Source organism: Comamonas sp. MYb21 (assembly GCF_037479395.1).
GTDB lineage: Bacteria > Pseudomonadota > Gammaproteobacteria > Burkholderiales > Burkholderiaceae_C > Comamonas.
Genome location: NZ_JBBGZC010000005.1, coordinates 56,894 through 170,168, shown reverse-complemented (window position 1 = coordinate 170,168; position 113,275 = coordinate 56,894). Strand labels below are relative to the sequence as shown.

General features: G+C 64.4%; 106 protein-coding genes (2 of these 106 cut by a window edge). 63 read left to right on the top strand and 43 right to left on the bottom strand.

Translation table 11 applies throughout. The features are described from left to right. The 9 genes from WH367_RS09090 to WH367_RS09050 all read left to right on the top strand — a co-directional run. A protein-coding gene (locus WH367_RS09090) for an ABC transporter substrate-binding protein (RefSeq protein WP_339535626.1) crosses the window boundary here: on the top strand, positions 1-793 show its 3' portion. The gene continues 242 nt to the left of window position 1, outside the view; 793 of the gene's 1,035 nt are visible here — the last part of the coding sequence; its start codon lies beyond the left edge, outside the window; it ends in the stop codon at positions 791-793. A 212-nt stretch (positions 794-1,005) separates the two neighbouring features. After that, positions 1,006-2,058: an ABC transporter ATP-binding protein gene (locus WH367_RS09085; RefSeq protein ID WP_021028163.1), complete on the top strand. Its 1,053-nt coding sequence runs from the start codon at positions 1,006-1,008 to the stop codon at positions 2,056-2,058. Between the two features lie 25 nt (positions 2,059-2,083). Beyond that, positions 2,084-2,914: an ABC transporter permease gene (locus WH367_RS09080; protein ID WP_339535811.1), complete on the top strand. Its 831-nt coding sequence runs from the start codon at positions 2,084-2,086 to the stop codon at positions 2,912-2,914. Positions 2,915-2,917: 3 nt separating this feature from the next. Continuing rightward, positions 2,918-3,712 (top strand): ABC transporter permease, encoded by a 795-nt coding sequence (locus WH367_RS09075; RefSeq protein ID WP_021028165.1) that lies wholly within the window; start codon positions 2,918-2,920, stop codon positions 3,710-3,712. A gap of 9 nt (positions 3,713-3,721) precedes the next feature. After that, the gene (locus WH367_RS09070) at positions 3,722-4,864 is read left to right on the top strand and encodes an NAD(P)/FAD-dependent oxidoreductase (RefSeq protein ID WP_339535623.1); all 1,143 of its coding nucleotides are present in this window, start codon (positions 3,722-3,724) and stop codon (positions 4,862-4,864) included. After that, positions 4,854-5,195 carry a (2Fe-2S)-binding protein gene (locus WH367_RS09065; protein ID WP_339535621.1) on the top strand — a complete coding sequence of 114 codons (342 nt, stop codon included), beginning with the start codon at positions 4,854-4,856 and terminating at the stop codon, positions 5,193-5,195. Before WH367_RS09070 ends, WH367_RS09065 begins: the two co-directional genes overlap by 11 nt. Further along, positions 5,188-6,585, top strand: a complete 1,398-nt coding sequence (locus WH367_RS09060) for an FAD/NAD(P)-dependent oxidoreductase (RefSeq protein WP_339535619.1) — start codon at positions 5,188-5,190, stop codon at positions 6,583-6,585. Before WH367_RS09065 ends, WH367_RS09060 begins: the two co-directional genes overlap by 8 nt. Before the next feature lies 1 nt (position 6,586). Continuing rightward, on the top strand, positions 6,587-7,726 hold the full coding sequence (locus tag WH367_RS09055) for an NAD(P)/FAD-dependent oxidoreductase (protein ID WP_339535617.1): 1,140 nt from the start codon (positions 6,587-6,589) through the stop codon (positions 7,724-7,726). A gap of 36 nt (positions 7,727-7,762) precedes the next feature. Continuing rightward, a complete protein-coding gene (locus WH367_RS09050; protein WP_339535614.1) occupies positions 7,763-8,119 on the top strand; it encodes a RidA family protein in 357 nt (118 codons plus the stop codon). A gap of 65 nt (positions 8,120-8,184) precedes the next feature. On the opposite strand, the gene WH367_RS09045 is transcribed toward WH367_RS09050, so the two are convergent. Together WH367_RS09045 and WH367_RS09040 are read right to left on the bottom strand one after the other, a co-directional pair. Beyond that, positions 8,185-8,880, bottom strand: a complete 696-nt coding sequence (locus tag WH367_RS09045; RefSeq protein ID WP_116925501.1) for a glutathione binding-like protein — start codon at positions 8,878-8,880, stop codon at positions 8,185-8,187. Between the two features lie 86 nt (positions 8,881-8,966). Beyond that, the gene (locus WH367_RS09040; RefSeq protein ID WP_339535612.1) at positions 8,967-9,527 is read right to left on the bottom strand and encodes a DUF1439 domain-containing protein; all 561 of its coding nucleotides are present in this window, start codon (positions 9,525-9,527) and stop codon (positions 8,967-8,969) included. Positions 9,528-9,875: 348 nt separating this feature from the next. Between WH367_RS09040 and WH367_RS09035 the strand changes: the two genes are divergently transcribed. From WH367_RS09035 to WH367_RS09000, 8 genes are all read left to right on the top strand, one after another. Beyond that, positions 9,876-11,492, top strand: a complete 1,617-nt coding sequence (locus tag WH367_RS09035) for an ABC transporter substrate-binding protein (RefSeq protein WP_021028173.1) — start codon at positions 9,876-9,878, stop codon at positions 11,490-11,492. A 128-nt stretch (positions 11,493-11,620) separates the two neighbouring features. After that, positions 11,621-13,237 carry an ABC transporter substrate-binding protein gene (locus WH367_RS09030; protein ID WP_339535809.1) on the top strand — a complete coding sequence of 539 codons (1,617 nt, stop codon included), beginning with the start codon at positions 11,621-11,623 and terminating at the stop codon, positions 13,235-13,237. A gap of 178 nt (positions 13,238-13,415) precedes the next feature. Then, complete coding sequence (locus tag WH367_RS09025; protein WP_339517135.1) at positions 13,416-14,390, top strand: ABC transporter permease; 975 nt, start codon at positions 13,416-13,418, stop codon at positions 14,388-14,390. Beyond that, positions 14,390-15,316: an ABC transporter permease gene (locus WH367_RS09020; RefSeq protein ID WP_021028175.1), complete on the top strand. Its 927-nt coding sequence runs from the start codon at positions 14,390-14,392 to the stop codon at positions 15,314-15,316. The genes WH367_RS09025 and WH367_RS09020 overlap by 1 nt, the downstream gene beginning before the upstream one ends. After that, positions 15,316-16,293 carry an ABC transporter ATP-binding protein gene (locus tag WH367_RS09015; RefSeq protein WP_133856239.1) on the top strand — a complete coding sequence of 326 codons (978 nt, stop codon included), beginning with the start codon at positions 15,316-15,318 and terminating at the stop codon, positions 16,291-16,293. Before WH367_RS09020 ends, WH367_RS09015 begins: the two co-directional genes overlap by 1 nt. Then, complete coding sequence (locus WH367_RS09010; protein WP_339517137.1) at positions 16,290-17,294, top strand: ABC transporter ATP-binding protein; 1,005 nt, start codon at positions 16,290-16,292, stop codon at positions 17,292-17,294. Before WH367_RS09015 ends, WH367_RS09010 begins: the two co-directional genes overlap by 4 nt. A 31-nt stretch (positions 17,295-17,325) precedes the next feature. Beyond that, on the top strand, positions 17,326-18,204 hold the full coding sequence (locus WH367_RS09005; protein WP_339535593.1) for an alpha/beta hydrolase: 879 nt from the start codon (positions 17,326-17,328) through the stop codon (positions 18,202-18,204). 40 nt (positions 18,205-18,244) lie between these two features. After that, a complete protein-coding gene (locus WH367_RS09000) occupies positions 18,245-19,390 on the top strand; it encodes a M20 family metallopeptidase (protein WP_339535590.1) in 1,146 nt (381 codons plus the stop codon). A 32-nt stretch (positions 19,391-19,422) separates the two neighbouring features. Here the strand turns inward: WH367_RS09000 and WH367_RS08995 are convergent, their stop codons facing one another. Then, the gene (locus WH367_RS08995) at positions 19,423-19,896 is read right to left on the bottom strand and encodes an RDD family protein (RefSeq protein ID WP_339535589.1); all 474 of its coding nucleotides are present in this window, start codon (positions 19,894-19,896) and stop codon (positions 19,423-19,425) included. 112 nt (positions 19,897-20,008) lie between these two features. On the opposite strand from WH367_RS08995, the gene WH367_RS08990 reads away from it, so the two are divergent. Further along, entirely contained in the window at positions 20,009-20,845 is an 837-nt protein-coding gene (locus WH367_RS08990; RefSeq protein WP_339535587.1) for a DUF4261 domain-containing protein, read from the top strand. A gap of 141 nt (positions 20,846-20,986) precedes the next feature. On the opposite strand, the gene map is transcribed toward WH367_RS08990, so the two are convergent. Both map and WH367_RS08980 read right to left on the bottom strand, forming a co-directional pair. Then, entirely contained in the window at positions 20,987-21,781 is a 795-nt protein-coding gene (gene map / locus WH367_RS08985) for a type I methionyl aminopeptidase (protein ID WP_339535585.1), read from the bottom strand. Beyond that, on the bottom strand, positions 21,778-22,008 hold the full coding sequence (locus WH367_RS08980) for a ParD-like family protein (RefSeq protein WP_339535583.1): 231 nt from the start codon (positions 22,006-22,008) through the stop codon (positions 21,778-21,780). The genes map and WH367_RS08980 overlap by 4 nt, the downstream gene beginning before the upstream one ends. A 173-nt stretch (positions 22,009-22,181) precedes the next feature. Here WH367_RS08980 and WH367_RS08975 point away from each other — a divergent pair, with 173 nt between their 5' ends. Further along, positions 22,182-22,841: a PadR family transcriptional regulator gene (locus WH367_RS08975; RefSeq protein WP_339535580.1), complete on the top strand. Its 660-nt coding sequence runs from the start codon at positions 22,182-22,184 to the stop codon at positions 22,839-22,841. A gap of 125 nt (positions 22,842-22,966) precedes the next feature. Beyond that, positions 22,967-23,875: a class A beta-lactamase gene (bla, locus tag WH367_RS08970; RefSeq protein ID WP_339535578.1), complete on the top strand. Its 909-nt coding sequence runs from the start codon at positions 22,967-22,969 to the stop codon at positions 23,873-23,875. A gap of 12 nt (positions 23,876-23,887) precedes the next feature. Here bla and WH367_RS08965 read toward each other — a convergent pair whose 3' ends face one another. Continuing rightward, positions 23,888-24,865 (bottom strand): hypothetical protein, encoded by a 978-nt coding sequence (locus tag WH367_RS08965; protein WP_339535575.1) that lies wholly within the window; start codon positions 24,863-24,865, stop codon positions 23,888-23,890. Between the two features lie 45 nt (positions 24,866-24,910). After that, positions 24,911-25,708 carry a tyrosine-protein phosphatase gene (locus WH367_RS08960; protein ID WP_312989002.1) on the bottom strand — a complete coding sequence of 266 codons (798 nt, stop codon included), beginning with the start codon at positions 25,706-25,708 and terminating at the stop codon, positions 24,911-24,913. Positions 25,709-25,877: 169 nt separating this feature from the next. Here WH367_RS08960 and WH367_RS08955 point away from each other — a divergent pair, with 169 nt between their 5' ends. Both WH367_RS08955 and WH367_RS08950 read left to right on the top strand, forming a co-directional pair. Next, on the top strand, positions 25,878-27,110 hold the full coding sequence (locus WH367_RS08955; protein ID WP_339535574.1) for an acyl-CoA dehydrogenase family protein: 1,233 nt from the start codon (positions 25,878-25,880) through the stop codon (positions 27,108-27,110). After that, positions 27,107-28,144 (top strand): phosphotransferase family protein, encoded by a 1,038-nt coding sequence (locus WH367_RS08950; RefSeq protein WP_339535572.1) that lies wholly within the window; start codon positions 27,107-27,109, stop codon positions 28,142-28,144. The genes WH367_RS08955 and WH367_RS08950 overlap by 4 nt, the downstream gene beginning before the upstream one ends. Here WH367_RS08950 and WH367_RS08945 read toward each other — a convergent pair whose 3' ends face one another. From WH367_RS08945 to WH367_RS08925, 5 genes are all read right to left on the bottom strand, one after another. Beyond that, the gene (locus tag WH367_RS08945) at positions 28,145-29,158 is read right to left on the bottom strand and encodes a dioxygenase family protein (protein ID WP_339515907.1); all 1,014 of its coding nucleotides are present in this window, start codon (positions 29,156-29,158) and stop codon (positions 28,145-28,147) included. 151 nt (positions 29,159-29,309) lie between these two features. Beyond that, positions 29,310-30,953, bottom strand: coding sequence for an MFS transporter (locus WH367_RS08940; protein ID WP_339515909.1), 1,644 nt, complete (start codon positions 30,951-30,953; stop codon positions 29,310-29,312). Positions 30,954-30,998: 45 nt separating this feature from the next. After that, complete coding sequence (locus WH367_RS08935) at positions 30,999-32,897, bottom strand: amidohydrolase (protein WP_021026501.1); 1,899 nt, start codon at positions 32,895-32,897, stop codon at positions 30,999-31,001. Between the two features lie 61 nt (positions 32,898-32,958). Continuing rightward, positions 32,959-33,654 (bottom strand): hydrolase, encoded by a 696-nt coding sequence (locus WH367_RS08930; protein ID WP_339515914.1) that lies wholly within the window; start codon positions 33,652-33,654, stop codon positions 32,959-32,961. 63 nt (positions 33,655-33,717) lie between these two features. Next, positions 33,718-34,428, bottom strand: a complete 711-nt coding sequence (locus WH367_RS08925; protein ID WP_021026503.1) for a pirin family protein — start codon at positions 34,426-34,428, stop codon at positions 33,718-33,720. Between the two features lie 122 nt (positions 34,429-34,550). Between WH367_RS08925 and WH367_RS08920 the strand changes: the two genes are divergently transcribed. After that, a complete protein-coding gene (locus tag WH367_RS08920) occupies positions 34,551-35,498 on the top strand; it encodes a LysR family transcriptional regulator (protein WP_339535569.1) in 948 nt (315 codons plus the stop codon). A gap of 14 nt (positions 35,499-35,512) precedes the next feature. Here the strand turns inward: WH367_RS08920 and WH367_RS08915 are convergent, their stop codons facing one another. Beyond that, a complete protein-coding gene (locus WH367_RS08915; protein ID WP_339535566.1) occupies positions 35,513-36,469 on the bottom strand; it encodes a DMT family transporter in 957 nt (318 codons plus the stop codon). Positions 36,470-36,758: 289 nt separating this feature from the next. Here WH367_RS08915 and WH367_RS08910 point away from each other — a divergent pair, with 289 nt between their 5' ends. After that, entirely contained in the window at positions 36,759-37,142 is a 384-nt protein-coding gene (locus WH367_RS08910; protein WP_021026505.1) for a VOC family protein, read from the top strand. Between the two features lie 52 nt (positions 37,143-37,194). Here the strand turns inward: WH367_RS08910 and WH367_RS08905 are convergent, their stop codons facing one another. Both WH367_RS08905 and WH367_RS08900 read right to left on the bottom strand, forming a co-directional pair. Beyond that, complete coding sequence (locus WH367_RS08905; RefSeq protein WP_339535564.1) at positions 37,195-38,391, bottom strand: multidrug effflux MFS transporter; 1,197 nt, start codon at positions 38,389-38,391, stop codon at positions 37,195-37,197. A 176-nt stretch (positions 38,392-38,567) separates the two neighbouring features. Continuing rightward, positions 38,568-40,592: an acetoacetate--CoA ligase gene (locus tag WH367_RS08900; protein WP_339535562.1), complete on the bottom strand. Its 2,025-nt coding sequence runs from the start codon at positions 40,590-40,592 to the stop codon at positions 38,568-38,570. A gap of 746 nt (positions 40,593-41,338) precedes the next feature. On the opposite strand from WH367_RS08900, the gene WH367_RS08895 reads away from it, so the two are divergent. The 4 genes from WH367_RS08895 to WH367_RS08880 all read left to right on the top strand — a co-directional run bounded on the left by WH367_RS08895 (position 41,339) and on the right by WH367_RS08880 (position 44,108). Beyond that, positions 41,339-42,394, top strand: a complete 1,056-nt coding sequence (locus WH367_RS08895; RefSeq protein ID WP_021026508.1) for an acyltransferase family protein — start codon at positions 41,339-41,341, stop codon at positions 42,392-42,394. A 103-nt stretch (positions 42,395-42,497) separates the two neighbouring features. After that, positions 42,498-43,154 (top strand): DUF924 family protein, encoded by a 657-nt coding sequence (locus tag WH367_RS08890; protein ID WP_339535560.1) that lies wholly within the window; start codon positions 42,498-42,500, stop codon positions 43,152-43,154. A gap of 106 nt (positions 43,155-43,260) precedes the next feature. Next, entirely contained in the window at positions 43,261-43,803 is a 543-nt protein-coding gene (locus WH367_RS08885; RefSeq protein ID WP_021026510.1) for a ferritin-like domain-containing protein, read from the top strand. A gap of 62 nt (positions 43,804-43,865) precedes the next feature. After that, entirely contained in the window at positions 43,866-44,108 is a 243-nt protein-coding gene (locus WH367_RS08880) for a hypothetical protein (RefSeq protein ID WP_021026511.1), read from the top strand. Between the two features lie 213 nt (positions 44,109-44,321). On the opposite strand, the gene WH367_RS08875 is transcribed toward WH367_RS08880, so the two are convergent. The 8 genes from WH367_RS08875 to WH367_RS08840 form a co-directional block, all read right to left on the bottom strand. Continuing rightward, positions 44,322-44,648 (bottom strand): DUF4148 domain-containing protein, encoded by a 327-nt coding sequence (locus tag WH367_RS08875; RefSeq protein ID WP_339535558.1) that lies wholly within the window; start codon positions 44,646-44,648, stop codon positions 44,322-44,324. A gap of 154 nt (positions 44,649-44,802) precedes the next feature. Beyond that, positions 44,803-45,120, bottom strand: a complete 318-nt coding sequence (locus tag WH367_RS08870; protein WP_312990346.1) for a hypothetical protein — start codon at positions 45,118-45,120, stop codon at positions 44,803-44,805. 371 nt (positions 45,121-45,491) lie between these two features. Then, positions 45,492-46,289 carry a tRNA-uridine aminocarboxypropyltransferase gene (locus tag WH367_RS08865; protein WP_339535556.1) on the bottom strand — a complete coding sequence of 266 codons (798 nt, stop codon included), beginning with the start codon at positions 46,287-46,289 and terminating at the stop codon, positions 45,492-45,494. Between the two features lie 67 nt (positions 46,290-46,356). Then, positions 46,357-46,968: a class I SAM-dependent methyltransferase gene (locus WH367_RS08860; protein WP_339515953.1), complete on the bottom strand. Its 612-nt coding sequence runs from the start codon at positions 46,966-46,968 to the stop codon at positions 46,357-46,359. A 105-nt stretch (positions 46,969-47,073) separates the two neighbouring features. Next, complete coding sequence (locus tag WH367_RS08855; RefSeq protein WP_339515955.1) at positions 47,074-47,418, bottom strand: hypothetical protein; 345 nt, start codon at positions 47,416-47,418, stop codon at positions 47,074-47,076. Between the two features lie 39 nt (positions 47,419-47,457). Next, positions 47,458-47,991 carry a hypothetical protein gene (locus WH367_RS08850; RefSeq protein ID WP_339515957.1) on the bottom strand — a complete coding sequence of 178 codons (534 nt, stop codon included), beginning with the start codon at positions 47,989-47,991 and terminating at the stop codon, positions 47,458-47,460. A gap of 2 nt (positions 47,992-47,993) precedes the next feature. Further along, on the bottom strand, positions 47,994-49,409 hold the full coding sequence (locus WH367_RS08845) for a hypothetical protein (protein ID WP_339515959.1): 1,416 nt from the start codon (positions 49,407-49,409) through the stop codon (positions 47,994-47,996). 7 nt (positions 49,410-49,416) lie between these two features. After that, on the bottom strand, positions 49,417-52,353 hold the full coding sequence (locus tag WH367_RS08840) for a DNA topoisomerase III (protein ID WP_339535554.1): 2,937 nt from the start codon (positions 52,351-52,353) through the stop codon (positions 49,417-49,419). Positions 52,354-52,515: 162 nt separating this feature from the next. Between WH367_RS08840 and WH367_RS08835 the strand changes: the two genes are divergently transcribed. Genes WH367_RS08835 through WH367_RS08825 form a run of 3 tightly spaced genes read left to right on the top strand, consistent with a single transcriptional unit; the run spans position 52,516 to position 54,975 of the window. Then, a complete protein-coding gene (locus WH367_RS08835) occupies positions 52,516-53,244 on the top strand; it encodes an SET domain-containing protein (protein WP_339535553.1) in 729 nt (242 codons plus the stop codon). After that, positions 53,241-54,092 (top strand): biotin--[acetyl-CoA-carboxylase] ligase, encoded by an 852-nt coding sequence (locus tag WH367_RS08830; protein WP_339535552.1) that lies wholly within the window; start codon positions 53,241-53,243, stop codon positions 54,090-54,092. The genes WH367_RS08835 and WH367_RS08830 overlap by 4 nt, the downstream gene beginning before the upstream one ends. Before the next feature lie 40 nt (positions 54,093-54,132). Further along, positions 54,133-54,975: an SPOR domain-containing protein gene (locus WH367_RS08825; protein ID WP_339535549.1), complete on the top strand. Its 843-nt coding sequence runs from the start codon at positions 54,133-54,135 to the stop codon at positions 54,973-54,975. A 12-nt stretch (positions 54,976-54,987) separates the two neighbouring features. On the opposite strand, the gene WH367_RS08820 is transcribed toward WH367_RS08825, so the two are convergent. Both WH367_RS08820 and WH367_RS08815 read right to left on the bottom strand, forming a co-directional pair. Next, positions 54,988-56,442: a sensor histidine kinase gene (locus WH367_RS08820; RefSeq protein ID WP_312986879.1), complete on the bottom strand. Its 1,455-nt coding sequence runs from the start codon at positions 56,440-56,442 to the stop codon at positions 54,988-54,990. Positions 56,443-56,506: 64 nt separating this feature from the next. Beyond that, entirely contained in the window at positions 56,507-57,193 is a 687-nt protein-coding gene (locus tag WH367_RS08815; protein ID WP_021026639.1) for a response regulator, read from the bottom strand. Between the two features lie 276 nt (positions 57,194-57,469). Between WH367_RS08815 and WH367_RS08810 the strand changes: the two genes are divergently transcribed. Beyond that, on the top strand, positions 57,470-58,411 hold the full coding sequence (locus WH367_RS08810) for an SdiA-regulated domain-containing protein (RefSeq protein WP_084635769.1): 942 nt from the start codon (positions 57,470-57,472) through the stop codon (positions 58,409-58,411). Between the two features lie 20 nt (positions 58,412-58,431). Here WH367_RS08810 and WH367_RS08805 read toward each other — a convergent pair whose 3' ends face one another. Continuing rightward, a complete protein-coding gene (locus WH367_RS08805) occupies positions 58,432-58,920 on the bottom strand; it encodes a MarR family winged helix-turn-helix transcriptional regulator (RefSeq protein WP_339535544.1) in 489 nt (162 codons plus the stop codon). Between the two features lie 190 nt (positions 58,921-59,110). Between WH367_RS08805 and recA the strand changes: the two genes are divergently transcribed. From recA to WH367_RS08785, 4 genes are all read left to right on the top strand, one after another. Further along, positions 59,111-60,187 carry a recombinase RecA gene (gene recA, locus WH367_RS08800; RefSeq protein ID WP_043339752.1) on the top strand — a complete coding sequence of 359 codons (1,077 nt, stop codon included), beginning with the start codon at positions 59,111-59,113 and terminating at the stop codon, positions 60,185-60,187. 87 nt (positions 60,188-60,274) lie between these two features. Then, positions 60,275-60,724, top strand: coding sequence for a recombination regulator RecX (gene recX, locus WH367_RS08795; RefSeq protein WP_339535542.1), 450 nt, complete (start codon positions 60,275-60,277; stop codon positions 60,722-60,724). Positions 60,725-60,806: 82 nt separating this feature from the next. Beyond that, complete coding sequence (locus WH367_RS08790; protein ID WP_339535541.1) at positions 60,807-61,058, top strand: VF530 family protein; 252 nt, start codon at positions 60,807-60,809, stop codon at positions 61,056-61,058. A gap of 114 nt (positions 61,059-61,172) precedes the next feature. After that, a complete protein-coding gene (locus WH367_RS08785; protein WP_021026632.1) occupies positions 61,173-61,652 on the top strand; it encodes a VOC family protein in 480 nt (159 codons plus the stop codon). A 74-nt stretch (positions 61,653-61,726) separates the two neighbouring features. Here WH367_RS08785 and yddG (WH367_RS08780) read toward each other — a convergent pair whose 3' ends face one another. The 5 genes from yddG (WH367_RS08780) to WH367_RS08760 form a co-directional block, all read right to left on the bottom strand. Further along, positions 61,727-62,647, bottom strand: coding sequence for an aromatic amino acid DMT transporter YddG (gene yddG / locus WH367_RS08780; RefSeq protein ID WP_339535536.1), 921 nt, complete (start codon positions 62,645-62,647; stop codon positions 61,727-61,729). A 151-nt stretch (positions 62,648-62,798) separates the two neighbouring features. After that, positions 62,799-62,948, bottom strand: a complete 150-nt coding sequence (locus WH367_RS08775) for a hypothetical protein (RefSeq protein WP_021026630.1) — start codon at positions 62,946-62,948, stop codon at positions 62,799-62,801. Positions 62,949-63,093: 145 nt separating this feature from the next. Next, complete coding sequence (gene yddG, locus WH367_RS08770; protein ID WP_312986868.1) at positions 63,094-64,032, bottom strand: aromatic amino acid DMT transporter YddG; 939 nt, start codon at positions 64,030-64,032, stop codon at positions 63,094-63,096. Positions 64,033-64,216: 184 nt separating this feature from the next. After that, positions 64,217-65,173, bottom strand: coding sequence for a 2-hydroxyacid dehydrogenase (locus WH367_RS08765; protein ID WP_339535535.1), 957 nt, complete (start codon positions 65,171-65,173; stop codon positions 64,217-64,219). Positions 65,174-65,223: 50 nt separating this feature from the next. Continuing rightward, positions 65,224-66,069 (bottom strand): IclR family transcriptional regulator, encoded by an 846-nt coding sequence (locus tag WH367_RS08760; protein ID WP_021026627.1) that lies wholly within the window; start codon positions 66,067-66,069, stop codon positions 65,224-65,226. A 200-nt stretch (positions 66,070-66,269) separates the two neighbouring features. Here WH367_RS08760 and WH367_RS08755 point away from each other — a divergent pair, with 200 nt between their 5' ends. From WH367_RS08755 to WH367_RS08725, 7 genes are read left to right on the top strand one after another with little or no spacing between them, the layout of a single operon-like run. Beyond that, complete coding sequence (locus tag WH367_RS08755; RefSeq protein WP_339535534.1) at positions 66,270-67,343, top strand: ABC transporter ATP-binding protein; 1,074 nt, start codon at positions 66,270-66,272, stop codon at positions 67,341-67,343. Further along, the gene (locus WH367_RS08750; RefSeq protein WP_021026625.1) at positions 67,340-68,197 is read left to right on the top strand and encodes an ABC transporter permease; all 858 of its coding nucleotides are present in this window, start codon (positions 67,340-67,342) and stop codon (positions 68,195-68,197) included. Before WH367_RS08755 ends, WH367_RS08750 begins: the two co-directional genes overlap by 4 nt. Positions 68,198-68,214: 17 nt before the next feature. After that, complete coding sequence (locus tag WH367_RS08745) at positions 68,215-69,009, top strand: ABC transporter permease (protein WP_021026624.1); 795 nt, start codon at positions 68,215-68,217, stop codon at positions 69,007-69,009. Beyond that, positions 69,009-69,371, top strand: coding sequence for a (2Fe-2S)-binding protein (locus WH367_RS08740; protein ID WP_339535533.1), 363 nt, complete (start codon positions 69,009-69,011; stop codon positions 69,369-69,371). The genes WH367_RS08745 and WH367_RS08740 overlap by 1 nt, the downstream gene beginning before the upstream one ends. Beyond that, complete coding sequence (locus WH367_RS08735; protein WP_339535532.1) at positions 69,368-70,801, top strand: FAD/NAD(P)-dependent oxidoreductase; 1,434 nt, start codon at positions 69,368-69,370, stop codon at positions 70,799-70,801. Before WH367_RS08740 ends, WH367_RS08735 begins: the two co-directional genes overlap by 4 nt. Next, complete coding sequence (locus tag WH367_RS08730) at positions 70,794-71,918, top strand: NAD(P)/FAD-dependent oxidoreductase (protein WP_021026621.1); 1,125 nt, start codon at positions 70,794-70,796, stop codon at positions 71,916-71,918. Before WH367_RS08735 ends, WH367_RS08730 begins: the two co-directional genes overlap by 8 nt. Positions 71,919-71,929: 11 nt before the next feature. Continuing rightward, on the top strand, positions 71,930-72,991 hold the full coding sequence (locus WH367_RS08725) for an ABC transporter substrate-binding protein (RefSeq protein WP_260718681.1): 1,062 nt from the start codon (positions 71,930-71,932) through the stop codon (positions 72,989-72,991). Positions 72,992-73,092: 101 nt separating this feature from the next. Here the strand turns inward: WH367_RS08725 and WH367_RS08720 are convergent, their stop codons facing one another. The 3 genes from WH367_RS08720 to argC all read right to left on the bottom strand — a co-directional run bounded on the left by WH367_RS08720 (position 73,093) and on the right by argC (position 75,969). Then, complete coding sequence (locus tag WH367_RS08720) at positions 73,093-74,061, bottom strand: c-type cytochrome (RefSeq protein ID WP_445228095.1); 969 nt, start codon at positions 74,059-74,061, stop codon at positions 73,093-73,095. A 165-nt stretch (positions 74,062-74,226) separates the two neighbouring features. Beyond that, positions 74,227-74,895, bottom strand: a complete 669-nt coding sequence (locus tag WH367_RS08715) for a c-type cytochrome (RefSeq protein ID WP_339535527.1) — start codon at positions 74,893-74,895, stop codon at positions 74,227-74,229. Between the two features lie 141 nt (positions 74,896-75,036). Then, the gene (gene argC, locus WH367_RS08710) at positions 75,037-75,969 is read right to left on the bottom strand and encodes an N-acetyl-gamma-glutamyl-phosphate reductase (RefSeq protein ID WP_339535525.1); all 933 of its coding nucleotides are present in this window, start codon (positions 75,967-75,969) and stop codon (positions 75,037-75,039) included. Positions 75,970-76,530: 561 nt separating this feature from the next. Here argC and sucC point away from each other — a divergent pair. The 6 genes from sucC to WH367_RS08680 all read left to right on the top strand — a co-directional run bounded on the left by sucC (position 76,531) and on the right by WH367_RS08680 (position 81,991). Further along, on the top strand, positions 76,531-77,691 hold the full coding sequence (gene sucC, locus WH367_RS08705; protein WP_021026617.1) for an ADP-forming succinate--CoA ligase subunit beta: 1,161 nt from the start codon (positions 76,531-76,533) through the stop codon (positions 77,689-77,691). 16 nt (positions 77,692-77,707) lie between these two features. Then, positions 77,708-78,604 (top strand): succinate--CoA ligase subunit alpha, encoded by an 897-nt coding sequence (sucD, locus tag WH367_RS08700; protein WP_021026616.1) that lies wholly within the window; start codon positions 77,708-77,710, stop codon positions 78,602-78,604. 112 nt (positions 78,605-78,716) lie between these two features. Further along, on the top strand, positions 78,717-79,400 hold the full coding sequence (locus WH367_RS08695; protein WP_339535523.1) for a TerC family protein: 684 nt from the start codon (positions 78,717-78,719) through the stop codon (positions 79,398-79,400). Between the two features lie 299 nt (positions 79,401-79,699). Next, a complete protein-coding gene (locus tag WH367_RS08690) occupies positions 79,700-80,347 on the top strand; it encodes an FHA domain-containing protein (protein ID WP_339535521.1) in 648 nt (215 codons plus the stop codon). Positions 80,348-80,659: 312 nt separating this feature from the next. Then, entirely contained in the window at positions 80,660-81,190 is a 531-nt protein-coding gene (locus WH367_RS08685; RefSeq protein WP_339535519.1) for a pilin, read from the top strand. A gap of 60 nt (positions 81,191-81,250) precedes the next feature. Next, complete coding sequence (locus WH367_RS08680; protein ID WP_339535517.1) at positions 81,251-81,991, top strand: hypothetical protein; 741 nt, start codon at positions 81,251-81,253, stop codon at positions 81,989-81,991. Positions 81,992-82,017: 26 nt separating this feature from the next. Here the strand turns inward: WH367_RS08680 and moaC are convergent, their stop codons facing one another. After that, on the bottom strand, positions 82,018-82,509 hold the full coding sequence (gene moaC, locus WH367_RS08675; RefSeq protein ID WP_339535515.1) for a cyclic pyranopterin monophosphate synthase MoaC: 492 nt from the start codon (positions 82,507-82,509) through the stop codon (positions 82,018-82,020). 200 nt (positions 82,510-82,709) lie between these two features. Here moaC and WH367_RS08670 point away from each other — a divergent pair, with 200 nt between their 5' ends. After that, positions 82,710-84,407: a M48 family metalloprotease gene (locus WH367_RS08670; protein WP_339535513.1), complete on the top strand. Its 1,698-nt coding sequence runs from the start codon at positions 82,710-82,712 to the stop codon at positions 84,405-84,407. Here the strand turns inward: WH367_RS08670 and WH367_RS08665 are convergent. The 3 genes from WH367_RS08665 to WH367_RS08655 all read right to left on the bottom strand — a co-directional run bounded on the left by WH367_RS08665 (position 84,375) and on the right by WH367_RS08655 (position 86,110). Further along, the gene (locus tag WH367_RS08665) at positions 84,375-84,731 is read right to left on the bottom strand and encodes a phage holin family protein (protein ID WP_021026611.1); all 357 of its coding nucleotides are present in this window, start codon (positions 84,729-84,731) and stop codon (positions 84,375-84,377) included. The two genes, WH367_RS08670 and WH367_RS08665, sit on opposite strands and share 33 nt — an antisense overlap. Positions 84,732-84,858: 127 nt before the next feature. Further along, the gene (locus WH367_RS08660; protein WP_021026610.1) at positions 84,859-85,299 is read right to left on the bottom strand and encodes a hypothetical protein; all 441 of its coding nucleotides are present in this window, start codon (positions 85,297-85,299) and stop codon (positions 84,859-84,861) included. Between the two features lie 67 nt (positions 85,300-85,366). Further along, positions 85,367-86,110 (bottom strand): TerC family protein, encoded by a 744-nt coding sequence (locus tag WH367_RS08655; protein ID WP_339535511.1) that lies wholly within the window; start codon positions 86,108-86,110, stop codon positions 85,367-85,369. Positions 86,111-86,578: 468 nt separating this feature from the next. Between WH367_RS08655 and WH367_RS08650 the strand changes: the two genes are divergently transcribed. After that, on the top strand, positions 86,579-87,007 hold the full coding sequence (locus WH367_RS08650; RefSeq protein ID WP_021026608.1) for a DUF3717 domain-containing protein: 429 nt from the start codon (positions 86,579-86,581) through the stop codon (positions 87,005-87,007). On the opposite strand, the gene WH367_RS08645 is transcribed toward WH367_RS08650, so the two are convergent. Both WH367_RS08645 and purB read right to left on the bottom strand, forming a co-directional pair. After that, positions 86,991-87,551, bottom strand: coding sequence for a YaeQ family protein (locus WH367_RS08645; protein ID WP_021026607.1), 561 nt, complete (start codon positions 87,549-87,551; stop codon positions 86,991-86,993). The genes WH367_RS08650 and WH367_RS08645 overlap by 17 nt on opposite strands. Positions 87,552-87,687: 136 nt before the next feature. Beyond that, on the bottom strand, positions 87,688-89,067 hold the full coding sequence (purB, locus tag WH367_RS08640; protein ID WP_339535508.1) for an adenylosuccinate lyase: 1,380 nt from the start codon (positions 89,065-89,067) through the stop codon (positions 87,688-87,690). Positions 89,068-89,225: 158 nt separating this feature from the next. Here purB and WH367_RS08635 point away from each other — a divergent pair, with 158 nt between their 5' ends. Next, positions 89,226-89,849, top strand: coding sequence for a glutathione S-transferase family protein (locus tag WH367_RS08635; protein ID WP_339535506.1), 624 nt, complete (start codon positions 89,226-89,228; stop codon positions 89,847-89,849). 515 nt (positions 89,850-90,364) lie between these two features. Here the strand turns inward: WH367_RS08635 and glnE are convergent. Continuing rightward, positions 90,365-93,100: a bifunctional [glutamate--ammonia ligase]-adenylyl-L-tyrosine phosphorylase/[glutamate--ammonia-ligase] adenylyltransferase gene (gene glnE, locus WH367_RS08630; protein WP_339535504.1), complete on the bottom strand. Its 2,736-nt coding sequence runs from the start codon at positions 93,098-93,100 to the stop codon at positions 90,365-90,367. 121 nt (positions 93,101-93,221) lie between these two features. Between glnE and WH367_RS08625 the strand changes: the two genes are divergently transcribed. From WH367_RS08625 to WH367_RS08610, 4 genes are all read left to right on the top strand, one after another. Continuing rightward, a complete protein-coding gene (locus tag WH367_RS08625) occupies positions 93,222-97,388 on the top strand; it encodes a YhdP family protein (RefSeq protein ID WP_339535502.1) in 4,167 nt (1,388 codons plus the stop codon). Positions 97,389-97,493: 105 nt separating this feature from the next. Further along, entirely contained in the window at positions 97,494-98,309 is an 816-nt protein-coding gene (locus tag WH367_RS08620) for a carbon-nitrogen hydrolase family protein (protein ID WP_339535500.1), read from the top strand. Beyond that, positions 98,309-100,339 (top strand): sensor histidine kinase, encoded by a 2,031-nt coding sequence (locus WH367_RS08615; RefSeq protein WP_339516619.1) that lies wholly within the window; start codon positions 98,309-98,311, stop codon positions 100,337-100,339. The genes WH367_RS08620 and WH367_RS08615 overlap by 1 nt, the downstream gene beginning before the upstream one ends. A gap of 10 nt (positions 100,340-100,349) precedes the next feature. Further along, the gene (locus WH367_RS08610) at positions 100,350-100,979 is read left to right on the top strand and encodes a response regulator transcription factor (protein ID WP_239809817.1); all 630 of its coding nucleotides are present in this window, start codon (positions 100,350-100,352) and stop codon (positions 100,977-100,979) included. A 79-nt stretch (positions 100,980-101,058) separates the two neighbouring features. Here the strand turns inward: WH367_RS08610 and WH367_RS08605 are convergent, their stop codons facing one another. After that, positions 101,059-101,709, bottom strand: coding sequence for an OmpA family protein (locus tag WH367_RS08605; RefSeq protein WP_339535496.1), 651 nt, complete (start codon positions 101,707-101,709; stop codon positions 101,059-101,061). A 212-nt stretch (positions 101,710-101,921) separates the two neighbouring features. On the opposite strand from WH367_RS08605, the gene mltA reads away from it, so the two are divergent. Next, positions 101,922-103,163 (top strand): murein transglycosylase A, encoded by a 1,242-nt coding sequence (gene mltA / locus WH367_RS08600; protein ID WP_445228094.1) that lies wholly within the window; start codon positions 101,922-101,924, stop codon positions 103,161-103,163. Between the two features lie 74 nt (positions 103,164-103,237). Here mltA and WH367_RS08595 read toward each other — a convergent pair whose 3' ends face one another. Further along, positions 103,238-103,735, bottom strand: a complete 498-nt coding sequence (locus tag WH367_RS08595) for an Lrp/AsnC family transcriptional regulator (protein WP_021026471.1) — start codon at positions 103,733-103,735, stop codon at positions 103,238-103,240. 213 nt (positions 103,736-103,948) lie between these two features. On the opposite strand from WH367_RS08595, the gene WH367_RS08590 reads away from it, so the two are divergent. The 6 genes from WH367_RS08590 to WH367_RS08565 form a co-directional block, all read left to right on the top strand. Continuing rightward, positions 103,949-104,104 (top strand): hypothetical protein, encoded by a 156-nt coding sequence (locus WH367_RS08590; RefSeq protein ID WP_339535492.1) that lies wholly within the window; start codon positions 103,949-103,951, stop codon positions 104,102-104,104. Further along, the gene (locus tag WH367_RS08585) at positions 104,104-107,700 is read left to right on the top strand and encodes an indolepyruvate ferredoxin oxidoreductase family protein (protein ID WP_339535490.1); all 3,597 of its coding nucleotides are present in this window, start codon (positions 104,104-104,106) and stop codon (positions 107,698-107,700) included. Before WH367_RS08590 ends, WH367_RS08585 begins: the two co-directional genes overlap by 1 nt. A 363-nt stretch (positions 107,701-108,063) precedes the next feature. Beyond that, on the top strand, positions 108,064-108,396 hold the full coding sequence (gene yajC / locus WH367_RS08580) for a preprotein translocase subunit YajC (protein WP_021026469.1): 333 nt from the start codon (positions 108,064-108,066) through the stop codon (positions 108,394-108,396). A 70-nt stretch (positions 108,397-108,466) separates the two neighbouring features. Then, on the top strand, positions 108,467-110,359 hold the full coding sequence (secD, locus tag WH367_RS08575; RefSeq protein WP_339516042.1) for a protein translocase subunit SecD: 1,893 nt from the start codon (positions 108,467-108,469) through the stop codon (positions 110,357-110,359). A gap of 11 nt (positions 110,360-110,370) precedes the next feature. Further along, positions 110,371-111,321 carry a protein translocase subunit SecF gene (gene secF, locus WH367_RS08570; RefSeq protein ID WP_021026467.1) on the top strand — a complete coding sequence of 317 codons (951 nt, stop codon included), beginning with the start codon at positions 110,371-110,373 and terminating at the stop codon, positions 111,319-111,321. A 27-nt stretch (positions 111,322-111,348) separates the two neighbouring features. Further along, positions 111,349-113,275, top strand: partial view of a DUF1631 family protein gene (locus tag WH367_RS08565; RefSeq protein ID WP_339535488.1) — the 5' portion only. Its footprint extends 446 nt past the window's final position; 1,927 of the gene's 2,373 nt are visible here — the first part of the coding sequence; it begins with the start codon at positions 111,349-111,351; the stop codon falls past the right edge of the window.

Below are 113,275 nucleotides of genomic sequence, written 5' to 3'. Positions count from 1 at the left end.
GCTGATGGACGACGGCCCGATGGAGCAGGCGGTGCAGTTCGGTTTCTGCGGCGATATCGAGGCCGCACCGGTCTACAACGACCTCTACCCCATGGCCAAGACGGCGGGCAACAAGTCGCTGAACCTGGGCGTCATCGCCACCGGCCTGTTCTACAACGAAGAAGCCTTCAAGAAGGCCGGCTGGGCCGCTCCCACGTCGTGGAATGACCTGAAAGACAAGAAATTCAAGAGCAAGACCGTGATCCCGCCGATCAACAACGGCTACGGTTTGCAGACCCTGCTGATGTTTGCTGAGATGAACGGCGGCGGCGCGAGCAATATCGACCCTGGTTTCCAGGCGCTGATCAAGGAAGTGGGCCCCAATGTGCTGGCCTGGGAGCCGTCGCCGGGCAAGATGACCGAGCTGTTCCAGAACGGCGATGCCGTCATCGGTGTCTGGGGCAGCGGCCGCGTCAAGGCGCTGGCCGATACCGGCTTTCCCGTGAAGTTCGTCTACCCCAAGGAAGGCGCGTTTGCGCTGTTCACCTCCGTCTGCCCCGTTGCCAAGAAGCAGCCCAAGGCTGGCGCGCAGAAGTTCGTGCAGTTCCTCTACACGCCCGAGTCGCAAACGGCGCTCGCCGAGACCCAGGCCTGGGGCCCCATGAACAGCAAGGTCAAGTTGGATGAGAAGGTCGCCAAGCAAGTGCCTTATGGCCCCGAGCAGATCGCCCAGTTGAAGACCGTGGACTACAAGATTGTCAACGTCAAGCGCTCCGAATGGACCAATCGCTGGAACCGCACCGTCGAGCGTTAAGAGTCACTCACACAAGCCTTGATACTTCGTTGCAAAGCCTTGTCGTACCTCTTGTACTGCCTGCGGCTTTGCGCCTCGTCTCAAGGGCCGTGTGAGCGCCTCTCATTCATCCCTGGCCTCCTTGCCAGGACGCCAGGGATAGGCGTTAAGCCAGCCGCCCTACACAGGCCTGCCGCGCCGTCCCACGCGGGCCGCAGGCCCCGGAGTTTCACATGAGTTTTCTACGTATCGAGGGCCTCGCCAAGAGGTTCGGGGATTTTGTTGCCGTCAAGGACTTCCACCTGGATGTCCAGCGCGGTGAGTTCGTGTCGCTGCTGGGCCCTTCGGGCTGCGGCAAGACAACCACCTTGCAGATGATTGCCGGCTTTCTGGACCCCAGCCAGGGCCGCATTGTGCTGGACGGCAAGGACATCACCCAGCTGCGCCCCGAGCAGCGCGGCATGGGCGTGGTGTTCCAGAGCTATGCGCTCTTTCCCCACATGACGGTGGAGCAGAACATCTCCTTTGGTCTGGAGATGCGCAAGCTCAGCCGCGATGTCGTGCAGCAGCGGATTCAGGATGCGCTGGCGCTGGTGCGCCTGCATGGGCTCGGCGCCCGTTACCCGCGTGAACTCTCCGGTGGCCAGCGCCAGCGTGTGGCCATTGCCCGCGCCTTGGCGATCCAGCCCGAGGTGCTGCTGCTCGATGAACCCATGTCCAACCTGGACGCCAAGCTACGCCAGGAAATGCATGTCGAGATGCGCGCCATCCAACGCCAGCTGGGCATCACCACCATCTTGGTGACACACGACCAGGTCGAGGCGATGACGATGAGCGACCGCATTGCGGTGATGCACAACGGCCAGATCGCCCAGGTCGATTCGCCCCAGCAGATCTACGACAAGCCCAGCTGCGACTTTGCCTCGGTGTTCCTGGGCAAGACCAACCGCTTCGAAGGCCAGGCCCAAAGCCGCGAGACCGTGAAGATTGGCGACATGGTGCTGGGCGCGCCCAGCCCGGTGGCCAGCGGCCCGGTCGTGGTCTACCTGCGGCCCGAACGCATCGAGGTGGCCCCGGCCGGCCAGGGCGGCCTGCCCGGCACGATCAAGACCTTGCTGTTCCTGGGCAGCCAGTGGGTGGTCAATGTCAGCACTGCGTTGGGCGACATCCACATCAGCCTGCCCAATGCACGCCGCGCTGCGCTGCATGAGGGCGACGAGGTCACGCTGAACTGGGCCCCCGACGATGTGCGCGTGCTGACCCAGCAGGAGGCCAGCCGTGGATAGCAAGAACCGCTGGAAACCCTGGGCCATGTCCGGCCCCGGCCTGCTGGTCTTTGTGACCATGCTGCTGGCGCCGCTGGCCTTGACCGCCATCCTGTCGCTCAATGTCTTCAACGGCATGGAAGGCATCCAAAACGTCTATTCGCTGAAGAACTACCTGGAGATCTTCAGCGACAGCTACTACCTGGAGATCTTTGGCCGCACCGCCCTGATGTCGGCCATCGTCACCGTGCTCTGCGTGGTGCTGGGTGTGCCCGAGACCATCATCATCTCCCGCATGCGGGGCCGCTGGCGCGGTGTGTTTCTGCTGATCATCCTCGCGCCCCTGCTGATCTCAGTGGTGGTGCGTACCCTGGGCTGGTCCATCCTGATGGGCAACAACGGCCTGATCAACAAGGGCCTGATGCTGTTCCACATCATCGACGAACCACTGCGCCTGGCCTTCACGATGACGGGCGTGACGATTGCCATGGTGCATGTGATGGTGCCCTTCATGGTGATCTCCGTCTGGGCCTCGCTGCAAAAGCTCGACCCCCAGGTCGAGAACGCTGGCCTGTCCCTGGGCGCCAGCCAGCGCACCGTGTTCCGCCGTGTCGTGTTGCCTCAGCTGCTGCCGGGCATCCTCTCGGGCAGCATCATCGTCTTTGCGCTGTCGGCATCGGCCTTTGCCACGCCTGCACTGCTGGGCGGACGGCGCCTGAAGGTGGTGGCCACGGCCGCCTACGACGAGTTCCTCAACACCTTGAACTGGCCGCTGGGCGCTGCCATTGCCGTGGTGCTGCTGGTTGCCAATGTCGTCATCATCGTGGGCTGCAATCGCTGGATCGAGCGCCGCTTCAAAGCTGTTTTCGAGGGTTGAGCCATGCAAAAAAACAGTCCTCTGGCGCTGGTCTACCACGCGCTGTTCATCAGCTTCATTCTGGCGCCGCTGGCCGTGGTGGTGGCGGTGGCCTTTACCGACAAGGGCTTCATCTCCTTCCCCACCGATGGCCTGTCCTTGCGCTGGTTCCGCGCCATCCTCGATGCGACGGAAATCAAGTCGGCCTTCTGGTTTTCAGCCAAGCTGGGCCTGGCCTCGGCCTCGATCGCGATCGCGCTGGCGGTGCCAGCAGCGCTCGCCATCACCCGCTACCGCTTTGCCGGTCGCGAGGTGCTGATGGCCTTCTTCATGTCGCCGCTGATGATTCCGCACGTCGTGCTGGGCGCGGCCTTCCTGCGGTTTTTCAATATTGCGGGGCTATCCGGTTCGTTCTTCTGGCTCATGTTCACCCATGTGATCTGCATCATGCCCTATGCCTTGCGCATGGTGCTGGCCGCAGCCACCGGCATGAACCGCGAGATCGAGCATGCCGGCCTGTCGCTGGGCGCATCGCGCAGCACCGTCTTCATGCGCATCACCGTGCCCATGCTGATGGCCGGTATCGCAGGCGGCTGGATGCTGTCCTTCATCCAGAGCTTTGATGAGCTGACGATGACGGTGTTTGTGGCCACCCCCGGCACGATGACCTTGCCGGTCGCCATGTACAACCACATCGCCCAGACCATCGACCCGCTGGTGACCTCGGTCTCCACCGTGCTGATCGTCGGCACCCTGGTGCTGATGGTCATCCTGGACAAGCTGGTCGGCCTGGAGAAGGTTTTGATTGGCAAAGGTTGAGAGCAAAAAATGAATAACAACACACATAGCAGCGATGTCATCGTGATCGGGGGAGGCTTGGTGGGCAGTTCCGTGGCTTACGGGCTGCTGCGCCAGGGTCTGTCGGTCACGGTCATCGACGGCGCGGACGACACGATTCGCCCCTCGCGCGGCAACTTCGGCCTGGTCTGGGTGCAGGGCAAGGGCTACGGCATGGCCGACTACGCCCGCTGGAGCTTTGGCTCGGCGCGCCAGTGGCCTGCGCTGCGCGATGAGCTGCAGGCGCAGACCGGCATTGACGTCGAGCTGATGCAGCCCGGCGGCCTGCATATCTGCCTGAGCGAGGAAGAGATGGCCCAGCGCCTGGCCAAGCTCCAGTGGCTGGAGTCGGAGGTGGGCGACCCCGCCTACCGCACGACGGTGCTCAGCCGCGATGAGGCCGCCCGGCAGCTGCCGGGCCTGGGCCCCGAGGTGGTGGGCGCCACCTACTCGGCGATGGACGGCCACTGCAACCCCTTGAAGCTGCTGCGGGCGCTCTACAGCGCCAACATCGCCAAGGGCGCGCGCATCCACAACCGCATGCAGGTCGATGCGATCCGCAAGGAAGGCGGCATCTTCCACGTCAGCGCAGGCGAGCGCGCCTGGCAGGCTCCACGCATCGTGATTGCCGCCGGCCATGCGACGCAGCAGCTGTCGGCCATGGTGGGCATGTTTGTGCCGGTGCGGCCCAACAAGGGCCAGGTCTTCATCACCGAGCGGGTGCAGCCCTTTTTGCCGCACCCCACCAACTATGTGCGCCAGACCGATGAGGGCACGGTGCAGATCGGCGACTCGATGGAAGAGCTGGGCTTTGACGACATGGTGCGTGTGCCGGTCAGCGCCAAGATTGCGGCGCGCGCGGTCAAGTGCTTCCCGGTGCTGGCCAACGCCCGCGTGGTGCGCACCTGGGCGGCGCTGCGGGTGATGTCGCCCGATGGCTTCCCCATGTACCAGGAGTCGGCCAGCCACCCCGGCGCCTTTGCGGTGACCTGCCACAGCGGCGTCACGCTGGCGGCCCAGCACGTCTTTTGTATCGCCCCCTGGGTGGCCACGGGCCTGCGGCCGGCCGCCATCGAGGCATTCCCCGCGACACGATTTACGCCGGAAACGGAAGTGAAACCCTATGGCATCTAAAGCCCTTTTCAAATACCTCCCTGGCCACCAGGTCGGGGCCGCTGGCACGGTGTCGGTGCTGGTCAATGGCGCCGTGGTGCGCATGTCGCCCGCCGCCAGCCTGGCCGCTGGCCTGCTGGCAGCCGGCATCACGGCCGTGCGCGTCTCGCCCGTGGGCCAGGGTGCCCGCGCGCCTTACTGCATGATGGGCGTGTGCTTTGAGTGCATGGTCGGCGTCAACGGCCGTCCCAACCAGCAGGCCTGCCTGATCACCCCCGAAGACGGCATGGAAGTGACCACCATGCAAGCGGCGCCCAGCCTGCTGGATGCGCAGGAGGCCAAGCATGTCTAAGCCCGCTATCCCTTTGAACGATGCGCCCAGCCAGCTGCGTGACCTGGTCGTGATTGGCGCAGGCCCGGCCGGCATGGCAGCGGCCCTGGCGGCCAAGCGGCGCGGCCTGGATGTGCTGCTGCTCGACGAGCAACCCCAGGTGGGCGGCCAGATCTACCGCAGCATCACCGAGACCGATGCCCAGCGCGAGCGCATCCTCGGCTCCGACTATGTCTACGGCAAATCGTTGGCCGAGCAGATCCGCGCCAGTGGCCTGACGCATTGGGCCGGTGCCTCGGTCTGGCAGATCGACCCCGACAAGACCGTGCATGTGCTGCGCAATGACCGCACCACCCGCATCGAAACCAAGTCGCTGGTGATCGCCACCGGCGCGATGGAGCGGCCCTTCCCCGTGCCGGGCTGGACCCTGCCCGGGGTGATGACCGCCGGTGCTGGCCAGATTTTGCTCAAGAACGCCGCGGTGGTGCCCCAGGTGCCCGTGGTGCTGGCCGGCTGCGGCCCCTTGCTCTACCTGCTGGCGGCGCAGTACCTGCGCGCCGGTGTGGACATCCGTGCGGTGCTCGATACGTCCGCGGGCACCGACTGGCGTTTGGCGATCCGCCATGCCTCGTCGCTGCTGGCCGGCTGGGGCTATGTGCGCAAGGGCCTGGGCCTGCTGCGCGAGATCAAGTCGGCCGGCATTCCGTTTTTCAAGGATGTGGGTGGCTTGCGCATCGAGGGCGATGACGCCGTGCGCCAGGTGCGCTTTAGCAGCGCGGGCCGGGCCCAGCAGATCGATTGCGAGCTGGTGCTGCTGCACCAGGGCGTGGTGCCCAACACCCAGGTGTCCTGGTCCTTGCGCGCCGAGCACCATTGGGACGATGAGCAGCTGTGCTGGGTGCCCGTGCTGGATAGCTGGGGCCAGACCAGCCTGCCGGGCATCTATATCGCCGGTGACGGCGCCGGCATTGGCGGCGCGCTGGTGGCCGAGATGCAAGGTGCCTTGGCCGGCATTGGCGTGGCCAACAGCCTGGGCTTTGGCGCGAGCGAAGACGGTGCCCAGCAGCGCGCCCAGATCGCGCAGCATCTGCGCATCCGCCCCTTCCTGAACCAGCAGTACCGGCCCAAGGACGAGTTCCGCATTCCGGCCGACGAGGTCGTGGTCTGCCGCTGCGAAGAGGTGACTGCCGGCGCGATCCGCGAGCAGGTGCAGCTGGGCTGCGTGGGCCCGAACCAGACCAAGTCCTTCAGCCGCTGCGGCATGGGGCCCTGCCAGGGCCGCCAATGTGGTTTGACGGTGACCGAGATCATCGCCAAGGAAGCCAATTTGCCGCCGCAGGACGTGGGCTACTACCGCATCCGTCCGCCGCTCAAGTCGCTGTCGCTGGCCCAGCTGGCCGCAGGTGTGTGACATGGCCGGCATAGCCAGCCCGGCATCGGGCAGCAGCGATGTGCTGGTGATCGGGGGCGGGCTGCAAGGCCTGTCCAGCGCCTTCCAGCTGGCCAAGGCAGGCCTCAGCGTGCGCCTGCTGGAGGCCGAGTACTGCGGCCGCCATGCCTCCGGCGTCAATGCCGGTGGCGTGCGCACCCTGGGCCGCCATGTGGCCGAGATTCCGCTGGCGCTGGCGGCACGCGAGCAGCTCTGGCATGGCCTGGCCGACATCATCGGCAGCGACGGCGGTTTTGTACCCTCGGGCCAGCTGCAGGTGGCCGAGAACGAGGCCGATGAGATCAAGGCCAAGGCGCGCGTGGCCATGCTCAACGGCCTGGGTTTTTTCCATGAGCAATGGGTGGACCAGCAGCAGGTGCGCGCGTTGGTGCCCAGCATCTCGCCCCATGTGGTGGGCGGCATCTGGGCCGACCGCGATGGCTATGCGCTGCCCTACAAGGTGGCCACCGCCTACCGCCTGGCGGCAGAGAAGCTGGGCGTGCAGATCGTCGAGCAGGCGCCTGTGCTGCGGGTCGACCAGCAAAGCGGCATGTGGCAGGCCAGCACCGCTCAGGGCGCGTTCCATGCGCCCTGGCTGGTCAACACCGCAGGCGCCTGGGCGGCAGATTTTGCCGCGCAGGTGGGCGACCCGGTGCCGATGGTGGCCGGCGGCCTGATGCTGATGGTGACCCAGCGCGTGGCGCCCTTTGTCAAACCGGTGCTGGGCGCGATGGGCCGGCCGCTGTCGTTCAAGCAGTTCGACAATGGCACGGTGGTGATTGGTGGCGGCCTGCGCTGCGAGGCCGACGCCAGCCAACGCCATGCGATGGTCGACCTCAACCGCATGCCCAAGAGCGCGCAGACCGTCATCGACCTGTTCCCGCATCTGCGCGATGTGAGCATTGCACGGGCCTGGACCGGTATCGAGGGCTTTATGCCTGACGAGATTCCGGTCATCAGCCCCAGTGCCAGTGCTGATAACCTCGTGCATGCCTTTGGCTTCTCTGCCCATGGCTTTGAGCTCAGTCCGATTACCGGCTGCATTGTGGCCGAGCTGGTGACCCAGGGCACCAGCAGCTTGCCGATTTCGGCGTTTCGTGTGGACCGCTTTGCTACTGCCTAGCTGCAGCGGTCGTATTTTTATCTCAGGGAGTAAATGATGAGCAACGACATCCAACGTATCGACAGCAATGAACGCCTCAGCCGCATCGTTGTGCACGGCGGCGTGGTCTATGTGGCCGGCGTCACCGCTGGCGACATCTCGGGCGACATTGGCGCCCAGACCCGCGACGTGCTGGCCAAGATCGACGGCTACCTGCAAACAGCCGGCACCAGCAAGTCGCGCCTGCTGACGGTGCAGATCTGGCTCAAGGACATCGACAAGGATTTTGCCGGCATGAACCAGGTCTGGGGCGAATGGGCCGACAAGGCCAATATGCCCACCCGCGCGACCTGCGAAGCCAAGCTGGCCCGTCCCGAGCTGCTGGTCGAAATCATTGTGAGCGCAGCCGTTTAAGCGTCTGCCACACAGCAAAATGCCAGCCCTCGGGCTGGCATTTTTTTGCTTAAAAGCAAAGCAGATCAGGGGATCAGCAAACCGCGCTGCACGGCCGGGCGTTGCAGCCAGTGGCTGAGCACACGGCTGACTTCGGGGTACTGGCCCCAGCCGATCAGGGCCTCGGCGTTGTAGCGCACGATCATGTTGCGGATCCAGGGGAAGATAGCGATATCGGCAATCGTGTAGGTATCACCGGCCACCCATTCCTTACCAGCCAGGTGCTTGTTCAGGACGGTCAGCAGGCGCTTGGATTCGTCCACATAGCGGGTCAGGGGGCGCTTGTCTTCAAAATCCTTGCCGGCAAAGATGTTGAAGAAACCGACCTGGCCAAACATCGGGCCGATGCCGCCCATCTGGAACATCAGCCACTGCAGGGTCTCGTAACGCTTCACCGGGTCCTGCGGCAGGAACATGCCGGTCTTCTCGGCCAGGTAGACCATGATGGCGCCGGACTCGAACAGTGCAATCGCCTGGCCGCCGGGACCATTGGGGTCGATGATGGCCGGGATCTTGTTGTTCGGGAAGGTGCCGACAAACTCGGGCGAGGTCTGGTCATTGCTCTCGAAGCTGATCTTGTGCACTTCATAGGGCATGCCCAGCTCCTCGAGCAGGATGGAGACCTTGACGCCATTGGGTGTGGGCAGCGAATACAGCTGCAGCAGATCAGGCCGGGTGGCCGGCCATTTGCGGGTGATACTGAAATCGGCAAGGGTGCTCATGGGGATCTCTCCAAACAATAGGCAGGCGGCTTGCAGGTGTGCGCCTTGCCAGCAGCATAAAGCAGATTGGGCGCGGGCCTGTCGGCCTACTTCGCGTCCTGGGGCTTCACAAATTCGATGCGCAGGCCCTCGGCCGTCACCTTGAAGGTGGCCGGCAGCTCGGCCGCCTTGTCCAGGCGCTCCAGGTCCTCCTGGCGCAAGCTGTGCACGACCACATCCTCCATCGCATGCTCGGCCGCGCGCGGCGCGTAGGCCTGCAGCATCACCTCCATCGCCTCGGGCAGGCCGGTCATCTGCAGCGACTGCACCTGCACCTGGGTGGCACGCAGGCTGTGGTCGGCCGGCGAGTAGCGCAGTGCAAAGTCCAGCACCATGGTGCCGTCCAGGCGGTGGGGCAGCACCTTGCCCGACATCTCGGCGCGCATCGTCGCCTGGATGCGGTTGGTCTCGGGCAGCAGCTGCAGGCTGGGGGCCTGCACATCGAGCTGCAAGAGGCCAAGCAGCGGATAGGAGCGGGGGAAGGACTTGGCCACGATGGTCTGCAGCTCAGCGGCAGACAGGGTGTAGCTGGGTGGGGCAAGCAAGGAGCAGGCGGCCAGCATGCTGGCGGCAAACAGGCTGGAGGCCAAAAAAAGGCGGCGGCGCATAGGGGTTGGAAAGCGTATTGGCAGGGGGCGGGTGGATGCGCATCGTACCGATCAGACGGCGTTACGCGTGCTGGATTTTCCCACCCGCAGGGATCGCATTGTTGCGCAGCTTGCATAACATTGTGTGCTGCACGAACAATGTCAGCAAAAGATGGCCCATCTCCTTGTTTTATTGGGGTAAATGCCCACTTTTCACGGGCTGCGTGAGCGTGAGCAGATGTCATTTCGTGTGAGAATTCGCAGGCTTTCCGGCTGCGGACGATGGCGCGCGCTGGTGCGCGATGGTCCCGCTTCCCGGTTCGAAAGCGCTGCCTGCTGGCAGTGCTAGCCAAGATCCCAAGGACAGACATGAATTTCGCATTGAACAAGCGCGCCCTGGCGCTGGTGGGTGCCTCGCTCATTGGCGCAGCCCACGCCCAACACCTGACCATTGCGCTGGCTTCCGAGCCCACAGCGGCCGATCCCCACTACCACAAGATGACGACGAACGACTCGTTCTCGGCGCATGTCTATGACTCGCTGGTGGGCCGCACCGCCAGCATGGAGCTGGTGCCCTCGCTGGCCACCTCGTGGAAGAACCTGGACGACCTGACCTGGGAGTTCAAGCTGCGCAAGGATGTGAAGTTCTCCAACGGCGCGCCCTTCACCTCGCAGGACGTGCTGTTCACCATCTGCCGCACGTTGAACAACGAGACCAATGTCTCGCAGTCGTACATGGATACGACCAAGCTGATCACCGACGTGCAGACCCCCGATGACCTGACCGTGATCGTCAAGACCGCCGAGCCCGTGCCGCTGATCCCGGCCGAGTTTGCGCGCAACCTGCCCATCATCTCCAGCAGCATCATCAAGCACGACAAGCTCAAGTTCGCGCCCAAGGAAGGCTGCGGCTACAAGGGCCCCTGGCCCACGGTGGCCGACTTCAACAGCGGCAAGATGGCCATTGGCACCGGCCCCTTCAAGCTCAAGTCCTATGTGAAGGGCAATGCCATCACCTTGGAGCGCAATGACGGCTACTGGGGCCCCAAGCCTGCATGGCAGACCGTCAAGATGGTGGCCGTGCCCAATGCCGGCCCGCGCCTGACCGGCCTGATGTCCGGTGACTACGACCTGATCGAGAACCCGGCCGCCCGCGACCTGGCCCGCATCAAGGAAGACAAGAAGCTGGCCTTTGTCGCCACGCCGTCTACCCGCCTGGTGTTCTTCCAGCCCGACATCGGCCGCGACAAGTCGCCCTTTGTGACTGCGCCCGACGGCAAGAACCCGCTGCAGGACCTGCGCGTGCGCAAGGCCATCAACATGGCCATCGACCGCAAGGCCATCGTGCAGCGCCTGATGGACGGCATGGCCACCCCCGCCTACCAGTACATGCCCGATGGCATGTTTGGCGGCCTGGCCAAGGCCCCCGAGATCAAGTTCGACCCCGAAGGCGCCAAGAAGCTGCTGGCTGAAGCCGGCTACCCCAACGGTTTCGAGATGACCCTGTCGTCGACGAACGACCGCTACATGAACGATGCGCAGATCTCGCAGGCCGTCGCGCAGTACCTCACCCGCATCGGCATCAAGACCAAGGTCGATGCGATGACCGCCTCGATCTACTTCCCCAAGCGCGCCAAGCGTGAGTTCAGCTTCCCGATGGGTGGCTGGCCTTCGGAGAACGGCGAAGCCTCGGGCCTGTTCCAGCTGTGGGTGACCAGCACTGACTCGCCCAAGGGCCTGGGCACCAGCAACTACGGCGCGTTCAGCAATGCCGATTTCGACAAGGTCTACATCCCGGCTGCGAAGACGGTGGACCCGGTCAAGCGCAAGGCCATGCTGGAGCAGGCCACGCAGATCGCGCTGGACAACGTGCCGCTGATCCCGCTGCACTTCGAGAGCAGCATCTGGGCCTTCAAGAAAGAGCTGAGCTACGAAGGCCGCCGCGACCAGTACACGCTGGCCACATCGGTCAAGCCCGCCAAGTAAGCAAGGTGCTTGCGGCAGCCGGGGTCTTGCACCCCGGCGTGGGCGATGAGAAATAGGTAGTGGCACGGCACTTGCATTGCCCTACGAGGCTTTTAACCAAGGAGGAACGACCTGTGTCTACCAAGAAGATCTCGCGCCGCACACCCTTGTCGCTGGCCAGCCTGGCTGCGCTCGCCCTGCCTGCGGGCATGGCGGCAGCCCAGTCGCTGACCATCGGCCTCGCCTCCGAGCCCACCGCCGCTGACCCGCATTACCACAAGGTCACCACCAACGACGCGTTCTCGGCCCATATCTTCGAGTCGCTGATCAACCGCAATGCGCAGATGGAGCTGATCCCGGGGCTGGCCCAGTCCTGGCGCGCCATCGATGACAACACCTGGGAGCTCAAACTGCGCCAGGGTGTGAAGTTCTCCAATGGTGAGCCCTTCACCTCCAAGGATGTGCTGTTCACGCTGTGCCGCGTGCTGAACAACGAGACCAATGTCTCGCGCTCCTACATGGAGCCGGCCCAGAGCTTCAGCGATGTGCAGACGCCCGATGACTACACCGTCATCATCAAGAGCGAGCGGCCGATCCCGACGATGCCCAATGAGCTGGCGCGTTCGCTGCCCATCATCTGGAGCGGCATTGCCAAGTTCGACAAGCTGCGCTTTGCGCCCAAGGAGGGCTGCGGCGTCACCTCGCCCTGGCCCACGGTGGCCGATTTCAACACCGGCAAGCTGTCCATCGGCACGGGCCCTTACAAGCTCAAGTCCTATGTCAAGGGCACCGGTATCGAGATGGAGCGCAACGAGGGCTACTGGGGTACCAAGCCGCACTGGAAGAGCGTCAAGATGGTGCCCGTGCCCAATGCCGGCCCGCGCCTGACGGGCCTGATGTCCGGGGACTACGATGTCATCGAAAGCCCCGCTGCGCGCGACCTGCCGCGCATCAAGGACAACAGCAAGCTCGACTTTGTCGCGACGCCGTCCACCCGGCTGATCTTCTTCCAGCCGGACGCCGGCCGCGCGCAAAGCCCGTTTGCCAAGGCCGCCGATGGCAAGAACCCGCTGCAGGATTTGCGTGTGCGCCAGGCCATCAACATGGCCATTGACCGCAAGGCCATCGTGCAGCGGCTGATGGATGGCATGGCCACCGTCGCCAACCAGTACATGCCCACGGGCATGTTCGGCAGCCTCGACAAGCCCACCGAGATCAAGTTCGATCCCGAAGCCGCCAAGAAGCTGCTGGCCGAGGCCGGCTACCCGCAAGGCTTTGAGCTGACCCTGACCACCACCAATGACCGCTACATCAACGACGGCCAGATCGCGCAGGCGGTGGCCCAGTACCTGACGCGCATCGGCATCAAGACCACGGTGGATGCGCAGGCCGCAGCCATCTATTTCCCCAAGCGCGCCAAGCGCGAGTTCAGCTTTGCGATGGGCGGCTGGCCGTCGGAAAACGGCGAGGCCTCGGGCCTGTTCCAGTACTGGGTGGCCACCACCGACAAGGACAAGGGCCTGGGCACCAGCAACTACGGCGGCTTTAGCCTGCCCGCGTTTGACGAGGTGTTTGTGCCGGCCATGGGGCAGATGGACGCGAACGCGCGCAAGGCCGCCTACCAACAGGCCACGCAGATTGCGCTGGCCCATGTACCGCTGATTCCGCTGCACTTTGAGAGCAGCATCTGGGCATTCAAGAAAGGGTTGAGCTACGAAGGCCGACGCGACCAGTACACGCTGGCCATGTCGGTCAAACCGAAATAGACAGCTGGTGCCACACCGGGTGCCAAACAGGCCCGGTCCCTGGCATGGCCCGCATCCAGCTCCAGTGGTGGGGCCATGCGGGCTTTGTGATTTTGTACGCCCCACGATGAAAAGACTCCACAGAGGGCGACAACCATGCAGGTGACAGCGCATGGCATTCTAATTTTGAGGACGTAATGTGATCGTCTATATCCTGCGCCGCATGGTGCAAAGTTTTCTGGTGCTGCTGGCGGTCTCGCTGGTGGTGTTCATGGCGGTCTACGCGGTGGGCGACCCCATCGAGCTGCTGGTGAGCGCCGAGGCCAGCGATGCAGACCGCCAGGCGATGATCAAGCGCCTGGGGCTGGACCTGCCGGTCTGGCTGCAGTACTGGAGTTTTCTCACCCGCGCCTTCCAGGGCGACCTGGGCACCTCGTTTGTGCATGGCATCCCTGCGATCGAGCTGATTGTGCAGCGCTTTCCGGCGACCTTCGAGCTGGTCGTGGTCGCCATTGGCCTGACCTGCCTGCTCGGCATTCCGCTGGGCCTGATTGCCGGCCTCTTCAACGACAAGCCGCTGGGCCGGGGCCTGATGGGCGGCTCGGTGCTGGGCTTTTCGCTGCCCAACTTCTGGCAGGGCATGATGCTGATCCTGATGTTCGCCGTCTGGCTCCAATGGCTGCCGTCGTCGGGCCGGGGGGACACGGTCAATGTGCTGGGCGTGCCGCTGTCGCTGTTCACCGCCGATGGCTGGAGCCATGTCATGCTGCCGGCCATCAACCTGGCGCTGGGCAATATTGCGCTGGTGCTGCGGCTCACCGCCACCGGCGTGATGGAGGCCAAGACCCAGGAGTATGTGAAGTTCGCCCGTGCCAAGGGCATCAGCGAGCGCCGCATCCTGACCCGCCACATCCTGCGCAATATCCTGATCCCCGTGGTCACCGTGATCGGCATGGAGTTCGGCACCCTGATCGCCTACTCGACCATCACCGAGACCGTGTTCGCCTGGCCCGGCATGGGCAAGCTTTTGATTGACAGCATCTACAAGCTCGACCGCCCGGTGGTGGTGGCCTATGTGATGCTGGTCACCTTCATCTTCGTGATGATCAACCTCTTGGTGGACCTGGCCTATGCGGTGCTCGATCCGCGCGTACAGCTGCAGGAGGCCCCATGATGCAGCCCGATAAATCCCTGATGACCATCGATCCCAGCAAGCGGGCCCAGCCCCTGCAAGACACGCCCCAGCGGCGTGCCATTCTGAAGAAACTGCGCAGCAAACCGTCTGTCAAAGGCGCGGTGATCGCGCTCGTGCTGCTGCTGGCCGTGGTGCTGCTGGCGCCGTTTCTGTCGCCACAAAACCCCTATGACCTGGGCGCGCTCGACCTGATGGACGGCCGCCTCAAGCCGATGTCCGAAGCGGCGTCGGGCATGACCTACTGGCTGGGCACCGACGACCAGGGCCGTGACATGCTCTCGGCCATCCTGCATGGCCTGCGCATCAGCCTGATGGTGGGCCTGAGCGCCGTGGTGCTGGCCACCATCATCGGCAGTCTGGTGGGCCTGGTTGCGGCCTATTTTGGCGGCTGGGTCGATACGGTGCTGATGCGCATCGTCGACTTCATCCTCGGCTTTCCGACCATCCTGGTGGCGCTGGTACTGCTGGCCATTTTGGGCCGGGGTGTGGACAAGGTGGTGATCGCCATCGTGCTGGTGCAGTGGGCGCATTACGCGCGCATCATGCGCGGCCGTGCCCTGCAGGAACGCAAGAAGGAATACATCGAGGCGGCCAAGAACCTGGGCTTCCCCGGCTGGCGCATCATGACGCGCCACCTGCTGCCCAATTGCATGGGCCCGGTGATGGTGTTCGCCACCATCCAGATCGCCAATGCCATCGTGCTCGAAGCCACGCTGTCCTTCCTGGGCGTGGGTGTGCCGATTACCGAACCCTCCCTGGGTCTGCTGATTGCCAACGGCTTTCAGTACCTGATGTCGGGTGACTACTGGATCAGCATGTTCCCCGGCCTGGCGCTGCTGGCCCTGATCCTGTCGATCAACCTGATCGGCGACCGCCTGCGTGAAGCTCTGGACCCGAGGAAGTAATGACTATCCCTTTGCTTGAAGTACAAGATCTGCAGACGGTGTTCCACACCGAAGAGGGCGCCTGGCCCGCTGTCAGCGACATCGATATCCGCCTGGAGGCGGGTGAAATTCTGGGCCTGGTCGGTGAATCCGGCTCGGGCAAATCGGTCACCGGCTTCTCCATCTTCGGCATGATCGATGCTCCCGGTGAAGTCACCCAGGGCAAGGTGCTGTTCAAGGGCCAGGACCTGCGCGAGTTGTCAGCCGAGTCCATGCGCAAGCTGCGCGGTGACCGCATCGCGATGATCTTCCAGGATCCGTTGATGACGCTCAACCCGGTGCTGCGCATCGAAGAGCAGATGCTCGAAGCCATCGACGCGCACCAGAAGCTGCCCAAGGCGCAGGCCTTGCAGCGCTGCGTGGAGGCGCTGGCCATGGTCGGCATCCCCGCGCCCGAGAAGCGCCTGCGCAGCTACCCGCATGAGTTCTCCGGCGGCATGCGCCAGCGCGTGGCGATTGCGATTGCGATGCTCAACCGTCCCGACCTGATCATCTGCGATGAGCCCACGACGGCGCTCGATGTCACCATCCAGGGCCAGATCCTCTACCGCATGCAGCAGATCTGCCAGGCCCAGGGTACGGCGCTGATCTGGATCACGCACGACCTGGGCGTGATCGCCGAGCTGGCCGACCGTGTTGCGGTGATGTATGGCGGCCGCATTGTCGAGACCGGCACCGTCGCCGAGGTGCTGGATGCACCGCGCCACCCCTACACCCAGGGCCTGCTCAATTCGCTGCCCGCCCAGGCCACGCCGGGCGAGCGCCTCACGCAGATCAATGGCATGGCGCCCAGCCTGTCGGGCCGCGTGCCCGGCTGCGCCTTTGCGCCGCGCTGCGGCCGCGCCACCCCGCGCTGCGTCGATGAGCAGCCCCCCGTCACTACCATTCCCGGCCGCGCATTCCGCTGCTTTGTACCGCTGGAGGCACCTGCCGCATGACCGCGATAACGACCCCTGTGATTGAACTGCGCGATGTGCACAAGCGCTTTGTCAGCGCGCCCGATCTGCTGCAGAAAATCGTTGGCGCCGTCGCCCGGCAGCCCGCGCAGACGCGCATTGTGCATGCCGTCAACGGCGTCAACCTGCAGATCGCCAAGGGCGAGGTGCTGGGTCTGGTGGGTGAATCGGGCTGCGGCAAATCCACCTTGGGCCGCGTGGTGGCCGGCCTGCACCCCGCGACCGAAGGCCAGCTGCTCTACAAGGGCCAGGATGTGAGCCAGTTGGGCGGCCAGGACAAGCTCGCCTACACCCTGGGTGTGCAAATGGTGTTCCAGGACCCGCAGGCCTCGCTCAACCCGCGCCAGAAGCTGCACCAGATCCTGGGCGAAGCGCTGCATGTGCACAAGCTGGCACCAGCGGCTGAGGTGCCGGGCCGTGTCGATGCCGCCCTCGCCGAAGTGGGCCTGGCCAGCGAGTACCGCGCGCGCCTGCCGCACCAGATCTCCGGCGGCCAGCGCCAGCGCATCGGCATTGCCCGCGCGCTGATGGTGACGCCGGAGTTCCTGGTCTGCGATGAGCCGGTGGCCGCGCTTGATGTGTCGATCCAGGCCCAGGTGATCAACCTGTTCATGGACCTGCGCGCCCAGCGCGGCTTGACCTACCTGTTCATCAGCCATGACCTGGGCGTGGTGCGCCATATCTCCGACAAGGTGGCCATCATGTACCTGGGCAAGATCGTGGAGATGGCGCCCACGGCCGAGATCTTTGGCCAGGCCCAGCACCCCTACACCCAGGCGCTGCTGGCCGAGGTACCCGATGTGGGCCGGCGCAAGCGCGTGTTCACCCCTATCAAGGGCGAGATCCCCTCGCCGCTGAACCCGCCATCGGGCTGCACCTTCCACCCGCGCTGCCCGCATGCGATGGAGCGCTGCAAGCAGGAGGTGCCCCGCCTGCGCGAGACGGCAGCCGGCCATGTGACCGCCTGCCATTTGTTGGACTGACCCGCTGGACGACTACGGAGGACACTACCTCATGGACTGGCAACGTTTTACCCAGCAGCACGGCCGTTTTGCCATCGACTGGCAAGCCGGTGACGGCGCGCTCTACCTGCCGATCAGCCTGAACTGCTACCGACCTGAAGGTGTAGCCGCCGATGCGCCGGTGGTGCTGGTGCAGCATGGTGTGCTGCGCAATGGCGACGACTACCGCGACTTCTGGATTCCCGCGGCAGACCGCTATGGCCTGCAGATCATTGCCCCCACCTTTGGGAATGAGCACTGGCCGGGCGTGGAGAGCTACAACAACGGCAGCGTCTGGAGCGAAGCGGGCGACCTGCAGCCGCGTGACTACTGGGCCTACCAGGCGGTGATGAACTTGGCCCAGCAGCTGCGCGATGCCGGGGTGGTGCAGCAGCAGCCGCTCTACCTGTTTGGCCATTCGGCCGGCGGCCAGTTTGTGCACCGCCTGGTCAGCACCCTGGGCGCGGCCGGCTTTGCCGGCGTGGCAGCGGGCAACCCGGGCTGGTACACCTTGCCCGATGCCCAGCAGGACTTTCCGCAAGGCCTGGCCGGCATTGGCCTGGCCGATGGGGCGCTGGCCCAGTTGCTGCGCACCCCGCTGGTCATTTTGGCGGGCGACCGCGACACCGACACCCAGGACCCGAACCTGCCGGCCGAGCCCGCCGCGCTGCGCCAGGGCCCGCACCGCTTTGCCCGCGCCCACCACTACTACGCAGCGGGCCAGCAGGCCGCTGAACGGTTGGGGCTGTCGCTGGCCTGGCAGCTGCATGAGGTGGCAGGCATCGGCCATGATGGCGAGGCCATGAGCCATGTCTGCGCCCACCTATGGTTTGAAGGGCGCATGCCCGATGCGGACTGGCTGGCCCCCTGGGCCGGCCGCGTCACCGCCTGACCAAGCTCTATCACTTTTCGACAAGACCCAAGGAACAACGATGCAAGCAACAACGCAACAACTGGTGGATGGCATCTCGGAATGGATGCGCTGCGAGTCGCCCTCGAACAACCCGGCCTCGATCGCCCGCATGGTCGAGATGATGCGCGCCCAGGCCGCCGCCGCTGGCCTGCGCGCCACGGTGATCGAGACCCAGGCCGAAGGCAAGCAGGGCCTGGGCCCGGTGCTGCCCGTGCTGCACATCACCAACCGCGCAGAGGGTGATACCCGCGAAGGCCTGCTGATCCTGGGCCACGCGGACACCGTGCACCCCATCGGCATGCTGGCCGACAACCCGATCCGCATCGAAGGCGACCGCCTCTACGGACCTGGCGGCTACGACATGAAGGCCGGCATCTACCTGGCGCTGACCGCCATGAGCGCCGTGGCCACGCCAGGCAGCACGCCGCTGCCGGTGGATCTGCTGGTGGTGCCCGACGAAGAAACCGGCAGCCACGCATCGCGCAAGCACATCGAGGCCTTTGCCCGCCATGCCCGCTACTGCCTGGTGGCCGAGCCGGCCCGCGCCAATGGCGGCCGCTGCGTGACCGCACGCAAGGGCACCGGCATGCTGCGCCTGGGCGTCAAGGGCCTGGCATCGCATGCCGGCGTAGCCCATGACAAGGGCCGCAGCGCGATCCGCGAAATGGCGCACCAGATCCTGGCGCTGGAAGCGATGACCGACTACCAACGCGGCGTGACCGTGAGCGTGGGCACCATCGAAGGCGGCACCACCACCAACACCGTGCCGGCCTTCTGCAAATGCGTGGTCGATTTCCGCCTGCCCGATCTGCAGGCCGCCGATGAGCTGGTGGGCAAGATGCGCGCACTGCGCCCTGTGGGCGAGGGCATGGCGCTCGATATCGATGTCGAAGTGAACCGCCCACCAATGGTCAAGGACGCCCGCGCCGAAGCGCTGCTGGCCAAGGCCCAGCAATCGGCCCGCGAAGCCGGCTTTGCGCTGGAAGAAGCACCCCCCACCGGTGGTGGCAGCGATGCCAACTTCACCTCGGCCATGGGCGTGCCATCGCTGGACGGCCTGGGCGCCGATGGCGACGGCGCCCACACGGTGTATGAGCATATCCTGGTGTCGACCCTGGAGATGCGGGCGCGCTTCTGGCTGCACCTGCTGACCCACCTGGACTAAGACGCCCAGGCTGGCCCCAGATGCGGGCCAGCTTAACCGAGCCGCTGGTCCTTGAAAGTAACCGGCTGGGTGCGCCCACCCTTGCGGCGCACCACCACGGTGCCGGCAATCTTGTCGTGCCAGCCCTGCTTGCGCGGGTCAAAGGCCACCCAGATAAGGCCCAGGCACAGCGGCACGATGGACACAAAATAGCCGAGGTAGCGGACGACAGATTGGCCCAGGCCCATCGCCTCGCCCGTCTCGGCATCCACAATCTCGGCCCCTATCAGCATCTTGCCTGGCGTGGCCCGCAGCTTGTGCCACAGCCAGATGCAGGCGACCGCTGGCAGCACCCAGCTGATCAGCACATCGGCCGGGCCTTGCACCAGGCCTTCCGCCATGAAGTACTCCCAGCCGTATATCGCCACCAGGGCCGGGGTGATGATGACGAGCAACACCACGGTATCGATCAAGGCCGCACCGACGCGCGCCCAAAAGCCTACATATTCCAGATCGCTGTTATCCATTTTTTGCTCCACTGAGTGGCGCCATCTTAGGCCCCTCCGGTAAAGCCGCAGTGACAAGAGCTGGGCGCGCCATGGCAAGATGCAGGCTATCTTCACTGCCCGAGAGCGCACCATGGCACCACCGAATCCCGAGCTCCGCATGGCCCCCGATATGTGGGCCTTTGAGGCCCTGTATGCCCAGCCCGCGATGCTGGACGGCGAAACCCTGCGCGCTGCACTGGCCAAGCGCCTGGGGGCGGTGGACCTGGTCGCAGATGGCGACACCATCTTGCTGGCGCTGCGCGACTACTGCGTGGACTACAGCGACAAAAAAGGCGTGCCCAGCGAGATCGCCATCATCCGCGCAGGCGAGGCTATGGACCCCACCGACTACGCCAGCGCGCTGGAGCAGACCTGGGACTGGCCCGAAAAGGAAAGCGCGCTGGCCCAGTGCCAGCACTGCGTGCTGGTGAGCGAATTCATGGGCCGGGGCCTGTCAGTGCCCGAGCGGCTGGAGATCCTGCAAGCGGTCATGCATGTGCTGATCGAGAACGGGGGCGTCACTGCCATCAGCCAGACCAATGCCGGCTGCCTGCTGAACCCGCAGCGCTACCTGCAGGCCCATGCCGAAGGCTTTGTCTACTACGGCGTCGTCAATGTGCGCTTTTTCAACATCAGCAACCGCCCCGGCGAGATGCTGATGGACAGCCTGGGCGGAGCTACCTTTGGCGTGCCCGATGTGCAACTGCTGTTCTCCGAGATGGACCCCGCCGAAGTCTCACGCTTTGTGTTCAATACCAGCGTCTACCTGGTCGAGCACGGCGATGTGATCGCCGACGGCCATACGGTCGCCGGCATCGATGGCCACAGCAAATGGGCCTGCAAGCACCTGGATGCGCTGGTCGAGCCCGAGCGGCTGGTGGTCGATATCGATCCACGGCCCGCTGAGGGGGGCAACCAAGCGGACTGAAGTTTAGAGTCGCTAACACGACCCAGCAAACCGAAGGTTTGCGGTTGAGACTAGGCGTCCCCGACTAGGCGCCGAGCCGCAGGCAGTACAGTAGTACGACAAGGCTCGGCAACGACGTATCAAGGGTTGTGTTAGCGACTCTCAGACCGGCGCGTAGCTGCCGGTGCCATTCGGCCAGGTGGTCAGCACCTCATGGCCATCGGGCGTCACCGCCACCATATGCTCCCACTGCGCCGACAGCGAATGGTCCTGGGTCACGACGGTCCAGCCATCGGCCAAGGTCTTGACCTGGCGCTTGCCGGCATTGAGCATGGGCTCGATCGTGAACAGCATACCGGCCTCCAGCACCAGGCCTTCGCCCGGGTTGCCGTAGTGCAGCACATTGGGGGCATCGTGGTAGGTCTGGCCAATGCCATGGCCGCAGAACTCGTGCACCACGCCAAAGCCCGCGCGCTTGGCCACTGTCTCGATCGCATGGCCGATATCGCCCAAGGTGGCGCCCGGCCGCACCTGGGCAATCCCCGCGCGTAATGCCTCGTAAGTGGTTTCGACCAGTCGTTTGGCCAGAATGCTGGGCGTGCCGACAAAGTACATGCGGCTGGTATCGCCAAACCAGCCATCCTGGATGACGGCCACATCGATGTTGACGATGTCGCCCTTTTTCAAAATCCGGTCCTCGGACGGAATGCCGTGGCAGACAACATGGTTCACCGAGGTCAGGATGGTCTTGGGGTAATCCTGGTAACCCAGATTGGCCGGCACCGCCTTTTGCACATTCACGATGTAGTCGTGGCAAATGGCATCCAGCGCCGCCGTGCTGACCCCCGGCACTACATGGGGCGCAATCATCTCCAAAACCTCGGCCGCCAACTGCGCCGCCTGGCGCGCGCTGACCAGCTCGCTGGCCGTGTGAACAGGGGTGGTGCTGTGCTTCATGCCGCCGCCTTCTGCTTGGCGACCAGCGCATGGATGTCCAGTCCACCGTCCAGCTCCGCCTGCACCAGCACCTGGCAGATCGCGCGGTGGTCCAGATCAGGGTACATCTCGGCAAGCATGCCCACCCGCATCCAGTGCTCGGCCTGCGCATTGATGGAACGGGAGAGCGCCGCGCCAGCGATGCGCAGGTTCTCATGCATAGGGTCGGAAATTTTGACGATGCCCATGGTTATCCTCTATAAAATATATGCGAATTGTATATGTTATATACATTCTTCGTTTATGCGTGGTCTGTGTGGCGGTGTCGGTAACGGCAGTAAAGATATATCTTTACAAAAAACCGGCTTGAAATCTTCCGTTTAAAGATATATCTTAGATGCATCTTAGTAAAGGAACACCGATGCCACATCCCCATCACCACTTTCATCACCACCACCACCTCTGCAGCCCCCGTGGGCGCCATATGGGCGAAGAGGGCGGCCCCGGCCGGGGCCCACGCCACCATGGCGATGGCCCGGGCCACGGCCCGCACGGCCATGGCCATGGCCATGGCCATGGGCCAGACGCTGCGCGCCACCTGGCGCACAAGCGCGAGCGCATGTTCGAGGCTGGCGGCCTCAAGCTGCTGGCGCTGCATTTGATTGGCCAGCAACCCAGCCATGGCTACGACGTGATCCGCGCCGTGGGCGAGCTGGTGGGCGGCGACTACCAGCCCAGCCCCGGCACGATCTACCCGACCTTGAGCTACCTGGTGGACATGGGCCATGCAACGGCCAGCGAATCCGAAGGCGGCCGCAAGCGCTACACCATCACCGCCGAAGGCGAGCAGGCCCTGGCCGAGCAAGCCGATGCACTGCAGCTGCTGCTGTCGCGCCTGGCCCGGGGCAAGGACCGCGATGCCCGCCAGCGCCCGCCGCAGCTGGTGCGCGCTATCGAGAACTTCAAGATGGCCTTGCGCCTGAAGATGGCCGGCGACGGCGAGACGGCGCTGTCGGCCGAGCAGATCGACAAGATAGCCGCGCTGCTGGATGAGGTCGCTCTGAAGATCGAAAAGGCCTGAGCGCGTTCCGGGCCTGTTGCCCGGCCGCCGCAAAGCTTGCGCCAAATCGTGTCGCCAGGCCCTGGGCCGGGGTATGCTCGGTAGCTATCCATCCTCCGGGATGACAACCTCTACCGAGCAAGACCATGCAACGACGCCACTTTGTAGCCGCTACCCTGGTCATGGGCAGCGGCTCTGTTTTTGGCCTGGCCGGCTGTGCATCCCGCCAGTCCGCCCATCCCCGTGCCGACCGTGCCTTGCACAAGGCGCTGACCCTGATTGAAGCCCAGAGCGGTGGCCGCCTGGGCGTTTATGCGTTTGATGCTGAGACCGGCGGTGAGGCCGGCTACCGCAGCGATGAGCGCTTTGCGATGTGCAGCACCTTCAAGACCTTGCTGGCTGCCCATGTGCTGTACCTGGGGCAAACCGGTGCGCTGGACCTGGGCCAGCAGATGCGGGTGACCTCGGCCGACATGGTGCCCTATGCGCCGGTGACGGAAAAGTACCAGGACCAGCCCGGCGGCATCAGCCTGCTGGAGCTCTGCGAAGCGATTGTGGTGCTGAGCGACAACGTCGCCGCCAACCTGCTGCTGCGCGCCAGCGGCGGGCCTGAAGCCTTGACGGCCTGGCTGCGCACCCTGGGCGACAAGGCCACGCGCCTGGACCGCATCGAGCCGCTGCTCAACACGGCCGAGCCCGGCGACCCGCGCGACACCACCACGCCACGTGCGATGCAGGCGACCCTGCAGGCGCTGCTGCTGGGCGATGTGCTCAAGGGCTATGGCCGCGCGATGCTGCAGCAGTGGCTGACAGACAGCCGCACCGGCGACCAGCGCGTGCGCGCGGGCCTGCCATCCGAGTGGCGCGTGGGCGGCAAGACCGGTGCCGGTGCCCACAGCACCGCCAACGACTGCTTGATCGCCTGGCCCAATGCGGCCTCGGAAGGCCTGATCATCACCGCCTACCTGACCGGTGGTGAACGCACGACCGCGCAAAGCGATGAGGTGATGGCCAAGGTGGGCGCAGCGATTGCGCAGTGGCACGCTGCGCTGTAAGCGAGCCTGCTCCTACGATTTGGCAGCTGGCTGGCGTGGCCCCGCCAGCAAGCCCTTGCACAGCTGCAGCAGTGCCCAGACCAGCACCAACGGTATCACCAGGGTCTGCAGCGCAAACACCACCATCAAGGTCACGAGCCGTTCCACCTGCTGGTCGAGCTGCTGCTGCAGCTCGCTGAGCTTGTCGCGCAGCGCATCGCCCGGGTTGCGCACAAGATCCTGTACCCCCGATGCCGCCTGGCTGGCCGAGTGCTGGGCCTGCTGCCCCCATTGCTTGAAGCGCTCCCAGAGACTGGATGACGGTGTCACGGCGGGGTTGGCCGGCGGGGTCGGCGTGGCTGCGTCCGCATCCGGGGTCTTGGCCGGGGCGCGCACATCAAACTGCTGCAGCTGGCCGACCGCGCCTTCGGTGGCGATCTGGTTTTCCTGGTACGTCTGCGCGATAAAGTGCTGGAACAGCGCCTCGCTGCCGATGATGGTGACCGGCATCACCAGCCGGGTAAACAGCAGCACCACCAGCAAACGGCTGAGCCAGGTGGGCACCGCCTGCTGGCGCCAGCGCAGCAGCAGCCAGGCCAGTGCGATGAGGCTGAGCAGCCCCGTCACGCCAGAGCTGCCACCCATGGACAGCAGCAGCTTTTGCAGGCCAAAGGCAATGCTGGCCCAGAGCATCCAGTCGGCAAACTGCGCCACCAGGTCGCTGATGGGGGCCAGCACCTGGCCCAGCGTCAAGGTCAGGCCCACGCCCATGGGCTGCACGGCCAGCTCGGTGCCCTGCAGCACCGAGACGACGCTGTGCAGCGCGCGGGCGGTGGCAAAGCTGAGCAGGGAGCGTTGCAGGCCGTCATCCACATAGCGGTCGGCGATGGCCTGGAAAGCCGGTAGCCAGCACAGCACAACGGCCAGCACCAGCAGGCTGGCCAATGCGATCTGGCGGGGTGTCCAACGGAAGGCGCCCGGCGGGCGGGGAGGGGAGAGCGGTTGGTTCATCGGCGGGAGGCCCACAGCAGAGCCTTAGGTCGAAGGAACAACCGATTATTCCAGATACATCTGCGCGAGCTTTTGCTGTGCCTTTGCATCCACGCCCAGCACCTTTTCCACATAGTTGGGGATGCTGCCATAGTCCTGCAGCACGGGCTGGATCGCGGCGGTCAGGAAGGGTTCCTGCACGCGCCACAGCACCTGCAGCACTTCCTCGGGGATGTGGGCGGCAGCGGCCACGGCTTCGGCCGGGCGGTGGTAGTAGTCGTTGGTCAGCAGGTAGTCCTGCAGCACGACATGCTGGGGCACGCCCAGAGTGGTCAGCAGCAAGGTGGCGGCCCAGCCGGTGCGGTCCTTGCCAGCGGTGCAGTGGAAGACGATGGGCGCATCGCTGTCGAGCAGCATCTCGAAGAACTGCGCAAACGGCGCGGCATTGTCGTGGATAAAGCTGCGGTAGGTGTCCTGCATCAGCACGACGGTGTGGTCGGGCGTCAGGCGCTGGCCTTGCTGCATCAGGCTGAAGGCGCGCTGCACCAGGGTCGGCTCGATGGCCAGCGAATGGTGCTGCAGGCCGTCGATCGCATAGTGGTCCACGGTCTGCTCGCGCTGGCCGCGAAAATCGGCCGAGCGGGCCACGCCCAGCTCGCGCAGCAGCTGCAGCTGGGACTCGGGGCTGAGCAAGGCCAGGTGGTCAGAGCGGAACAGCTTGCGCCAGCGCACCGTGCGGCCGTCCAGGCCCTGGTAGCCGCCCAGATCGCGGAAATTGGTGGTGCCCGCCAGTGGCAGGTGGCGGCTATAGGCCTGGGTGGTGGCCTCGGAGGTGATGGGTGCAGATTCGGCTTGGATGGGCATGCTTTGTTTATAGCCCATCTGCAAGTCCGGGGTACGACACCAGGGTGTCATCCCTTTGCAGCGCTTTTGAGTGCCGCAGCGCCGGGGCGGGCGACTCTGTCTCAACGGTGACCGCCTGGCACGCGGCGCATGGCACCATCTGCAGGCCCCCTTACCCGAAGACCGCACCATGGATTTTTCCCTGTCCCCCGAACTGCTGGCGCTGCGCGACAAGACCCGCGCCTTTATCGCCGAGCAGGTGATTCCGCTGGAGAACGATGCCCGGCAAAGCCGCCATGGCCCCGATGAGGCGCTGCGGCGCGAGCTGGTGGAGCGCGCCCGCGCGGCCGGCCTGCTCACGCCCCATGCCTCGCGCGCGCTGGGTGGCCTGGGCCTCACGCATGTCGAGAAAGCGGTGGTGTTTGAAGAGGCGGGCTACTCCTGGCTGGGCCCGACGGCACTCAACATCCATGCGCCCGATGAAGGCAATATCCACCTGATGGAGGCGGTGGCCACCCCGGCCCAGCAGGCGCGCTGGCTGCGCCCGCAGGTGGCGGGCCAGCTGCGCTCCTGCTTTGCAATGACCGAGCCGGCGCCCGGTGCCGGATCCGACCCGGCCGCGCTCGCCACCGTGGCGCTGCGCGATGGCGATGACTACCTGATCAGCGGGCAGAAATGGTTCATCACCGGCGCCGAAGGGGCGGACTACGCCATCATCATGGCCCGCACCGAAGACGGCGGCGCCACGATGTTTCTGAGCGATATGGACCAGCCCGGCATCACGCTGGAGCGCTCAATGGATGCGATGGATGCCTGCTTTACCGGCGGCCACGGCGTGCTGCGCTTTGACCAATTGCGTGTGCCTGCCAGCGCCATCCTGGGCGAGGTCGGCAAGGGGTTTCGCTATGCCCAGGTGCGCCTGGCGCCCGCGCGGCTGACGCATTGCATGCGCTGGCTGGGCCAGGCCCGGCGTGCGCAGGATGTGGCGCTGGCCTATGCCCGCCGCCGCACCGCCTTTGGCAAGCCGCTGTCCTCGCATGAGGGGGTGGGCTTTATGCTGGCCGACAACGACATGGATCTGCACACCGCGCGCCTGCATATCTGGCACACGGCCTGGCTGCTGGACCAGGGCGAGCAGGGCAGCTATGAATCGAGCCGGGCCAAGGTCGTCTGCTCCGAGGCCGAATGGCGCGTGGTGGACCGCTGCGTGCAGATTCTGGGCGGGCAGGGCGTGACCATGGAGACCCCGGTGATGCGCATCTTCATGGACATGCGCGCCTTTCGCATCTACGACGGCCCCAGCGAGGTGCACCGCTTCAGCATGGCGCGCAAGCTGGTGCAGGCGGCCGAGAAGGATGCGCAGGCCGAGCGCGGCGTGCCAGCGATCATCCAGGCGGTGCCCGCAGCGCCGCGCCCGCTGTGAACGCGGCTACCTCCAGCCCGCAGGCGCTGGCGCAGCGGCTGCAGCCTTATTTGCAGGACCTGGGTCTGTCGGGTGGCGAGCCGATCACGGTGAGCGTGCTGGCGGGCGGCCAGTCCAACCCCACCTACAAGCTGCAGGGGGGCGGCCGGCAAATGGTGCTGCGCAAGCAGCCCGCTGGCAGCTTGGTGGCAGGCGCTCATGCGATTGACCGCGAGCACCAGGTGATGCAGGCCTTGGCCGGCACGGCCGTGCCCGTACCGCGCATGCTGGCCTATTGCGACGATGCCGAGCTGCTGGGCACGCCGTTCTACCTGATGGATTTTCTGGACGGACGGGTGCTGGTGGACCCGGCCTTGCTCGGCATGCAGGCGGCCGAGCGCGGCGCGCTGTACCGAGAGATGAACCGCGTGATCGCCGCGCTGCACCAGCTGGACCCGGCCGCGCTGGGCCTGGGCAGCTACGGCCGCGCCGGCGGCTATGTGGCGCGCCAAACCAGGCGCTGGAGCCAGCAGACCCAGCAGTTGCGGGTGCCCGTAGACCCTGCGATGCAGCAGCTGATGGACTGGCTGCCCCGGCACCTGCCGCAGGCCGAAGAGACCACCCTGGTGCATGGCGACTACCGGCTGGACAACCTTGTCTGGCACCGCAGCGAGCCGCAGATCATTGGCGTGCTGGACTGGGAGCTGTCCACCCTGGGCGATCCGCTGGCCGACCTGGCCTACCACGGCATGGCCTGGCGCGTGCCGCCTGCGCTGTGGCGCGGCATGGGGGGTTGTGATCTGGCGGCCTTGGGCATCCCCGACGAGCGGCAGTACCTGGCGCTGTATGCCGAGCGCACCGGCCGCGACCCGGGCCCCTTGTGGGAGTACTACCTGGCCTTTAACCTGTTCCGCATGGCCGCCATCCTCTACGGCATTGCGCAGCGCGCTGCCGATGGCACGGCGGCGGCCGCTGATGCCGCTGCGACGGGCGCCAAAGCCGGCCCGCTGGCAGCGCTGGGCTGGCAATGCGCGCAGGCTTTTGAGCGCGGCTGATCAGCCCTGAGGCGCCTGCACGCCCGGCGGCAGTGGCGGGCGCGGGCCACCAGGTTGGAAGCCGGGCGGTGGCCGGCCTGGTCCCCCCGGCCCACCGGGTCCGCCAGGGCCACCCTGCATGCCCGGCGGTGGGCCGGGCGGCATCCTGCCTTTGACCTGGCACAGCGTATCGCCCAGATTGCTGCGCAGCACCAGGGTTTTGCTGGCCAGCATCACGCCGGCGATGTTCTGCACCTCCCAGAGATAGGCGCTCTTGTCGGGCTCCTCGCCGACGACGTTGTCGCTGTCCAACGTGGTGTCGGGCTGGCCCTTGTCCTGGTAGTGCGGCGCTTGGGCAAAGATTGCGCTGTTGAGCGCGTCGGGAAACAAGAGCTGCGTGGTCAGCCAGCTGCTGGCCGCATCGCTGGCCTCATAGGCGCCTTGCAGAATGCGGATGTGGATATGGTTGGCGCGGCTCGCATACCAGCCGGGGTAGCAGCTGTCAAAACGCACAATGCCCTCGGCATTACTGCGCTGCCAGCCGCGAAAGAACTGGCGCTGGGTGTCGGCTGCGTTGTTGTTGCACATCGGGACGATCTCGCCCGAGTAGCCACCCGTGTAATTGGTATGCCATATCTCCACCAGCGCGCCAGCAATGGGCTGGCACTGCAGATCGAGCAGTCGCAGCTGCAGGTGCATCGGCAAGCCATCCCAGCCATCGCTGATGTCCACGCGCTCGGGCGACTGGGTGTGGCAGGGGCCGATGGTCGCTTCGCAACTGAGCGTGCATGCGCTGGCAGCGGCCGCGGCAAAGGGGTTGCTGGCGCGCACGGCCGCGCTGATGGCGGCCGTGCCGCCGGTCGCCCAGGGCGCATTGCCGATGGCAGGCGCGGCGTTGGCAGCTGCCGGGGCCTTGGTGATGCTGCTGCAGGCGCCCAGGCTGAGGGCGGGAACGGCCCAGGCCGCTTGCGCAAGATGGCGCAGCATTTGGCGGCGTGACGGGGTGGCTGCTATGGGCATTTTGGGGGAAGACATGCCGCGCATGCTAAACGCCGCATGGGCGGGGATCGCGGCTTTTGCGCCCCGTGGCGGCCTTCTTTACCCGGTTTTACCGGTGCTTGACAGGCCGCTTTCAAACGCAAAACCCAGGCTGCCGCTGGGCAGACTGGGTGCTGGGGTTCAACGATCAGGCATGGCCTTGGGCGGGGTGGTTCACCGACAGGAAATGCTGGACCACCGGGGGTTCGCTGCCTTGGTGGTACTGCGCCACTTCGCTTTGCACATCGGCATCGCTATGGGTCACCCGCTTGTGCTGGCGCAGGTGCTCGGCCCAGGATTCCACCTGGAACCACTCCATGAAGTGGTCCTCGGAGGCGGTGTCCTGCACGATGCCCCAGGCATAGGCGCCATCGCGGCGGCGGGCGGCAGACAGGCGGGCGAGAGCTTTCAGGAAGGGCGCGTGGTTGTCCTTGGCCACGTGGTAGCGGATCTGGATCATCACCGGGCCCCGGTCCTTGTCGACAGCGTGGGCGGTCAGCGGCTCGGGCCAGTGGTTGGATGGCACCAGGTCGGCCTCGCCTTCGGGCAGCTTGATGCGGTGGGCGATCAGGCCCATCACGACCAGGCCGGCAGCACCCACCAGCAAGGTGCTGGGCACACCCAGCGCCTTGGCGGTAAAGCCCCAGCTGAGGCTGCCGAAGGTCATCGCGCCGTTGAACACGGTGAGGTAGACGGCCAGCGCACGGCCCCGCACCCAGTTGGGCAAGATGGCCTGGGCTACACCGTTGAGCGTTGTGAGCGCGGTGATCCAGGACTGGCCCAGCAGCAGCAGTGCCAGCACGGCAGCCCATTGGGGCGGCGATATCGCCAGGAAGGCCATCACGGCAGCGGAGACCAGGGCCGACATCAGCAGCAGGCCATCGGACGACAGGCGACTACGCAGCTTGGGCAGCAGGAAGGCACCGCCAATGGCGCCGACACCGACGGCGCCCAGCAGCACACCGTAGAAGCCGGCCCCACCGCCCAGCAGCTGGCGGGCCACCAACGGGAGCAGCGCCCAGACCGAGCTGGCCAGTGCAAAGAACAGGAAGGCACGCAGCAGCACCACATGCAGCTCGCGGCTGGAGCGGGCATAGCGCAGGCCGGCACGGAAGGCGCCTGCAAAGCGCTCGCTCAGGTCGTCTTGCTCGGCCTTGGGACGCGGCCACCACAGCAGTGCGGCAATCACAAAGGCGTAGCTGATCACATCCACCCCGTAGGTGACCGAGGCACCCAGGCCCGCCAGCACCACACCACCCAAAGCCGGGCCAATGGCGCGGGCAATATTGATGCCCAGCGAGTTGAGTGCTACCGCTGATTTGAGGTCCCGCTTGGCGACCAGCTCGGGCACGATGGCCTGCCAGGTCGGGCCCATCAGTGCGGCGCCAATGCCCCCCAGAAAGGTCAGTGCCACGAGCGAGCCCACCGTCTGCATGCCCATCGCCGACAGGGTCATCAAGGTAATGCTGACGCAGGCCAGCAGCACCTGGATGGCGATCAGAAACTTGCGCCGGTCCAGGATGTCGGACAGCACGCCTGCCGGGATGGCCAGCAAAAAGGCCGGGGCCGAAGCTGCTGCCTGCACCAGCGCGACTGCCGTTGGCGATGGCGACAGGTCGGTCATCAGCCAGGCGCTGGCCACATCGCGCACAAAGCTGCCGGTGTTGCCAACGACGGTGGCGATCCACAGCACGGCAAACAGTTTTTGCTGCAAAGGGGCAAAGCTGCCGCCGGCGGGCTGGGCCGGGGCCGCGGGCTGCGCCGGGGGATGGTCGGGATGGGGGTGGTTCATGGCAGGTCTCGGATCAGCAGAATTTAAAAACGGGGGGCAGGTCGCTCAGGACATCCAGCAGGAGCAGCCCAGTGCGCCAAAGAAGCCTTGCATGTCGGAGGCCGGCACCTTGGAGGCCCAGGCATCGGCATGCTGGTGGCCGTGCATGCCGCAGTGGCTGCCGCAGCCGCAGCCAGCAGCCAGGCTGCGGTAGCGGGCGGGGTTCAGCGAGTTTTTGCCAGCACCTTCGGGCTCGCCCCAGGCGCCATAGCCACCAAAGCGGCGCACGGGCGACCAGTCGGGCATCGCAGGGGGCAGGGGGTTGTCGTCATGGCGGGCAAAGCTGCCTGCGCCATACACCACCCGGCCACCGACCACGGTCAGGTCCGAGGTAAGGAAGGAGATTTCATCCTCGGGCACCTGGAAATAGTCCTTGTTCGGCACGATCAGGTCGGCAAACTGGCCTACCTGGATGCGGCCACGCGCACCTTCCTCGTTGGAGAACCAGGCCACGTTCTCGGTCCACATGCGCAGCGCGGTTTCGCGGTCGAGCAGGTTGCGCTCGGGGTACATCTGCATGCCGCCGACGGTCTTGCCGGTCACCATCCAGGACAGCGACACCCAGGGGTTGTACGAGGCCACGCGGGTGGCGTCGGTACCGGCGGAGACCTTGACGCCTTTTTCCAGCATCTTCTTGACGGGCGGCGTGGCTTCCATCGCCTTGTGGCCATAGCGCTCGGCAAAGTACTCGCCCTGGTAGGCCATGCGGTGCTGCACGGCAATGCCGCCACCCAGCGCAGCGATGCGGTCGATCGAGCGGTCGGAGATGGTTTCGGCATGGTCAAAGAACCAGTTCAGGCCGTCGATGGGGGTTTCCTGGTGCACCTTTTCGAAGACATCGAGCGCGCGGCTGATGGTCTCGTCATAGGTGGCATGCAGGCGCCAGGGCCACTTGTTTTGGACCAGCACGCGCACCACATCTTCCAGCTCGGTCTCCATCTGCGGCGGCATGTCGGGGCGGGGCTGGCGAAAGTCTTCAAAGTCGGCCGCCGAGTACACCAGCATCTCGCCAGCGCCGTTGTGGCGGAAGTAGTCGTTGCCCTGCTTGTACTTGACCGACTGGGTCCATTGCAGAAAGTCGTCCTTCTCTTCCTTGGGCTTTTGCGTGAACAGGTTGTAGGCCAGGCGCACGGTGATCTGGCCTTGCTGGTTGAGCTCTTCGATGACCTGGTAGTCATCGGGGTAGTTCTGCGAGCCACCACCGGCATCGATGACACCGGTGACGCCCAGGCGGTTGAGCTCGCGCATGAAGTGGCGTGTGGAGTTGACCTGGTACTCAAAGGGCAACTTGGGGCCCTTGGCCAAGGTGGAATACAGGATGGTCGCATTGGGCTTGGCCAGCAGCAGGCCCTGGGGGTTGCCCTGGCTGTCGCGCACAATCTCGCCGCCCGGTGGCTGGGGCGTGTCGCGGTGGTAGCCCACGGCGCGCAGCGCAGCAGCGTTGAGCAGGGCGCGGTCATACAGGTGCAGCAAGAACACGGGGGTGTCCGGCGCAATCGCATTGATCTCGGCCAGGGTCGGCAGGCGCTTTTCAACAAACTGGTGCTCGGTAAAACCGCCCACCACGCGCACCCACTGCGGTGCCGGGGTGATTGCCACCTGCTGGCGCAGCATCTCCAGCGCATCGGCCAGCGACCGCACCCCGTCCCAGCGCAGCTCCATGTTGAAGTTCAGACCGCCGCGAATCACATGGGTGTGGTTGTCAAACAGACCCGGCAGCGCGCTGCGGCCCTGCAGGTCGACCTTGCGGGTGCCGCTCGTGGCCAGCGCCAGCACCTCGGCATCACTGCCCACCGCGACAAACTTGCCATCGCGGATGGCAACGGCGCTGGCCGTGGGTTGGGCCTTATTCAAGGTGGTGAAGCGGCCGTTGTGAAAAATGGTGTCGGGGCTGGAGGTGGTCATGGCGGTGGCGTGCGTGGTGGGTGGTGTGGGCGGTAGGCGGGGGCGTTGCCCCCTAAAACGGTTAAACAGCGGGCTTGGGGCCGATGGTGTTGCCGTGCTGTGCACGCTCTGGCGCCTTGTGCACCATCGTGTAGGCATAGTCCACACCCATGCCGTAGGCACCGGAGTGTTCGCGCACGATGTCCATCACCGCGTCATAGGTCTCGCGCTTGGCCCAGTCACGCTGCCATTCCAGCAGCACTTGTTGCCAGGTAACGGGCACCACACCGGCCTGCACCATGCGCTGCATGGCCTGGTTGTGCGCTTCGAGCGAGGTGCCGCCCGATGCATCGGCGACCATGTAGATCTCGTAACCGGCATCATGCATGGCGCTGAGAGCAAAGGTGGTGTTGCAGACTTCGGTCCACAGGCCCGAGACGATGATCTTCTTGTGGCCCTTGGCAACGTTGGCGGCCAGCGCATCACGCACATTCTGGTCGTCCCAGGAGTTCATCGACGTGCGCTCCAGGATGGGGTTGCTGGGGAACACATTCAGCAGCTCTGGGTAGGTGTGGCCCGAGAAGCTGTGGGTCTCGACCGTGGTGATCGTCGTCGGTACGCCAAACACCTGGGCCGCCTTGGCCAGGCCCACCACATTGTTCTTCAGCGTCTGGCGGTCGATGGACTGCACGCCAAAGGCCATCTGGGGCTGCTGGTCGATGAAGATCATCTGGCTGTTGGCGGGGGTCAGGACTTCGAGAAATTGCTTGTTGGTCATGGTGCGTGCTCTTGGAAAAGTTAGAAACGGGAAGGAAGTTGTCTACAAAGGATCTACAGGTGCTCAGTTCAGGGCCGGTGCATCCACCAGCACGATTTCGGTGTCTTCCGTGGCGGTGATGCGGATGGTCGTCTCGCCATGGATGGCAGCACCATCGCGGCTGGACAGCGCCACACCATTGACCGAGGCACTGCCCTTGGCAAGGACCAGGTAGCCATAGCGGTCGGCATGTTCAAAACCGTAGTCCAGGCTTTCACCGGCCTTGATCGTGGCACCCAGCACCCGGGCATTGGCACGGATGGGCAGCGCGTCGCCATCACCGTCCATGCCGCTGGCCAGGGTCACGAACTTGCCGCTGCGGTCGCCCTTGGGGAAGGGCTTGGCGCCCCAGCTGGGCTTGTCGCCTTGGCGGTCGGGCAGGATCCAGATCTGGAAGATGCGGGTCGTCGTGGACTCCAGGTTGTATTCCGAGTGGCGCACGCCGCTGCCGGCGCTCATCACCTGCACATCACCGGCTTCGGTGCGGCCCCGGTTGCCCAGGCTGTCTTCGTGGGTGATGGCACCTTCACGGACATAGGTGATGATTTCCATGTCGGCATGGCCGTGCGGTGGGAAGCCGGTTTGCGGGGCGATGGTGTCATCGTTCCAGACCCGCAGAGCGCCCCAGTTCACGCGCTGGGCGTCACGGTAGTCGGCAAAAGAGAAGTGGTGTTTGGCATCGAGCCAACCGTGGTTGGCACCGCCCAGGCTGTCAAAGCTGCGTCGTTCAATCATGTCTTTCTCCAGGTGTTTTGTCGTCGATGAAGAAAGTGTAGGTCGCCTTGAATATGATTAAAATAGAAAATATAGAAAAGCATTCATTCCATATTTAATGTGATCGAGAAAGCGATAAAGCCATGAGCAAGCTGCCTGACCTGGAGGCCTGGGCCATTTTTGCCAAGGTGGCCGAGACCGGATCGTTCGCGCGCACCGCTGCCGAGCTGGCGCTGTCGCAGGCGACGGTATCGAAGGCCATCACGCGGCTGGAGGGCCGCATGAAGACCAGCCTGTTCCACCGCACCTCGCGCCGCATGGCGCTGACCGATGCCGGCAGCAGCGCGCTGGAGCGGGCCACGCGCATCCTGCAGGAGGGCGAGGCGGTAGAGGCCGACATCACCGACCGCTCCACCAGCCTGCGCGGCCAGATCCGCATTGCCGCGCCGATGTCGTTTGGCATTGCGCGGCTGTCGCCGATCCTGCCCAAGTTCATGAAGATGCACCCGGATGTGGAGCTGAACCTGCACTTTGCCGACGAGCAGGTGGACCTGATCCGCGACCGCTTTGACCTGGCGCTGCGCATTGCCAACCTGAGCGATTCGAGCCTGATTGCGCGCACCCTGTGCAAGGTGCGCATCTTGCTGGTGGGGTCGCCGGCCTACTTCGAGCGCCATGGCAACCCCTTACACCCACGTGATCTGGCTCAGCACAAGGGCCTGCAGTACAGCCTGGCGCGCTATGGCACCAGCTGGCGCTTTCGCCATGCGCGGCACGGCGAGTACACGCAGGTGATGCCGATACAGATGCAGGTCAACAATGCCGAGGCGCTGCAGCCCGCGCTGCTGGCTGGCATGGGGCTGGCCTTGCAGCCGTCATTTCTGGTGTGGCAGGAGCTGCGCGATGGAAGCCTGCAGACTGCCATGCCGGGCTGGGAGGCCGATGTGCTGTCGCTGAACATCGTCACCCCCCCGGGGCGCACCCGGCCCGCGCGCGTGCAGGCCTTCATGGACTATGCCGCCCAGCAGTTCATGAATGAGCCCTGGGCAGAGCTGCCGCCGCAGCTGGATGAGAACCCGCTGGCGGTCTGAGGCGAGCGGGGCCTTTAGCGCGCTGCTGCTGCGGCCACCGCAGCACGCGGCGTGCGCCGGCCCCAGTTCATCACCGCGGTGCCCGCCAGCGCCATCGCGCCACCGGCGAGCATGGGTGCATCGATCTGCTCGCCCAGCCACAGCGCCGAGCAGGCCACGCCAATCACCGGCACCAAGGTGATATAGCCCGATGCCGCGCCAGCGCCCAGCGCCTTGACGCCATCGAAATACCAGGCGTAAGCCAGCGCGGTAGAGCCCCAGGCCAGGAACAGCAGCGCGCCCCAGGCGGGCAGGCCCGCATCGAAGGCCTGGGCCATGCCCTGCGGCCCTTCGACCACCAGGCTGGCGGCCAGCAGCATGACGGCGCCGATGGTGGCGGTGACAGCGGTGGTGGACAGCGCATCGACCCCGGCCAGAATGGCGCGCCCCAGCAAGGTGTAGCTGACCCAGCAGGCCACGCAGCCCAGGATCAGCAGCTCGCCCCGGCCCAGGCCGCCGGCCAGCAGCTGGGCCGGGTCACCATGCGAGATGACCAGCACCGCACCCAGCGCCGCCAGCGCCATGCCCAAGGCAATCGTGCGGTTGATGTGTTCCCGAAAGATCCAGGCGGCCAGCAGCAAGGTCAGTACCGGGTTGAGCGTGATGACCAGCGCCGCCTTGCTGGCGGGCAGGTACTGCAGGCCGCTCAAAAAGCAGGCCGCGTAGCCAAACACTCCTGTGGCTGCAGCGGCTGCCATGCCCAGCCAGCGCTTGGGCGACCAGTGCCTGAGCCCGGCCATGCCGCCTGCCGCATACAGCCAGACCAGCAGCACCACGGCGGCCAGCACAAAACGCAGGCCCGACGCTGCCAGTGGCGGCATGTGCTGGGCCACCATGCGCCCGCTGGGCCAGGACGCGCCCCAAAGCAAGGCCATGCCCATCAAACGCAGGTGCGAGGCGGCCTGCGGGCCGAGGATATTTTGTAAATTCATGTTTGGATGGTGCCTGGACCCGGCGCGCGCAACGCATGCCAGCAGACTCGGGGCGACTATAGCGACTGTGCGTGTCCGGTGATTGGCAGGCAGGCGACAGGTGACCAGCGCCAGGGGCTAAGGACTGGCACTTGCACGGCCAGGCACTGTTGTGTGCTGGCTGCAGACCGCTGGGGCGGATGGTGGATACTGCGCGACAAGCGCGCGTATTCAGCCGCCCGCCAGCGCCGCTATAGTGGCTGCTGCCCGAACTTTCCCCAACGCCTTACCCATCTGCAAGGAGACATCCATGTTCAGCCACATCATGCTCGGCACCAGCGATCTGGAGAAATCGCGCCAGTTCTACGACGCCTTCCTCGCCGCGCTGGGCGTGCCCGCGGGCGCCGCCAACAAGAACCGCTATTTCTGGCGCGCCAATGGCGGCACCTTCAGCGTCAGCACCCCCATCAATGGCGAGCCAGCGAGCATCGGCAATGGCAGCACGACCGGTTTTGCCGCCAGCAGCACCGAGCAGGTCGACCAGGCCCATGCCGTGGGCCTGGCCCATGGCGGCGTGGCCTGTGAAGACCCGCCGGGCTGGCGCGGCGAAGGCCCTGCGGCCCTGTACCTGGCCTACCTGCGCGACCCGGACGGCAACAAGCTCTGCCTGGCCTACCGCCAGCCCAAGGTGTAATCCGCCCCAGTAAAAACGCCCCGCAGCTGCGGGGCGTTGTCGTTGGCGGGTGTCACACCTTTGCGCCGCGTTTGCCGCCCAGGGTGATCCAGGTCAGCAGCACGCCGCACAGCGCGCCGGTGGCCATGCCCACCACCATCGGCAGCGGCTTGCCGCTGGAGAACAGGCCCACAATCTGCATGGCGACCGCACCGGTGAGCATCTGCAAGGTGCCCAGCAAGGCCGAGGCCGTGCCGGCAATCTGGCCATGCGCCTCCAGCGCCAGCACCGAGGTGGTGGGAATCACCAGGCCCATCAGGCCGCTGGCGACAAAGTACAGGCCAATCAGCACGGCGAGCTGGTCACCGCCCACCAGGTAGTAGGCCAGCAGGCAGCACATCACCACGCCGCTGGCGCTAGCGGCCAGCTTGACGACGGGCACCAGGCCAAAGCGCTTGCCCAGCATGCCGGTGAACTGCGCCGCGCCGATAAAGGCAATCGCATTGAACGCAAAGGCCATGCTGTATTGCGTGGTGCTGAGGCCGTAGTGGTTGATCAGCACAAAGGGCGAGCCGGCCAGGTAGACGAAAAAGCCCGCCATTGCACAGGCGCCGATAAACACCAGGCCCAGGTAGTGCCAGTCGCGCAGCAGCAGACCATAGGCCTGGAGCACACCGCCCAGGCTGCTGTCCACGCCGTTGTTGGACGCGCGCGTCTCGGGCAGGCCGCGCGCCATGGCCACCATGCCGATCAGCGCGGCCACTGCCACCACCCAGAACACCATGCGCCAGCCACCAACTGCAATCACTCCGCTGCCGGCCAGCGGCGCGAGGATGGGCGAGACGCTGAAGACCAGCATCAGCAGCGACATCATGCGCGCGGCCTCGTGGCCGGTGTGCAGATCACGCACCACCGCGCGCGGAATGGCCATGCCCGCTGCCGCACCCAGGCCCTGGATAAAGCGCAGCACCACCAGCGTGTGGATGTCCTGCGCCAGCGCGCAGCCGACACTGGCCAGCACAAAAATGGCCAGGCCCAGGTAGAGCGGCTTCTTGCGGCCCCACATATCGGCCAGGGTGCCAAACAGCGGCTGGCCCACGCCCAGCGCCAGGAAGAAGGCCGTCAGGCTGGCTTGCACGGCCCCGACGGGCGCTTGCAGGCTGGCGCCAATCTGCGGCAGGGCCGGCAGGTACATGTCAATGGCAAAAGGACCAATGGCGGATAGCAGGCCCAGGATAAACACCAGGCGCAGGGAAATGGATGAAGGCATACACGTTGCAGACACGCAGGCGGGTGGCCTGTGTGTCTTCAGGAGGAGGGTCGGAGGCGAGAAGGCGCTGTGGCGCGGGCCCTGGGGCTCAGGCGCCGAGGCTGGGGTGCCCAGCCGCTGCATCTCGATAGCTTTCCATTATCGCACTGTCCTTCCATCGCTGCAGCGCAGGGCTTTCAGCCAGCGGCCGGCTGGCTGAGCCGCGCCAGATGCTGAGCCGCAAATGCCTCGTACCAGGGCAGGCAGCCAGGGTTGGCCATGGTCTGCGGGTTCAGCACCTTGTCGGCGGGCTGGCCCAGCAGCAGTTTCTTGATCGGCAACTCGAGCTTTTTGCCGGTCAAGGTGCGCGGCACCTCGGCCACCTGCGCGATGGTGTCGGGGATAAAGCGGGGCGACAGGGCGGTGCGTATCGCCTGCTCAATGCGGCCCTGGATGGCGGCATCCAGCACCAGGCCATCGCGCAGCACCACAAACAGCGGCATATAGCTGTTGCGGCCCAGGTACTCCAGGTCGATGACCATCGAATCCTGCACCTCGGGCAGCGCCTCGATGGCGTTGTAGATCTCGCTGGTGCCCATGCGCAGGCCCTGGCGGTTGATGGTGGCGTCGCTGCGGCCATAGATCACGCAGCTGCCGTCGCTGTTGATCTGGATCCAGTCGCCATGGCGCCAGATGCCGGGCCAGTGGTCGAAATAGCTGTCCAGGTAGCGCTGCTTGCCCGTGTCGTTCCAGAAGTACAGCGGCATCGACGGAATCGGCCGGGTGCAGACCAGCTCGCCAACCTCGTCGCGCACGGCCTGGCCTTGCTCGTTCCAAGCCTCCACCGCATGGCCCAGCCAGCGGCATTGCATGCGGCCGGGCGCCTGGGGCAGGCTGCGGTTGCCGCCGATAAAGGCGCCACAAAAATCGGTGCCGCCCGAGATATTGCACCAGAACACCTCGCCGGCGCCGGCTGCCTGCAACTGGGCACTGCCCCAGCGCTGCACCTCGGGCGCGAGCGGCGAGCCAGTGCTGCCCAAGGTGCGCACCTGCTGCAGGCCAGGGATGGCACCCACGTCGAGCCCGGCTTTCATGCAATTGCTGAAATAGGCGGCACCCGCACCAAAGATGCTGGTGTGGTGGCGCGCGGCAAAACGCCAGAGCACGCCCCAGTCGGGCTGGCTGCTGCTGCCGGCCGGGTGGCCGTCGAAGATCGTGATCGTCGTGCCAAACAGCAGGCCGCTGACCTGGATGTTCCACATCACCCAGCCGGTGGAGCTGTACCAGAGAAAGCGCTCGCCGGCATGGCTGTCGCTGTAGCTGGCGCCCAGGTCGTTGTGCAGGCCCGCCACATGCAGGGCCAGCAGGATGCCGCCGGTGCCATGCACGATGGGCTTGGGCAGCCCCGTGGTGCCGCTGGAGTAGACGATCCAGATCGGGTGGTCAAACGGCAGCCATTCGGGCTCGAAGGCCGTCACGGCCTGCGCGTCCTGGCCAGTGGTGGCCCAGTCCCAACTGTGGCTGCCTACCGGCGCGGCGGCATAGGGGCTTTGCACGCGGATGCAGTGCTGCACCGTGGGCAGCTCGGCGAGCAAGGCCTGCACCACCGCACTGCGGTCCAGCGGCTTGCCGCCGTAGTAGACGCCATCGACGGCGATCAAGGCCTTGGGCTCGATCTGCTTGAAGCGGTCCACCACGGCAGCCACGCCCATGTCGGGGGCGCAGACGCTCCAGATCGCGCCCAGGCTGACGCAGGCCAGCATGGCGACCACCGTCTCGGGGATATTGGGCATATAGGCGGCCACGCGGTCGCCCCGGCCAATGCCCAGGCTGCGCAGTGCTACCGCCACCGAGGCCACCTGGCGCTGCAGCTCGGGCCAGGCCATCTCGCGCACCTGGCCGAGTTCGTTGTCGCTGACGATCGCCGGCACCCCGGCCTGATGGGCCGCTGCCGTATGGCGCAGCAGCTGGCGCGGCAGGCTGACCTGGGCGCCGCTGAACCAACGCGCATTCGGCATGGCATCGGCGCTCAGCACCTCGGTGATTGGCGTAGGCGATTCAAGCTGGTAGTAGTCCCAGATGCTGCGCCAAAATGCAGCCAGGTGCTCGACCGACCAGGCATGCATGGCCTCGTAGTCGTCAAAGTGCAGGCCATGCTGCTGGCTGAGCCATTGCGCGTAGTGCTCGATCTGGGGCTGGGGGGAGGGGGCAGAGGTGGTCATGGCAAAAGAAAAAGCGTAGCCAGAGCGTACGCAAAGCGGCGCGCGCTGGCATGGGGGTTAGCACGCAAGCTGTCACCCTGGCAGCAGGGGGCGCTGTTTCTGCTGGGCGCCCCGCCGATCCTGCTTGGCAATGTTATTTTTTGTCAGCCTGCCCAAGCCCTTTGCGGGCGCAGTGCCTGGCGAGCTGGCACAATTCGCGCCCGGGTGCTGACGGGCGCCTTTCGTCTTTTCCTACACAGCGCTTGGGGGCCTGCAGGCGATCATCGCCATGCAGGCTTTGCACATGGTGCGGAGCAGGCAAGGGGCCCCGGGCACAGACCCAGCGGGCCAGGCAAGGCAGAGGGGATGGACGGCGAGGAGCGGGCTTGCTGTGTCTGATGGCAGGTGCGCTGCATGCTGACTGCAAGATGCATGCATTTAGGCTGCATTGGTCACAAAATAATGCATCCACGCCGGAACTTAATCGATAGGCTCGGGTTCTCAATCGTCGCGCCCTGGCGCATGGTTGGTATTCCCTGCATGCCCTGGAGACCAGCGGCAATGCGGGGACCGCAAAGCCCGATGGGTCAGCTTTCGTGCCACTTGGCGCGTTAAGCACAGATGTTTAATTCCCAGCAAGCGCTGGTTGGTCAGCCTCCGGGCCTGCACCAAAACAGCGCAACAAATGACACCAAGTCTGGGAGCGCAACAACGGCTGAGGCCCTGTTGCGGTTAGATGGAGATCTTTGGTTTTGTCTGGATTCCGTATGAAATACAACCCTGCGCTCGATGGTATGCGCGCAGTGGCAATCGTCCTGGTGTTCCTGTCCCACGCCCATGCGCCGATGTTCGATGGCGCCTTCTTTGGTGTGGACCTGTTCTTTGTGCTCAGCGGCTTTTTGATCACCTCGCTGCTGCTGAAGGAACACCAGCAATCGGGCCGCTTGGACTTCTGGCGCTTCTACAAGCGCCGCTTTTTGCGCCTGGCCCCGGCCTTGCTGCTGTTCCTGGCCGCCTACTGGCTGTTTGCGCCGCTGATCTGGCCTGGCCTCGATGATGTGAACCAGGATGTTGTCGTCTCGGCGCTGTACCTGGCCGACTACGGCATCGCCTTCTTTGACAGCCCGGACACCTTGCTGCATATGTGGTCGCTGTCGGTGGAGGAGCATTTCTACCTGGTCTGGCCGCCGCTCTTGGTGCTGCTGCTGGCGCATACCGCGCGCAAGCAGCTGTGGCGCCCGGTGCTGCTGCTGGTGGCGCTGATGTTTGTCTGGCGCGCCTACTGGGTGGCCCAGGGCCAGCACTTCTACGAAATCTTCTTCCGCTTTGACACCCGTGCCACCGGCATGCTGCTGGGTAGCGCGCTGGCCGCTGTGGCCGTGCACCGCCCCGAGTGGATGGATGCGCTGCATGCGCGCCAGAAATACCTGCTGTGGCTGCTGCCGGTGCTGCCCTTTGCCGTGATTGGCTACGAGTGGGACGACGCCGGTGCGCTGCTCTGGGGCTTTGCGCTGGTGGAGCTGGTCGCTGCCGCCATCATCGTTGCGGTGAGCAAGCAAAAGGGTGTGCTGTTCGACATGCTGAGCCTGCCGGCCCTGGTCTGGGTGGGCAAGATGTCCTACGGTATCTACCTCTGGCACTACCCGGTTGTGCGCCTGCTGCGCGCCCATACCGACTGGCAGTGGGTGGTGATCCTGGGCCTGCCGATCTCGGCTGCGTTTGCCGCGCTGTCCTTCTACACCATCGAGCGCTGGGCGCTGGGCCTGCGCGACCGCTCCAGCAGCAAGCCGGTGCAGCAGCCTGCAGGCTCACGCACCGCATAAACGGCGGTCATCCCCCACCAAAGCCGGGCCTTGCCCGGCTTTGGTGTTTCTGCATGCTGCGGCTGCATGGTAAAAACGGGCTTTGATAGATACAGGCTTCGCCATGACTTCAGCTTCCGCACCCGCGCCTGCGTCCGCGCCTGCACCCGCGCCCATCGCCTCTGCCGACGAGGTGCTGCAATTCTGGCTGGGTAGCGCCCGCCCCTCCAGCAGCGAGGCGCTGCAGCACAAGCAGCAATGGTTCAGCAAGTCCGATGCCTTCGATGCGCGCATTCGCGCGCAATTTGGCGCCACGGTGCAGGCAGCGCTAACAGCTGACTTGCCTGGCTGGACCGACGGTGTCTGGGATACGCTGGCCCGCATCATCGTGCTCGACCAGTTCACACGCAATATCTACCGGGGCACGCCCGAATCCTTTGCTGGTGACCCGCTGGCGCTGCAGCTGGCGCTGGGCCTGTGCGACAGTGGCCAGGACCAAGCGCTGCCGGCAGTGGTGCGGGTGTTTGTCTATCTGCCGCTGGAGCATGCCGAGGATGCAGCCCTGCAGCAGCGCAGCGTTGATCTGGCCGCCCGCTTGCGCGACAGCCACCCGGCGCCCGCCGAGCTGCAGACCTATCTGCAAGGCACCTGGGACTACGCGCTGCGCCACCAGGCGGTCATCAGCCGCTTTGGCCGTTTTCCGCACCGCAATGCCATTCTGGGCCGCAGCAGCACGCCGCAAGAGCTGGACTACCTGGCCCAGCCCGGGGCAGGATTCTGAACTTTTAGCGCAAGCACAGTAGCCCTTGTCTCACAGACGCGGGGCTGCTGCGGGCTTACCTTGGAGGGGTAGTGTTTACAACAACCACCCACCAAAGGAAGCCGCGATGCTAGACAAAACCCGCACCCCGCTGGCGCTTGACTCCAAGCGTCTCGATGCCGCCAAGAAAAGCCTGGACCAGGGCGCCGTGCTGCCCAATGACTCGCCCTACCGCGAGGACATCATCCGCCTGCTCAACGATTCGCTGGCCACCGAGCTGGTCTGCATCCTGCGCTACAAGCGCCACCACTTCACCGCGACCGGCCTGGAATCGCCCGCCATTGCAGAGGAGTTCTTGGTACATGCCCAAGAAGAGCAGGCCCATGCCGACCGCATTGCGACGCGCATTGTGCAGCTGGGCGGTGAGCCCGACTTCAATCCCGACAGCCTGAGCGGCCGCAGCCATGCCGACTACAACGACGACATGGACCTGCATGCGATGATCCGCTCCAACCTGGTGGCCGAGCGCGTCGCCATCGAGGCCTACACGCAGATGGTCGACTTGATTGGCGACAAGGACCACACCACGCGCCGCCTGATCGAGCAGATCCTGGAGCAGGAGCAAGAGCATGCCGATGAGCTGTCGGACTGGATGAAAAAAGCCCAGTAAATGCCCCAAGCCCGAGCCGCAACCGAGTTGCGGTTTTTTTATGCTGATGGAGGAAGAAACGGATGACCGATACCGAAGCAACACGCAAGAACGCCAAGCACCTGCTCTACCTGATGGTGAATGAGGAACTGCTGCGCGCGGGCGATGGTTTGGATGCCGATGCCCTTGGCAATGTGCTGAAGCGCAATGGCGTCAGCGCTGCAGAGCAGCAGCCTGCCATGGACTATGCCTGTGAGCAAGGCTGGTTGCAGAAGGGCGAGAACGGCCAGCTGCAGATCACCGAAACTGGTTTTGCATTGGATTGAGACGTAAAAAGACCACTGCCGGCGAACCGGCAGTGGCTACCAAGAGCACGGCCCAGACGCAATGGGACAAGGTCTGGCCGGGCTACGCACTAAATGCGTTTTCGTTGTGTGGCGGGCATACCCGCTGTAATGTCTCTCAAGCCTCGCCCAATCGCGAAGGCCTGGAATCTGACCGCCCTGCCAGCGTCTGACTTGCAGAGCGGTTTGCTTCGCTTATTCGCCGAAGGATTCGCCTTCAGGCAGGGTGCCGGCGACCAGGGCTTCATGGGCCTGCTGCTGCACTTGGGCACGGCTGAGGCTGGATGTGCGGCTTTCTGCACCCAAGGTGTTGATGCGGTCACCGATCACGGCCATCGAGCCATTGCGCTGGGCTTCGCTCACCTGGGCCTGCACGTCGGCGCGGGTCAGGGTGCTGTGGGCAGCAGGGTAGGCGGGGTAGTCCGAGCCATTGCCCACGGGGGCGGTGGTAGCGGCGCTGGCAGCACCGGCAAACACCAGACCAGCGGCCATCATCAAAGCGGACATATTGCGTGCAAACATGGTTTCTCTCCACGGACCCGCGCTGCTGGCAAATCACTGATTTGCGCGGTAAGAGCGGCGGCGTCCAAAAAATAGGTTGATTCGAAATTTTTGGGGGAGCGCTGCGAGAGTGGCCTGCGGCCCACTCTCAGAGCGTCAGCGCGTCTGCCCGGGCTTATTCGCCGAAGCTTTCGCCTTCGGGCAGGGTGCCGGCAACGCGTGCGTCGTGGGCGGCTTTCACCACTTCGGCGCGGGAGAGGTTGCTGCTGCCCTTTTCAAAGGCATTGGCTTGCAGCTGGTCGCCCTTGAACAACAGGGTGCCGTTCTTTTGGGCTTCGACAAATTGCGCTTGCACATCGGCGCGGCTCACGGCGCTGGTGGCGGCAACATGGGGAGCAATCGACTGGTCGCCTTCAAAGGGATTGGCCTGGGCAACACCGGCACCCAACATCAGAGCAGCTACACCGGCGATCGAGAAAATACGTGCGTTCATTTTTAACTCCTGGAGAACTCCAGCGACTCACCATGAGGGGCTGGTTCGCTCAACGGGTGGTGCGGTGCACCTTGTGTGGTTCTCGTTGATCGATGTAGTTAGTGTATGCACCGCCCCGCTTCCGATAAATAGCCTAAATCGGAATAGATTGTTCTGAAAAACGATCTAATTTTTTGGCGGCCATGCAATCGTCCCGGCAGGGCCCGGTACGCACTGCTCTCGCTGGAAAGGCGCATACGTAGGAGAATTCCGGCAAACCTGGCGTTTGACTGTGCCGCAGAACTTCTTGGTTAACCCTGTCAGGGTTGACGCGGGGTGTTGGCTGCCACAGCAACCAGATTAGCTATGGATATACGACAGTGACAGTGCTGTCACAGAGGGTTTTGCAGCCGCAGGAGCTGCTGGTGCGCGGCGCTGCGCCAGTCGGGCGGCAGCTGGTGCTTGGCCTGCAGGTAGTGGTGGGTGTAGATGTCCAGGTAGGTTTCCAGGGTCTGCGCCGCGCGCTGGTCGCCGGCCAGATCCAGGCAGAGGGCTGCGACCTCGGCGGTGCAGAAATGGTCATCGCGGCGCGAGCGCCGCAGCTGGTAGCGCGAGATCTGCTCGGGGTGCAGGCTGAGCACTGGAAAGCGGTCCAGATAGGGGCTCTTGCGGAACATCTTGCGTGCCTCGGGCCAGGTGGCATCGAGCAGGATAAACAGCGGCCTGCGGCCTCCCTCTGGCGGGGATGGCGCGGGCAGCTGCTGCACGGCGCGGCCGGGCTCATGCACAAACTCCTGAGGAAAGACCACATAGGGCTGCCATTGCGGATCGGCCAGCAGCGCTTCCAGCCCAGCATCCCTCTCTGTGCGTGACCAGCCAAAGGCCCAGGTCTCGGCCACCACATCGGCAATCAGCCAGCCGGTGTTGCTGGGCTTGAGTGGCTCGGCATCGTGCATCAGCAGGCATACGCCCGCCGTGGTGGCCTGCGTGGGCCGCAGCGCGCAAAGGCAGTGGCTGGGGCGCAGCCGGCAGCCCTCGCAGCGCTCCCCCTTGGGGCCGCCTCGGGCCAGAAAAGGGCGGGTGCTGCGCTGCAGCCGCTCGGCGCGCAGGCGCGAGACAGCATGGGGGGCGAGGGCGCCAGCGGTGTTGGCGGCCTCGCTGGCAAGGGGGGAAGAGGGCTGGGATGACACGGGCGCTATTGTCGTCGCCCTGCCCAACCAAGCAGCGCAGCGGGATTAGCGCTGCCCTTGGCGCCGCTCAGTTCTGCACTGCTTCCAGCGCAAACAGCGGCACATCGGCGCGCCGGCTTAGCCAGACGCCGCCGCCCAGCTCGGTAAAGCCCTGGGCCAGGCCTCGGCGGTAGAGCTCGGCGCGGTGGCGGTAGAGGCGCGGGTCGGTCAGCGCGTCGTCGATGATGTCGCGCTCATAGTCTTCGCGCGCGACGGCTTCGACATAGAGCGCGCCCCGGCTCAGCCGGCCCAGATTGGCCAGTGCCAGCTTCAGATCGGCCGGGCTCAGGTAGGGCAGCACGCCTTGGCAGATCACCAGGTCAAAGGGCTGGCCATCGGCCGGCGCATAGTCCACGACCGAGCCCTGCTCCCAGCCATAGCGCTGGCACAGGTACTCGCTGTACTCCACCCCGTGGTAGCTGGCCTGTGGAAAGTGCTGTGCAATCGCATCGCGCCACAGGCCGATGCCGCAACCGACATCCAGCACGCGCTGCACCGGCACGCGCACGTATTGCAGGTAGCTGCAGACAAAGGCGCCCAGGCGCGCGGCATGCGCGGGGTCCACCACGCTGGTTTTCTTGTCGAAATAAAAGCGCTGGTAGTACGCCTCGTCAAACCATTGCCTGTCCGCTGATTGCACGCATGTCCTTTATCGATGCAATGCAGCACCACGTTGCATTGCGCAGGCAGTATCGCGCAGATGGCGCACGCGGGTGGGGCACTGCGGTATTGGCAGCGGGCCGGTTCAGCGCGGGATCACGGACAGGTTCTCCGGCACGATCTGCTCCTGGCTGCCTGCCGGGCAGGGGCCGTCGGTGTAGATGGTCTGGCCGCCCAGCTGGCATTTGCGCGGCACGGCTGCGGGCCGTGCCTGGCCGCTGCTGCCGTCGGGCGCAGCGCGCCGCGCCTGGCTGCGCTGCAGCTCTTCAGCGCTGGGTGGAGGAGGAGACGAGGCCTTGCGCCACAGCCCGCTGGCGGCCTGCTCGGCATCACCGATGAGCGCCGGGCCACGCCAGGCGTACACGGCGGCAGCGCAGGCCACCACCAGGGCCAGCCAGATCAGCCGGCGGTAGGCAGGGCGCAGGTACATGGCAGCGGCAATGGAGGTTGGGGCATGGCAGGCACTGTATCAGCCCCCTTGGTAGAAGCGCAAATCCAGGTACAGCAGCAAGAAGGCCAGCAGGCTGATGCCCCGGTTCAAGCGCCGGGCCAGCGGCAGGTAGGCTGCGCTGAAATACCACGGCCGGTGCGCGGGCAGGTGGCGCAGGATGTAGAGCAGCCCCATCTCCTGCATATTGCTGAAGTGCGGCTGGCTGTCCTTCTTGAGCTTTTGGATGATGGCGGCATCGCTGAGCATCACCACCGACAGCACGGTGGCGATGATGACAGCGCCCAGCAGCCACTGTTGCCACGGCTGCGTGTGGGGCCAGTTCAGGCTCAGGCTGAACCAATGGCTCATCATCAGCACGGCCAGCACCGCAAACAAGCGGTAGAAGATGGCGCGCCAGTGTGCAGGGCTGGGCTCGGCTGCATGGCCTTGGCGCTGCGCCTCGCGATCAATGATGCGGGCGAGCAGCCAGGCCATGCCATGAAAGCTGGCTTCCAGCAGCAGATAGATGCCTGCAGCCAGGGCCAGCAGCTGCAGCGGCTCGCCCTTGGCCATGCTCAGCGCTGCTGGCAAGCGGCGGTGACGCCGCTTTGGCACATCTCGCGCTGCGCGCTGTCAAAGATCAGCTTTTTGACGGCGGGCATGTCGACAAAACCACCGATGTCCAGCTGGATGGTCTTGTCAAAGGTGTTGTCGAAGGTGAAGAACTCCAGCACCGCAACGTCTCCCTTTTTGCGCTGGGCCTGGTAGAAGTCCAGGCCACGCTGCACCTCATCCAGCACCCGGGATTCGACGAGGCGCTCGGGCTGGCCTTTTTCGATGTTCTGCCGGGCATCGAACTCCAGCACGCCGTTGTTGCTCGACTCGGTCAGCACCAGAATCTTGCCCTTGCTGCCGATCTTGGCCAGCTCCTTGCGCAGCATCTCGGTGGCCGCCGTCATGCGGCATTGGTAGAGCTGGTCGAGCAAGACCTTGTCCTGCTGCTGTGGCGTGGGGCGGCCCGCAGCCTTGTCGGCGGCACTGGACTGGCGCACAGGGCCATCCTGGTAGAAGGACAGCTGCGCGCGCAGCTCGGACATGGTCGTGTAGGCGCTGATATCGCATTCGCCCCCGCGCACCTGCTTCTTTAATAGCGGCAGCATGTTTTCGTAGAGCCGGTCCTGCAGCGCGGTGGACAGGTAGAAGTCAAAGCCATACAGGTCATAGCCGCGCGGAACGCCGCCGCCGGTGTAGAGGTTGCCGGCATTGTCATAGGTGGTCAGCCGGAACTGCGCGATGTCCTTGAGCCATTGGAGGTCCGCCGCCGTGGCCTGGTCGCCCAGGCTGCTGAGGGTTTGGCGATGGCCGTCGAGGGTTTGCACATAGCGCACGGCCTCCTGGTCCACCATCTTGGCAAACTCGGCATTCACCATGCCGCTGGCAAAGATCACGCCCAGCTTGACGTTCTTGATGCCGTGCTCGCGGAGCATTGTGCGCACCGTGGTGGCAATGCGCTCCAGATCTGCCTTGGGGATGCCGTGCAGATAGGGCTCATCGGCGATGAACACCGTGGCCACCTGGGCCTGGTAGCGCTGGATCACGGCCATGTAGGGCTGCAGAATCTTGCGCGCCTCGGCCTCTTGCGGGATCACCCGCAGCTTGTTGTGCGCCTGGGGCGCCATGGCCTTGTCCTGCCAGCCAGCACTCGCACCGTTGGCATCTACGGCGCGGTAGCGGATGGGGATCTGGTCCAGTGGCTTGCGGCTGTTGAGCACCGGCCCCAGGTCCAGATCCAGTCGGGTGGCCGAGCCTTTGACGGCCTGGAGGTTTTTCTCCAGGTCTTCAGGGCTGTGCACATTGATATGGGCGGTAGCCACCTTGCCGACAAATTCCGGATGTACGCCGGGCGGCGCGAACAGGGCAATCTGGGCATGGCTGTGCGCCCCCCACAGGAGGGCGCTGCAGGCGAGGGCCTGGCAAAGAATGCGGCGCATCAAGGTATCAGCTCACATGCTTGCCAACAATGCCGGCGATCTCGAACATGCTGATCTGGTCCTTGCCAAACAGCGGCTGCAGCTTGGCGTCGGCATTGATCGCGCGCTTGTCCTTGGCGTCCTGCAGGCCGTTGGCCTTGATGTAGTCCCAGAGCTTTTTGATGACTTCGGGGCGGGACGTGGCCTCGCTGCCGATCACGGCGGCCAGCGCGGGGCTGGGGGTCAGCGTCGCGGCGACCTTGCGCGGCGTCTTGGCGGCGGACTTGGTGGCTGTCTTGGTAGCGGTTTTGGCCGCTGTCTTGGTGGCCTTGGCAGCGGTCTTGCTTGCGGTCTTGGTGGCCGTCTTGGTAGCGGTCTTGGCGGCTGCGCCCTTGCGCGGCGGGAACTTGCTGTCGCGCGGCTCGAACTCGAAGTTCACCTTGCCGGCTTCCTTGTCCCAGGCCAGGAAGGCCTTGAAGCTGCGCCGCGTGCGGTTGGAGACGAACTTGTCGAGCAGGTCGGTCTTGCCGGTGGCCAGCAGCTTGGCCATCTGGTCGCGCTCGATGGGCTGCTGCAAGATGATCTGGCCGCTCTTGAAGTCGCAGCTGGGCGTGGGCTGCTGGGCCGTGGGGACGGCCTTGCTGCAGACATAGTTGGCGCCATGCTCGAACACCGGTGCGCCGCACTTGGGGCAGGCGCCCAAGGTGTTCTGGCTGCCAAAGTCCACCAGCTCACCCGATTCCTCGTCGGACTTGTTGTCCTCGAACAGGAACTCGAACTTGTAGTTGTTGTTGTCCTCGTCGCGCACGATGGCCACTTCGGCGGCAAAGGGCCAGCCGGCCTTGGAGCGGAAGCCGTCGAGCGGGCCGATCTTGCGATCGCGCAGCAGCTGGTCGGCCTCGGCGGTCTCGAAGGTGCGGCCGGCAGGCGATTTGGTGAACGAGAAGCCGCAGCCCTCGCCGTTGCCGCCCACGCCGGTGCAGGCATAGCGGCGGTAGTTTTCCTTGACCACGCCGCCGCAGTTGGGGCAGGGCGCGGACAGGGTGGCGTAGTCGCCGGGGATGGTGTCGCGGTCGTATTCCTTGGCCTTTTTCACCAGGCGCTCGGTCATGGCCTGGATCTCGGCCATGAAGGCTTCGCGCGAGAGCTGGCCCTTTTCCATCTGCGCGAGCTTGTACTCCCACTCGCCGGTCAGGTCGGCACGCGAGAGTTCTTCGACCTGCAGCCCGCGCAGCAAGGTCATCAGCTGGAAGGCCTTGGCCGTGGGGATCAGCTCGCGGCCTTCGCGCAGCATGTATTTTTCGGTCAGCAGGCCTTCGATGATGGCCGCGCGCGTCGCAGGCGTGCCCAGGCCCTTTTCCTGCATGGCTTCGCGCAGTTCGTCGTCGTCGATCTGCTTGCCGGCGCTCTCCATCGCACCCAGCAGGGTCGCTTCCGAGTAGCGGGCAGGTGGCTTGGTCTTGAGGCCCTTGGGCTCGACCGGGTCGGCCGTGGGCTTCTCGCCGGGCTGCACCGGCACCAGGTTCTGGCCCTTGTCGCCTTCCTTGGCGTCTTCCACTTCGTGGGCCGCTTCCTTGCCGTAGATGGCCAGCCAACCGGGCTTGACCAGCACCTTGCCTTCGGTCTTGAAGTGGTGGTCGTCAATTTGACTGACGCGCGTGGTGACCTGGTGCTCGGCGCTGGGGAAGAACACTGCCATGAAGCGGCGCACCACCAGTGTGTAGAGCTTGTGCTCGGCCTCGCTCAAGGCGCCCGGCGCCTGCGTGGTCGGGATGATGGCAAAGTGGTCCGAGACCTTGCTGTTGTCAAAAATGCGCTTGTTGGCGCGGATGTAGTTGGCACCAATGGCCTGCTGCGCAAATGGCGCGAGCTGCTGCATATTGCTGTGGGCCAGCATCTCGAAGGTCTGGCGCGCGACGGGCAGGTAGTCCTCGGGCAGCGCGCGCGAATCGGTACGCGGGTAGGTCAGTGCCTTGTGGCGCTCGTACAGCGCCTGGGCCAGCGCCAAGGTGGTCTTGGCCGAGAAGCCGAACTTGCTGTTGGCCTCGCGCTGCAGGCTGGTCAGGTCAAACAGCAGCGGTGAGGCCTGGGTGGTGGGCTTGGACTCTTCGGTCACCGTGGCGGGCTTGCCGCGCACGGCCTCGGCAATCGCCTGGGCCTCCTGCTGGCTCCAGACGCGGTCGGCGCGCGCCTCGGCATCGTCGCTTTTCTTCCAGGCCGGGTTGAACCACTTGCCTGGGTAGGCGCCCGCCTGGGCGTTGAACTCGCCGTGGATTTCCCAGTAGTTGCGGCTGACGAACTTGCGGATCTTTTCCTCGCGCTCGACGACCAGCGACAAGGTGGGGGTCTGCACACGGCCCACGGTGGTCAGGAAGAAACCGCCATCGCGCGAGTTGAACGCGGTCATCGCCCGCGTGCCGTTGATGCCCACCAGCCAGTCGGCTTCGGAGCGGCTGCGGGCGGCATCGGCCAGGCCCAGCATCTGGTTATCGGAGCGCAGCTTGTTGAAGCCGTCACGGATGGCTTGGGGCGTCATCGACTGCAGCCACAGGCGCTGGATCGGCTTGCCCAGGCCGCCCTTGGCGCCACCGGCGTATTGCTCGATCAGGCGGAAGATCAGCTCACCTTCGCGGCCCGCGTCACAGGCGTTGATCAGCGCGGTGACATCCTTGCGCTTGGCCAGCTTGACGACGGCGTTCAGGCGCGTCTTGGTCTTGTCGACGGGCTTGAGCTCAAAGTAAGGCGGGATGACCGGCAGATGGGCAAAGCTCCACTTGCCGCGTTTGACATCGAATTCTTCGGGGGCCTGGATCTCCACAAGGTGACCCACCGCGCTCGTCACGATGAAGGTATCGGCTTCAAAGTAGTCGTCGTGTTTGGCAAATTGGCCTGCCACCGGCGTCAGTGCACGAACAATGTCTTGTGCAACGGACGGCTTTTCTGCAATGACCAGGGTCTTGGACATGGGTTCACTCTCATCAAACTGGGGTCTGCCAACACTGTGGGTTGCTGGCTCTCTGAGCACGCTCTTACAATGCACGCTTTACGCGCATGTGCGCGGGCGCCTGCATGTGTACGTGTGCGCACATGCGCATGTGCTTATTTTTAAAGTAGCAGAAAAAATCCCATGCCGAACCATGTTCCCCATTTTTCAACAGGTCGTCGTATCCAGGTACGGCGTTCGGGCGTGCACGGCAGGGGCGTTTTTGCGTTGCAGGATATCGCAGAAGGCGAAGTCATTGTCGAATATGCGGGCAAGGTCATCAGCTACGAAGAAAGCCAGCGCCGCCACCCGCACGACCCGGACCACCCCAACCACACTTTCTTTTTCCAGATCGATGGCGACCGCGTCATCGACGGGGGCGATGGCGGCAACTCGGCCCGCTGGATCAACCACAGCTGCGAGCCCAACTGCTTTGCCGAAGAGGCCGATGACCGCATCTTCATCAGCGCGCTGCGCAATATCAGCGCGGGCGAGGAGCTGGGCTATGACTATGGCCTGATCATCGAAGAGCGCTACACCGCCAAGCTCAAGGCCGACTACGCCTGCCACTGCGGCGCGGCCGAATGCCGGGGCACGATGCTGGCGCCCAAGCGCGGCTGGAAGCCCAAGGTGCCCGCCTCGGATTTACCCGAGCCGGTGCTGCCCAAGAAGCGCAAGGCCAAGGCAGCATCTGCCGATGCGGCGAAGCCCGCCAAACCTGCCAAAGCGGAAAAGCACAAGGCCCAGGCCGCAGACAAGGCCCTGGGCAAGGAAAAGGACAAGGCCAAGGCCAAGGCCAAGAAAAAGAGCGACAAGAAGGCCAAAGCCGATAAAAAGACCCAGGGCGCCAAGGCCGCCAAGGCGGGCGCATGAGCGAGGCGCAGAACACGCCGATCCGCTGGCCTGCTGAAGCGATCTGGGAGGCGGTGGAGCCGCAGTTGCCGGGCTTCACGATCGAGGTGCTGCCCAGCATCGACTCGACCAACACCGAGCTGATGCGCCGCGCGCGTGCCGGCCGGCAGGAACCCATCTTGCTGGTGGCCGAGCAGCAGACGGCAGGGCGCGGCCGCATGGGCAAGCCCTGGCGCAGCGAGGTGGGTGACTCGCTGCTGATGTCGCTGGGCCTGCCGCTGGCGCCAGCCGACTGGTCGGGCCTGTCGCTGGCTGTTGGTGTGTCGGTGGCGCAAAGCCTGCAGCCCCAGCTGCCCGAGGCAGGCTCAAGCACTCCGACGATTGGCCTCAAATGGCCCAATGACCTCTGGCTGACCGGCGACCACAAGCTGGCCGGCATCCTGGTCGAGACCGCCAGCTTTGTCTCGGCCCGCACGCATGCGGGTGATGGCCAGCAGCAGGCCGAGCGCTATGTGGTGATCGGCATCGGCATCAATGTGCAGGCCCCGCAGGCCGAGGGCCTGTCGACCATTCCCGGCAGCCTGCAGATGCTCGACAGCCGCTGGGATGCACCGCAGGCGCTGCAGGCCGTGGTGCCGCCGCTGGTGGCCGCCATCCAGGCCTTTGCGCAGCACGGCTTTGCACCGCTGCAGGCGGCCTATGCGGCGCGCGATGCGCTGGCGGGCCGTGAGGTCGGGCTGAGCGATGGCACCGCTGGCCTGGCGCTGGGTGTGGCCGCTGATGGCGCCCTGCGCGTGCAGACGGCCGCTGGCGTGGTCGATGTGACCAGCTCGGAAGTCAGCGTGCGGCCCCAGGCGGGCGCGGCCTGAGCGCGCCACAGGATCAGAGAACCAACAGACAGGAGCGGAGATGATTCGTTTTGCCATCGTGCTGCTGCTACTGGCCAATGCCGGCTACTACGCCTTCTCGCAAGGCATGCTGCGCAGCCTGGGCTGGGGCCCGGAAGACCCCTCCGAGCCCGAGCGGGTGCAGCAGCAGGTCAAGCCCGAGGCGCTGCGCATTCTGACCTCGCAAGAGGCCAAGCAGGCCCAGGAGCAGGCCCGCACGGCTCCCGCAGAGCCCGCCCCGGTGCCGGCACCGGTGGCCGCTCCCGCGCCTGAGCCCGCTGCTGTTGCGGTGGCGGAGCCGGCCGCCGACAGCGCAGACAAAACGGCTGCCGAAGCCGACAAGCTCGTGGCAAAACCAACGGACAAAGCAACGGACAAGCCCGCCGACAAGCTGGCAGACAAAGCGGAGAAGCCGGAGAAAAAGGAATGCCTGGTGGCCGGCAGCTTTGACGCCAAGCAGGTTGATGCGCTGCGCCTGCAGCTGGCCAAGCTGCCAGAAGGCAGCTGGCGCCTGGACAGCAGCACCAGCGCCGGTCGCTGGATGGTCTATGTCGGCAAGTTCAGCAGCCAGGAGGCGCTGGACACGCGCCGCGACGAGCTGCGTGCGCTCGACATCAGCACCGACCGCGCCCGCATCGCCAGCCTGGAGCCGGGCATCTCGCTGGGGCGCTTCTCCAGTGAAGAGGCGGCCGAGCGCCATCTGGCGACCATGGGCAAAAAAGGCGTGAGCGGCGCCAAGGTGGTGGTCGAGCGCCCCGAGGCCGTGAGCTACACCGTGCGCTGGCCCAAGATGGATGCGGTCACCAAGAAGCGCGTGCAGAGCTGGCATGTGATGGACGGCAAGGATCTGCGCAGCTGCTCCTGATGGCTGCGCCGTTCAGCTGGACGGCTGCGGCGCCAGCGTGGTCTGAAAGCACACGCTGAACACCACGCCGCGCTGGGCCTGGCGCGGGTGGGCGTCTTCCAGGCCCACGGTAGCGCCATGCTGGCGCGCGATTTCCTGCACGATGGGCAGGCCCAGGCCCGAGCCATCGACCTCGCTGCCCAGCACGCGGTAGAAGGGCTGAAAAATACGCTCGCGCTCTTCCTCGGGAATGCCGGGGCCGGAGTTCTCCACCTGCAGCACGATCACATGGCCAAAGGGGTCGGCCATCAGGCGCACATTGATGACGCCCGGCGCGCTGGCGCTGGATGGCGTGTAGTTGATCGCGTTGTCCAGCAGGTTGCGCACCAGCTCGCCCAGCAAGGTGGCATTGCCGTTGACCCAGACCTCGCGGTCATCGACCTGCATGCCGTCGTAGCCCATGTCGATATGCTTGGCCAGGGCCCGGTCAATGCCGTCGTGCATGGCGTCGAGCACAATCTCGGCCAGGTTGCAGGGCGTGCGCTGCAGCAGCGCGCTGGGCCCTTCGGCGCGCGCCAGCGACAGCAACTGGTTGACCGTGTGCGTGGCGCGAATGCTCGAGCGCCCGATCTGCTGCAAGGACAGCTTGAGGTCGTCTTCCTTGGCATCGGCGCGCTGGGCCATCTCGGCCTGCATGCGCAGGCCCGCCAGCGGGGTCTTGAGCTGGTGCGCGGCATCGGCGAGAAAGCGCTTCTGCGTGGCCAGCGAATCGTTGAGGCGCTCGAGCAAGCCATTGACCGAGTCGACCAGCGGCACCACTTCGAGCGGCACATCCTTGTGCTGGATCGGCGAGAGGTCTTCGGACTTGCGCGCGCGGATGCGCTCTTCGAGCAGGTGCAGCGGCTTGATGCCGCGCGCCAGCGCCAGCCAGACCAGCAGCACCGCCAGCGGCAGGATTACGAACTGCGGCAGCATGACGCCCTTGATGATTTCAGTGGCCAGCACGCTGCGCTTCTCGCGTGTCTCGGCAACCTGGATCAGCGCTAGGTTGGGCTCGGGCAGCGACAGCTGCACCCAGATCCAGGCGATACGCACATCGACGCCGCGCAGCTCGCCATCGCGCAGCTGGACCATGCCGACGCTGCGCTCCAGGTCCTTGGCGGGCATGGGCAGTGCCGATTCGCCCGCGAGGAACATGCCCGACGGCGTGGTCACCTGGTAGTACACCTTGTCGGCATCGTCGGCGCGCAGGATCTCGCTGGCCGGCAGCGGCAGGTTGAAATAGGTTTTGCCGCCCTGCACCCCCACCAGCTGCGCCAGCGCATGGGCGTTGTATTCGAGCGCGCGGTCAAAGGGCTTGTTGGCCAGGTCCTGGGCCACCAGCCAGGTCAATGCCAGCGATACGGGCCACAAAAGCAGCAGCGGCGTGAGCATCCAGTCAAGGATCTCTCCGAACAAAGATCGCTGCTCGCTGCGAAACAGGGCCAAGGCTGTCCTTGCGTGAATGGGGCCGGGGGCGGCCATCGCCCCGTTGTGGCCGGAGGGTGGGGGTTCAGTGCGGGGCCGGTGGCTGGATCTTCTCCAGGCAATAACCCAGGCCACGCACGGTGGCAATGCGGATGGGGCCCTTTTCTATCTTCTTGCGCAGGCGGTGGATATAGACCTCGATCGCATTGGTGCTGACCTCCTCGCCCCATTCGCACAGGCGCTCGACCAGCTGGTCCTTGCTGACCAGCCGCCCCGAGCGCTGCAGCAGCACCTCCAGCAGGCCCAGCTCGCGGGCCGACAGCTCCAGCATGCGGCCGTCGAATGTGGCCACGCGCCCGGCCTGGTCATAGGCGAGTGGCCCATGCTGGATCAGGCTGGTGCTCATGCCCACGCCCCGGCGCGTGAGCGCCCGCACACGGGCTTCGAGCTCGGACAGCGCAAAGGGCTTGGCCATGTAGTCATCGGCGCCCAGATCGAGGCCTTGGACCCGGTCGTCCACGCTCTCGGCGGCGGTGAGAATCAGCACCGGAATGGCCGAGCCCCGGGCGCGCAGCTTTTTGAGCACTTCGAGCCCATGCATGCGCGGCAGGCCCAGGTCCAGAATCAGCAGATCAAAAGCATTGTTGGCCATCAGGGCGGCATCGGCCTCGGTGCCGTTGGAGACATGGTCGACCACGGCGCCGGAGTTGCGGAGACTGCGCAGCAGGCCATCGGCCAGCACCTGGTCGTCCTCGGCAATCAGTATTCGCATGCGGTCTCCTATCGGTGTTGTAGTCGTGATGTGGATGGTGTCAATGATTCTAGGCGAGTCCATGGCCTTGCTGGCCACCTAAGCATAGATCAAAGCGGGTGGGCCGCAAGGCCGTGGTGTGAGGTCCTGAGCCCCTGTTTTTTTGTTGCACAGACGTAAAACCGACCCTGGCGTCATCAAACCGAGGCTGCTCTCACGTAGGATAGCGCCTCGTCTTGACCAGAACACGCGGGCATCCGGCCTGTGGCTGGTGGGGTGTGACTGCAGCAGGTGGTGATGAGACCAGGGCCCAAGGTACAGGTGAGGTGGCAGGCGTCGCAGCGGCAGCGCCGCCTGGTGTTGGTCACGGCCTTGCTGGTGTTGACTGCCTTGTACCTGCAGTGGCACCACGTCATTGCCATGCCGGGGCATACCGATGCGCTGCAGTCGGCACCGCGCTCGGCTCCACCTGCCAACCTGCCGCACTACCAGGTCAGCATCGATGCCAAGGTGGTCAGCGGCATTGCCGACAACCTCTCTGGCCTGGCCTTCAACCCCGAGACCCAGACCTTGTTTGCGGTGACCAACCGCCCGCCCCAGATTGCCGAGCTGAGCACCGATGGCCGCTTGCTGCGGCTGGCGCCGCTGCTGGGCGCCCGCGACACCGAAGGCATTGCCCATATCCAGGGCGACTGGTTTGCGATTGCCGACGAGCGTACCAACCGCATCCACTGGGTGCAGTTTGGCAAGGGCGTGACCGAGGTGTCGCTGGAGCACAGCCCCTATGTGCAGCTCAATGACATTGCCATCAAGAATTTTGCGCTTGAAGGCCTGGGCTGGGATGCCAAGCGCCAGCAGCTGCTGGCCGTGACCGAGAAATGGCCGATGCAGGTGCTGGTGATGGATGCGCCGCTGTCCAAGCTCAAGCCGGGCCTGGTCGATATGAAAGTCTCGACCTGGGAGGTGCCGGCGGTGGACGACATGCCCAGCACCGATCTGGCCGCCATCGAGGTCGATCCGCGCAGCGGCAACCTGCTGCTGCTGGGGGAGGAATCGTCGGTGCTGTACGAGTACAGCCGCGCCGGCGACCTGCTCAGCGTGATGCCGCTGTGGGCCGATATGGCGGGGCTGGCCGAGCGGGTGCCGCAGCCCGAAGGCCTGGCCATGGACAACAGCGGCAATATCTACATCGTCTCCGAGCCCAACCTGTTCTACAAATTCGCGCGCAAGCGCCGCTGAACGCGGCCAGGCGCAGCCGCTCAGCTGTCGGCCCCATACACCTCCAAACCGAGCTTGACCACGGTGGCGACCTGCTCGCCGACCTCGGCGCGGAACTCCGCCTCGGCCTGGCTGACGGCGCGCTCAAAGGCCTGCAGCCACAGCAGGCCGGTCTCGGTAAAGCGCACCGTGCGGGCGCGGGCATCGCGCGGGTCGCGCTCACGGGTCACCAGGTTCCAGGCTTCGCACTGGTCCACCAGTTGAGCCATCGCCTGCTTGCTCATGCCGGCGCGCGCTGCCAGGTCCACCAGGCGGTCGCCGGCCAGCGACAGGTGGCGGGTGATGTGGATGTGGGCGGCACTCACCTGGTCGCGCTCGGCCAGGTGCGACAGCGCCAGCGGCACGGCCTCGTCCTGGGCCATCAGCTGCAGCACGCGCGCATCAAAACGGCGCATCGCATGGCCCAGCAGGCGGCCCATATGGGTCAGGCGCCAGCTGTCGTCGGGCAAATGGGGCAGAAGAATGGGCATGGTGAGCGGGTCTGCAAGGGCTGAAAAAGGCTGAAGTCGCTATTGTGCATATAGTCAACTAAACTGACTAAAAAAGTACTTCTATAAAATATACCCATCCCATAAACTACTGTTCAAGCATCCAGGCTGTATATGCAAACAGCTGGATCTCCAGATCGAAGACATGACCATCAAACGCAAGGAGAAATCCATGAACGCCACCGCCACCAAACCCGAAGCCAACAGCGAAAAAGCCAAGGCGCTGGCCGCCGCCCTGGCCCAGATTGAAAAGCAGTTCGGCAAGGGCACCATCATGAAGCTCGGTGAAGGCGAAGCGGTGTCGGACATCCAGGTGGTGTCCACCGGCTCGCTGGGCCTGGATATTGCCCTGGGCGTTGGCGGCCTGCCGCGCGGCCGGGTCATCGAGATCTACGGCCCGGAGTCCTCGGGCAAGACCACCTTGACCCTGCAGGTGATTGCCGAGATGCAAAAGCTGGGCGGCACTTGCGCCTTTATCGATGCCGAGCACGCGCTGGACACCAGCTATGCCCAAAAGCTGGGCGTGAACCTGGGCGATATCCTGATCAGCCAGCCCGACACCGGTGAGCAGGCGCTCGAGATCGTTGACAGCCTGGTGCGCTCCGGCGCGGTGGACCTGATCGTCGTCGACTCGGTCGCGGCCCTGACCCCCAAGGCCGAAATCGAAGGCGAAATGGGTGACCAGCTGCCCGGCCTGCAAGCCCGCCTGATGAGCCAGGCGCTGCGCAAGCTCACCGCCACGATCAAGAAGACCAACTGCATGGTCATCTTCATCAACCAGATCCGCATGAAGATCGGCGTGATGTTCGGCAGCCCCGAAACCACGACCGGCGGTAATGCACTGAAGTTCTACGCCTCGGTGCGCCTCGATATCCGCCGCACCGGCACCATCAAGCGCGGCGATGAGGCCATCGGTAACGAAACCAAGGTCAAGGTGGTCAAGAACAAGGTCTCGCCCCCGTTCAAGACGGCCGAGTTCGACATTCTGTTTGGCGAAGGCATCTCGCGCGAAGGCGAAATCCTGGACATGGGCGTCACCGCCCGTATCATCGAGAAAAGCGGTGCCTGGTACGCCTACAACGGCGAGAAGATCGGCCAGGGCCGTGACAACTCGCGTGAGTTCCTGCGCGAAAACCCCGACCTCGCCATCGAGATCGAGAACAAGGTGCGCGAGAGCCTGAACATCAGCCTGCGCCCTGCCGAAGACGGCGTGGTGGACGGCCCGGTAGCGACCGGCACCGAAGGCTGATCGCTGCTGAAGCCTGAGCGCTGAGATAGCTGCTTGTGCACAGATGCTGTGCGCAAGCAGCTATTTGTTTTATAGCAATGAGAACGCATGTCTTTTAGCAAACTCTCCCTCAAAGGACGTGCGCTGCGCTATCTGGCGCAGCGTGAGCATTCGCGCGCCGAGCTGCTGGCCAAGCTCGGCCCCCATGTGCAAGAGGGCGAGGACCTGGCGGCCATCCTCGACGAGCTCGAAGCCAAGGGCTTCATCTGCGCCCAGCGCGTGGTGGACAGCGTGATCCACACCAAGGCTGCCCGCTATGGCGCCAGCCGCGTGCTGCAGGAGCTGCGCCACAAAGGCGTGGATGCCCCGCTGATCGCAGATGCCCGCGAGCGCCTGCGCAGCACCGAACTGCAGCGCGCCCGCGAGGTCTGGCAACGCCGTTTTGGCGCGCCGCCCGAGAGCCCGCAGGAACGGGCCAAGCAGATGCGCTTTCTGGCCAGCCGGGGCTTTGGCGGCGATGTGGTGCGCCAGGTGCTGCGCGGCGGAGATGGCGATTAGCCGCTGAACAGTGCCCGCGGGGCTGTGCCATGCGCGGCCCGCAAAGCCCCAGCCCCGCAGCCTGTGCCCCTGCTCGGCGACAATGGCGGCCATGAGCACCGCCGAACAGCCCAACAACCCCCTCCATGGCCTGACCCTGGAGCACATCCTGAACGAGTTGGTCGCGTACTTTGGCTGGGAAGAGCTGGGTGAGCGCATCCCCGTGCGTTGTTTTTGCCTGGACCCGAGCATCAACTCCAGCCTGCGGTTTTTGCGCAAAACGCCCTGGGCGCGCGAGAAGGTCGAGGGCCTCTACCTGTTCATGCTGCGCGAGAAAAGGCGTAACGGCGGCTGAGGCCTCATTGCCCGCAGTGCGGCGGCGCCCTTGCTGTGCAGCGCTGTCCTACCCACAGGTGTGCTGCCAAGCGATAGCCTAGACGTCTGTTCCGCTTGACGCAGGAGACCGACGATGACCGCAAAAAATACCGTATGCCTCTGGTACCAGGGCGATGCGCTCGATGCCGCGCAGTTCTATGCCCAGACTTTTCCGGACAGCGCCGTGGGCGCGGTACACCGCGCGCCGGGTGACTACCCCGATGGCCGGCAGGGCGATGTGCTGGTGGTGGAGTTCAACGTGGCGGGCATTGCCTGCATTGGGCTGAACGGCGGGCCGCATTTTCAGCACAATGAGTCCTTTTCCTTCCAGATCGCCACGGACGACCAGGCCGAGACCGACCGCCTGTGGAACGCCATCGTCAGCCATGGTGGGCAGGAAAGCGCCTGTGGCTGGTGCAAGGACCGTTGGGGCATCTCCTGGCAAATCACGCCCCGCATGCTGACTGCAGCCATGTCCGACCCCGACCGCGCCGCGGCCAAGCGCGTGTTCGAGGCGATGATGGGCATGACCAAGATCGATATTGCCGCGCTGGAAGCGGCACGCAAAGGCTGAATATTCAGCGCGGGCGCTGTCTCGCGTGGCGCTACCCGCGCGGCGCTATCCCGCGTGGCGCCACCCGCGCGGCGCTATTTGCTGCGGGTACACCACCAGCAGATCAGCGAGCCGGCCGTTACCAGCATCACCCCCTGCCAAAAGCTCCAGGACGGCTGCACCTGCAGCCAGACGGTGCCGACCAGCGCGGAGAGCACGGGGGTGAAGTAGGAGCCCACGGCCATCACCGTAAGGTTGCCGGCGCGCAGGCCGTGGTCCCAGCAGCTGTAACCCAGCGCGGTGAGGCCGCTGAGCATGCACAGCTGCACGATGGCCGGCAGCGACAGCTGCAGCGCCGGCTCATCGCTGAGCGCGTACTTGACCCAGAGCACCGCGCCCACGGCCCAGAGAAAAGCCGGCAGCGCGTTGGCGCCATGGGCATAGCGCTTGGCGATGACCGAGTAGCAAGGCCAGAGCCAGGCGGCCGAGAAAGCCAGGCCATAGGCGAGCGGATTGCTTTGCACATTGGCCCAGAGGCTGGCGATGGACAGCGCGCTGTCGCCCTTGAGCACCAGCACAATGCCGGCCATGGCCAGCAAGACCCCCGGCACCAGGCCGAAGCGAAAGCGCTGCAGCCCAAAGGCTGTCGCCAGCACAATCGTCAGGCTGGGCCACAGGTAGTTGATCATGCCCAGCTCCAAGGTCTGGCCCCGGTTGCTGGCAAAGCCCAGCGACAGCGACAGCGCGATCTCGTAGAGCACAAACAGCAGGCCGCAGCCCCAGAGGTAGGCCGGGTGCATGGCGCGCAGCTGCGCCAGGCGCGGGCGGCCAAAGCGCAGCGTGACCAGCAAGGCTCCCAAGCTAAACACCGCCGCCGCCCCGCCAATGGGGCCCAGGTGCTCGGCCACGCTGCGAAACAGGCCCACCGAGGTGGACCAGCACAGCACGGCCGACAGGCCAATCAGGGTGGCGCGTTGTGAAGGGGCCTGGGCGGGGGAGATCGGAGAGGAAGACATGGGCGCGCGGTGGATGCAGGGAAAGCTGCGAAAAGCAGCCTTGCATCCTAGCTGGAAAAGCGCAGCTCTGCAGGCAGACGGCCAGCGGACCGCAGCCACACCCGGCAGCCACGCTGGCGGTGTCGTTTCCGAGGGGTGAAGAAATCAGCGATTAGCTGATATGGCTGCCAAAGACCAGCGCGGCAGCGATGGTCGCCACCACGGTGAGCACGGCAAATGCGATCAGGCCACGCAGCTCCAGGCGCTTGTCGGCCTCTTGCTCGGCGGCGGTGGGGATATGGTTGGGGCGGGAGTAGTCCATGGGCAGCTCGGAAAAAACGCGGGCAACCCGCCCACTATAGTGCGGCGCGCGCTTTTGGCCATGGCGCGCCACCTAGGTGTTTGCATGTGTATACAAAGGCTGGCGATGCCGCCCTGCGTTGGCGATGGCAAGCGCGGGCAGGTGCTTAGCCCGCCAGCTTTTTGCCATCGGCCGGCCCCGGGCTGCGGGTGGCCCACCAGCAGACCAGCGAGCCCAGCGTGACCAGGGCCACGCCCTGCCAAAAGCTCCAGGACGGCTGCACCTGCAGCCAGAGCGTGCCGACCAGCGCAGACAGCACGGGGGTGAAGTAGGAGCCCACGGCCATCACCGTGAGGTTACCGGCGCGCAGGCCATGGTCCCAGCAGCTGTAGCCCAGGGCGGTCAAGCCGCTGAGCAGGCCCAGCTGCAGCAGTGCGGGGAGTGTAAAGCGCAGCGGTGGCTCGGGGCTGAGCGCGTACTTGATCCAGAGCACGGCGGCGACGGCCCAGAGAAAGGCCGGCAGTGCATTGGCGCCCTGGGTGTAGCGCTTGGACACCACCGAATAGCAAGGCCAGAGGCAGGCCGCGCACAGCGCCAGCGCATAGGCCAGCGGGTTGCTTTGCACATTGGCCCAGAGGCTGGCCAGGGACAGCGCATTGTCGCCCTTGACCACCAGCACAATGCCGGCCATCGACAGCAGCACGCCCGGCACCAGGCCGGCGCGAAAGCGCTGCAGGCCCAGCACGGTGGCCATCACCAAGGTCAGGCTGGGCCAGAGGTAGTTGATCATGCCCAGCTCCAGCGTCTGGCCCCGGTGGCTGGCCCAGCCCATCGACAGCGAAAAAGCGATCTCGTTGAGCACAAACAAGAGGCCGCAGCCCAGCAGATAGGCCGGGTGCATGGCCTTGAGCTGCGCGGCGCGCGGCAGGCCAAAGCGCCAGGTCACCAAGAAGGCGCTGAGCGAGAACACGCAGGCGGCCCCGCCGATCGCCCCCAGGTGTTCGGCAACGCTGCGGAACAGGCTCACCAGTGCAGACCAGCAGAGCACGGCAGAAAGCCCAATCAGCGTCGCGCGCTGGCTGGGCACAAGGGAAGGGGTGGACATGGAGAGGAGGGGATGCAGACGAGGGCGGCTCGCATCCTAGCGGCTATTGGGCGGCCCTGATGGGGCCAAGGGCTTGGCATCGCAAAACACTCGGATATGGCGCCAGTGGCGCCAGTGGCGCCAGTGGTGGCTTTGCAGCGGCCCAGCGTTCAGCTGCCTGGCCGGCCCCATGTACCCGGGTTGGTCAGTAGCCGCGCACCCGGTCAAAGCAGTTGTCCAGCGCCTGCCCGGCCTGCCACTGCGCCATCGACAAGGCCACCTGGCGCGCCTTGGCGCGGCGGCTGGCGCTGGCGGCGATATGGGGCGTGAGGATGACGCGGGGGTGCGTCCACAGCGGCGAATCGGCCGGCAAGGGCTCGGGCTCGGTCACATCCAGCAGCGCACCGCCCAACTGGCCGCTGTCGAGCGCGGCCACCAGGTCGGCGCTGTGGAGCTGGGTGCCCCGGCCGGCATTGACCAGCTGGGCGCCGGCGGGCAACTGGGCAAACAGCTGGGCATTGAGAATGCCCCGGGTCGCAGGCGTATCGGGCAGCAGGCAGATGAGCACCTGGCTGCTGCGCAAAAAGGCGGCCAGCTCGTCCTGGCCGCAGTAGCTGGTCACGCCCTCGATCTGCTTGCGCGTTTGCGACCAGCCCTGCACCGGGTAGCCCACGGCGCGCAGCATCTGCGCCGCTGCAGCGCCCAGGGTGCCCAGGCCCAGAATGCCCACGCGCAGCTCGCTGGCCACATGGGGCGGGTTGAACTCGATCCACTGCTGCTGGCGGTGCTGGGCCAGCGCGCGCGGCATGTTTTTTTGCAGCATCAAGGTGGCCATCAGGCAGAACTCGGCCATGCGCTGCTGCGATTCGCCCGTCACCATGCGCACGATGGGCAAGTTGGCTGGCAGGTCGCGGTCGGCCAGGATGTGGTCAACGCCGGCGGCCGAGCTGAAGATGGCCTTGAGCTGCGGAAAACGGGCCAGCACACCGGTATTAGGCTCCCAGACCATCGCAAAATCCACCAGGCTGAGATCGGCGGGTGGCGTATTCCAGTCATGCACCACGACATGCGGCGCAAATTCGGCAAACAGCGCCGTCCATTCCGGAATGGCGGCGCTGCCGCCGCTTTTGATGATGAGGTTCAAGGGAGTGCTGGAAGCCATGGCGGGGGATGCGTTGAAGTGCAGAAAGGCGGAAGCGGATGGGGCCGGGCTTACATCGAGCGGGTGCGGTCCCCGGTGGAGATCGCATGCATCGGGTGACGCAAGGTCGGGTCAAAGGGGTTGATCTGCGCACTCAGTGTTTTGGCTTCGCGCAGCAGCATGTCGCGCACGATGGGCAGGCGCTCGTCGCTCAGGCGCGCGGTGTGCGTGCCGATCGACAGCGCTGCCACCACCTGGCCACCCCGGTCAAACACCGGCACGGCCAGGCCGGCCATGCCTTCGAGCAGGCCGGAGTTCTTGGCGGTATAGCCCTGGCGGTGCGCCTTGTCGATCTCGGTGCGCATGTAGACCTCGTCATAGACGTTGTAGTGCTGCATGCGCGGCAGGTTGAAGCGCAGCACCTCCTCGCGCTCGGCCTCGGGCAGGTTGGCCAGGATGACCAGCGAGCCCTGGCCCACGCCCAGCGCCACGCGCCCGCCGATATCGCCGGTAAAGGTGCGGATCGGAAACTGGCCTTCGATGCGGTCCAGGCAGACCGCGTCAAAGCCCGAGCGCACCATCAGGATCACCGTGTCGTTGAGGCTGGCGCACAGGCGCAGCAGCACGGGGCGCGCGAGGCTGCGCAGGTCGCTCACCGCACCGGCCTGGGCGGCCAGCGAGAACAAGTCCAGGCTCAGCCGGTAGAGCTTGTGCACCTGGTCCTGCTCGACCATGCCCTCCTGGATCAGCCCCTGCAGCAGCCGGTGCGTGGTGGCCTGGGTCAGGCCGATTTCCTTGGCCAGATGGGTCACGCGCACGCCTTCGGTCTGGTGCGCGGCCAGCGCGCGCATCACCAAAAAGCTGCGGTGCAGGGTGCCGCGCTGGTGGCTGTTGTCCTCAGACGTGTCGGTGCTCATGGTTTTTCGGAATATAAATTCGGTAGATCTGATTTTTATTCCATTTATCGGAATAAATCAAATTTATCTTCCATTATCAGTGTTTACACCGTGTGTGGATTCAAACCACATTCCGAAAATAGACAAATAGTTGCAAATGTCGTTCATCCGTGCGACATGGCCGACGGGCCCCGCAACCCTGTGCCACCGAGGTGATTCCCATGAGTTTTCTGCGTCTCCACAACGTCTCCAAACAGTACGGCCCCAACCGGGTGGTCAGCCAGTTCAACCTGGATGTGCAAAAGGGCGAGTTCGTCTCCTTGCTCGGCCCCTCGGGCTGCGGCAAGACCACGAGCTTGCAGATGATTGCTGGCTTTGTGGATGTGACCGAAGGCCGTATTGAGCTCGACGGCAAGGACATCACCCGCGCCAAGGCCAATGAGCGCGGCCTGGGCATCGTGTTCCAGACCTATGCGCTGTTCCCGCACATGACCGTGCGCGAGAACGTCGAGTTCGGCCTGGAGATGCGCAAGGTGGCGCAGCCCGAGCGCAGCGAGCGTGCCAGCGAAGCGCTGGCCCTGGTGCACCTGGGCCCCTATGCCGACCGCTACCCGCGTGAACTCTCGGGCGGCCAGCGCCAGCGCGTGGCCCTGGCCCGGGCGCTGGTCATCAAGCCACCGGTGCTGCTGCTCGATGAACCGCTGTCCAACCTCGATGCCAAGCTGCGCGAGGAGATGCAGTTCGAGCTGCGCGAGATCCAGCGCAAGGTGGGCACGACCACCATCATGGTCACGCATGACCAAAGCGAAGCCATGTCGATCAGCGACCGCGTGGTGGTGATGGAGGCCGGCCGCATCACCCAGGTGGACACGCCGCACACGGTGTACGAGCACCCGCACAACGCCTTTATCTCCACCTTTGTCGGCAAGGCCAACCTGCTGCAGGCCACCGTGCATGCCCAGGGCGGCCAGTGGCTGGCGCATGTGGGCGATGTGCAGATGGCGGTGCAGGATGTGCCCGCCGCTGCGGCCAGCCACGGCACGCGTTTGCTGCTGGGCCTGCGCCCTGAGAAAATCCAGCTGTCGGCCTCGTTGCCCGGCCGCACCCAGGGCACCGTGCGCGAGCGCTTCTTCCTGGGCAACCTCTGGCTCTACACGGTGGAATGCCCGCTGGGCAGCATCACCGTGACGGCGGCCAACGATGGCGAGGCGCCCCACCAGGTGGGCAGCCAGGTGGGCATCGACTGGTCCGACCGCAATGTGCGCCTGATCGCCGGTGACGGGGTGGCCGCATGAGCGAGCGCCGCACCTGGGCCCCCTGGGCCATGAGCGCTCCGGCGCTGCTGCTGTTTGCGGTGATGCTGGCCGTGCCGCTGCTGCTGACCACCATCCTGTCCTTCAATGCCTACCACGTGGACACCGGTCCGGTCGCGGGCAGCTTCACGATCGAGCACTATGTGCACATCGTCACCGACAGCTACTACTACGAGATCTTCTGGCGCACCTTGTGGATCTCGGGCTTGGTCACTTTGATCTGCATCGCCATCGGCGCGCCCGAGGCCTACATTCTGAGCAAAATGCGCGCGCCCTGGCGCTCCATCTTCTTGCTGATCATCCTGGCGCCGCTGCTGATTTCGGTGGTGGTGCGGGCCTTTGGCTGGAGCATGCTGCTGGGCCCCGAGGGCCTGATCAACGATATCTTCCGCCTGGTGGGCATCGGCCCGGTCAAGCTGCTCTACAACGAGACGGCCATCGTCATTGCGCTGGTGCATGTGATGCTGCCCTTCATGGTGATCCCCGTCTGGACCTCGCTGCAAAAGCTCGATCCTTCGGTCGAGAGCGCCTCGCTGTCGCTGGGTGCTTCGCACTTCACCACCCTGCGCCGCGTGGTGTTTCCGCAGGTGCTGCCCGGCATTCTCTCGGGCAGCCTGATCGTGTTTGGCCTGGCTGCCAGCTCGTTTGCGATCCCCGGCCTGCTGGGCGGGCGCCGGGTCAAGATGGTCGCCACCCTGATCTATGACGAGTACCTGCACGAGCTGAACTGGCCGCTGGGCGCGGCCATCGCCTTTGTGCTGCTGGCCGCCAACCTGGTGATCATGCTGGGCTGGAACCGCATGGTCGAAGGCCGCTACAAGAAGACCCTGGGCTGAGAGGCGAGGTAACTGACATGCAAAAAAACGGACCCATTGCCCTGATCTTCAACGCGCTGGTCATCATCTTCATGCTGGCGCCGCTGGTGATCGTCTGCCTGGTGGCCTTCACCCCGGCCGAGACCTTGACCCTGCCGACCACCAGCTTCTCGCTGCGCTGGTTTGAGCAGGTGCTGCACCATGCCGATTTTGTCCAGTCGTTCTGGAACAGCCTGGGCCTGGCGGTGGCGGCCGCCTCCATCTCGACCGCGCTGGCCGTGCCCGCCGCCATTGCGCTGGTGCGCTATGAGATCCCCGGCCGTGGCGCGCTGCAGGCGCTGTTCCTGTCGCCGCTGATCATTCCCCACCTGGTGCTGGGCGTGGCGATGCTGCGCATGTTCTCGCTGGTGGGCGGCCAGGGCAGCTTTGGCTGGCTGATCTTTGCCCATGCGCTGGTGGTGATGCCCTACACCATGCGCCTGGTGATGGCCGCGCTGATCGGCTTTGACCGCAGCGCCGAGCAGGCCGCCTACTCGCTGGGCGCGAGCAATGCCAAGGTGTTCAAGCGCATCACCTTGCCGATGATCCTGCCCGGCATCACCGGCGGCTGGCTGCTGGCCTTTATCAACAGCTTTGACGAGCTGACCATGTCGATCTTTGTGGTCTCGCCCAGCACGGTGACCTTGCCAGTGCGCATGTACATGTATGCCACCGAGTCGCTGGACCCGATGATGGCGGCCGTTTCGGCGCTGATCGTGTTCATCACGCTGGGGCTGATGCTCTTGCTCGACAAGGTCTATGGCCTGGACCGCATCCTGATCGGCAAGCACTGATGGCACACGCTACTCCCCTTTTGCCGGCCGGCCAGCTCCAGCGCCTCAAGGAGCAGGGGCGCCCGCCGCTGCAGTTTGTGCTCAACGGCCAGCCGGCCCAGGCGCTGCAGGGCGACACGGTGCTGACTGCCGTGCTGACCCAGTCGGCCCAGCTGCGCAGCCATGAGTTTGCCCATAGCCCGCGCGCCGGCTTTTGCATGATGGGCGCCTGCCAGGACTGCTGGGTCACGCTGGGCGGCGAGCAGGCCGGCCGCAAGCTGCGCGCCTGCTCGACCCTGCTGCAGCCGGGCATGCAGATCTGCACCACGGCAGAGGCCGTGGCCCAGGCTACCGCCACCAATGCGACCCAGGTGCAACCATGATCGGCAGCGATTTCTACCTGGACGACCCTCGGCCCGCCGACGGCCCGCCCGTCATCGTGGGTGCCGGGCCTGCCGGCATCCGGGCCGCACAAACCCTGCTGGCCCATGGCCTGCGCCCGGTCGTCATCGACGAGGCGCCCCAGGCCGGAGGCCAGATCTACCGCCGCCAGCCCGATGGCTTTCGCCGCACGCCCAAGGACCTGTATGGCTTTGAGGCCGGCCGCGCCAGCGACCTGCACCAGACCTTTGACCGCCTGCGCCCGCAGCTGGACTACCGGCCCGAGACCCTGGTCTGGAACGCCCAGGGCCACAGCCTGGACCTGCTGCACACCGCCCAGCGCACGGCAGACAGCCTGCGCTGGCGTGATCTGATCGTCGCCACCGGTGCCACCGACCGGGTGCTGCCTTTGCCAGGCTGGACCCTGCCCGGTGTCTACACCTTGGGCGGCGCCCAGGTGGCCTTGAAGTACCAGGGCTGTGCGATTGGCGATGCGGTGGTGTTTGCCGGCACCGGCCCCTTGCTCTACCTGGTGGCCTACCAGTACGCCAAGGCCGGTGGCCGGGTGCTGGCGGTGCTGGATACGGCTCCCGCCGTGCAGCGCTACAAGGCGGCGCCCGCCATGCTGGCCCAGCCAACGGTCACCGCCAAGGGCCTGTACTTTTTGAGCTGGCTGATGTTCCACGATGTGCCGGTACACCACGGCGTGCAGCTGCTGCGCGCCGAAGGCGCAGACCGCGTGCAGGCTATTGTGTGGAAGGATGCGCAGGGCGCCGAGCAACGCACTGCCTGCAGCGCCATCGGCCTGGGCTATGCGCTGCGGCCCGAGACGCAGCTGGCCGACCTGCTGGGCTGCGCGTTCGCCTTTGCCCCGCTGCACCGCTGCTATGTGCCGCAGATCGATGCCGACCGGCGCAGCAGCGTGCCCGGCGTCTATCTGGCGGGCGACGGCGCCGGCATCATGGGGGCTGACGCGGCCGAGATGTCGGGCGAGCTGGCGGCGCTGGCTTTGCTGCAGGACCGGGGCATTGCAACCGATGCAGCGCGCCAGGCCAGGCTGCGCCAGCAGCTGGACAAGACGCAGCAGTTCCGCCAGGCGCTGGAGGTGGCGTTTCCCTTTCCCGACGACTGGGCGGCACGTGCGCCGGACGAACTGGTGGTCTGCCGCTGCGAAAACATCACGGCCGGGGAGCTGCGCGCTACCGCTGCCACCCAGCCGCAGGGCGATATCAACCGCATCAAGGCGCTGTGCCGGGTGGGCATGGGCCGCTGCCAGGGCCGCATGTGCGGTGTGGCTGCGACCGAGATCCTGGCCGATACCTTGAAGGTGCCGGTGGCGCAGATAGGCCGCATCCGGGGCCAGGCGCCGATCAAGCCCCTGCCGCTGGACATGACCGTGGTCAGCACGGACCAGGAGGCCAACCATGGTTAAGCAACTGGCCACCGAGGTGGTGGTGATTGGTGGCGGCATCATGGGCGCTAGCACAGCGCTGTTCCTGCGCAAACGCGGCATCCAGGTGGTGGTGGTCGAGCGCGATCTCTGCGGCTCGCGCTCCAGCGGCGTCAACTTTGGCGGTGTGCGCCGCCAGGGGCGGTCGCTGGCGATGCTACCGCTGTCACAGCGCGCCCACCAGCACTGGGGGCGCCTGACCGCGCTGATCGGCACCGAGGCCGAGTACGAGCGCTCGGGCCACTTCAAGATTGCCCGCTCGCAGGCGGATATGGAATCTTTAGTGCGCTATGCCGAGAAGACGCGCGACTGCGGGCTGGACCTGCAGCTGCTCGATGGCGCAGAGCTGCACAAGCGCTTTCCGGTCGGCGGCGCCAAGGTCGTGGGCGGCTCCTTCTGCCCGGATGATGGCCAGGCCAACCCGCGCCTGCTGTCGCCGGCCTTTGCCACGGCGGCCGCGCGGGCGGGTGCACAGGTGTTCGAGCACAGCCCCGTGCTGGACGTGGCGCACAATGGCCAGCGCTTTGTGGTGCGCACGCCCGAGATGGAGATCCGCGCGAATGTGGTGGTCAACGCCGCAGGCGCCTGGGCCGGCCAGTTTGCCGAGCAGTGCGGCGAGCCGGTGCCGATGCGCATCCGGCCGCCGGCCATGGGCGTGACCGAGCCCTTACCCTACTTTTTGCATTGGAGCCTGGGCGTGGAGGGCGGCAGCATCTACTGCCGCCAGGTGCGCCGGGGCAATGTGGTGTTTGGTGGCGGGCCCGGCCTGGTGCTGGACGACACCCGTGCGCGCAACCGCCACACCACCGTCTGGGCGCAATTGCCGCAGCTGGTGGAGCTGCTGCCCCAGTTGAAGAATGCCCAGCTGATCCGCACCTGGAGCGGCAACGAAGGCGCCTTGCCTGACCACGAGCCCATCATCAGCGCCAGCAGCCGCCAGGCTGGCCTCTACCATGCCTTTGGTTTTGCCGGCGGGGGCTTCCAGCTCGGGCCGGGCGTGGGCGATGTGATGGCCGAGCTGATTGCCCAGGGCCGCAGCAGCACGCCGATTGATGCTTTCCGTATAGACCGATTTACCGACCCCGCATGTTCAACCTGAAAGGAACCCACATGTCTTCTTGGACGACGACCCTCAAAACTCCTGTGCGCGCCATCGCCCTGATGGCCTCTGTGGTGGCTGCGGCCAGCGCGGTGCAGGCACAGACCAAAACCATCTACATCGGCATGAATGGCGGCAACATGGAGCGCACCTACTCGCAGTTCGTGTTCCCCGCGTTCGAGAAGGCCAACAATGTCAAGGTCGTCGTGGTGCCGGGCACCTCGACCGATATCCTGGCCAAGGCCCAGGCCTCCAAGGACAAGGCCCAGATGCAGGTCATGACCCTGGATGACGGCGTGATGTACCGCGCCATCAGCATGGGCCTGTGCGAAAAGCTCAAGCCCGCTGCCGGCTACAGCGAGATCCCGGACATCGCCAAGATCAAGGACAGTGCGATCGGCCTGTCGATGGGCCTGACCGGCCTGGCCTACAACACCAAGATGTTTGCCGAAAAGGGCTGGGCCGCGCCCACCTCCTGGAACGACCTGGCCGACCCCAAGCTCAAGGGCAAGGTGGTGGTGCAGTCTATGCCGGCCTCGTCCTTTGGCCTGCATGCCTTCTTGATGTTCAACCGCATCAAGGGCGGCAACGAAAAGAACGTGGACCCGGCCTTCAAGGCCTGGCCGACGACCATTGGCCCGAACGTGGTGGAGTACATCCCCAACTCGTCCAAGGTGGTGGAGATGATGCAGGCCGGTGATGCCGCCATCTTCCCCTACACCCTGACGCAGGCCGAGCTGATGAAGTCCAAGGGCATCCCGATGGAATATGTGGCGCCCAAGGAAGGCGCTGTTGTGCTGATGACCGCCATGTGCGTGCTCAACAACAACCCCGAGTCCGAGCTGGCGCAAAAGCTGGTGGAGTACCTGGTGAGCCCGGAAGCCCAGGCGCTGGCGATGGAAAACGGCAGCTACAACCCCGTGAACCCCAAGACCAAGCTGCAAGGCAAGCCAGCCGAAGAGCAGAACAAGATGAACGCCATCCTGAAGAATGCCGTGGCTGTGGATTGGGATGTGGTCAACGCCGACCGCCCCGAGTGGAACAAGCGCTGGAACCGCACGGTGGAGCGCTGATCACCGGCAGGTGCCCGACGGGATAGTGCCCGGCATCTGATTGGATAAATAGCAAAAGCTGCCAACGCATGCCCTCTACAGGGGCGGCGCTGGCAGTTTTTTTATGGGGCGCCCCGGCCCAGTTGCTGGCCGTTGACGGTCTGGCCGTAGAGCGAGAACTCGCTGTCGTGGAAGCGCTTGCGCGTGTCTGCAATATTGCCGGTAAAGCGGGGATCCTGCGGGCGCTCGTGGCTGTTGATGTAAGTTGCCACATCCCAGGCATCCTGGTCGCTGAGCGTATTGCCCTTGCCCAGCGGCATATTGGCCTTGATAAAGCCGGTGGCCTTGTCCACCTCATGCATGCCGGCGCCCCAGTTGTAGGACTGCTTGCCCCAGAGGGGAGGGAAGACCTGCACATCGCCGCTGCGCTGGCCCTGGCCATCATCGCCGTGGCACAGCGCGCACTGGGCGTTGAACACCTTCTGGCCGCGCGCATAGTCGGGCACCTGCGCAGGTTTGGCCACCTTGGGGTAGCTGGCGCCGGGCAGCTTCTCACCCACCGGCGCGCCCTTGGCCATCCAGTAGGCATAGGCCTCCAGTGCTACCAGCACCTCATCGCCATGGGGCGGGGCCTTGCCGTTCATGCTGTACATGAAGCAGCCGCGCAGGCGTTCTGAGAAGGTATCCACGCTCTTGGTCTTGCTGCGGTAGGCGGGGTATTGCGTGTAGGCGCCCCAGAGCGGCGCGGAGTGGGCGGCGCGCCCTGCATCCAGGTGGCAGTTGACGCAGTTAAGCGTATTGCCGACAAAGGCCTTGGCCTGTGTGCTGGTGTGCAGAAAGATCTGCTCGCCCCGGCGGATCACATCGCCCATCGGACCGTCGGGAATCGCATCGGCGGCGGGCGGGGCAAAGGCGGCAGTGCTGGCAGCAGCTGGCGCTTTGGCTGCGCTGGCTGTGGCAGCTGCTGGCGCTGGTTGGGCTGCATCCGATGCGGCGCTAGCGGGTGCGGGGCTGGGGGTGGCGGGTGCTGCTGGTTTTTGCGCGGTCTGGGCGGGCGCTGCGGCGGGCCGCTCATGGGCCAGCTCGCCCATGCTCTTGCTCACCTGCACGCCAAAGCCGATGGCGGCAACCAGTACGATGGCGACGACGACCACCACAAAGATCTTGAGGTACTGCCACTCGCTGTGCTGGACGCGGGCCTGCTCCTCGGGCGTTTCCACATGGTTGGGGCGCTGGTAATCCATGGGGTTCTCCGCTCAAGGCTTGGCGGCGCCCGAGGCGCCGGCATAGTACTGGGCGATGGCGTTGACATCATTGCTGCTGAGCTTTTTGGCAATGCCTTCCATGAGGCCCAGCGGACCGGGCGGGCGGCTGCCTTTTTTCCAGGCATCGATCTGCTCTTGCATATAGCTGGCGCTGAGCTTGGCAATGGCGGGGAAATGCGCACCCACGCCAGCGCCACCAGGCCCATGGCAGTTGCTGCAGGCGGGTATGCCATCTTGCATGCGGCCACGCTCCACCAGCCAGGCGCCCTGGTTCTTGGCATCGGCCTGGCCCGGCGTGGCGGCAATGCCCGATGGCAGGCTGGCAAAGTAAGCGGCAACATCGGCGCGCTGCTGCGGCGTCAAACCCTTGGCAATGGGCGCCATGATGGGGTTGCCGCGCGAGTCATCAGCAAAGGCATCCAACTGGCTGCGCAGATAGCTGGCGCCCTGGCCGGCCAGTGGCGGGAAGGCGGCCATGCCCTGGCCTTTGGCCCCATGGCAGCTGGTGCAGGAGGCCACGCTGGGCGGCAGCCCGTTGTTGGCGATCTGCTCGCCTTGTTGGGGGGTGGCGTTTTGGGCCTGGGCGGCTGCACAAAGCAGCAGCGCCCATGGCCAGGCAGCGCCTAGCCGGCGCAGGGGGCGTGGAGGGGAGTGTCTCATCGTGTTATGGCTGTAGTTTGGCCCCATGGTAGGCAGGGAATGCCTGGGGTGGTGTCGGCCAATGTCGACGGTGTTGCACACCCTGAGCGCATGAAAAAAGCCGCTGGCTAGCGGCTTTGGTGGGTGATGCGGTGTCTGGGCTTAAAGGTCCAGCATCAGCTTGAGGTTTTGCACCGCAGCGCCGCTGGCGCCCTTGCCCAGGTTGTCCAGGCGGGCGATGACCACGGCCTGGCGCAGCTGCTCATTGCCGAACACGCGGATTTCCAGCTTGTTGGTGCCTGCCAGCGTATCGGCGGCCAGCTTGTTGTCGTCGGTGGGCGGCAGCACCTGCACCCATTGCTCGTCCTGGTTGGTCTTGGCGTAGTGGGCGGCCAGGGCGCCATGCAGATCGCTCAAGAGCGGCTTGCCGGGCAACTCATCGAGGTGCAGCGGCAGCTGCACCAGCATGCCCTGGGCAAAGTTGCCGACCGCAGGAATGAACACCGGGCGGCGGGTCAGGCCGGTGTACTTCAGGATTTCGGGGATGTGCTTGTGCGTCAGGCCCAGTGCATAGGCCTCATAAGGCGCGGCACCGCCGGCCTCGTAGGCTTCCATCATCTGGCGGCCGCCGCCGGAGTAGCCCGACACCGAAGGCAGTGCCAGCGCGGCATCGGCGGGGACCAGGCCGGCATCGATCAGCGGGCGCAGGATGGCGATGGCGCCGGTGGCATAGCAGCCAGGGTTGGAGACGCGCTTGGCTGCTTGCACGGCGCTTTTCTGGCCCGCGCTCAGCTCGGGAAAGCCATAGACCCACTGGTCATTGACGCGGTGGGCGGTCGAGGCATCGATGATGCGGATGCTGCGGCCGGTTTCCTGCTCGATGGCATCGACCATGGCCGTGGTGTCCTTGGCGGCATCGTCGTGCAGGCAGAGGATGACCAGGTCCACGCCAGCGATCAGCGCGCGCTTGGCCTCCGGGTCCTTGCGCAGTTCGGGCGCAATGCTTACCAACTCCACGCCGGGCATATCCACCAGGCGTTCGCGAATCTGCAAACCGGTGGTGCCAGCTTCGCCGTCGATAAACACTTTTGCCATTGCCATCACTCCTGCTGCGGGTTGGCGCCTGCGGGCTGCGGGCGCTTGGGGTTCGGGAAAGTGCTTATTGTCATACAAAGCGGCGCAATACGTGCAGGAGGATGGCAAATTTGCAGTCCGGTCTGACCAGGGCTTGTGCGATGCGCCGGACATGCTGTTTTTGGGCCTGTGATGGCCCGGTGCTGGCCCAAAGCGCAGTGCGCACTAGCGCAAAAATGTGTCAGCCCCGAGCGGCTGTGCCAAAAATCCTGCACCGCTCGGGTATTTATCGACAACTTTTACGCGGGCCTCCGACAGGCATTGACTGCCTTGGCTGACAGACCCGCTGCACGGAGATGACAGCCCAACATGGCTGGTTAGCTATACAAATAATAGCTATATGCATTCCGGCGGCCGACAAACCCCGGAAGCGCATTGGGGCTCCTGCAGGCGCTGCCCCCCATGGCGCAGTGCAGCATGGTAAATTCGCGGACTGCCAGGCCTTCTGCCTTGTTTGCGAGTTCTTTGTTCTGCGCGCTCGGCCGCCGGGTTTTTTCCCATTTTGTTTTACTGAGAGACATCATGAAAATTCATGAATACCAAGGCAAGGAAATCTTGCGTCAGTTCGGCGTGCCCGTTCCGCGCGGTATCCCCGCCTTCACTGTGCAAGAAGCAGTGGAAGCAGCACAGAAGCTGGGCGGCCCCGTGTGGGTGGTGAAGGCCCAGATTCACGCAGGTGGCCGCGGTAAGGGCGGTGGCGTGAAGGTTGCCAAGACCATCGACGACGTGAAGGCGCTGTCCGAGCAAATCCTCGGCATGCAGCTGGTGACCCACCAGACCGGCCCTGAAGGCCAGAAGGTGCGCCGCCTGTACATCGAAGACGGTGCCGACATCCAGCAGGAATACTACCTGTCTGCCGTGACCGACCGTGGCACGCAGAAGGTGGCCTTCATCGCTTCGAGCGAAGGCGGCATGGACATCGAGGAAGTGGCGCACAGCACTCCCGAGAAGATCATCACCGTGCTGGTCGACCCCATTGCCGGCTTCACGCAAGCCAATGGTGAAGAGCTGGCCAAGGGCATCGGCATGCCTGCTGATTCGGTGGCCCAGTTCATCGATATCTGCCAAAAGCTGTACAAGTGCTACATGGACACGGACGCATCGCTGGTTGAAATCAACCCGCTCAACCGTGATTCCAAGGGCAACGTGATTGCACTGGACTCCAAGTTCAACTTCGACCCCAACGCACTGTTCCGTCACCCAGAACTGGTGGCCCTGCGCGATCTGGACGAAGAAGATCCTGCTGAAGTGGAAGCTTCCAAGTTCGACCTGGCCTACATCAGCCTGGACGGCAACATCGGCTGCCTGGTGAACGGCGCTGGCCTGGCCATGGCTACGATGGACACCATCAAGCTGTTCGGCGGCGAGCCTGCCAACTTCCTGGACGTGGGCGGCGGTGCCACCCCCGAGAAGGTCACCGAAGCCTTCAAGATCATGCTCAAGAACCCCAAGGTCAAGGGCATTCTGGTCAACATCTTCGGCGGCATCATGAAGTGCGACACCATCGCTACCGGCGTGATCACCGCTTGCAAGGCGGTGAACCTGAGCGTGCCACTGGTCGTGCGCATGAAGGGTACCAACGAAGAGCTGGGCAAGAAGATGCTGGCCGAATCGGGCCTGCCCATCATCTCGGCCGACACCATGGCCGAAGCCGCCACCAAGATCGTTGCCGCAGTGAAGTAAGCCCTGGAGAACACACATGTCTATCTATATCAATAAAGACACCAAAGTCATTACCCAAGGCATCACGGGCAAGACCGGCCAGTTCCACACTGAAAAGTGCCAGGAATACGCGAACGGCAAGAACTGCTTCGTCGCTGGCGTGAACCCCAAGAAGGCTGGCGAAAAGATTTTCGACATCCCTATCTACGGTTCGGTCAAGGATGCTGCCAAGGACACCGGTGCCACCGTGTCCGTGATCTATGTGCCGCCTGCTGGCGCTGCTGCTGCCATCTGGGAAGCGGTGGAAGCCGACCTGGACCTGGCCATCTGCATCACCGAAGGCATCCCCGTGCGCGACATGCTGGAAGTGCGCAACAAGATGAAGGCCAAGGAAGCGGCTGGCGGCAAGAAGACCTTGCTGCTGGGCCCTAACTGCCCAGGCCTGATCACCCCCGGTGAAATCAAGATCGGCATCATGCCCGGTCACATCCACAAGCCAGGCCGCATCGGCGTGGTGAGCCGTTCGGGCACGCTGACCTATGAAGCCGTGGCACAACTGACCGAGCTGGGCATTGGCCAGTCGTCGGCTGTCGGTATCGGTGGCGACCCCATCAATGGTCTCAAGCACATCGACGTGATGAAGGCGTTCAACGACGACCCGAACACCGACGCTGTGATCATGATCGGCGAAATCGGCGGTCCAGACGAAGCCGAAGCTGCGCTCTGGTGCAAGGCCAACATGAAGAAGCCTGTGGTGGGCTTCATCGCTGGTGTGACTGCCCCTCCCGGCAAGCGCATGGGCCACGCTGGCGCGCTGATCTCCGGCGGCGCCGACACGGCAGATGCCAAGCTGGCCATCATGGAGGAGTGCGGTTTCACCATCACCCGCAACCCATCCGAAATGGGCCGCCTGCTGCAAGGCCTGCTGAAGTAAGCAAAATTACGCATGCCAGGGGCTGCGTGCCCCGCTAAACTGCGTACTCCATAAAAAGAAGACGCCAGATCGTTCAGGTCTGGCGTCTTTATTAATAACTACGGAGCGCAACATGGATTACGTCAATCATCCCGACTTCTGGATCGGGCTGGTCAAGATCATCTGGATCAACATCATTCTCTCGGGCGACAACGCCGTTGTCATCGCGCTCGCAGCGCGCTCCCTGTCCCCTGAACAACAAAGAAAAGCCATCATGTTCGGCTCCGGTGCCGCCGTGGTGCTGCGCATCTTGCTGACCGTGGTCGCCGCCAAGCTCTTGGAGCTGTCCTTCTTGCAGATCGTTGGCGGCTGCCTGCTGCTGTGGATTGGCCTGCAGCTGCTCACCAGCCATGACGAAGAAGAGGGCGCGGGCAAGGGCACCGGCACGATGATGGCCGCCATCCGCACCATCCTGATCGCCGACCTGGTGATGAGCCTGGACAACGTGATTGCCGTGGCGGCTGCTGCCGGCGGCAATATGCTGCTGCTGATCCTGGGCCTGGCGATCTCGATCCCGCTGGTGGTCTTTGGCTCCACCTTGATGATCAAGCTGATGGAGCGCTTCCCGGTCATCGTGATCCTGGGCGCCGGCCTCATCGGCTGGGTAGGCGGCGAGACCATCATGAACGACAAGCTGTTGCATGGTTTTGTAGCAGCCAACCCTGCGCTGCACTACCTGGCAGCTGCCGCTGGCGCCGCCCTGGTGGTGGGCCTGGGTCTGTGGCTGCAAAAGCGCAATACCGCGCCTGCACACTGAGCGGCTGATCCTCTCAGCCCAACACAAAGCGCCTTCGGGCGCTTTTTGCATTTCTGCGCAGGGCTGCAGAGATGGTGCTTCGTCAAGAGGAAACAGCGCCTGCAGCAGCCAACGCATTGATCGGCATCAGCCATCGAGAGGAGTCAAGGGTAAACCCGTAACCAAAATCCGGTAGCACCCAACACATCGTGATCCTTTGTCAACCGCGTATCGAAAATGTCATTTGTATAGCTTATGTGCATATAATCGAGACGAGGTTTATCAATATGCCAAGACTCATAGTTTCATTAGATGGAGTGGTGATCCAGGACTACATGCTGACGGAGTCCAGGGCCACCCTGGGGCGCCGTTCCACCAACGACATCGTGCTGACCGACATGGCGGTCAGCGGCGAGCATGTGGCCTTCACCTATGAGAAGAAGATCGGCATCGTCGTCGTCGAAGACCTGGGCAGCACCAATGGCACCAAGGTCAACGGCCTCAAGGTGCGCCGCCAGGTGCTGCAAAGCGGCGACCTGCTGGACATCGGCAAATGCCGCATCCGCTTTTTGATGAACTCTCTCGTGCCCGAAAGCCACTACATGCATGCCAGCGAAGCCGGCAGCCTGACCGCCAAGCCCGCCCATGCCGACCACGGCGAAGACAGCCCCACGGTCCCCGCCGACTTCCCCCCTGCCGAAGAGCAGCCCTACACCCCCAGCCCCTACCTGCGCGCCGTCAGCGGCGCCAGCGAAGACATCATTCTGTCCAAGGTCGTCACCACCGTTGGCCGCCCTGGGATCGCCGTCGCTGCGCTGACCAAGCGCGGTAAGGGCTATATCGCTACTAAGGTAGATGGGTCTGCGGATGTGGTGCTGAACGGCCAAGCGCTGAATGGCGTGGGGTTGTCGATGCACAAGGGGGATCGGATTGAGCTGGCGGGGATGGCTTATGAGTTTTGGACTTAGGGCTCTGGGTCTTGGGCTTGCATAGACAGGGCCTACACAAATGCTGCGGCACCTTTGGGTGCCGTTTCTGTTTCTGCTTCCCATGCTCTTAGCATGCACAGTCGTTCATCGGGTGACAAAAATGGCAGAAATCTTGGCTCGCTGACATTTATGAACGTCTTGCACAATAAGTTAACAAAACGCCGCATTTTTGTCAGCCGAGGCCGCGAAATGCGTAGACGCCAAAAGTTGGCACAGCACTTGCATTAAGTGATCCATGCCAAGTCGCTCGACAAGGCTACCTAATCACTGGTTACATAGAGAGGATTCAACATGCTGCGTACTATGCAAAAGGGTTTCACCCTGATCGAACTGATGATCGTTGTGGCGATTATCGGTATTTTGGCTGCTGTGGCACTGCCTGCTTACCAAGATTACACCGTCCGCGGTAAAGTGACCGAAGTCATGATTGCTGCAAGTTCGCCCAAGAGCTTGATTAGCGAAGCGTTCCAAAGTGACAACCTCGCAGGCGTAACTGCGGCAGCCACAGAATATAATAATCGCCCTGCTGCTGAAAAGACCAGTAAGTACGTTGGTGGTATTAACATTGATACCGCTACTGGTGTGATTACGGTAACTACTGCTGCTGCTGCCACTTCCGGTTTGCCAACCGATGCTGCTGCAAAGAATGTGAACTATTCCCCTAACGTTAATGGTGTTGCGTTGGTGTCTGGTGCAACTGGTGCCATTGACTGGGCTTGTACATCTACTACAGACACCACCGCTACAACTCGTGCTTTGGGTAATAAGGTAATCCCTAATGATCCACTGCCCGCGAAATATGCACCTTCCGAATGCCGTTAATTATTTTTAATTAATAGCAAAAGCCCGCTAACTGCGGGCTTTTTTTTGAAGTTCAGTTAAATGAGTAAAATTAGAGCTGCGGCAATCCATTTTGGTATAACAATGTCGATAATTTTACCTTTGTTAATATTGGTAAAGCATTATTGGTTTCGTGGGTCTTTTTTCTCATTGATGGATGCGAATGGCTTATTTTTCTTGTTTTTGCTAGTTGGTTTCATTTGTGGTCCTTTCTTGACGTTCTTTGTATTCGATAAAAAGAAAAAAAGGCTTTCGTTAGTAATAGATATTGCCGTTATTGCTGTGCTGCAAATTTTTGGGGTTGGGTACGGTTTGTTTGTTATGAGTTATGCACGCCCCGTTGTCATGGTTTTTGAAGTAGATCGGATACGTGTACTTTCTTTCGCTGAGTTAGATCGACAAGAAGAAAATATATTTCCTGGATGGACCAGTATTTGGAGTTTTAGTCAGCCGCAAGTGGTTTTTTTGAGGCCTGCTGGAAGCAACGGCGAAAAATGGAAAAGAATATATTCGGATATAAATGGCCAGCAAGCCAGTCGTCAGCCTAGTCAGTGGACAGATTATTATGATAATTCTAAAATTATTTTAGAGCGTACCAAGCCGCTGGAGACTCTCATAGAGAAATTTCCAGAAAAAGTCAAGGAAATAGAATTTTCCATAAGAGCTAACGCCAGTGCCCGCTGGCTGCCATTGGTCAGTGAGAAAAAATTGGACTGGGTAATTTTTTTGGATGATAAAAATGCAAAGCCGATTGCATTCATGAATTTAGATGGATTTTTCTAACAAAAAATCTTGTGAAATCATTAATTTTATTTATCACTAATTTTATTTGACAAATGGCTTTCATTTTTGCCACCTTGTTTCGTCAAAAGAAGAATTGAGCTCATTACCATCCCCTTATCTATCGCCTTGCACATGTCATAAACAGTCAGCAGTGCGACCTGAACTGCGGTCAAGGCCTCCATCTCCACGCCAGTAGGCCCAACAGTTTCTGTTCTGACTTCGCAACGTACAGCGTTCTTTTCGGGTAACAGCTCAAAATCCACCGCCACCTTGGTCAGCGCAATCGGGTGGCACAGCGGTATCAGCTCACTGGTCTTCTTCGCCGCCATGATGCCGGCAATGCGTGCAATACCCAGCACATCTCCTTTTTTGGCGGTGCCGGCGGCGATGATGTCCAAGGTGGCCGGCTGCATGGTGATAAAGCCCTCCGCAATCGCAATGCGATGGGTGTTAGGCTTGGCGCCTACATCGACCATATGGGCCTGGCCCTGGGCGTCGAAATGGGTGAGTTCAGTCATGGTGCTTTCCGTGTTCAATACGTCACAAGCGGCAATACAGGGTGCAACTTGTGCAGTGGTGCTTCATCATACGTGTTGGGCTGAAGGCTTGATGGCAAGGAGCCCGCTCTGGTCACCCTCTGGCTTGATTCAGATTCAGCATCTGCTGCCGCACGGAATTTTGAATGAATACATGGTTTTTTAAACGCACAGCATGTGCATTGTTGGCCACCCATATGGCTGCGGTGGCCACTCTGGCCCCCATGCAGGCGCGGGCCGACACCAGCTTGCCGGCGATGGGCGAGGGCGCCGAGATGACCACCAGCGAGGAGCGGCGCCTGGGCGATGACATTGCACGCGAGATCTACCGCGATCCGCAGTTTCTCGATGACGCGATTCTGTATGAGTACGTCAACGGCATTTGGCAGGAGCTGATGCTGGCAGCGCGGCAGCGCGGCACCTTGACATCGGAGCTTCAAGAGCGTTTTGCCTGGCAGGTGATGCTGATCCAGGATGCCACCGTGAACGCCTTTGCACTGCCAGGCGGCTTTATGGGTGTGCAGACCGGCCTGGTGGGCGTTGTCGGCAGCCGCGATGAGCTGGCCTCGGTGCTGGCCCACGAGATGAGCCACATCACCCAGCGCCATATTGCGCGCATGCTGGCCCGCCAGTCGCGCATGACGCCGGTGATGATTGCCGGCATGATCCTGGGCGCGTTGGCGGCCAGCAAGAACCCGGCTGCGGCCCAGGCGCTGATGGTGGGCAGTTCGGCCGCTGCCATCCAGTCGCAGCTGAACTTCTCACGCGATATGGAGCGCGAGGCGGACCGCACCGGCATGAGCCTGATGCCGCCTGCCGGCTACTCGCAAGCAGGTTTTGTCAGCATGTTCGAGAAGCTGCAACAAGCCAACCGGATGAACGACAACGGCAGCTGGCCCTACTTGCGCACCCACCCGCTGACGACGGAGCGCATTGCCGACATGCAGTCGCGCTTGCCCGCTGGCGCTGCACGCAAACCGCAGGACACGGGCATGGTGGCGCAGATGATGTCGGCCAGGGCGCGCATGCTGTCCAAGCCTGAGCCCCAGGTGCTGCACCAATGGGTGCAACTCACCACAGCGGCCGATTTTGCCAACCGCTCGTTGGACCAGCGCGCGGGCGTCTGGTATCTGGCTGCCATGTCGCACAACCAATTGGGGCGCCATGCCGAAGCGCTGGCTGCGCTGGATCAGCTCGATGCCACTGTGCAGGCCCACCCCGATGCGATGCGCCAGGCGCAGCTCTTGCGTGCTGATCTGGCATTGCGCAACCGCCAGCCGCAAGATGCGTTGGCGGCGCTGGCCAAGATCCAGCCGCTCAAACCCCCTCCCAGCAAGGCCGGCAGCACTTCGGTCACGGTCAGCAATGCGATGACCGGCCTGGTCAACGAAGCGGTGATTACGCAGGGCTCGGACAAGTCGTTGAGTATCCAGGACAGCAGCCGCGATGTGCTGCTGCCGGAGGTCAAGGCGGTGGTGGGGGACGATGCAGGTCAAAGCACTGACCGGCCCGAGCTGGTGCTGGCTGCGCAAGCCTTGGCGCAGCTGCCTGCCACGGGTTTGACGGCCTATGAAGGGGTATCGCGCCAGACCAGCAGCCGCCTGCAGACCCTGGTGGTGCAGTGGCCCAAGGATGCAGGGGCCTGGCTTGCGCTGTCATGGGTGCTGCGCCAGCAGAACCAGCCGCTGCGCTCCATCCGCGCGGAGGCTGAGAGCCGGGCTGCGCAGTATGACTATGCGGCAGCGGTCGACCGCCTGCGCGCCGGGCAGGACATGGCGCGCAACAGTCCAAACCGCAACGATTACTACGAGGCCTCGATCATCGACACCCGCTTGCGCGAGATGCAATCACTTGCCAAGGAGCAGGCGGCCCGTAAGTGATTCGATGACCAGGCTGATAATGGAGTAGAGCACCGAGCCGATCAGCGCAGCCCAAAAGCCATGCACCACAAAGCCGCTACCTGCGATGCCGGAGGCGGCCCAGAACATCAGCGCGTTGATGACAAAGATGAACAGGCCCAAGGTCAGTATCGTCACGGGCAGGGTCAGCACGATCAGCACGGGGCGCACAATCGCATTGCACAGCCCTATCAGCAGCGCGGCAATCAGCGCAGCGCCAAAACTTCGGATTTCCACTCCACTGTAGAGGTAGGCGACACAGAGCAGAGCGACTGCGGAGAGCAACCATTTAAGGATAAGTTTCATGGCGCCAGCATAGCGGATGGCAGGCGCGCTGTGTATAGGCCGGCATCCAATGATGGGTGGTTTAACGAGCCCAGCCATGAAAAAAGCGCCCGAAGGCGCTTTGTGTTGGGTGGTGGGGCTGACGGCTTTACGCGCCGTCGAGCACCAAGCTAAAGCAGATACCCAGAATGCCCAGCAGCGATCCTGCCAGCTTGGCGGGGCGTGGCACAAAGTCGGCCGATGGTGGCTCGGAGATGGCCTTGGGGCGGCGCCAGTCCAGCACTTCGGCCTCGGGGTACTCGGCGTGGAGCTGGGCGGTCATTTGCTGCACGCTCACTTCCGAGATATGGGTCGAGACGCGGGCGCGCTGCAGCTGGGTGCTTTGCGGGATCAGGCCCTCAAACAGGTTTTTGGCCCACTTGTTGCGCCACTTTTCGAGGGTGCTGCGATTGCCCCAGCGGCTGGCTCTGCGGGTGATTTTGGGGGCGCAAGCCACCAGCACCCAGTGCTCGTCGTTGATGGTTGCGCACTCGTTCAAGCGCTGCAGGGCAAAGGCGGCATCATCTACAAAGACTATTTTTACGTTCATCCAAGTGGCCTAGGTGGGGCTGGCAGCGTGGGGCTGCCAGCGGTGGTGGTAGAGGGCGGGTATGGGCTTAGTGTACGTTGGCCGCCGGGAGTTCCTTGGCTTTTTTGCTGGCCAGCCATTTGCCCAGCACCAGCACGATCAGTGCGCCCGCTGCAGCGGCTGCATAGTGCAGCGTCTTGCTCTGGTCGATCTTGAACATCCAGGTCCACTTGTCGGGGTTGGCAAACACGGGGTCAGAGACCAGCATGCCGCCCGCGATCCAGCCCAGCAGCATGCCGCCGGCGGTGATGACCATCGGGAAGCGCTCCATCAGCTTAATGACCAGCTGGCTGCCCCAGACGATGATCGGGATCGAGATCAGCAGGCCCAGGATGATGAGCAGCATGTGGTGCTCGTCACCGGCGTTCTGCGCGGCGCCAGCAATGGCGATCACGTTGTCCACGCTCATCACCAGGTCGGCAACGATGATGGTCTTGATGGCGGCAAACAGGCGGTCGCTGCCTTGGATGTTGCCATGGTCTTCGTCTTCAGGCACCAGCAGCTTGACGCCGATCCAGAACAGCAAGATGGCGCCGACAAATTTCAGGAACGGCAGGGCCAGCAGGAACATCGCGAACGCGATCAGGATGACGCGCAAGATGATCGCGCCAGCGGTACCAAAGATGATGCCTTTGCGGCGCAGGTCAGGGGGCAGCTTGCGGCATGCCAGGGCAATCACCACCGCGTTGTCCCCGCCCAGCAGGATGTCGATGATGATGATTTGGCCCAGTGCAATCCAGAAGGGCGCGTGCGTCAGAAAATCCAAGTCCATGTAAGCACCTAATTTTTGAAAAAGCGGCCCATGCACCATGCACAGACCAGCCAGTGGGGTGTCGTTACAAGCCAGGGAGGCGACGTGGTTCAGCGTTGGCGCCGTGATGGCCAACCGCCGGGCAGTAGCTTCGAAGACCTGTGGTGCGGCACCATGGTTTTCAAAGGTCTTGCTCAGATCATGTGGGCCATGAACCTAACGCGCCGGAAGCCGTGAGGCTTCGTACTGACGACGCATTACATGTCTCTGCGCTTGCCGCTGGCAAGGCATCAACGGGAGCTACTCCCCTTCGTCAGCGCGTATTGGAACACAAACCAAGCGCTTTGGGGTGACAAAGACCGGGCCACTGCACAGAGTATTCCCGCATGTTTGTGTTTGCCCACACCTGTGGATAACAAGCTGTGAACAAGTGGGGGTGCACCGCCGCTTGGCGGTTTCGCTGCCGCAGGGCTATCATCGATGGCAGCTATGGAACTCATCCACCTGACCGATCTGGAAGCAGCCATCAACCACTGGCGCCAGCGCGCGCCCAGTGGCCCTGGCGCATCCTTGGCGCCGCAGGTGGCTGCGCTGGCCGAGGTCTATGCGCGGCTGGTCTACCAGCGCAGCAATGGGGTGGACATGCGCGAGATGGGCGATGTGGCCATGCAGGCCTGGCTGGCCTGGTGGGAGACCACACCGGATACGCCCTGCATCGCCATCTGCTCCACCAGCCAGGGCGATGCGGTCTGCAAGGGCTGTGGCCGCAGCTTTGACGAGGTGCAGCACTGGCTGGCATACAGCCCCGTGCAAAAGCGGGCGGTGTGGCGGCGCATCAGCCTGCAGGGTACGGCCTGGCGCTTTAACCGCTACGCCGAGCGGGCGCGTGCCGCAGGCGGCATCACTTCCAGCGAATAGGCTCTACAAAGACGGTGCCCTTGTCGCTGGACAGGGTCAGCTGGCCTTCCTGGATGGTGGCCTGCAGCTGCATGCTGCGCTCGGCCAGATCGGCCAGCGATTGGGACACCTCGGTCGGCAGGCGGAACACCTCTAGCTTTTCCTGGCGCGCGAGCTTGCCTTCCAGGCCCTTCCACCAGATCTCGGCTGCATGGTTGAAGCAGTACACCAGCATATGGTCCGACTTGTTGCAGGCCTTGGTGATCGGCTTTTCTTCGGGCTGGCCCACTTCGATCCAGATGCGCTTGGCGCCGGTGAAGTCGGTCAGGTGCACATCGGGGTTGTCCGGGTCGGACAGGCCGGCGCCAAAGCCCAGGGTGCCGTCGCCATTGCACAGGTCCTGCAGCTGGTGGGCGTTCAAGGCCAGCGCCACCAGGCGCACCATCATGCGCTCGTCGGTTTCACTGGGGTGGCGCGCCAGGGTCAGGTTGTGGTCGGCGTAGTAGTTGTGGTCGATATCGGCAATCGACAGATTGGCTTTGTAGATCGTGGATTTGATAGCCATGGGGCAGGGTCTGGTGACGAAGCCTGGGCTTCGGGGGTGAATCCGGCGCGCCCGGCTGGCGCGTTGCGCTTGGCCGGGCGGTGAGAGAAAAAAGGCAAGAGGCCAGGGAGCGCCTGGCCTCTTGGGGGGAGCGTACTTAAACGCGCTGGGCCAGCTCGGTGGCCTTGCCGATGTAGCTGGCCGGGGTCATGGCCAGCAGGCGCTCCTTGTCGGCCTGCGGGATCTCCAGGCTGTGGATCAGCTGGTGCAGGTCTTCGGCGCGCACCGTCTTGCCACGGGTGACTTCCTTGAGCTTTTCGTAGGCGCCTTGCACGCCATAGCGGCGCATGACGGTCTGGATCGGCTCGGCCAGCACTTCCCAGGCATTGTCCAGGTCTTCGGCCAGGCGCTCTTCGTTCAGCTCCAGCTTGTTCAGGCCGGTCATCAGCGAGGTGTAGGCCAGTGCGGCATAACCGGTGGCCACGCCGATATTGCGCAGCACGGTGGAGTCGGTCAGGTCACGCTGCCAGCGGCTGATCGGCAGCTTCTCCGACAGGTGGCGCAGCAGTGCGTTGGCCAGGCCCAGGTTGCCTTCGGCGTTTTCGAAGTCGATCGGGTTGACCTTGTGCGGCATCGTCGACGAGCCGATCTCGCCGGCCTTGAGGCGCTGCTTGAAGTAGCCCACCGAGACATAGCCCCAGATGTCGCGCGAGAGATCGATCAGGATGGTGTTGGCGCGGGCGATGCCGTCGAACAGCTCGGCCATGTAGTCATGCGGCTCGATCTGGATCGAGTAGGGCTGGAAAGTGAGGCCCAGGCCCTGGGGCTCGTGCTTTTCCACGACGTTCTTGCTGAAGCTCTCCCAGTCGAACTCGGGCCAGGCCGACAGGTGGGCGTTGTAGTTGCCCACGGCACCGTTCATCTTGGCCAGCAGCTTGACGTTGGCAATGCGGTCCATCGCCGCTTGCAGGCGCACCACCACGTTGGCCAGTTCCTTGCCCACGGTCGTGGGGCTGGCGGTCTGGCCATGGGTGCGGCTGAGCATGGGCACGGCGGCATACTGGTGCGCCATCTCGCGCAGCTTGAGCACCACGCGGTCCAGGCCCGGCAGGATCACCTGGTCGCGGCCGGCGCGGATTTGCAGCGCATGGCTGGTGTTGTTGATGTCTTCGCTGGTGCAGGCAAAGTGCACAAACTCGGCCGCCTTGAGCAGCTCTGGGCGTGCCTCGAACTTGCTCTTGATCCAGTACTCCACCGCCTTGACATCGTGGTTGGTGGTCTTCTCGATGTCCTTGATCGCCTGGGCGTCGGCTTCGCTGAAGTGATTCACCAGGCCGTGCAGGTAGCTGCGTGCACCCTCGGACAGTGGCGAGAACTCGGCAAAACCGGCATCGGACAGCGCGATGAACCAGGTGATCTCCACCTGGACACGGCGATGCATGTAGCCAAATTCGCTCATGATCGGGCGCAGGGTGGACAGTTTGGAGGCGTAACGGCCATCCAGCGGAGAAAGGGCGGTAAGGGAAGACAGGCTCATGGGCCGCTATTGTAGAAGCGGGCCGTTTGCCGCGGCTGCAGTCTGGATTTGCCTAATTACAATCGAGAGGTGCAAATGTCCCGTGCGGACCCCCATGCCCATGGCAGCTTGGAGGTCCCTGCGGACCGGATCGACGCCACCTGCCTGAGCCTGAAGCTATGAAATTGCTAGGAAGCCTGACCAGTCCCTATGTGCGCAAGGTGCGCGTGGTGCTGGCCGAGAAAAAACTCGATTACCGCCTCGAGACCCTGGATGTCTGGGGCGACAGGGCCACGATCGCCTCGGTCAACCCGCTGGGCAAGGTGCCTTGCCTGGTGCTGGACGATGGCTCGGTGCTGGTTGATTCGCGGGTCATCGTCGAGTACCTGGACACCTTGTCGCCCGTGGGCCGGCTGATCCCCAGCCTGGGCCGCGAGCGCGCCGAAGTGCGCAGCTGGGAGGCGATGGCCGATGGTGTGCTCGATGCCGCCGTGCTGGCGCGCATGGAATATGCCTTTACCGGCCGCTCGGCCGAGCAGCGCAGCCCCGCCTGGGTGGAGCGCCAGCTGGGCAAGGTCTGGGCGGGGCTGGAGGCCATGGGCAACGGCCTGGGCCAGAAAACCTATTTTGCCGGCACGGGCGTGCACATCAGCCTGGCCGATATCGCCGTGGGCTGCGCGCTGGCCTGGCTGCGCTTTCGCTTTCCCGAGCTGGATTGGGCAGCGCGCCACCCCAATCTGGCGCAGCTGCTGGAGCGCCTGGAAGCCCGGCCCAGCTTTGCGGCGACGCAGCCTGAAGGCTGAGGCGCTCCCGAACTGCAGCCCCAAGGCTGAGGCGCTTCCGACCTGCTGGCTCAGGGCGGAGAGGCTCCCGAGCCTGCCGCCACGGGCAGGCTGCGCGCAGGCAAAAAAAAGGCCCAGTCGTCTGGACTGGGCCTGGGTATAAAAAAAGTTGCGAAGCGTCCCGAAGTGAATGATAGAGAGGGAGGGAGGAGAAGCACTTCAGGTTTGCAGTCATGCCGAATTGGGCCTGAAAGACTTCGCAACATTAAAAAGGGTCCGTAAAAACTGCGTCTGTCGCCTTTACATGGTTCAAAGAGTGGGTGGGCGTTTTTAAGTTTCCGCCAGCCACCATAAATGTATTGTAAACAAATAAATAATTTGTTTCATTACGTTATCATTCGTCGAATTAATCACTGAATGATAGGCGATAGTACATCGTTTTGAATGCCGTTGCGCGTAAGTGAATGCTAGCGACGGGTGATCACGCAGTATAAACCCTTATGAATTCCCGAGTTCCATCGGCCTTTTTGCAGGATCTATGCAGTCTGTAACACCGTTGCCCACAGCGCCCGCACCGTCTGCTGCTCTTCCAGCAAGGCCGTTTCAGGCACCTGGGTGGGCGCCTCGTTCAGCCTGGCTAAATGCTGCACACGGCGCAATGCGCGGTAGGCATTCGCACTCGCCTCACCCATGCCTTCGGGCAGCAAACCGGCACTTTCGGCACGCCGCAACAAGGTGATGTTGCCCAGGTTGGGACGCAACTGGGAATTGCAAGCCGAATGCAGCAAAACCAGGTACTGCACGGCAAATTCCACATCCATCATGCCGCCCACGCTGTGCTTGACATCGAACAAGCCCGCGGGCACCGCATGGGCGCTGCGCACGCGCTCGCGCATGGTGGCGATCTCGCTGCGCAGCGCTGGCGCGTCGCGCGGGGCGGTGATCACCGCTTCACGCACCGCATCAAAGCGGGCCGCCAGCGCAGGGCTGCCCAGCACAAAGCGGGCGCGTGTCATCGCCTGGTGCTCCCAGGTCCAGGCGGTGTTGCTGCCGCGCTGCTGCTGGTAGTTGGCGTAGGAGTCAAAGCTGGTGACCAGCAGGCCGGAGTTGCCGTTGGGGCGCAGCGCGGTGTCGATCTCGAACAGGTCGCCTTCGCCCGTCTTGACGGTGAGCCAGCTGATGAGCTTGCGCACAAAGGCCGAATAGACCTCGGGTGCGCGCTCGTCGTCGTCGTCAAAGACAAAGACGATGTCCAGGTCGCTGCCGTAGCCCAGCTCCTTGCCGCCGAGCTTGCCGTAGCCGATGATGCCGAACTGCGGCTCGGCGCGGTGCGCGCTCTTGAGCCGGCCCCAGCACCAGCGCGTGGTCACGCGCAGCACGGCATCGGCCAGTGCCGAGAGGTCATCGGCCACTTGCTCGACGGTGATCTGCTGCTCGATGTCGCGCGCCAGGGTGCGGAAGGTCTCGGCATGGTGGGCGCGGCGCAGCAGGTTCAGCAGGTTCTCGTCATCGTCTTCGGCGGTGGATTGCAAGGCGGCACGGCGCCGCTCCAGATCCGCTTCAAACTCCTGCGGGTTGAAGCGCTCATGCATCAGCGCATCGCTGGCCAGCTCGTCGATGACGCCGGGGTGCTGCAGCATGTAGCGGGCCGGCCATTTGGCCGCGCCCAGCATGTGCATCAGCTTTTCATGCACGGCCGGGCGTTCCTGCAGCATCGCCAGGTAGCTTTCGCGGCGCAGCAGCGATTCCATCCAGTCGGCTAGGCGCACCGCGGCGATCTCGCTGACCTGGCCCTGGCTGAGCCACTGGGCCGTGCGCTGCAGCAGCAGCACCAGGCGCCCCAGGCCCGCATCGCTCAGGTAGCTGTAGCGGGGATTGCGCTGCCACTGCAGCACGCGCTCGCGCACTGCCTCGGGCAACTTGGGCAGTACGGTCTCCAGCTCGGGCGCGCTGGCAGCAGCCCCCTTGGCGCCGCCGCATTGGCCGCTCTTGCAGGCCTCGTTGCCGCCCAGCAGCTTGTCAAACTCCTGCGCGACCAGCTCGCGGTGCGCATCGAGCTGGTGCAAGAAGCGGCACTCGTCGCCATAGCCCAGGGTCTGCGCCATCCACCGCAGGTCGTCGTCGCGCGTGGGCAGCACATGGGTCTGCTGGTCGTCCAGGTACTGGATGCGGTGCTCCACCTTGCGCAGAAAAGTGTAGGCCTCGGCCAGGGCCTGCGCGGTCTCGGGCGCCATCAGGTTGGCGCGCTCCAGGCGGGGCAGGGCCTCCAGGGTGGCGCGGCAGCGCAGCTCGGGAAACTGGCCGCCCCGCACCACCTGCAGCAGCTGCACGATGAACTCGATCTCGCGGATGCCGCCGCGCGAGAGCTTGACGTCATTGGCGCGCTCGGGGTGGCCCGCGCTGCGCTTGGCCGCATGCTCGCGGATCTGGCGGTGCAGGCTGCGCAGCGAATCGAAGACCGCGTAGTCCAGGTAGCGGCGGAACACAAAGGGCAGCACCGCGCCGCGCAGCGCCTGCACATTGGGGCTGCGGATATCGGCCAGTGGCGCCACGATGCGACTCTTGAGCCAGGCAAAGCGCTCCCATTCGCGGCCATGGGTTTGCAGGTAGTCTTCCAGTGCAGCGACCGAGATGGCGGCCGGGCCGGAGTTGCCATTGGGCCGCAGCATCAGGTCCACGCGGAAGACAAAGCCGTGCTCGGTGGTCTCGCCGATCAGCTGGTAGATCAGCTTGATCGCGCGGATGAAGTACTCATGGTTGCTGAGCTTGCCCCGGCCATCGGGCTGGCCCTGGGTCTCGCCCTCCTGCTCGTAGATATAGATCAGGTCGATGTCGCTGGAAACATTGAGCTCGCGCGCGCCCAGCTTGCCCATGCCGATCACCCACAGCTGCACCGGGTTGCCATCGGCATCGCGCGGCGCGCCATGGCGGCTGTCCAGCTCGGCCCGCGCGGCGGTGCAGGCGGCATCGAGCGCTAACTCGGCCAGCTCGGTCACGCCCCGGGTGATGGTCTGCAGATCAGCCTGCTCGTCGCAGTCCAGGTGCACCAGGCGCTCCATCACCAGCTGGCGAAGAATGCGCAGCGCAGCACCCAGCGCATAGCCCTGGGCCTGCAGTGCAGCCAGGGTCGGGGCCATCGTGGCATGCGTGGGGGGGCCACTGGGCAGCAGATCGAGCAAACCCTCGTAGCGGCGGTGCAGGCGCTGGACGAAGCGCGAATGCTCAGACAGAGGCAGGCTGGCCTGCGGGGGCGTGATATCCGTGTGTGCCATAGCGCTTTATCGACAATGTCCTGCGGCAGACCTGTTCAAATGCTCACATATGCAACGCGAGCGAGGGACTTGCCGCGGGTCATAATTTCGCTTTCCCCTTACTGATTGGACTCGATTGACTGTGCGCGCGCCCCGATTGCTCAAGCTCGCTGCCAAGCTGGTGCAATGGTCGCTGGGCTTATTGCTGGGCTTGGTGCTGCTGATGGCCATGGCCGTGGCGGCGCTGCATTGGTGGATTGTGCCCCGTATCAATGACTTTCGCCCGCAAGTGGAATCTAGGCTATCGCAGGCGCTGGGGGTGCCGGTGCGCATCGACCGCCTGCAGGCCGATGGCAACAACGGCCTGGTGCCTGCGATTGCGGTGCAGGGCCTGCGCATTGCGCAGCCCGATGGCTCTGCCGGGTTTACCCTGGATACGATCCAGGTCGCCTTGTCGGTGCCGTCACTGTTGCGACTGCGGGCCGAGCAGATCGTCATCAACGCACCGCAGCTGACGGTGCAGCGCGCCGCCGATGGCAGCGTGCGTGTGGCCGGTGTGCTGGTGGAGACCTCGCAGAACCAGGACAGCGGCAGCGCTGCCGACTGGCTGTTCCGCCAGCGCGAAGTGCTGCTGCAGGGCGGCAGCATCACCTGGGATGACCAGCAGCGCGGTCTGCCGCCCGTCACCTTCAGCGACGTGCATCTGCTGCTGCGCAACCCCGGCCTGCGCCATGAATGGCAACTGCGTGTGCGCCCGCCCGAGGACTGGGGCGATGCGCTGGAGCTGCGCGGCCGCATGCACCAGCCGATCTGGGCGCTGCACGATGGCCGCTGGAAGCACTGGAGCGGCCAGCTCTACCTGGAGGCGCTCCAGCTCAATGCCGCCGCGATGGCACCCTACCTGCCGCCGGCGATGGGCCTGCAGCAAGGCCAGGGCTCGGCGCGCCTCTGGCTGGATGTGACGCGGGGCAAGCTCACGAACGGCACGGCCGATGTGGCCTTGCGCGATGTGGGCGTGCGCCGCCAAGCTGCGGCGGCCAGCGATGACAAAACGGCGCAGGGCACGGTGCTGCTGCTGCGCTCGGTGCAGGGCCGCATCGGCGGCGCGGCCGATGACAGCGGCTTTCGCGTGCTGACGGAGAACCTGGCGGTGGAGTCGGCCAATGGCGAGCATTGGCCCGGTGGCAGCGCCCGCATCAACCATGTCTATGCCCAGGGCAAGCAGCCCAGCGAGACGGAAGCCAGCGCCCAGTCGCTCGATATTGCCTCGCTGGCCCAGCTGGCGCGGCTGTTGCCTATTCCCGACAATGCCCGCCAGTGGCTGCAGAGCAACCGGCCCGCCGGCCTGATCCGCAGCGCATCGGCCCATTGGCGCGGTGATATGGATACCTTGCAGGACTGGCAGGTCAAGGCCGATGTGGGCCAACTGGCCTTTGGCATGCCGGCTGCGGCACCACGCGCCAATGCGGCGCGCGACAGCCATGGCGGCCTGGTGCTGGCGGCCGGCCAGCCGCATGTGGGCCTGCGCGGGCTGGATCTGACGATTGATGCGCGGGCCGTTGGCGGCCAGGCGAAGATTGCCTTTGCCGATGGTGCGCTCTACCTGCCTTCGGTGTTTGAAGACCCGCAGGTCCCCATCACCTCGGCCAGCACCCAGCTGCAGTGGACGGTGCAGGGCGAGCATATCCAGATGCAGTCCGAGCGGCTGGAGTTTGCCAATGCGCATGCGGCCGGCCATGCGCGCTGGTCCTGGCAGACGGCCGACCCGCAGAAGACGGGGTCCCACTCGCGCTTTCCCGGCATCCTGCAGCTCAAGGGCGTGCTTGAGCGGGCCGATGGCACCCAGGTGCACCGCTATTTGCCGCTGCACATTCCGCCCGATGCGCGTCACTATGTGCGCGATGCCGTTCTGGCCGGCCAGGCCAGCAATGTGCAGTTCGAGATCGATGGCGATCTGTGGGAGGTGCCTTTCCCTGATTCTCGCCATGGCCTGTTCCGCATCGTCGCACCGGTGCGCGATGTGCGCTATGCCTATGTGCCCAACTCGCACCTGCACCCCGGCGAAAAGCCCTGGCCGGAGCTCAACCGCCTCTCGGGCGAGCTGGTGTTTGAGGGCAATGGCATGCAGGTCAACAAGGCCAAGGGCATTCTGGACGGCAACCAGCGCATCGTGGTCGACCAGACCAGTGCCCAGATTCCCGACTTCCATGCCACGCGCGTGGTCGTCAATGCGCAGGCCAATGGGCCCTTGGCTGATATGCTGGCCACCGTGCGCGGCAGCGCGATCGATGCGCTGACCCAGCATGCGCTGGCGCAGACCCAGGCCGATGGCGATGCCCAGCTGCAGCTCAAGCTCGACCTGCCGGTGCATGACATGGCCCAGTCCAAGGTCGATGGCAAGGTGCTGCTGGCGGGCAACCGCATCCAGTTCCATGATGACTCGCCGGTGGTCGACAAGGTTACCGGTGCGGTGCAGTTCTCCGAGCATGGTTTTGCGCTGCAGGAGCTGCAGGGCCAGGCGCTGGGCGGCGCGGTCAAGTTCTCGGGCGGCATGGATGTCAGCGGCCTGCCCGCTGGCGCGGACCATGGCCCCCGCCTCAAGGTGCGCGCCAATGGCGTGGCCACGGCGGACGGCCTGCTGCGCGCCAAGGAGCTGGGTCCGGTGGTGCAGCTGGCGCAACTGGCCCAAGGCCAGGCCGCCTACCAGCTGGACATCAGCATGGCCCAGGGCGTGCCGCTGGTGGAGGTGCGCAGTGATCTGGCCGGCATGGCGCTGGCGCTGCCGGTGCCGCTGAAAAAGGCGGCCGACGAAGTCTGGCCAACGCACTTTGCCAGCACGGTGCCGGAGGCGGCGCCTTCAGCGTTGGTGCGGCAGAACATGCAGCTCGATGTGGGGGGGCGGCTGCAGCTGCGCTATGTGCGCGACATCAGCAGCGATGATGCCGTGCCCGACAAGGTGGTCAGCGGCGTGCTGCGCCTGGGTGCTGGCGCGCTGACCTTGCCGGCCAAGGGCGTGATTGCCGAGGTGCAGCTGCCGCAGGTTGATGTGCAGGAATGGCAGGCGCTGGCCCAGCGCCTCAAGGCCATGGCGCCAGCCCGCGCGCCCGTGGCAGAGGGTGCGGCGGCCGCAGGCGCGGCCCCTGCGTCGCCCGCCGATGGCGACGCCTACGCCGCCTTTTTGCCCGACCACTGGGATATCCGCCTCGATACCCTGCAGGTGCGCGGCATGGATATCCACAACCTGCACCTGAGCGGCTCGCGCACAGGCGCGCGCTGGCGCAGCCAGGTCAGCTCCAGCCTGCTCGATGGCCAGCTGGAGTACGAGCAGGAGGCCAAGGGCCCCGGCACCATCCGCGCGCGGCTGAGCCAGCTGCGTGTGGGCCAGGAGGGCGCCGACAGCAAGGCCGCCGCCAGCCAGGATGACGCGCTGGGCCAGGAGCCCGGGCAGTTGCCGGCGCTCGATGTGGTGGTGGAGGACCTGCGCTGGCGCCAGCATTCGGTGGGCCGGCTGGAGGTGCAGGCCGTCAACCAGCGCGAGGCTGACAAATCCTGGTGGCAGCTGAAGAACATGGTGCTCTCGAACGATGCCGCCAGCCTGCAGGCCAGCGGCGACTGGGGCGCCAAACGCAGCAGCAGCGGCGGGCGCCGCACCGAGCTGGAGATGCGCCTGGACCTGAAGGACACCGGCGCCTTGCTCGGCCGCCTGGGCATGGCTGGCGTGGTGCGCCAGGGCAAGGGCTCGGTGCAGGGCAGCATCGGCTGGACGGGCAGCCCCGTGAGCCCCGACTACACCAGCATGGATGGCAAACTGCACATCGATGTCGGCCAGGGCCAGTTTTTGAAGGTCGAACCCGGTGCGGCCAAGCTGCTGGGCGTGCTCAACCTGCAGGCCTTGCCGCGCCGGCTGACCCTGGACTTCAAGGACGTGTTCAGCGCCGGCTTTGGCTTTGACTTTGTGCGCGGCGATGTGCTGGTGAGCGATGGCCTGGCCTCGACCACGAACATGCAGATGAAGGGCGTCACCGCCGCCGTGCTGCTCGAAGGCAGTGCCAACCTGCGCGATGAAACGCAGAACCTGCATGTGGTCGTCATCCCCGAGCTGAACACCACGACGATGGCCCTGGTGACCACTGCCATCAACCCGGTCATCGGCATTGGCACCTTCCTGGCCCAGGCCTTGTTCAAGGGGCCGTTGACGCAGGCGGTGACCCAGGAGTTCGAGGTCAGCGGCTCCTGGTCGGAGCCCGAGGTCAAGCGCATAGGCCGCAGGCAGGAAGCGGACAGCAACGCCGTCGGCACCCCGCATTGAGCGTCCGGGCTCTGCTGCGCTGAGTCACCTTCGATATCCGCAGGCGCCAGTTCCAAGCCTGGGCTTGCGGATAATAGCTGCCAGTTTCTCTTGCAGGATGCATCGATGAAAGTAGCCGCACTCCAAATGGTGACCAGCACAGACTGGGAGCACAACCGCACGCAGGCCTGGCAACTGCTGCAGCAGGCAGCGGCCGCTGGTGCGGAGCTGGCGGTGCTGCCCGAGTACTTCTGCCTGATGGGCCAGCGCGATACCGACAAGCTGGCGCTGGCCGAGCCGTTTGGCGAAGGCCCCATGCAGCAGTTCCTGGCCGACAGCGCCCGCAGCCTGGGCCTGTGGATCGTCGGCGGCACCTTGCCGCTGCAGGGGGCCGATGCCGCGCATGTCTACAACAGCAGCTGCGTCTACAACCCGCAGGGCGACTGCGTGGCGCGCTACGACAAGATGCATTTGTTTTGCTATGCCAACGAGCGCGAGTCCTATGACGAGCACCGCGTCATTGCGCCGGGCAACACGCCGCAGCAGTTTGACCTGCCCAGCCGCGATGGCCACCACTGGCGCATCGGCTTGAGCATCTGCTACGACCTGCGCTTTCCCGAGCTCTACCGCCTGCATGCGCAGGCGGGCGCGCATCTGATGCTGGTGCCCAGCGCCTTTACCTATACGACGGGCCAGGCGCACTGGGAGCTGCTGCTGCGCGCGCGGGCTGTGGAGAACCTGGCCTATGTGCTGGCCGCAGCCCAAGGCGGCCAGCATGAAAACGGCCGCCGTACCTGGGGCCACAGCATGGCCATCAACCCCTGGGGCGAGGTGATGGCGCTGCAGGCGAGCGAGCCCGGTGTGGTGCTGGCCGATCTGGACTGGGCGCAACTGCAGCGCTGGCGCCAGCAACTGCCTGCCTTGCAGCACCGCGTATGCTGATGGCGCATTGGGCGCAGTCGCTGGCGCAGCGCTGGCACCAGAGCTGGCGGCGCTGGTCGCTGTGGTCGGCGCTGGTGCTGCTGGTGGCGGGCACCCTGGTCACCCAGGTCTGGCTGGCCGGACGCTATGAGATATCTGAAGTGCAGCAGCGCCTGGACCGCGAGGCCCAGGATGCCGTCAGCGATATCCGCAGCCTGTTCAACGACAACGTCAACCGCCTGCGCAGCATGCCGCGCTATGACAGCGATGTGATGGCCTGGCAGTCGGCCGCGGCCACCATCTTGCGCAACCAGCGCGATCTCGCCCATATCGAATGGCGCAACCCGCAGCTGCAGATCGAGGCCAGCGAGGAGTCGCCTTATTTGAACCTGCAGTGGTCGGCCATCGACCGCACCGGCATGAACACCGAGAGCCATACCGCCTGCCTGCGTGCCCGCAACACCGGCGCGGCCTCGTACGCGGGCAGCTATTTCCTGTCGCAGGGCAATGGCACCGGGCTGGAGCTGCTCGAACTGTGCGTGCCGGTGATCACCGGCGACCAGTTGCACGGCTTTGCCGTGGCCACCTACATCTTGCAGAACGTGCTGTCGGACCTGGTCAACGAGAGCCTGCGCCGCAACCATGAGTTGTCCTTCACCGAGACCGATGGCACGCGGCTGGCGATTGTCAGCACACCCCGGCGCGGCACGCGCGTGTTCACCTCCAACCAGCTGCTCGATCTGCCCGGCGTGGCGCTGATGCTGCGGGTGGACAGCTGGCATGCGGCGCCCAATGTCTTTCCCAATGTGCTCACGGCCCTGGTCACCGGCATGTCGATCGCGCTGATCACCGTGCTGGTGGTGCTGGTGCGCGACAACCGCCGCCGCTTGAAGGCCGAGCGCGATCTGGGCGATGCGCTGGCCTTTCGCAAGGCGATGGAAGACTCGCTGGTGACAGGGCTGCGCGCGCGCGACCTGCATGGCAAGGTCACCTATGTGAACCCGGCGTTTTGCGAGATGGTGGGATTCTCTGCCGAGGAGATTCTGGACCCGAGCAAGGCCACACCCTACTGGCCGCCGGAGATGGCGCCTGAATACGCGCGCCGCCAGCAGATCCGCCTGTCGGGCCATCTGCCGCCGCCGCGCGAGGGCTATGAATCGACCTTCATGCACAAGGAAGGCCGGCGCTTTCCGGTGCTGATTTTTGAGGCACCGCTCATCAATGCCGCCGGCCTGCACACCGGCTGGATGAGCGCCTTTGTCGACATGAGCGAGCAGCGCCGGGTCGAGGAGCTCTCGCGCGCCTCGCAGGAGCGCCTGCAGGCCACCGCGCGCCTGGCGACGGTGGGCGAGATGGCCTCCCTGCTGAGCCACGAGCTCAACCAGCCGCTGGCCGCGATCTCCAGCTATGCGACGGGCATCATGAACCTGCTGCCCGATGGCGCCTCGCCCGATGAGGTGCAGGAGCACCTGCCCGATGTGCGCATGGCCGTGCAGCGCATGGCCTTCCAGGCCGAGCGCGCGGGCAAGGTTATCAAGAGCGTGCATGGCTTTGTGCGCCGGCGCGACCAGTCGCGCGAGTTTTTGCAGGCCTCCGAGCTGATGGACGCGGTATTGCCGCTGGTGCGGCTGCAGGCGCGTAAACTCTACGTCGATGTGGCCACCGAGGTCGCGCCGGGCTTGCCCGCCGTTTTCTGTGACCGGACCATGGTCGAGCAGGTGCTGCTCAACCTCAGCCGCAACGGCATGCAGGCCATGGACTATGGCGGCACGCACCCCCGGGTGCTGCAGATGCTGGTGCGGCTGGCGCCCAGCGACGATGGGCGGGCCTGGGTGGAGTTTGTCGTGGCCGATGTGGGCGAGGGCATCACCGAGGAGGTGGCCGCGCGCCTCTACACCCCCTTTTTTACCACCAAGGACGAAGGCATGGGCCTGGGCCTGAGCCTGTGCCGCACCGTGGTCGAGCAGCATGGCAGCCATTTGCGCTACCTGCCCAACCAGCCGCGCGGGACCATCTTCAGTTTTACCCTGCCAACCTGGCGCAACGATTGAAAGTTCAGAGATGCAGCCGCTAGTGAATGCCACCGTGTATATCGTCGATGATGACGCCGAGGTGCGGGATGCCCTGGCCTGGATGCTGCGCTCGCGCCGCTTGCTGAGCGAGAGCTTTGCCTCGGCCGAGGCCTTTGAGGCCATGCTGCGCAGCCGCCCGCCGCAGGTGGACCCGGCCTGCGCGCTCTTGGACGTGCGCATGCCCGGCATGAGTGGTTTGGCGCTGTTTGACCGCTTGGTAGAGATGGATGTGATCGCCGCCTTGCCGGTGATCTTTCTGACCGGCCATGCCGATGTGCCCACCGCCGTGGCCACCGTCAAGCGCGGCGCCTTTGATTTTTGCGAAAAACCGTTTTCCGACAATGTGCTGGTCGACCGCATCGAGCATGCGCTGCAGGCATCGAGCGCCTATCTGGAGACGCTGCGCTCGCAGCAAGGCGTGCGCGAGCGCGTGGCCGAGCTGACGGACCGTGAGCAGGCCGTCATGCGCCTGGTGATCGATGGCCTGCCCAACAAGCTGATTGCCGATGAGCTGACCATCAGCGTGCGCACGGTCGAGGTGCACCGCGCCCGGGTGTTTGACAAGATGCAGGTCAAATCAGCGGTGGAGCTGGCCAACCTGCTGCGCGACCTGGCCTGAGGCGAGACTAGCGCAAGCCCACAAAAAAGGGCGCCAGTCCTTGAACTGGCGCCCTTTGTGCATTCCGCACCGGCAGGTATTAACGGCCTGGCTGCACTTCACCCACATAGATCTCGACGCGGCGGTTGTGCGCGCGGCCGGCCGGGGTGTAATTGCTGGCGACGGGCTGGCGCGAGCCCATGCCCTGCACCTGGATGCGCGCGCCGTTCACGCCGCGCTGCGTCAGGTAGTTGCGGGCGCTCTCGGCACGGGCCAGCGACAGCGGGTCGTTGATGCCGTCGTTGCCGGTGCTGTCGGTGTGGCCGATGATGCGTACCTGGGCGTTGGGGTTGTTGCGCAGGCCTTCGGCAAAGCGGTCCAGGATGGGGGCGAAGTTGCCCTGGATGTCCGAGCGGTTGGTCTGGAACGAGATGTCGCTGGGGATATCGAGCTTGAGCTGGTTGTCCGGCGTCTGCGTCACCACCACACCGGTGCCCTGGGTGGCCTGCTCCATCTCCTGCTTTTGCTTTTGCATGTGCTGCGACCAGATATAGGTGCCCAGCGCGCCGATACCCGCGCCGATGACGGCGCCCGAGCCTGCATGGCCGCCGGCGATCGCACCCACGGCCGCACCGCCCAGTGCGCCCACGCCGGCGCCGGTGGCGGTTTGGCGTTGGGTGTCAGACATGTTGGCGCAACCGCTCAGGATGGCCAGACTGGCAACGGCAGAGACTAGAATTTGTTTACGCATGCTTGAACTCCTCTGAAGCAAGGGCCGCTCCGGAAATGGTGCAGGCCGTGGATGCAAATTGTGGGCAGTAGAACTGCCAAATGCCAGAGACAAAGTTCAAAAATGGTAAAAATGACGGCAATGAGCGGCCATGTCCTACGATTTGCGCAAGCTAGTCGCGAGGAGGCTGCTCATCTTTGCTTACGATTTCCCCTTTTTTGCGACCGGCAAACATCGTCCACCAGACGATCGCCACCAGTATGACCAACGCCAATAGCGCTTCCAGCAATATCAGTCCCATCGGTACCCGCTCCTTACGTACGCTGTCGATGGCTGCGATTGTAGGAATTCTGGCCGCCTGCTCCAGCCAAGTCCCTTTGGACCAGCCGTCTTCGCCGACCACCCGCCCGCCGGTATCGGGCAGCATCGAGGTGCTGCCCCCCGATGCCAATGAGCCGCTGCCCCCGGCCATCCAGCAGGCCAAGAGCCGCTGGGTGCCGGTGCACTGGTCGTCGGTGCCCGGGCTGGAGCAGGACAACCTGGCCGATGCCTGGAACGCCTGGATCAAAAGCTGCAGCCGCCCGCCGGTGCCGTTTGCGCAGTTCTGCTCCGAGGTGCGGCGCATGAGCCTGGCCTCGACCGAAGAGCAGCGCGCCTGGATGGTGTCGCGCTTTCAGCCCTACCGTGTCGAATCGCTCGACGGCAACCCCGATGGCATGCTGACCAGCTATTTCGAGCCCATGCTCGATGGCACGCGCCAGCCGGGCAATGGCTATTCGATCCCGCTGTACCGTTCGCCGGCCACGCTGGGCACGCGCAAGCCCTGGTTCAGCCGCCAGCAGATCGAGACCCTGCCGCAGGTGCAGGCCGAGCTGCAGGACAAGGTGATTGCCTGGGTCAACGACCCGGTCGATGCGATGGTGCTGCACATCCAGGGCTCGGGCCGGGTGCGCATCCAGGAGGCCGATGGCTCGGTGCGCCTGATCCGCGTGGCCTATGCCGCCACCAATGACCACCCCTACAAGAGCATTGGCAAATGGCTGCTCGACCAGGGTCTGGTGCGCGATGCCACCTGGCCGGGCATCAAGGCCTGGATTGCCGCCAACCCGACCCGGGTCAACGAGCTGCTCTGGAGCAACCCGCGCTATGTGTTTTTCAAGGAAGAGCCGCTGTCGCCGCTGGATGCCGAGTTTGGCCCCAATGGCGCCCAGGGCGTGCCGCTGACGCCTGGCCGCTCGATTGCGGTGGACCGGGGCAGCATCCCCTATGGCACCCCTGTGTGGATGTCTTCTACCGGCCCCACCGTGCAGCTCAACCGCCTGGTGATGGCGCAGGACACGGGCAGCGCGATCCTGGGCGCCGTGCGCGCCGACTACTTTGCCGGCTGGGGCCATGAGGCGGGTGATTTTGCCGGCCGGGTCAAGCAGCCGCTGCGGCTGTGGGTGCTGTGGCCCCGGGGTGTGGCCAAGCGCTGATGCGCCGGGTTTAATCAATCAGGCCAGCTGCGAGGCTGGCCTTTTGCATGGCAGCTGCTGATTGCCGAAAGCGGTCAACGCGAAGGCGTGCCTTTGGGGTTGGCTGTCATCGGCAGCGGCAAGGCACTGCTGGATTTCACCTCGCCGAGCGAAAAGGTGGTGTGCACATCTTTCACATTGGGCAGGTGCAGCAGCACATTGCGGATAAAGCTGGAAAAGCTCTCCAGGTCCTTGGCGACCACCTGCAGCTCAAAGGTGCCCGCGCCGCTGATGTAGTGGCAGGACGTCACCTCGGGCAGCAGACGGATCGATTCCTCCATGCGCAAGGTGATGTCGGCCGTGTTCTGCGCGGCATCGACGCGCACAAAGGCCAGCACGCCCAGGCCGAGCTTGTGGCGGTCCAGGGTCGCGTGGTAGCCGGTGATGTAGCCGGCCTCTTCGAGCGCACGCACCCGGCGCCAGCAGGGCGCGGCCGACAGGCCCACGCGCTGGGCCAGCTCGGCATTCGTCAAACGGGCGTTTTTTTGCAGCTCGTAGAGGATCGCCCAGTCGAATTTGTCAATTTGGTTCATTTATCGCCATTATTGAGCAAGATTCTTTCAAATACTAGGTAAACCCCGGCAAGGAAAAGAATACTTTATTCTCGCCGCCCGTCATACACTGCAGCGATGAAAGCCAGGGTGTTTTGCGCTGGCTGCTGGACTTGGTTCCAGATTCTTATAACGCCCCACAATCCCGGACCTGCCACAAGCGGCCACCGGGTGCTCTCCCCAGGAGACAAGACGATGAATGCCTCACTCCCCGAGTCCGTCCGCAAAGCGCAGGAGACGGTAACGCTGGACGACAACCTGCAACGCAGGTTGCAACACAAATATGCAGCGGGCGGCGCAGCCGCACGTGGCGTATTTGGCGACGAGCTTGTTGGCCAAGGAGGTGTGTGATGAACGCTTCACTGCCCGAATCCGTCCGCAAGGCGCTGGAAACCGTCACGCTCGACGACAAATACGCACTGGCCCATGGCCGTGCCTTCATGAGCGGGGTGCAAGCCCTTGTTCGCCTGCCCATGCTGCAGCGCCAGCGCGATGCCTTGCAGGGCCTCAACACCGCAGGCTTTATCAGCGGCTACCGGGGTTCGCCCCTGGGCGGCTACGACCAGGCGCTGTGGGCGGCCAAGAAGCACCTCAAGGAAAACAACATCGAGTTCCAGCCCGGCGTCAACGAAGAGCTGGGCGCCACGGCAGTCTGGGGCACGCAGCAGCTTGACCTGTACCCGCAGAGCAAGAAGTTCGACGGTGTCTTTGGCATCTGGTACGGCAAGGGCCCGGGCGTGGACCGCAGCGTGGATGTGTTCAAGCATGCCAACATGGCGGGCACGGCCAAGCACGGCGGCGTGATTGCGCTGGCGGGCGATGACCACATCAGCAAGTCCTCGACGGCGGCGCACCAGAGCGACCACATCTTCAAGGCCGTGGGCTCGCCGGTGTTCTTTCCCTCCAGCGTGCAGGACATCCTGGACATGGGCCTGCACGCCTTTGCGCTGAGCCGTTTCTCGGGCGTCTGGTCGGGCATGAAGACGATCCAGGAGATCGTGGAGTCGTCGGCCAGCGTCTCGGTGGACCCGGACCGGGTCAACATCATCACCCCCGATGACTTTGTGATGCCGCCCGGCGGCCTGCACATCCGCTGGCCCGATGCGCCGCTGGAGCAGGAGGCGCGCCTGATGGACTACAAGTGGTATGCGGCGCTGGCCTATATCCGCGCCAACAAGCTCAACTACAACGTCATCTCCACGCCCAAGGACCGCTTTGGCATCATCGCCAGCGGCAAGGCCTTCAATGACACGCGCCAGGCGCTGATCGACCTGGGGCTGGACGACGACACCTGCCGCCAGCTGGGCATCCGCCTGCACAAGGTCAACGTGGTCTGGCCGCTCGAGGCCTCCATCACGCGCGACTTTGCGATGGGCCTGCAGGAGATTCTGGTGGTCGAGGAAAAGCGCCAGATGATCGAGTACCAGCTCAAGGAGGAGCTGTACAACTGGCGCTCGGATGTGCGCCCCCATGTGCTGGGCAAGTTCGACGAGACCGATGGCGACCACTCCGGCGGCGAGTGGTCGGTGCCCAACCCCAGCGACCACTGGCTGCTGCGCCCCAAGGCGGACCTGACCCCGGCGCTGATTGCGCAGGCGCTGGCCAAGCGCTTGAAGAAGCTGGGCGTGCCTGATGACATTGTGCGCCGCATGGATGCGCGCCTGCAGGTGATTGCCGCGCGTGAGCAAGGCCTCAAGGACAGCACGCAGGAGTCGGTGGACCGCCTGCCCTGGTTCTGCAGCGGCTGCCCGCACAACACCAGCACCCGCGTGCCCGAAGGCAGCCGCGCGGTGGCCGGTATTGGCTGCCACTACATGGTCAACTGGATGCCCGACCGCAACACCAGCACCTTCACGCAGATGGGCGGCGAAGGCGTGACCTGGGTCGGCCAGGCGCCGTTCACGACCGACCAGCATATCTTCTCGAACCTGGGCGACGGTACCTACTTCCACAGCGGCCTGCTGGCGATCCGCCAGAGCATTGCCTCGGGCGTGAACATCACCTACAAGGTGCTCTACAACGATGCGGTGGCGATGACCGGTGGCCAGCGCGTGGGCGAGCGCCCCGAAGGCCATTCGGTGCTGCAGATCATGACCAGCCTGTTGTCCGAAGGGGTCAAGAAGCTGGTCATCGTGACCGATGAGCCGGAAAAATACCAAGGCGTGCAGCTGGGCGCAGGCGTGACCGTGCACCACCGCGACGAGCTCGACCGCATCCAGCGCGAGTTCCGCGAGCTCAAGGGCACGACAGCCATCATCTACGACCAGACCTGCGCGACCGAAAAGCGCCGCCGCCGCAAACGCGGCACGCTGGCCACGCCAGCCAAGACCGTCATCATCAATGAGGCGGTGTGTGAGGGCTGCGGCGACTGCTCGGTGCAGTCCAACTGCCTGTCGGTCGAGCCGGTAGAGACCGATTTTGGCCGCAAGCGCAAGATCAACCAAAGCACCTGCAACAAGGATTTCTCCTGCGTCAAAGGCTTTTGCCCAAGCTTTGTCACCATCGAAGGCGGCCAGCTGAAAAAAGCCAAGAAGGAGAAAAAGGGCGATATGGCCAAGCTGCCGGCCTTGCCCGATCCGGTATTGCCCGTGGCCACCCAGGCCTGGGGCATTGTGGTGGCCGGTGTCGGTGGCACGGGTGTGATCACCATCGGCTCGCTGCTGGGCATGGCCGCGCACCTGGAAGGCAAGGGCGTGGTCACGCAGGATGCGGCAGGTCTCGCGCAAAAGGGCGGCTCGACCTGGAGCCATATCCAGATCGCCAATTCGCCCGATGCCATCTACACCACCAAGGTGGACACGGCCAAGGCTGACCTCATCATTGGCTGCGACCCCATCGTCGCGGCCAACAAGACCACCCTGGCTGCGATGCAACAGGGCCGCACCTTTGTGGCGCTCAACACCCATGGCGCGCCCACGGCGGCCTTTGTGCACAACCCGAACTGGCAGTTCCCCGAGGCGGGCTGTGAATCGGCGATCCTGGCGGCGGTGGGCCAAGAGGGCGTGGGCATGTTCGATGCCGAGCACATTGCCACCCAGGCGCTGGGCGACAGCATCTACACCAACCCGCTGATCCTGGGTTACGCCTGGCAAAAGGGCCGGGTGCCGCTGTCCCATGCCGCGCTGATGCGGGCGATGGAGCTGAACGGCGTGCAGGTGGACAACAACAAGGCCGCATTTGAGTGGGGCCGCCAGTGCGCTGCCAACCTGACCCAGGTGCAGGCCATGTTTGCTGCACAGCAGGTCATCCAGCTGGTGAAAAAGCCCTCCTTGCAAGAGCTGGTGGCCAAGCGCGTGGCATTCCTCACCGATTACCAGGACAGCGCCTATGCGGCCGACTACCAGGCCTTTGTGAACCAGGTGCATGCGGCCGAAGCCAAGTTGGGCAGCAGCACGCGCCTGTCGCAAGCGGTGGCGCGCTATCTGTTCAAACTGATGGCCTACAAGGACGAGTACGAGGTGGCGCGCCTGCACACCACGGCCGAGTTCAGCGAGAAGATTGCCAGCATGTTCGAGGGCGACTACAAGATCGTGCACCACCTGGCGCCGCCCACCACGGCCAAGCGCAACGACAAGGGCGAGCTGGTCAAGAAGGCCTATGGCGGCTGGATGCGCAAGGCCTTTGGCGTGATGGCGGGGCTCAAGGGCCTGCGCGGCGGCGCACTCGATATCTTTGGCCGCACCGAAGAGCGCCGTACCGAGCGCGCGCTGATCCTGGAGTACCGTGCCTGCATCGAGGAGCTGCTGCAGGGCCTGAGCGCCGAACGCCTGGCGCTGGCCGTCGAGATCGCCAGCATCCCCGAAGACATCCGTGGCTACGGCCATGTCAAGGAGCGCCACCTGGCCGCTGCCCGTGCCAAATGGCAGCAGCTGATGGCACGCTGGCATGCCCCAGCGGATGCCGGCAATGCGCCGGTGGCCGCCAAGCCAGAACCGGCTCGGGTGTAAAGCTATTGGCCATCAGCCTCTGCACGCTATGCCGACCAAGCCGCCAGGACACCGTGCCTGGCGGCTTTTTTGTCAGCCTGCCGGGGTGGATGGTATGACAAATTTGTCATATCGGGCGGGGCTCCCACAGGGTGGGCCAGGCATTTGGGCAGGTAAATACCATCGGATCGGCTGTGTTAGCCATAGTGGCTTCTACCAATACGCTGGCATGAAAACTGCTTAATTCCATGAAAACAACCGGAAAAACCAGAGGCATCCAAGGTATTGCCTGGGTGTTCGCAGAGGGGCACGCATACAATGCTTCTCTTTGGGCCTTGGTTTTGGTCATCCAGGCAAGGCCTGCATCCACGTTGGGAGCTTCATTTGTTTATCTCTTCTGCTTTTGCCCAGACCGCACCGGCTGCTGCTGCCTCCGGCGGCATGACCTCCACCCTCACCAGCATGCTGCCTTTGGTGCTGATGTTTGTGGTGCTGTATTTCCTGATGATCCGTCCTCAGATGAAGCGCCAAAAGGAAGCCCGTGCGATGATCGACGCGCTGGTCAAGGGCGACGAAGTGGCGACCAACGGTGGCCTGGTGGGCCGCGTGGTGGGCCTGGACGAACAGTTCCTGCAAGTAGAGTTGGCCCAGGGCGTCGTCGTGCAACTGCAGCGTGGTGCTGTGGTGCAGGTGCTGCCCAAGGGTACGCTGAAGTAATCCATCGTTGAAACAGCAATTGGCGCAGCATGGCTGCGCCTTCTATTTTGCGTAAGGTAAGAGCGCGATCATGAACCGTTATCCGGTCTGGAAGTACGCGATCATTGTGATCGCGCTTCTGGTAGGGGTTGTATACACCCTGCCCAACTTTTTTGGTGAGGCGCCTGCAGTCCAGGTCGCCTCGGTCAAGGCGACTGTTACGGTCGATTCTGCATTGCAGCAGCGCGTGGAGACGGTGCTGGCCGATGCCGACGTCAAGCCGCTGAGCATCGCGCTGGAAAACGGCTCGATCCGTGCCCGCTTCGACAAGGAAGACGAGCAGCTTAAGGCCAAGGGCGTGCTCGAGCGTGCCTTGATCCCTGACACCAGCGACCCCTCCTATGTGGTGGCGCTGAACCTGATCTCCCGCTCGCCCGCCTGGCTCACCGCCTTGCATGCCAAGCCCATGTACCTGGGCCTGGACTTGCGCGGTGGCGTGCACTTCACCTTGCAGGTGGACATGCAGGCGGCGCTGACCAAGCGCACCGAAGCGCTGACCAGCGATGTGCGTCTGGCGCTGCGTGACAAGAAGATTCGCCACGGCGGTGTGAACCGCGAAGGCCAGTCGCTCGAAGTGCGCCTGCAAGACGAGGCCACGGCCACGACGGTGCGCAACCTGATTGTGGACACCATGCCCGACCTGCAGGCCAACGTGGTCAGCACCGGCGGCGCCTATGTGGTGCGCGCCAACATCAAGCCTGAATCGCTGCGCAGCGTGCAAGAGCAAGCGCTCAAGCAGAACATCACCACCTTGCACAACCGTATCAATGAGCTGGGCGTTGCCGAGCCAGTGATCCAGCAGCAAGGCTCCGACCGCATCGTCGTGCAGCTGCCCGGCGTGCAGGATCCCGCACAGGCCAAGGACATCCTGGGCCGTACCGCGACCCTGGAAGTGCGCATGGTCGACGACAGCTCGGACGCGCGCGCTGCTGAAATGGGCACCGGCCCCGTGCCTTTTGGCTCTGAAAAGTACAGCGACCCGCATGGCCAGTCGATTGTCGTGAAAAAGCAGGTCATCCTGACCGGCGAGAACCTGAACGACGCGCAGCCCGGCTTTGACAGCCAGACCCATGAAGCGACCGTGAATCTGACGCTGGACGGCAAGGGCGCGAACATCTTCAAGCAGGTCACCAGCGAGAACATTGGCAAGCGCATGGCCATCTTGCTGTTTGAAAAGGGCAAGGGCCAGGTCGTGACCGCGCCGGTGATCCGCTCCGAAATCGGTGGCGGCCGCGTGCAGATCTCGGGCAGCATGACGACCAAGGAAGCCAGCGATACTTCGCTGCTGCTGCGTGCCGGCTCGCTGGCTGCGCCGATGGAAATCATCGAGGAATACACGATCGGCCCCAGCATGGGCAAAGAGAACGTGGAAGCCGGTATCAAGAGCATTGTGGGCGGCTTCATCGCGATTGCCGTCTTCATGTGCATCTACTACATGATCTTTGGCGTGGTCTCGACCATTGCGCTGGGCGTGAACGTCTTGCTGCTGCTGGCCATCCTGTCGATGCTGCAGGCTACCCTGACCCTGCCGGGCATTGCCGCCATGGCACTGGCCATCGGTGTGGCCATTGACTCGAACGTGCTGATCAATGAACGGGTGCGCGAAGAATTGCGTGCTGGCGCGTCGCCGCAGGCGGCCATCCATGCCGGTTATGAACATGCCTGGCACACCATCTTGGACTCCAACGTCACCACCTTGATCGTGGGCCTGGCGCTGCTGGCCTTTGGCTCGGGCCCGGTGCGCGGCTTTGCCGTGGTGCACTGCATCGGCATTCTGACCAGCATGTTCTCGGCCGTGTTCTTCTCGCGTGGCCTGGTCAACCTCTGGTATGGCCGCCGCAAGAAGCTCAAGAGCGTGTCGATCGGTCAGGTCTGGAAGCCCGAGGGCGAAGACCACCGCTCCGTGGCATCTGCTAAACGTTAAGGAGGAAGACCATGGAATTCTTCCGTATCAAAAAAGACATCCCTTTCATGAAATACGCGTTGGTGCTCAACGCGATTTCGGTCATCACCTTTGTGCTGGCGGTGTTCTTCCTGACCACCCGTGGCCTGCACCTGTCGGTGGAGTTCACCGGCGGTACTGTCATGCAGGTGGCCTACGAGCAGCCTGCGGACGTGGGCAAGATCCGCGAACAGGTCGCCTCGCTCGGCTACCAGGACATCCTGGTGCAGAACGTGGGCAGCGCTGACCGCGTGATGATCCGCCTGCCGATCGAGAAAGGCGTGACCACGGCCCAGCAAGGTGAGAAGGTCATGGGCGCGCTTAAGGCCGCCGACCCCGGGGTGACCTTGCTGCGCAGCGAGTTCGTCGGCCCCTCGGTCGGTGAAGAGCTGGTGCACGGCGGCCTGATGGCGCTGGGCGCCGTGGTGCTGGGCATCGTGATCTACCTGGCGATGCGCTTTGAGTGGAAGTTCGGTGTGGCCGCGGCCATCGCCAACTTGCATGACGTGGTGATCATCCTGGGCTTTTTCGCCTTCTTCCAGTGGGAGTTCTCGCTGGCCGTGCTCGCCGGTGTGCTGGCGGTGCTGGGCTACTCGGTCAATGAGTCGGTGGTGATCTTTGACCGGATCCGTGAGGCATTCCGCAAGTTCCGCAAGCTCAGCACGCCCGAAGTGATCGACCACGCGATCACCTCGACGATGAGCCGGACCATCATCACCCACGCCTCCACCGAGGCGATGGTGCTGTCGATGTTTCTTTTTGGCGGTGCCAGCTTGCATTACTTTGCGTTGGCGCTGACCATTGGTATTCTTTTTGGTATCTACTCGTCGGTGTTCGTCGCTGCGGCCATCGCCATGTGGCTGGGCGTCAAGCGCGAAGACCTGGTCAAGGTCAGCCAAAAGGACCTGGACCCGAACGACCCCAATGCCGGGGCTACGGTATAAAGCAGACCGATAAGGGATGGGATTTCTGTGGCTGTTGCACCTTCGCACCATCGCACCTGGCAAAAAAAGCTCGCCCGTGAAGCGCGGCTGAGATTTGTCGGGGGCTTGTGCGTGGGTCTGCCCGGGGTGGCAGCGCGCCTGCGCGCCGAGCTGCTCCAGATCATGGCGCGGCCCAGTACCGATCCCGCCCGCTCGCATGTGGCGCTGTCGGCAGCCATTGCCGAGTTTGACAGCCGCCAGCAAGCCTGGCTGGACAGCGCCAACAGGCTGCTGCGCCAAAGCCTGCTGGCGGGCGAGCCGGCCCCCGAGCCGGTGGCAGCACCCCCCACCATCACCAGCTTCGAGCTGGTCAGCAACGAGGCCATCGAAGGCCGCATCATCGCCTCGCGCCTGGCAGCCCAGCTGCTGGAGCTGGTGGCGCTGGAGCTGGACAGCGTGCGCCGCGTGACCCAGTTTCTGGAAGACCAGGAGCTGGGCCCAGCTGACGCGCTGCGCCCCGAGACCTGGTGCCTGCGGCTGATCGAAGCCTGGGAAGCCGCGGGCCTCAGCCGCAAGACGCTGGACCTGCTCTGGACGCCGATGCTCGAAGCGCTGGCGCCTCTGGGCATCAGCGGCTACACGGCGGTGCGGCGCTTCTATGACGAGCAAGGCGCGGCCAGCGAAGACGAGCTGCGCAGCTACCGCATCAAACGCACTGAAAGCGAGCGCCATGCACCGGCGGCAGCTGCAGCCGCTGCCGCTGCCGCTCACCAGGCGGGCGGCATGGCTGCAGCGCAAGGGGCCGTAGGCGCGGCCTCGGGTGCGGCCAGCATGCCCTCGGGCCTGATGCCAGCTGGCGGCGCCGGTGCCCCCGGTTGGGTGGCCATGGGTGCAGCCCGCCAGAAGAGCCAGGGCGTATTGGCGCAGCTGCGGGGATTTTTGCAGAATGTCGCCGGCAGCCGCTCCAATGGCGGGCCGACCTCGGTGCGCGCCTCGCTGGGAGACGCTGGTGGCTATGTGATCTCGCCGGCGCTGCAGCATGCGCTGGTCTCGCCGCCCACGGCGATCCAGTCGGCCTGGTTCCATACCGCACCGGCCGATGACGATTTTGACCCCGGACAGGTGGTGGCGCCGGTGGCACTGGCGGTGCGCCAGCAATCGTCGGCACTCAAGAGCGTGGCCTCGTCCGACGAGGAAAAGGCGATCATCGAGATCATCGCCTTGATGTTCCAGAGCATCCTGAACGAAGACCGTATCCCGGCCGGTATCCGCATCTGGTTTGCACGCCTGCAGGTGCCGGTGCTGCGCGTGGCGCTGGCCGAGCCGGCGTTCTTCAACGACACCGAACACCCCGCGCGCCAGCTGATCGACCGCATGGGCGCCTGCGTGCTGGGCTTTGAGGCCGCTGCGCTCAATGGCACGACCTTGGAGGCCGAGGTCAAGCGGGTGGTGCAGGTCATCGAGCAGTACCCGGACACCGGCAGCCGCGTGTTCCAGCTGGTGCTCAAGGAATTCCAGAAATTCCTCGAAAAGAACCTGACCGGCCAGACCGCCACCGCGCGCGAGCTGGTGAGCCTGGCCCAGCAGATCGAGCAAAAGGAAACGCTGGCCATCCAGTACACGATCCAGCTGCGCGACATGCTGCTGGAGATGCCGGTGGACAGCGATGTGCGCGAGTTCCTGTTCAAGCAGTGGTCCGATGTGCTGGCCATGTCGGCCATCCGCTTTGGCGCCGAGCACGAGAACACGCAAAAATTCAAGAAGGCCGCGCTGGACCTGGTCTGGTCGGCGTCGGCCAAGCCCAGCAAGGAAGAGCGCGCCAAGGTGATCCGCCAGTTGCCGCTGTTGCAAACCGTGCTGCGCCAGGGTTTGACCTTGTCGAACATCGTTGGCGAGCGCCAGGACGAGATGATCAAGAGCCTGATGGACATCGTGGCCGAGGCCTTCCTGGCCAAGACCAATGAGATCCCGCAGG

Coding starts and splice junctions, on each gene's coding strand:
- WH367_RS09085 (WP_021028163.1), top strand. CDS start 1,006: ATGAGTTTTCTACGTATCGAGGGCCTCGCCAAGAGGTTCGGGGATTTT.
- WH367_RS09080 (WP_339535811.1), top strand. CDS start 2,084: ATGTCCGGCCCCGGCCTGCTGGTCTTTGTGACCATGCTGCTGGCGCCG.
- WH367_RS09075 (WP_021028165.1), top strand. CDS start 2,918: ATGCAAAAAAACAGTCCTCTGGCGCTGGTCTACCACGCGCTGTTCATC.
- WH367_RS09070 (WP_339535623.1), top strand. CDS start 3,722: ATGAATAACAACACACATAGCAGCGATGTCATCGTGATCGGGGGAGGC.
- WH367_RS09065 (WP_339535621.1), top strand. CDS start 4,854: ATGGCATCTAAAGCCCTTTTCAAATACCTCCCTGGCCACCAGGTCGGG.
- WH367_RS09060 (WP_339535619.1), top strand. CDS start 5,188: ATGTCTAAGCCCGCTATCCCTTTGAACGATGCGCCCAGCCAGCTGCGT.
- WH367_RS09055 (WP_339535617.1), top strand. CDS start 6,587: ATGGCCGGCATAGCCAGCCCGGCATCGGGCAGCAGCGATGTGCTGGTG.
- WH367_RS09050 (WP_339535614.1), top strand. CDS start 7,763: ATGAGCAACGACATCCAACGTATCGACAGCAATGAACGCCTCAGCCGC.
- WH367_RS09045 (WP_116925501.1), bottom strand. CDS start 8,880: ATGAGCACCCTTGCCGATTTCAGTATCACCCGCAAATGGCCGGCCACC.
- WH367_RS09040 (WP_339535612.1), bottom strand. CDS start 9,527: ATGCGCCGCCGCCTTTTTTTGGCCTCCAGCCTGTTTGCCGCCAGCATG.
- WH367_RS09035 (WP_021028173.1), top strand. CDS start 9,876: ATGAATTTCGCATTGAACAAGCGCGCCCTGGCGCTGGTGGGTGCCTCG.
- WH367_RS09020 (WP_021028175.1), top strand. CDS start 14,390: ATGCAGCCCGATAAATCCCTGATGACCATCGATCCCAGCAAGCGGGCC.
- WH367_RS09015 (WP_133856239.1), top strand. CDS start 15,316: ATGACTATCCCTTTGCTTGAAGTACAAGATCTGCAGACGGTGTTCCAC.
- WH367_RS09010 (WP_339517137.1), top strand. CDS start 16,290: ATGACCGCGATAACGACCCCTGTGATTGAACTGCGCGATGTGCACAAG.
- WH367_RS09005 (WP_339535593.1), top strand. CDS start 17,326: ATGGACTGGCAACGTTTTACCCAGCAGCACGGCCGTTTTGCCATCGAC.
- WH367_RS09000 (WP_339535590.1), top strand. CDS start 18,245: ATGCAAGCAACAACGCAACAACTGGTGGATGGCATCTCGGAATGGATG.
- WH367_RS08995 (WP_339535589.1), bottom strand. CDS start 19,896: ATGGATAACAGCGATCTGGAATATGTAGGCTTTTGGGCGCGCGTCGGT.
- WH367_RS08990 (WP_339535587.1), top strand. CDS start 20,009: ATGGCACCACCGAATCCCGAGCTCCGCATGGCCCCCGATATGTGGGCC.
- map (WP_339535585.1), bottom strand. CDS start 21,781: ATGAAGCACAGCACCACCCCTGTTCACACGGCCAGCGAGCTGGTCAGC.
- WH367_RS08980 (WP_339535583.1), bottom strand. CDS start 22,008: ATGGGCATCGTCAAAATTTCCGACCCTATGCATGAGAACCTGCGCATC.
- WH367_RS08975 (WP_339535580.1), top strand. CDS start 22,182: ATGCCACATCCCCATCACCACTTTCATCACCACCACCACCTCTGCAGC.
- bla (WP_339535578.1), top strand. CDS start 22,967: ATGCAACGACGCCACTTTGTAGCCGCTACCCTGGTCATGGGCAGCGGC.
- WH367_RS08965 (WP_339535575.1), bottom strand. CDS start 24,865: ATGAACCAACCGCTCTCCCCTCCCCGCCCGCCGGGCGCCTTCCGTTGG.
- WH367_RS08960 (WP_312989002.1), bottom strand. CDS start 25,708: ATGCCCATCCAAGCCGAATCTGCACCCATCACCTCCGAGGCCACCACC.
- WH367_RS08955 (WP_339535574.1), top strand. CDS start 25,878: ATGGATTTTTCCCTGTCCCCCGAACTGCTGGCGCTGCGCGACAAGACC.
- WH367_RS08945 (WP_339515907.1), bottom strand. CDS start 29,158: ATGTCTTCCCCCAAAATGCCCATAGCAGCCACCCCGTCACGCCGCCAA.
- WH367_RS08940 (WP_339515909.1), bottom strand. CDS start 30,953: ATGAACCACCCCCATCCCGACCATCCCCCGGCGCAGCCCGCGGCCCCG.
- WH367_RS08935 (WP_021026501.1), bottom strand. CDS start 32,897: ATGACCACCTCCAGCCCCGACACCATTTTTCACAACGGCCGCTTCACC.
- WH367_RS08930 (WP_339515914.1), bottom strand. CDS start 33,654: ATGACCAACAAGCAATTTCTCGAAGTCCTGACCCCCGCCAACAGCCAG.
- WH367_RS08925 (WP_021026503.1), bottom strand. CDS start 34,428: ATGATTGAACGACGCAGCTTTGACAGCCTGGGCGGTGCCAACCACGGT.
- WH367_RS08920 (WP_339535569.1), top strand. CDS start 34,551: ATGAGCAAGCTGCCTGACCTGGAGGCCTGGGCCATTTTTGCCAAGGTG.
- WH367_RS08915 (WP_339535566.1), bottom strand. CDS start 36,469: ATGAATTTACAAAATATCCTCGGCCCGCAGGCCGCCTCGCACCTGCGT.
- WH367_RS08910 (WP_021026505.1), top strand. CDS start 36,759: ATGTTCAGCCACATCATGCTCGGCACCAGCGATCTGGAGAAATCGCGC.
- WH367_RS08905 (WP_339535564.1), bottom strand. CDS start 38,391: ATGCCTTCATCCATTTCCCTGCGCCTGGTGTTTATCCTGGGCCTGCTA.
- WH367_RS08900 (WP_339535562.1), bottom strand. CDS start 40,592: ATGACCACCTCTGCCCCCTCCCCCCAGCCCCAGATCGAGCACTACGCG.
- WH367_RS08895 (WP_021026508.1), top strand. CDS start 41,339: ATGAAATACAACCCTGCGCTCGATGGTATGCGCGCAGTGGCAATCGTC.
- WH367_RS08890 (WP_339535560.1), top strand. CDS start 42,498: ATGACTTCAGCTTCCGCACCCGCGCCTGCGTCCGCGCCTGCACCCGCG.
- WH367_RS08885 (WP_021026510.1), top strand. CDS start 43,261: ATGCTAGACAAAACCCGCACCCCGCTGGCGCTTGACTCCAAGCGTCTC.
- WH367_RS08880 (WP_021026511.1), top strand. CDS start 43,866: ATGACCGATACCGAAGCAACACGCAAGAACGCCAAGCACCTGCTCTAC.
- WH367_RS08875 (WP_339535558.1), bottom strand. CDS start 44,648: ATGTTTGCACGCAATATGTCCGCTTTGATGATGGCCGCTGGTCTGGTG.
- WH367_RS08870 (WP_312990346.1), bottom strand. CDS start 45,120: ATGAACGCACGTATTTTCTCGATCGCCGGTGTAGCTGCTCTGATGTTG.
- WH367_RS08855 (WP_339515955.1), bottom strand. CDS start 47,418: ATGTACCTGCGCCCTGCCTACCGCCGGCTGATCTGGCTGGCCCTGGTG.
- WH367_RS08850 (WP_339515957.1), bottom strand. CDS start 47,991: ATGGCCAAGGGCGAGCCGCTGCAGCTGCTGGCCCTGGCTGCAGGCATC.
- WH367_RS08845 (WP_339515959.1), bottom strand. CDS start 49,409: ATGCGCCGCATTCTTTGCCAGGCCCTCGCCTGCAGCGCCCTCCTGTGG.
- WH367_RS08840 (WP_339535554.1), bottom strand. CDS start 52,353: ATGTCCAAGACCCTGGTCATTGCAGAAAAGCCGTCCGTTGCACAAGAC.
- WH367_RS08835 (WP_339535553.1), top strand. CDS start 52,516: ATGCCGAACCATGTTCCCCATTTTTCAACAGGTCGTCGTATCCAGGTA.
- WH367_RS08830 (WP_339535552.1), top strand. CDS start 53,241: ATGAGCGAGGCGCAGAACACGCCGATCCGCTGGCCTGCTGAAGCGATC.
- WH367_RS08825 (WP_339535549.1), top strand. CDS start 54,133: ATGATTCGTTTTGCCATCGTGCTGCTGCTACTGGCCAATGCCGGCTAC.
- WH367_RS08815 (WP_021026639.1), bottom strand. CDS start 57,193: ATGCGAATACTGATTGCCGAGGACGACCAGGTGCTGGCCGATGGCCTG.
- WH367_RS08810 (WP_084635769.1), top strand. CDS start 57,470: ATGAGACCAGGGCCCAAGGTACAGGTGAGGTGGCAGGCGTCGCAGCGG.
- WH367_RS08805 (WP_339535544.1), bottom strand. CDS start 58,920: ATGCCCATTCTTCTGCCCCATTTGCCCGACGACAGCTGGCGCCTGACC.
- recA (WP_043339752.1), top strand. CDS start 59,111: ATGAACGCCACCGCCACCAAACCCGAAGCCAACAGCGAAAAAGCCAAG.
- recX (WP_339535542.1), top strand. CDS start 60,275: ATGTCTTTTAGCAAACTCTCCCTCAAAGGACGTGCGCTGCGCTATCTG.
- WH367_RS08790 (WP_339535541.1), top strand. CDS start 60,807: ATGGCGGCCATGAGCACCGCCGAACAGCCCAACAACCCCCTCCATGGC.
- WH367_RS08785 (WP_021026632.1), top strand. CDS start 61,173: ATGACCGCAAAAAATACCGTATGCCTCTGGTACCAGGGCGATGCGCTC.
- yddG (WP_339535536.1), bottom strand. CDS start 62,647: ATGTCTTCCTCTCCGATCTCCCCCGCCCAGGCCCCTTCACAACGCGCC.
- WH367_RS08775 (WP_021026630.1), bottom strand. CDS start 62,948: ATGGACTACTCCCGCCCCAACCATATCCCCACCGCCGCCGAGCAAGAG.
- yddG (WP_312986868.1), bottom strand. CDS start 64,032: ATGTCCACCCCTTCCCTTGTGCCCAGCCAGCGCGCGACGCTGATTGGG.
- WH367_RS08765 (WP_339535535.1), bottom strand. CDS start 65,173: ATGGCTTCCAGCACTCCCTTGAACCTCATCATCAAAAGCGGCGGCAGC.
- WH367_RS08760 (WP_021026627.1), bottom strand. CDS start 66,069: ATGAGCACCGACACGTCTGAGGACAACAGCCACCAGCGCGGCACCCTG.
- WH367_RS08755 (WP_339535534.1), top strand. CDS start 66,270: ATGAGTTTTCTGCGTCTCCACAACGTCTCCAAACAGTACGGCCCCAAC.
- WH367_RS08750 (WP_021026625.1), top strand. CDS start 67,340: ATGAGCGAGCGCCGCACCTGGGCCCCCTGGGCCATGAGCGCTCCGGCG.
- WH367_RS08745 (WP_021026624.1), top strand. CDS start 68,215: ATGCAAAAAAACGGACCCATTGCCCTGATCTTCAACGCGCTGGTCATC.
- WH367_RS08740 (WP_339535533.1), top strand. CDS start 69,009: ATGGCACACGCTACTCCCCTTTTGCCGGCCGGCCAGCTCCAGCGCCTC.
- WH367_RS08735 (WP_339535532.1), top strand. CDS start 69,368: ATGATCGGCAGCGATTTCTACCTGGACGACCCTCGGCCCGCCGACGGC.
- WH367_RS08730 (WP_021026621.1), top strand. CDS start 70,794: ATGGTTAAGCAACTGGCCACCGAGGTGGTGGTGATTGGTGGCGGCATC.
- WH367_RS08725 (WP_260718681.1), top strand. CDS start 71,930: ATGTCTTCTTGGACGACGACCCTCAAAACTCCTGTGCGCGCCATCGCC.
- WH367_RS08720 (WP_445228095.1), bottom strand. CDS start 74,061: ATGGGCGAGCTGGCCCATGAGCGGCCCGCCGCAGCGCCCGCCCAGACC.
- WH367_RS08715 (WP_339535527.1), bottom strand. CDS start 74,895: ATGAGACACTCCCCTCCACGCCCCCTGCGCCGGCTAGGCGCTGCCTGG.
- argC (WP_339535525.1), bottom strand. CDS start 75,969: ATGGCAAAAGTGTTTATCGACGGCGAAGCTGGCACCACCGGTTTGCAG.
- sucC (WP_021026617.1), top strand. CDS start 76,531: ATGAAAATTCATGAATACCAAGGCAAGGAAATCTTGCGTCAGTTCGGC.
- sucD (WP_021026616.1), top strand. CDS start 77,708: ATGTCTATCTATATCAATAAAGACACCAAAGTCATTACCCAAGGCATC.
- WH367_RS08695 (WP_339535523.1), top strand. CDS start 78,717: ATGGATTACGTCAATCATCCCGACTTCTGGATCGGGCTGGTCAAGATC.
- WH367_RS08685 (WP_339535519.1), top strand. CDS start 80,660: ATGCTGCGTACTATGCAAAAGGGTTTCACCCTGATCGAACTGATGATC.
- WH367_RS08680 (WP_339535517.1), top strand. CDS start 81,251: ATGAGTAAAATTAGAGCTGCGGCAATCCATTTTGGTATAACAATGTCG.
- moaC (WP_339535515.1), bottom strand. CDS start 82,509: ATGACTGAACTCACCCATTTCGACGCCCAGGGCCAGGCCCATATGGTC.
- WH367_RS08665 (WP_021026611.1), bottom strand. CDS start 84,731: ATGAAACTTATCCTTAAATGGTTGCTCTCCGCAGTCGCTCTGCTCTGT.
- WH367_RS08660 (WP_021026610.1), bottom strand. CDS start 85,299: ATGAACGTAAAAATAGTCTTTGTAGATGATGCCGCCTTTGCCCTGCAG.
- WH367_RS08655 (WP_339535511.1), bottom strand. CDS start 86,110: ATGGACTTGGATTTTCTGACGCACGCGCCCTTCTGGATTGCACTGGGC.
- WH367_RS08650 (WP_021026608.1), top strand. CDS start 86,579: ATGGAACTCATCCACCTGACCGATCTGGAAGCAGCCATCAACCACTGG.
- WH367_RS08645 (WP_021026607.1), bottom strand. CDS start 87,551: ATGGCTATCAAATCCACGATCTACAAAGCCAATCTGTCGATTGCCGAT.
- purB (WP_339535508.1), bottom strand. CDS start 89,067: ATGAGCCTGTCTTCCCTTACCGCCCTTTCTCCGCTGGATGGCCGTTAC.
- WH367_RS08635 (WP_339535506.1), top strand. CDS start 89,226: ATGAAATTGCTAGGAAGCCTGACCAGTCCCTATGTGCGCAAGGTGCGC.
- glnE (WP_339535504.1), bottom strand. CDS start 93,100: ATGGCACACACGGATATCACGCCCCCGCAGGCCAGCCTGCCTCTGTCT.
- WH367_RS08620 (WP_339535500.1), top strand. CDS start 97,494: ATGAAAGTAGCCGCACTCCAAATGGTGACCAGCACAGACTGGGAGCAC.
- WH367_RS08615 (WP_339516619.1), top strand. CDS start 98,309: ATGGCGCATTGGGCGCAGTCGCTGGCGCAGCGCTGGCACCAGAGCTGG.
- WH367_RS08610 (WP_239809817.1), top strand. CDS start 100,350: ATGCAGCCGCTAGTGAATGCCACCGTGTATATCGTCGATGATGACGCC.
- WH367_RS08605 (WP_339535496.1), bottom strand. CDS start 101,709: ATGCGTAAACAAATTCTAGTCTCTGCCGTTGCCAGTCTGGCCATCCTG.
- WH367_RS08595 (WP_021026471.1), bottom strand. CDS start 103,735: ATGAACCAAATTGACAAATTCGACTGGGCGATCCTCTACGAGCTGCAA.
- WH367_RS08590 (WP_339535492.1), top strand. CDS start 103,949: ATGAATGCCTCACTCCCCGAGTCCGTCCGCAAAGCGCAGGAGACGGTA.
- WH367_RS08585 (WP_339535490.1), top strand. CDS start 104,104: ATGAACGCTTCACTGCCCGAATCCGTCCGCAAGGCGCTGGAAACCGTC.
- secD (WP_339516042.1), top strand. CDS start 108,467: ATGAACCGTTATCCGGTCTGGAAGTACGCGATCATTGTGATCGCGCTT.
- secF (WP_021026467.1), top strand. CDS start 110,371: ATGGAATTCTTCCGTATCAAAAAAGACATCCCTTTCATGAAATACGCG.